Annotated in this window: 103 protein-coding genes, 2 tRNA genes, 1 other RNA gene and 1 other annotated feature (1 of these 107 cut by a window edge); of the genes, 98 read left to right on the top strand and 8 right to left on the bottom strand. The window is 46.1% G+C overall.

Annotated elements, in window-relative coordinates; translation table 11 throughout:
• The 17 genes from yqfD to rnpB form a co-directional block, all read left to right on the top strand.
• Window positions 1-497 carry the final stretch of a sporulation protein YqfD gene (gene yqfD / locus BS614_RS24755; RefSeq protein ID WP_074095882.1) on the top strand. It extends 697 nt beyond the left edge of the window, so only the last 497 of its 1,194 coding nucleotides appear in the window; its start codon lies beyond the left edge, outside the window; the stop codon is at window positions 495-497.
• A gap of 6 nt (window positions 498-503) precedes the next feature.
• Window positions 504-1,475, top strand: a complete 972-nt coding sequence (locus BS614_RS24750) for a PhoH family protein (RefSeq protein ID WP_017687243.1) — start codon at window positions 504-506, stop codon at window positions 1,473-1,475.
• 16 nt (window positions 1,476-1,491) lie between these two features.
• A complete protein-coding gene (locus tag BS614_RS24745) occupies window positions 1,492-3,741 on the top strand; it encodes an HD family phosphohydrolase (protein ID WP_074095881.1) in 2,250 nt (749 codons plus the stop codon).
• A gap of 113 nt (window positions 3,742-3,854) precedes the next feature.
• Window positions 3,855-4,352, top strand: coding sequence for an rRNA maturation RNase YbeY (gene ybeY / locus BS614_RS24740; protein ID WP_074095880.1), 498 nt, complete (start codon window positions 3,855-3,857; stop codon window positions 4,350-4,352).
• Window positions 4,352-4,723 carry a diacylglycerol kinase family protein gene (locus BS614_RS24735; RefSeq protein WP_074095879.1) on the top strand — a complete coding sequence of 124 codons (372 nt, stop codon included), beginning with the start codon at window positions 4,352-4,354 and terminating at the stop codon, window positions 4,721-4,723. The genes ybeY and BS614_RS24735 overlap by 1 nt, the downstream gene beginning before the upstream one ends.
• Before the next feature lie 258 nt (window positions 4,724-4,981).
• Entirely contained in the window at window positions 4,982-5,395 is a 414-nt protein-coding gene (locus BS614_RS24730) for a cytidine deaminase (RefSeq protein WP_074095878.1), read from the top strand.
• 39 nt (window positions 5,396-5,434) lie between these two features.
• Window positions 5,435-6,334, top strand: a complete 900-nt coding sequence (gene era / locus BS614_RS24725; protein ID WP_017687248.1) for a GTPase Era — start codon at window positions 5,435-5,437, stop codon at window positions 6,332-6,334.
• 104 nt (window positions 6,335-6,438) lie between these two features.
• Window positions 6,439-6,579 (top strand): YqzL family protein, encoded by a 141-nt coding sequence (locus tag BS614_RS24720; protein ID WP_074095877.1) that lies wholly within the window; start codon window positions 6,439-6,441, stop codon window positions 6,577-6,579.
• A gap of 33 nt (window positions 6,580-6,612) precedes the next feature.
• Window positions 6,613-7,365 (top strand): DNA repair protein RecO, encoded by a 753-nt coding sequence (gene recO, locus BS614_RS24715; protein ID WP_047843778.1) that lies wholly within the window; start codon window positions 6,613-6,615, stop codon window positions 7,363-7,365.
• 410 nt (window positions 7,366-7,775) lie between these two features.
• Window positions 7,776-8,663 (top strand): glycine--tRNA ligase subunit alpha, encoded by an 888-nt coding sequence (gene glyQ, locus BS614_RS24710; RefSeq protein WP_074095876.1) that lies wholly within the window; start codon window positions 7,776-7,778, stop codon window positions 8,661-8,663.
• On the top strand, window positions 8,656-10,731 hold the full coding sequence (gene glyS / locus BS614_RS24705; RefSeq protein ID WP_074095875.1) for a glycine--tRNA ligase subunit beta: 2,076 nt from the start codon (window positions 8,656-8,658) through the stop codon (window positions 10,729-10,731). The genes glyQ and glyS overlap by 8 nt, the downstream gene beginning before the upstream one ends.
• A gap of 229 nt (window positions 10,732-10,960) precedes the next feature.
• Window positions 10,961-11,428: a YaiI/YqxD family protein gene (locus tag BS614_RS24700; RefSeq protein WP_425320262.1), complete on the top strand. Its 468-nt coding sequence runs from the start codon at window positions 10,961-10,963 to the stop codon at window positions 11,426-11,428.
• A 47-nt stretch (window positions 11,429-11,475) separates the two neighbouring features.
• Window positions 11,476-13,296 carry a DNA primase gene (gene dnaG, locus BS614_RS24695; protein WP_036615029.1) on the top strand — a complete coding sequence of 607 codons (1,821 nt, stop codon included), beginning with the start codon at window positions 11,476-11,478 and terminating at the stop codon, window positions 13,294-13,296.
• A gap of 43 nt (window positions 13,297-13,339) precedes the next feature.
• Window positions 13,340-14,479 carry an RNA polymerase sigma factor RpoD gene (rpoD, locus tag BS614_RS24690; protein ID WP_017687256.1) on the top strand — a complete coding sequence of 380 codons (1,140 nt, stop codon included), beginning with the start codon at window positions 13,340-13,342 and terminating at the stop codon, window positions 14,477-14,479.
• Between the two features lie 184 nt (window positions 14,480-14,663).
• A complete protein-coding gene (locus BS614_RS24685; RefSeq protein WP_074095873.1) occupies window positions 14,664-15,422 on the top strand; it encodes a tRNA (adenine(22)-N(1))-methyltransferase in 759 nt (252 codons plus the stop codon).
• The gene (locus BS614_RS24680; RefSeq protein ID WP_074095872.1) at window positions 15,398-16,513 is read left to right on the top strand and encodes a Nif3-like dinuclear metal center hexameric protein; all 1,116 of its coding nucleotides are present in this window, start codon (window positions 15,398-15,400) and stop codon (window positions 16,511-16,513) included. The genes BS614_RS24685 and BS614_RS24680 overlap by 25 nt, the downstream gene beginning before the upstream one ends.
• 82 nt (window positions 16,514-16,595) lie before the next feature.
• Window positions 16,596-17,005, top strand: an RNA gene (rnpB, locus tag BS614_RS24675) — RNase P RNA component class A.
• 257 nt (window positions 17,006-17,262) lie between these two features.
• On the opposite strand, the gene BS614_RS24670 is transcribed toward rnpB, so the two are convergent.
• Window positions 17,263-18,492 (bottom strand): aminotransferase-like domain-containing protein, encoded by a 1,230-nt coding sequence (locus BS614_RS24670; RefSeq protein ID WP_036615022.1) that lies wholly within the window; start codon window positions 18,490-18,492, stop codon window positions 17,263-17,265.
• A gap of 107 nt (window positions 18,493-18,599) precedes the next feature.
• Between BS614_RS24670 and pdxR the strand changes: the two genes are divergently transcribed.
• Window positions 18,600-20,120, top strand: a complete 1,521-nt coding sequence (gene pdxR, locus BS614_RS24665) for a MocR-like pyridoxine biosynthesis transcription factor PdxR (RefSeq protein WP_074095871.1) — start codon at window positions 18,600-18,602, stop codon at window positions 20,118-20,120.
• Between the two features lie 86 nt (window positions 20,121-20,206).
• The gene (locus tag BS614_RS24660) at window positions 20,207-20,464 is read left to right on the top strand and encodes a hypothetical protein (RefSeq protein WP_036615016.1); all 258 of its coding nucleotides are present in this window, start codon (window positions 20,207-20,209) and stop codon (window positions 20,462-20,464) included.
• 101 nt (window positions 20,465-20,565) lie between these two features.
• Here the strand turns inward: BS614_RS24660 and BS614_RS24655 are convergent, their stop codons facing one another.
• Window positions 20,566-22,440 (bottom strand): S8 family peptidase, encoded by a 1,875-nt coding sequence (locus BS614_RS24655; RefSeq protein ID WP_074095870.1) that lies wholly within the window; start codon window positions 22,438-22,440, stop codon window positions 20,566-20,568.
• A 283-nt stretch (window positions 22,441-22,723) separates the two neighbouring features.
• Here BS614_RS24655 and BS614_RS24650 point away from each other — a divergent pair, with 283 nt between their 5' ends.
• The 6 genes from BS614_RS24650 to thiI all read left to right on the top strand — a co-directional run bounded on the left by BS614_RS24650 (window position 22,724) and on the right by thiI (window position 27,575).
• Complete coding sequence (locus tag BS614_RS24650) at window positions 22,724-23,230, top strand: YpuI family protein (RefSeq protein WP_017687263.1); 507 nt, start codon at window positions 22,724-22,726, stop codon at window positions 23,228-23,230.
• Window positions 23,231-23,395: 165 nt separating this feature from the next.
• On the top strand, window positions 23,396-23,614 hold the full coding sequence (locus tag BS614_RS24645; RefSeq protein ID WP_074095869.1) for a DUF1540 domain-containing protein: 219 nt from the start codon (window positions 23,396-23,398) through the stop codon (window positions 23,612-23,614).
• A 35-nt stretch (window positions 23,615-23,649) separates the two neighbouring features.
• Window positions 23,650-24,063, top strand: a complete 414-nt coding sequence (locus BS614_RS24640; protein ID WP_036615008.1) for a hypothetical protein — start codon at window positions 23,650-23,652, stop codon at window positions 24,061-24,063.
• Window positions 24,064-24,253: 190 nt separating this feature from the next.
• Window positions 24,254-25,006 (top strand): lytic transglycosylase domain-containing protein, encoded by a 753-nt coding sequence (locus tag BS614_RS24635; protein WP_074095868.1) that lies wholly within the window; start codon window positions 24,254-24,256, stop codon window positions 25,004-25,006.
• Between the two features lie 173 nt (window positions 25,007-25,179).
• The gene (locus BS614_RS24630; RefSeq protein WP_074095867.1) at window positions 25,180-26,328 is read left to right on the top strand and encodes a cysteine desulfurase family protein; all 1,149 of its coding nucleotides are present in this window, start codon (window positions 25,180-25,182) and stop codon (window positions 26,326-26,328) included.
• A 5-nt stretch (window positions 26,329-26,333) separates the two neighbouring features.
• Window positions 26,334-27,575, top strand: coding sequence for a tRNA uracil 4-sulfurtransferase ThiI (gene thiI, locus BS614_RS24625; RefSeq protein WP_074096978.1), 1,242 nt, complete (start codon window positions 26,334-26,336; stop codon window positions 27,573-27,575).
• A 121-nt stretch (window positions 27,576-27,696) separates the two neighbouring features.
• Here thiI and BS614_RS24620 read toward each other — a convergent pair whose 3' ends face one another.
• Window positions 27,697-28,407: a TerC family protein gene (locus BS614_RS24620; protein ID WP_047843768.1), complete on the bottom strand. Its 711-nt coding sequence runs from the start codon at window positions 28,405-28,407 to the stop codon at window positions 27,697-27,699.
• An 87-nt stretch (window positions 28,408-28,494) separates the two neighbouring features.
• Here BS614_RS24620 and BS614_RS24615 point away from each other — a divergent pair, with 87 nt between their 5' ends.
• The 7 genes from BS614_RS24615 (at window position 28,495) to BS614_RS24585 (ending at window position 34,673) form a co-directional block, all read left to right on the top strand.
• Window positions 28,495-29,151, top strand: a complete 657-nt coding sequence (locus BS614_RS24615; RefSeq protein ID WP_074095866.1) for a TerC family protein — start codon at window positions 28,495-28,497, stop codon at window positions 29,149-29,151.
• Window positions 29,152-29,272: 121 nt separating this feature from the next.
• Window positions 29,273-29,614: a hypothetical protein gene (locus BS614_RS24610; RefSeq protein ID WP_017687271.1), complete on the top strand. Its 342-nt coding sequence runs from the start codon at window positions 29,273-29,275 to the stop codon at window positions 29,612-29,614.
• A 243-nt stretch (window positions 29,615-29,857) separates the two neighbouring features.
• Complete coding sequence (locus BS614_RS24605; protein WP_100527044.1) at window positions 29,858-30,352, top strand: hypothetical protein; 495 nt, start codon at window positions 29,858-29,860, stop codon at window positions 30,350-30,352.
• Window positions 30,353-30,529: 177 nt separating this feature from the next.
• The gene (gene typA, locus BS614_RS24600) at window positions 30,530-32,374 is read left to right on the top strand and encodes a translational GTPase TypA (protein WP_036674819.1); all 1,845 of its coding nucleotides are present in this window, start codon (window positions 30,530-30,532) and stop codon (window positions 32,372-32,374) included.
• A 298-nt stretch (window positions 32,375-32,672) separates the two neighbouring features.
• Complete coding sequence (locus BS614_RS24595; RefSeq protein WP_036614990.1) at window positions 32,673-32,969, top strand: YlaH-like family protein; 297 nt, start codon at window positions 32,673-32,675, stop codon at window positions 32,967-32,969.
• Between the two features lie 91 nt (window positions 32,970-33,060).
• Window positions 33,061-34,122: an LCP family protein gene (locus BS614_RS24590; RefSeq protein ID WP_074095864.1), complete on the top strand. Its 1,062-nt coding sequence runs from the start codon at window positions 33,061-33,063 to the stop codon at window positions 34,120-34,122.
• 98 nt (window positions 34,123-34,220) lie between these two features.
• Complete coding sequence (locus BS614_RS24585; protein WP_074095863.1) at window positions 34,221-34,673, top strand: pyridoxamine 5'-phosphate oxidase family protein; 453 nt, start codon at window positions 34,221-34,223, stop codon at window positions 34,671-34,673.
• A gap of 7 nt (window positions 34,674-34,680) precedes the next feature.
• Here BS614_RS24585 and BS614_RS24580 read toward each other — a convergent pair whose 3' ends face one another.
• Window positions 34,681-35,376, bottom strand: a complete 696-nt coding sequence (locus BS614_RS24580) for a YhcN/YlaJ family sporulation lipoprotein (RefSeq protein ID WP_074095862.1) — start codon at window positions 35,374-35,376, stop codon at window positions 34,681-34,683.
• 152 nt (window positions 35,377-35,528) lie between these two features.
• On the opposite strand from BS614_RS24580, the gene BS614_RS24575 reads away from it, so the two are divergent.
• Both BS614_RS24575 and BS614_RS24570 read left to right on the top strand, forming a co-directional pair.
• On the top strand, window positions 35,529-36,863 hold the full coding sequence (locus BS614_RS24575; RefSeq protein ID WP_074095861.1) for a PhoH family protein: 1,335 nt from the start codon (window positions 35,529-35,531) through the stop codon (window positions 36,861-36,863).
• A 221-nt stretch (window positions 36,864-37,084) separates the two neighbouring features.
• Entirely contained in the window at window positions 37,085-38,356 is a 1,272-nt protein-coding gene (locus BS614_RS24570; protein ID WP_074095860.1) for an ABC transporter substrate-binding protein, read from the top strand.
• A 23-nt stretch (window positions 38,357-38,379) separates the two neighbouring features.
• On the opposite strand, the gene BS614_RS24565 is transcribed toward BS614_RS24570, so the two are convergent.
• Entirely contained in the window at window positions 38,380-39,459 is a 1,080-nt protein-coding gene (locus tag BS614_RS24565) for a coiled-coil domain-containing protein (RefSeq protein ID WP_074095859.1), read from the bottom strand.
• Window positions 39,460-39,643: 184 nt separating this feature from the next.
• Window positions 39,644-39,880 carry a DUF2626 domain-containing protein gene (locus tag BS614_RS24560; RefSeq protein ID WP_017687281.1) on the bottom strand — a complete coding sequence of 79 codons (237 nt, stop codon included), beginning with the start codon at window positions 39,878-39,880 and terminating at the stop codon, window positions 39,644-39,646.
• Between the two features lie 314 nt (window positions 39,881-40,194).
• Between BS614_RS24560 and BS614_RS24555 the strand changes: the two genes are divergently transcribed.
• From BS614_RS24555 to BS614_RS24370, 37 genes are all read left to right on the top strand, one after another.
• The gene (locus tag BS614_RS24555) at window positions 40,195-40,845 is read left to right on the top strand and encodes an RsfA family transcriptional regulator (RefSeq protein WP_036674824.1); all 651 of its coding nucleotides are present in this window, start codon (window positions 40,195-40,197) and stop codon (window positions 40,843-40,845) included.
• 150 nt (window positions 40,846-40,995) lie between these two features.
• Window positions 40,996-41,955 carry a ketopantoate reductase family protein gene (locus BS614_RS24550; protein WP_074095858.1) on the top strand — a complete coding sequence of 320 codons (960 nt, stop codon included), beginning with the start codon at window positions 40,996-40,998 and terminating at the stop codon, window positions 41,953-41,955.
• Window positions 41,955-42,329 (top strand): DUF3397 domain-containing protein, encoded by a 375-nt coding sequence (locus tag BS614_RS24545; protein ID WP_036614898.1) that lies wholly within the window; start codon window positions 41,955-41,957, stop codon window positions 42,327-42,329. The genes BS614_RS24550 and BS614_RS24545 overlap by 1 nt, the downstream gene beginning before the upstream one ends.
• A gap of 153 nt (window positions 42,330-42,482) precedes the next feature.
• Complete coding sequence (locus BS614_RS24540; protein ID WP_074095857.1) at window positions 42,483-44,180, top strand: peptide ABC transporter substrate-binding protein; 1,698 nt, start codon at window positions 42,483-42,485, stop codon at window positions 44,178-44,180.
• A 223-nt stretch (window positions 44,181-44,403) separates the two neighbouring features.
• On the top strand, window positions 44,404-45,303 hold the full coding sequence (locus tag BS614_RS24535) for an ABC transporter permease (RefSeq protein WP_425320285.1): 900 nt from the start codon (window positions 44,404-44,406) through the stop codon (window positions 45,301-45,303).
• Between the two features lie 47 nt (window positions 45,304-45,350).
• Window positions 45,351-46,232: an ABC transporter permease gene (locus tag BS614_RS24530; RefSeq protein WP_370511422.1), complete on the top strand. Its 882-nt coding sequence runs from the start codon at window positions 45,351-45,353 to the stop codon at window positions 46,230-46,232.
• Window positions 46,233-46,249: 17 nt separating this feature from the next.
• Window positions 46,250-48,019, top strand: a complete 1,770-nt coding sequence (locus BS614_RS24525; protein ID WP_036614890.1) for an ABC transporter ATP-binding protein — start codon at window positions 46,250-46,252, stop codon at window positions 48,017-48,019.
• Window positions 48,020-48,177: 158 nt separating this feature from the next.
• Window positions 48,178-49,809, top strand: coding sequence for a bacillithiol biosynthesis cysteine-adding enzyme BshC (gene bshC / locus BS614_RS24520; RefSeq protein ID WP_074095855.1), 1,632 nt, complete (start codon window positions 48,178-48,180; stop codon window positions 49,807-49,809).
• 44 nt (window positions 49,810-49,853) lie between these two features.
• Entirely contained in the window at window positions 49,854-51,119 is a 1,266-nt protein-coding gene (locus BS614_RS24515; protein ID WP_047843755.1) for an adenosylhomocysteinase, read from the top strand.
• A 273-nt stretch (window positions 51,120-51,392) separates the two neighbouring features.
• Window positions 51,393-51,830, top strand: a complete 438-nt coding sequence (gene mraZ / locus BS614_RS24510; protein WP_017687291.1) for a division/cell wall cluster transcriptional repressor MraZ — start codon at window positions 51,393-51,395, stop codon at window positions 51,828-51,830.
• 18 nt (window positions 51,831-51,848) lie between these two features.
• A complete protein-coding gene (rsmH, locus tag BS614_RS24505) occupies window positions 51,849-52,799 on the top strand; it encodes a 16S rRNA (cytosine(1402)-N(4))-methyltransferase RsmH (RefSeq protein WP_036674830.1) in 951 nt (316 codons plus the stop codon).
• 27 nt (window positions 52,800-52,826) lie between these two features.
• Entirely contained in the window at window positions 52,827-53,255 is a 429-nt protein-coding gene (locus BS614_RS24500) for a hypothetical protein (protein WP_036674831.1), read from the top strand.
• Window positions 53,256-53,267: 12 nt separating this feature from the next.
• A complete protein-coding gene (locus BS614_RS24495) occupies window positions 53,268-55,610 on the top strand; it encodes a penicillin-binding transpeptidase domain-containing protein (RefSeq protein WP_074095854.1) in 2,343 nt (780 codons plus the stop codon).
• Window positions 55,611-55,704: 94 nt separating this feature from the next.
• Window positions 55,705-57,657, top strand: a complete 1,953-nt coding sequence (locus BS614_RS24490; protein ID WP_036614879.1) for a stage V sporulation protein D — start codon at window positions 55,705-55,707, stop codon at window positions 57,655-57,657.
• Window positions 57,658-57,797: 140 nt separating this feature from the next.
• Entirely contained in the window at window positions 57,798-59,285 is a 1,488-nt protein-coding gene (locus BS614_RS24485) for a UDP-N-acetylmuramoyl-L-alanyl-D-glutamate--2,6-diaminopimelate ligase (RefSeq protein ID WP_074095853.1), read from the top strand.
• Window positions 59,285-60,697 (top strand): UDP-N-acetylmuramoyl-tripeptide--D-alanyl-D-alanine ligase, encoded by a 1,413-nt coding sequence (locus BS614_RS24480; RefSeq protein WP_074096977.1) that lies wholly within the window; start codon window positions 59,285-59,287, stop codon window positions 60,695-60,697. The genes BS614_RS24485 and BS614_RS24480 overlap by 1 nt, the downstream gene beginning before the upstream one ends.
• Before the next feature lie 12 nt (window positions 60,698-60,709).
• Complete coding sequence (gene mraY / locus BS614_RS24475; RefSeq protein ID WP_047843751.1) at window positions 60,710-61,678, top strand: phospho-N-acetylmuramoyl-pentapeptide-transferase; 969 nt, start codon at window positions 60,710-60,712, stop codon at window positions 61,676-61,678.
• A gap of 3 nt (window positions 61,679-61,681) precedes the next feature.
• The gene (murD, locus tag BS614_RS24470) at window positions 61,682-63,103 is read left to right on the top strand and encodes a UDP-N-acetylmuramoyl-L-alanine--D-glutamate ligase (RefSeq protein WP_074095852.1); all 1,422 of its coding nucleotides are present in this window, start codon (window positions 61,682-61,684) and stop codon (window positions 63,101-63,103) included.
• A 48-nt stretch (window positions 63,104-63,151) separates the two neighbouring features.
• On the top strand, window positions 63,152-64,249 hold the full coding sequence (gene spoVE / locus BS614_RS24465) for a stage V sporulation protein E (RefSeq protein ID WP_074095851.1): 1,098 nt from the start codon (window positions 63,152-63,154) through the stop codon (window positions 64,247-64,249).
• A 7-nt stretch (window positions 64,250-64,256) separates the two neighbouring features.
• Window positions 64,257-65,366 carry an undecaprenyldiphospho-muramoylpentapeptide beta-N-acetylglucosaminyltransferase gene (gene murG / locus BS614_RS24460; protein WP_074095850.1) on the top strand — a complete coding sequence of 370 codons (1,110 nt, stop codon included), beginning with the start codon at window positions 64,257-64,259 and terminating at the stop codon, window positions 65,364-65,366.
• Between the two features lie 149 nt (window positions 65,367-65,515).
• Window positions 65,516-66,421: a UDP-N-acetylmuramate dehydrogenase gene (murB, locus tag BS614_RS24455; RefSeq protein ID WP_074095849.1), complete on the top strand. Its 906-nt coding sequence runs from the start codon at window positions 65,516-65,518 to the stop codon at window positions 66,419-66,421.
• 17 nt (window positions 66,422-66,438) lie between these two features.
• Window positions 66,439-67,722 carry a UDP-N-acetylglucosamine 1-carboxyvinyltransferase gene (gene murA, locus BS614_RS24450; RefSeq protein WP_036614867.1) on the top strand — a complete coding sequence of 428 codons (1,284 nt, stop codon included), beginning with the start codon at window positions 66,439-66,441 and terminating at the stop codon, window positions 67,720-67,722.
• A 58-nt stretch (window positions 67,723-67,780) separates the two neighbouring features.
• Window positions 67,781-68,548, top strand: a complete 768-nt coding sequence (locus BS614_RS24445; protein ID WP_017687304.1) for a cell division protein FtsQ/DivIB — start codon at window positions 67,781-67,783, stop codon at window positions 68,546-68,548.
• A 293-nt stretch (window positions 68,549-68,841) separates the two neighbouring features.
• A complete protein-coding gene (ftsA, locus tag BS614_RS24440; protein ID WP_074095848.1) occupies window positions 68,842-70,128 on the top strand; it encodes a cell division protein FtsA in 1,287 nt (428 codons plus the stop codon).
• Window positions 70,129-70,278: 150 nt separating this feature from the next.
• Window positions 70,279-71,394: a cell division protein FtsZ gene (ftsZ, locus tag BS614_RS24435; protein ID WP_017687306.1), complete on the top strand. Its 1,116-nt coding sequence runs from the start codon at window positions 70,279-70,281 to the stop codon at window positions 71,392-71,394.
• Between the two features lie 260 nt (window positions 71,395-71,654).
• A complete protein-coding gene (gene spoIIGA / locus BS614_RS24430; RefSeq protein ID WP_036614861.1) occupies window positions 71,655-72,635 on the top strand; it encodes a sigma-E processing peptidase SpoIIGA in 981 nt (326 codons plus the stop codon).
• 11 nt (window positions 72,636-72,646) lie between these two features.
• Window positions 72,647-73,369 (top strand): RNA polymerase sporulation sigma factor SigE, encoded by a 723-nt coding sequence (gene sigE, locus BS614_RS24425; RefSeq protein ID WP_017687308.1) that lies wholly within the window; start codon window positions 72,647-72,649, stop codon window positions 73,367-73,369.
• A gap of 111 nt (window positions 73,370-73,480) precedes the next feature.
• The gene (sigG, locus tag BS614_RS24420; RefSeq protein ID WP_017687309.1) at window positions 73,481-74,263 is read left to right on the top strand and encodes an RNA polymerase sporulation sigma factor SigG; all 783 of its coding nucleotides are present in this window, start codon (window positions 73,481-73,483) and stop codon (window positions 74,261-74,263) included.
• A 174-nt stretch (window positions 74,264-74,437) separates the two neighbouring features.
• On the top strand, window positions 74,438-74,830 hold the full coding sequence (locus BS614_RS24415) for a YlmC/YmxH family sporulation protein (RefSeq protein WP_017687310.1): 393 nt from the start codon (window positions 74,438-74,440) through the stop codon (window positions 74,828-74,830).
• 51 nt (window positions 74,831-74,881) lie between these two features.
• Complete coding sequence (gene pgeF, locus BS614_RS24410) at window positions 74,882-75,781, top strand: peptidoglycan editing factor PgeF (protein ID WP_074095847.1); 900 nt, start codon at window positions 74,882-74,884, stop codon at window positions 75,779-75,781.
• 6 nt (window positions 75,782-75,787) lie between these two features.
• Entirely contained in the window at window positions 75,788-76,489 is a 702-nt protein-coding gene (locus BS614_RS24405; protein WP_036614854.1) for a YggS family pyridoxal phosphate-dependent enzyme, read from the top strand.
• On the top strand, window positions 76,480-76,947 hold the full coding sequence (locus BS614_RS24400; RefSeq protein ID WP_036614853.1) for a cell division protein SepF: 468 nt from the start codon (window positions 76,480-76,482) through the stop codon (window positions 76,945-76,947). Before BS614_RS24405 ends, BS614_RS24400 begins: the two co-directional genes overlap by 10 nt.
• Window positions 76,948-77,005: 58 nt before the next feature.
• Window positions 77,006-77,224 (top strand): YggT family protein, encoded by a 219-nt coding sequence (locus BS614_RS24395; protein ID WP_047844437.1) that lies wholly within the window; start codon window positions 77,006-77,008, stop codon window positions 77,222-77,224.
• A 199-nt stretch (window positions 77,225-77,423) separates the two neighbouring features.
• Window positions 77,424-78,206: a YlmH family RNA-binding protein gene (locus BS614_RS24390; RefSeq protein ID WP_047843744.1), complete on the top strand. Its 783-nt coding sequence runs from the start codon at window positions 77,424-77,426 to the stop codon at window positions 78,204-78,206.
• A gap of 240 nt (window positions 78,207-78,446) precedes the next feature.
• The gene (locus BS614_RS24385; RefSeq protein ID WP_017687316.1) at window positions 78,447-78,956 is read left to right on the top strand and encodes a DivIVA domain-containing protein; all 510 of its coding nucleotides are present in this window, start codon (window positions 78,447-78,449) and stop codon (window positions 78,954-78,956) included.
• 57 nt (window positions 78,957-79,013) lie between these two features.
• Window positions 79,014-79,306 (top strand) — a binding site (T-box leader).
• Between the two features lie 339 nt (window positions 79,307-79,645).
• Entirely contained in the window at window positions 79,646-82,744 is a 3,099-nt protein-coding gene (gene ileS / locus BS614_RS24375; RefSeq protein ID WP_074095845.1) for an isoleucine--tRNA ligase, read from the top strand.
• A gap of 165 nt (window positions 82,745-82,909) precedes the next feature.
• A complete protein-coding gene (locus tag BS614_RS24370) occupies window positions 82,910-83,269 on the top strand; it encodes a DUF5665 domain-containing protein (protein WP_017687319.1) in 360 nt (119 codons plus the stop codon).
• A gap of 38 nt (window positions 83,270-83,307) precedes the next feature.
• On the opposite strand, the gene BS614_RS24365 is transcribed toward BS614_RS24370, so the two are convergent.
• Window positions 83,308-84,045 carry a TraR/DksA C4-type zinc finger protein gene (locus tag BS614_RS24365; protein ID WP_074095844.1) on the bottom strand — a complete coding sequence of 246 codons (738 nt, stop codon included), beginning with the start codon at window positions 84,043-84,045 and terminating at the stop codon, window positions 83,308-83,310.
• Between the two features lie 221 nt (window positions 84,046-84,266).
• On the opposite strand from BS614_RS24365, the gene lspA reads away from it, so the two are divergent.
• From lspA to BS614_RS24325, 8 genes are all read left to right on the top strand, one after another.
• Entirely contained in the window at window positions 84,267-84,761 is a 495-nt protein-coding gene (gene lspA / locus BS614_RS24360; protein WP_017687321.1) for a signal peptidase II, read from the top strand.
• Complete coding sequence (locus BS614_RS24355) at window positions 84,754-85,716, top strand: RluA family pseudouridine synthase (protein WP_425320261.1); 963 nt, start codon at window positions 84,754-84,756, stop codon at window positions 85,714-85,716. The genes lspA and BS614_RS24355 overlap by 8 nt, the downstream gene beginning before the upstream one ends.
• 110 nt (window positions 85,717-85,826) lie before the next feature.
• Window positions 85,827-87,080, top strand: a complete 1,254-nt coding sequence (locus BS614_RS24350) for an LL-diaminopimelate aminotransferase (RefSeq protein ID WP_074095842.1) — start codon at window positions 85,827-85,829, stop codon at window positions 87,078-87,080.
• A 203-nt stretch (window positions 87,081-87,283) separates the two neighbouring features.
• The gene (locus BS614_RS24345) at window positions 87,284-88,174 is read left to right on the top strand and encodes a decaprenyl-phosphate phosphoribosyltransferase (protein WP_074096975.1); all 891 of its coding nucleotides are present in this window, start codon (window positions 87,284-87,286) and stop codon (window positions 88,172-88,174) included.
• 18 nt (window positions 88,175-88,192) lie between these two features.
• Window positions 88,193-88,825, top strand: a complete 633-nt coding sequence (locus BS614_RS24340; RefSeq protein ID WP_036614827.1) for an HAD-IB family hydrolase — start codon at window positions 88,193-88,195, stop codon at window positions 88,823-88,825.
• Window positions 88,826-88,851: 26 nt separating this feature from the next.
• A complete protein-coding gene (locus BS614_RS24335; protein ID WP_197997836.1) occupies window positions 88,852-89,142 on the top strand; it encodes an EamA family transporter in 291 nt (96 codons plus the stop codon).
• Window positions 89,129-89,449, top strand: coding sequence for an EamA family transporter (locus BS614_RS24330; protein ID WP_336886750.1), 321 nt, complete (start codon window positions 89,129-89,131; stop codon window positions 89,447-89,449). The genes BS614_RS24335 and BS614_RS24330 overlap by 14 nt, the downstream gene beginning before the upstream one ends.
• A 59-nt stretch (window positions 89,450-89,508) precedes the next feature.
• The gene (locus BS614_RS24325) at window positions 89,509-90,813 is read left to right on the top strand and encodes a DUF6080 domain-containing protein (protein WP_074095841.1); all 1,305 of its coding nucleotides are present in this window, start codon (window positions 89,509-89,511) and stop codon (window positions 90,811-90,813) included.
• Between the two features lie 97 nt (window positions 90,814-90,910).
• Here BS614_RS24325 and BS614_RS24320 read toward each other — a convergent pair whose 3' ends face one another.
• Complete coding sequence (locus BS614_RS24320; RefSeq protein ID WP_074095840.1) at window positions 90,911-93,586, bottom strand: YhgE/Pip domain-containing protein; 2,676 nt, start codon at window positions 93,584-93,586, stop codon at window positions 90,911-90,913.
• Window positions 93,587-94,296: 710 nt separating this feature from the next.
• Between BS614_RS24320 and pyrR the strand changes: the two genes are divergently transcribed.
• The 19 genes from pyrR (at window position 94,297) to BS614_RS24230 (ending at window position 115,221) form a co-directional block, all read left to right on the top strand.
• Window positions 94,297-94,860 carry a bifunctional pyr operon transcriptional regulator/uracil phosphoribosyltransferase PyrR gene (gene pyrR, locus BS614_RS24315; RefSeq protein ID WP_017687330.1) on the top strand — a complete coding sequence of 188 codons (564 nt, stop codon included), beginning with the start codon at window positions 94,297-94,299 and terminating at the stop codon, window positions 94,858-94,860.
• Entirely contained in the window at window positions 94,860-95,771 is a 912-nt protein-coding gene (locus BS614_RS24310) for an aspartate carbamoyltransferase catalytic subunit (RefSeq protein ID WP_074095839.1), read from the top strand. The genes pyrR and BS614_RS24310 overlap by 1 nt, the downstream gene beginning before the upstream one ends.
• Window positions 95,772-95,897: 126 nt before the next feature.
• Window positions 95,898-97,202 (top strand): dihydroorotase, encoded by a 1,305-nt coding sequence (locus BS614_RS24305; RefSeq protein WP_074095838.1) that lies wholly within the window; start codon window positions 95,898-95,900, stop codon window positions 97,200-97,202.
• A 451-nt stretch (window positions 97,203-97,653) separates the two neighbouring features.
• Entirely contained in the window at window positions 97,654-98,796 is a 1,143-nt protein-coding gene (gene carA / locus BS614_RS24300) for a glutamine-hydrolyzing carbamoyl-phosphate synthase small subunit (protein ID WP_047843735.1), read from the top strand.
• A gap of 1 nt (window position 98,797) precedes the next feature.
• Window positions 98,798-102,016, top strand: a complete 3,219-nt coding sequence (gene carB / locus BS614_RS24295; RefSeq protein ID WP_047843734.1) for a carbamoyl-phosphate synthase large subunit — start codon at window positions 98,798-98,800, stop codon at window positions 102,014-102,016.
• A gap of 102 nt (window positions 102,017-102,118) precedes the next feature.
• Window positions 102,119-102,859, top strand: a complete 741-nt coding sequence (gene pyrF / locus BS614_RS24290) for an orotidine-5'-phosphate decarboxylase (protein ID WP_074095837.1) — start codon at window positions 102,119-102,121, stop codon at window positions 102,857-102,859.
• Window positions 102,856-103,497, top strand: coding sequence for an orotate phosphoribosyltransferase (gene pyrE, locus BS614_RS24285; protein ID WP_036614805.1), 642 nt, complete (start codon window positions 102,856-102,858; stop codon window positions 103,495-103,497). The genes pyrF and pyrE overlap by 4 nt, the downstream gene beginning before the upstream one ends.
• Window positions 103,498-103,769: 272 nt before the next feature.
• Window positions 103,770-104,717, top strand: a complete 948-nt coding sequence (locus BS614_RS24280) for an ABC transporter ATP-binding protein (RefSeq protein WP_074095836.1) — start codon at window positions 103,770-103,772, stop codon at window positions 104,715-104,717.
• The gene (locus BS614_RS24275; RefSeq protein WP_074095835.1) at window positions 104,680-105,789 is read left to right on the top strand and encodes an efflux RND transporter periplasmic adaptor subunit; all 1,110 of its coding nucleotides are present in this window, start codon (window positions 104,680-104,682) and stop codon (window positions 105,787-105,789) included. Before BS614_RS24280 ends, BS614_RS24275 begins: the two co-directional genes overlap by 38 nt.
• Window positions 105,789-108,710 carry an ABC transporter permease gene (locus BS614_RS24270; protein WP_074095834.1) on the top strand — a complete coding sequence of 974 codons (2,922 nt, stop codon included), beginning with the start codon at window positions 105,789-105,791 and terminating at the stop codon, window positions 108,708-108,710. Before BS614_RS24275 ends, BS614_RS24270 begins: the two co-directional genes overlap by 1 nt.
• Before the next feature lie 2 nt (window positions 108,711-108,712).
• Window positions 108,713-109,576 (top strand): ABC transporter ATP-binding protein, encoded by an 864-nt coding sequence (locus BS614_RS24265; protein ID WP_036614799.1) that lies wholly within the window; start codon window positions 108,713-108,715, stop codon window positions 109,574-109,576.
• Window positions 109,577-109,596: 20 nt separating this feature from the next.
• Window positions 109,597-111,048, top strand: coding sequence for an ABC transporter substrate-binding protein (locus BS614_RS24260; protein ID WP_074095833.1), 1,452 nt, complete (start codon window positions 109,597-109,599; stop codon window positions 111,046-111,048).
• Between the two features lie 107 nt (window positions 111,049-111,155).
• Complete coding sequence (locus BS614_RS31870; RefSeq protein WP_047843730.1) at window positions 111,156-111,347, top strand: hypothetical protein; 192 nt, start codon at window positions 111,156-111,158, stop codon at window positions 111,345-111,347.
• Window positions 111,348-111,418: 71 nt separating this feature from the next.
• Window positions 111,419-111,492: transfer RNA gene (locus tag BS614_RS24255), tRNA-Met, on the top strand.
• A gap of 56 nt (window positions 111,493-111,548) precedes the next feature.
• Window positions 111,549-111,622, top strand: a tRNA-Ile gene (locus tag BS614_RS24250).
• A gap of 181 nt (window positions 111,623-111,803) precedes the next feature.
• Window positions 111,804-112,226 carry a hypothetical protein gene (locus tag BS614_RS24245; protein ID WP_074095832.1) on the top strand — a complete coding sequence of 141 codons (423 nt, stop codon included), beginning with the start codon at window positions 111,804-111,806 and terminating at the stop codon, window positions 112,224-112,226.
• 236 nt (window positions 112,227-112,462) lie between these two features.
• Window positions 112,463-114,013, top strand: coding sequence for a hypothetical protein (locus BS614_RS24240; RefSeq protein WP_074095831.1), 1,551 nt, complete (start codon window positions 112,463-112,465; stop codon window positions 114,011-114,013).
• 180 nt (window positions 114,014-114,193) lie between these two features.
• Window positions 114,194-115,009: an alpha/beta fold hydrolase gene (locus BS614_RS24235; RefSeq protein WP_074095830.1), complete on the top strand. Its 816-nt coding sequence runs from the start codon at window positions 114,194-114,196 to the stop codon at window positions 115,007-115,009.
• 41 nt (window positions 115,010-115,050) lie between these two features.
• Window positions 115,051-115,221 (top strand): hypothetical protein, encoded by a 171-nt coding sequence (locus BS614_RS24230; RefSeq protein ID WP_167544416.1) that lies wholly within the window; start codon window positions 115,051-115,053, stop codon window positions 115,219-115,221.
• Window positions 115,222-115,343 lie beyond the last annotated feature (122 nt).

The following is a 115,343-nucleotide window of genomic DNA, read 5'->3' as shown; positions in this document are numbered from 1 at the left end:
AGGAGAACACCAAAACAATCGTTGCCAAAGGCGAAGTTCGTGGTCTGGTATGGCGTGAGTATCAGGTAGAGGTTCCGCTAGTGCAAAAACATAATACAATGACAGGTGAGAGCAAAGAACGTTTTTACATGGTACTGGGGAATTGGGCGATCCAACTGAGGGGGTACGGAAGTACACCATTCACTTCATTTGATACCGAGAGTAATCATAAACCATTAACGTGGCGATCCTTTACACTTCCTATGGGTTGGCTGACAGAGAAAGATCTGGAGACCCGAGAGCATGAGCAACAACAGACGATAGAATGGGCCAGAACAAAAGGATTGGAAGGAGCAAGGAACGATATTATCGCCAAAAACGGCAAAGGAACAAAAATTATAAGTGAAAAAATTTTGCATGAGAAGAAAGAGAATGGTAAAGTTTATATGAAAGTCTTATTTGAAGTAGAAGAAAGCATTGCGGAAGAACTTCCGCTAGTCCATAGTCAAGGAGAATGAGGATATTTGTCAGAGCAAACACGCAGCATACAAATCTCCCTCCAGAGTGCGGGAGAGGGCCAATCTCTTTTTGGCCCCCAAGATACTTTTCTTAAACTGATTGAATCCGAGATTCCCGCCCAGATTGCATCCCGTGAAGCGGAGATTGTGATATTTGGCAACGCACAGCAGGTGGAATCGCTTGAACAATTATTTGATGTGTTACTGCAATTGATACGTAATGGATATGTGTTAACCGAGAGAGATGTGAAGTATGCGATTGAACTTGCCAAGGATATGCGGGCAGACCAGCTATTGGATCTGTTCAAGGGCGAGATTACAACGACATACCGAGGTAAACCAATCCGTGTTAAAACCATTGGACAGAAGCACTATGTAACTACAATTAAAAAACGTGATATTGTATTTGGCATTGGTCCTGCCGGTACGGGTAAAACCTACCTTGCTGTTGTACTGGCTGTTGCCGCAATTAAAGAAGGCAGCGTCAAACGGATTGTACTCACACGGCCTGCTGTTGAAGCGGGAGAGAGTCTTGGATTTTTGCCAGGTGATCTTCAGGAGAAGGTAGACCCTTATCTGAGACCGCTGTACGATGCCCTATATGACGTTATGGGACAGGAACAGACCGCTAAGGCATTGGAGCGAGGGTTAATCGAAATCGCGCCACTCGCCTACATGCGGGGGCGTACGCTGGATGACTCCTTCATCATTCTGGATGAAGCACAGAACACAACGCCGGAACAGATGAAGATGTTTCTAACCCGTCTTGGTTTTGGCTCCAAAATGGTCATCACCGGAGACGTGACACAGATTGATTTACCGCGTGGTAAGAAATCCGGGCTTGTGGAAGCGAATACGATCTTGAATGAAGTTAACGAGATTGGATTTGTCTATTTTGCCGAGCAAGATGTTGTACGGCATTCCCTTGTCCAGAAAATTATCGTGGCTTACAACCACGCCGCAGAAAATCAAGCATAGAAAGGGATTGTCTAAAGTGACCTCGAAGGAACCGTCAAAAGGCAAATCTTTTCAGAATAAGGCTACAGGATGGAAGTATAGCGTGTGGGCACGCTATCTTCTGTTTTTGTTTCTGGTGATTCTTTTCTACGTCAGTCTGGCTTCCAAGCTGCTCCCTGAGCGGTATGATATTCAGGAAGGTACACGGAGTGAAGTGGATATTGCTGCGCCCATGCAGATTCCGAATAACAAGGCCACACTCAAAGCACAGGAAGAAGCTGCTGAACGGGTACAGCCGATATTTCAGATTGTCCAGTTGCGAAACGAAAATTTGATGACTACCCTGCTAGACCGTGTAGATCGATTAAATCAGGATGATCAGATTTCAAGTCAGGACAAGATTGATATTTATCGGGATGAAATTCCGCAGCGCCAGAAGGACTTTGTGACCAACTATATCAATAATAATCGGAAAGCCGGTACATACTCCGAGACTCTTTTGGAAGAGATCAGAAATGTGGTACAGGAGCAAAGCTACCGTATTCCCGAAGAAACTTACATCAAAATCTCACGTCTGACATCGGATGATATCCAGGAGATGAAACCGGTTGCGAGGGATATTGTTGCCCGGTTAATGACGGATCAGATCAGCGATGCAACCACTGCCCGCGCCAAAGTAGCTGAGATGGTGAGTGTCAGCTCTCTTGGTAAGCGAACGCAACGTGAGGTCGTGCAAGAGCTTGCTCGTCTCGTGGTGACCGCTAATCGTTTCTACGACGAAGAGGGAACCAAGGAAGCGAAAGTTCAGGCGCGTGAGAACACGCAAACTGTCTTTATCAAGCAAGGGGACACATTAGTTGCCAAGGGTGAGATGATCACCCCGGAGATGTATACTTTGCTGGATGAAAATGATTTGCTGAAAAATGAAGTGAACTACTGGCCGCAGCTTGGACTTCTTATGTTTTCCTGCCTGTTGTCAGCAGCAATTCTGATGTATATTCAGCAAGGCAGCGGAACACATTTCAAATATAATAATGCGCAGTTGTTGATGCTTGTTCTCATTTTTATTATTACGATTGTGGTTATGCATGTGACGGCGATTATCCAAACCAATGAGCGGTCTTATGTTGGCTTCCTTGCACCTGTTGCGGTAGGAGCGATGTTAATTGCGCTGTTGCTGGATACGTCGCTTGCCTTTGTATGTTCGATTTTGATCGGTATGTTGTCCAGCATTATTTTGAATACGCATCAGGGTCAACTTTTTGACTTCGAACTGGGTTTCTTCGCTGTATTGGTTTCATTTGTTGCGATCTTCGCAACTCATAAGGCTAGCCAGCGATCAACGATCCTGAAAGGGGCCATTATGGTCTGTCTGTTCGGGTCCATAGCCGTCTTCACCTTGGCTTTGATTGACTCGGGAGATTGGAACCGAACCACGACACTGTATGGCGTTGGGTTTGCATTTGCTGGTGGCGTGTTAACTGCCATACTGGTCATTGGGCTGATGCCATTTTTCGAAACATCATTTGGCATTTTATCAGCGCTCAAACTGGTAGAACTGTCTAATCCGAACCATCCGCTTCTACGCAAGTTGCTGACGGAGACACCGGGTACCTATCATCACAGCGTTATGGTAGGGAATCTGTCCGAAGCAGCAGCAGAAGCCATAGGAGCTAACGGATTGCTATGCCGAGTCGGTTCGTATTATCATGATATTGGCAAGACGAAGCGCCCCATCTATTTTATTGAAAATCAGAACAATATGGAGAATCCACATGATTCAATTGATCCGAAACTGAGCAAATCCATTATCGTTGCCCATGCGCGCGATGGGGTGGAAATGCAGAAGGATTATAAGCTGCCCAGACCTATTCGGGATATTGCGGAACAGCATCACGGCACGACATTTCTCCACTATTTCTATCACAAAGCACTGCGCCAGGCGGAAGAAGCAGGCGTTGAGCCTGATTTCACGGAAGAAGATTTCCGTTACCCTGGGCCGAAGGCTCAGTCCAAGGAATCGGCTATTGTTGGCATTGCCGATAGTGTAGAGGCTGCTGTGAGATCTTTGCGCAAACCGACAGTGGAGCAAGTGGAGTCCATGATTGAGAAGATTATAAAAGGACGATTGGACGATCATCAATTCAATGATTGTGACCTTACGATGCGTGAACTGGATATCGTCGCCAGAACATTGAAGGAAACGGTGATGGGTATCTTCCACTCCAGGATAGAATATCCGGAGGAGATTAAGAAACCAAAGCCAAGTTCACCCGAAGCGGGCTAATTTAATAATAGTTCGTGTTCAAAAAGGTTGGTTTTCAGTACCGAGAAGATGGGATGAAGTTAGAAAGTCTTTTTGAACAACCTCTAATATTAGTAGATAGGAGTTATGAAGGAATGAGTCTTAATCTGGCATGGAATAATGAACAACAGGATAAAGAAATTACAGACCCAATGATTGCAATGCTGGAACAGTTGCTTAATCTCGCGGGAGAAGCGGAAGGTGTTACAGACGGGGAAGTGGCGCTGACTTTTGTGAATGATGAGCAGATTCATGAGTTGAACCGTGATTATCGCGGCATTGATCGTCCTACGGATGTACTGTCTTTTGCGATGAACGAAACGGTGGATGAAGAGCTCGATATTATCTATGAGCTGGACGAAGATGAAGAAATGGAAGAAATGCCGGATGTTCTTGGAGACATCATCATTTCCGTACCACGGACCATCCTGCAAAGTGAAGAGTATGGACACTCATTTGAACGTGAACTTGGTTTTCTGTTTGTCCATGGTTTCTTGCACCTGCTCGGATACGACCATCAGGATGAAGCAAGTGAGGCTGAAATGATGGGCAAACAAGAAGCGGTATTGGCCCAGGCCGGGTTGACACGATAATGAAAAGACGCTCCTGGGGTCTGGTATTCCGCAATGCTGCGGAAGGAATCGCATATGGGTTGCGGACTCAGCGTAATGTGAGAGTTCACACGGGAGTGGCTATTTTGATGTGTTTAGCCGGCTTTTTTTTCAGAATCTCAAGAACGGATTGGATGTTTGTGCTGACCGCTGTCTTTTTGGTCCTGGTGACTGAATTGATGAACACGGCTGTAGAGGCAGCGGTTGACTTGGCACACCCCCATATCCATCCGCTGGCAAAAGCGGCAAAGGATACCGCGGCCGGGGCAGTTCTGCTGGCTGCGGTATTCGCCGTCATCATCGGTTGTATCGTTTTCATTAAGCCGGTGATGAGCTGGCTGGGTTTGTACTGATTTTGTTTTAACCTTGTTTTGATTTGATTTTAATACTACACACTAATATAAATTTACTTGATGCAAACACGATAACGGAGAGGTCAGAAAAAACCTGAAGAAACGGAGTGTGCGCCTTTATCCCCGGATTTTCACTTATTTAAAAGGGATTAAAAAAATCTGGGGATAACAGCGCTCGGAAGGTTGTTCTGACAGCGGAGTGTCCAGTGTAAATGCACTAGTTTGATTTTATATTGCACCCTAAGGGAGAGAATAATGATGGATAACAGTTTGTTAATGCAAGAAGCAATTAAGGCACGTACGAAGGCGTATACGCCTTACTCCCATTTTGGTGTAGGCGCGGCTTTGCTTGACAGTGAAGGTCATGTGCATCATGGTTGTAATATTGAGAATGCTGCGTATACACCAGGGAATTGTGCTGAGCGTACGGCGATGTTCAGTGCTATTGCAGGTGGGCAGAAGCCTCGCAGCTTCACAGCGATTGCCATTGTGGGCGACACGGATGGTCCGATTGCTCCATGTGGCGTATGTCGTCAGGTCATGTACGAACTGTGTGAACCCGATATGAAAGTCATCTTGGGGAACTTGAAAGGTGATCTGCAAGAGACCACCGTTGCTGAACTGTTACCTTGGGCTTTTGGGCCTTCTGATCTGAATTCCGCCAAAAAATAAACCAATACATTCCAGGCCTAGGCGCCTGAGGAGGAACATATGAAAAAACAAAAATTTAAATCCGGTTTTGTAGCCATTATCGGACGTCCTAACGTTGGTAAATCCACATTGATGAACCAAGTCATCGGACAGAAAATTGCAATTATGTCGGACAAGCCGCAAACAACCCGCAATAAAATTCACGGTGTATATACATCGGACAATCAACAGATCGTTTTTCTGGATACACCAGGGATTCATAAACGTCAGTCCAAATTAGGCGATTATATGAACCAGACCGCTTTGAACACACTGAGTGAAGTAGAAGCAGCCTTATTCTTGATTGATGCTTCCGAAGGTATGGGCGGTGGTGACCGCTATATTGCGGAACAGCTGAAAAATATCCGTACACCTGTCATTCTCGTCATGAACAAAATTGACAAAATTGAGCCGGAAGCGCTGTTACCACTTATTGAAGAGTATCGCAAATTACACGATTTCGCTGAAATTGTCCCTGTGTCTGCCAAGCATGGCAATAATGTTAGCACATTACTGGAACAGCTCGGCAAGTATTTGCCTGAAGGTCCACAGTACTATCCTGATGACCAGGTTACTGACCATCCAGAGCAGTTTGTATGTGCCGAGTTGATTCGTGAGAAAATTTTGCAAATGACTCGTGAAGAAGTGCCTCACTCCATTGCTGTAACGATCGAAGATATGAAAGTGCAAGATAACGGTGTCGTTTATATCTCAGCTGTCATTTTTGTGGAACGGGATTCGCAAAAAGGGATCATTATCGGGAAGCAGGGAGCCCTTCTGAAAGAAGTGGGTAAACGAGCTCGACACGACATTCAGAACTTGCTCGGCTCCAAAATTTTCATGGACCTGTGGGTTAAAGTGAAAAAAGACTGGAGAAATCAGGATAGAGTTCTGCGTGACCTTGGCTTTGGCCGCGACTGATCGTCGGAATTGTATCCAGTAATTGCAACACATAGTTTACCTTGCAAGACTCCATCCTATTTGGTAGATGCAGACGTCATTTCCGAAGAGAGGATGAAATTCCGATGCGAGATTTTTCGTGGAAGGTTTTTGCGATGACGGGGGATGTGGAGTCCTATTTGTTATATACCGAGGCGTGTAACTCGTTAGGACAGGAGTCGGATAATGCAAGGGAAGTGATTGAAGATGAAGAAGCCGAAGGATAACTGGCTGATTCGGGAATGGTTAGGTGACGAGGCATGCTATACAGGGTGGAAGGGATTGTCATCCGCAGCATGGACTACGGCGAAGGGAACAAAATCATTACGCTTTGCACCGAAAGCGGCGGGAAAGTAGGGGTACTCGTCCGCGGTGCCAAAAAGCCCAAGAGCCGACATGCTGCACTGGTGCAGCCGTTTACGTATGGTCAATATGTATATTTTCGCAATACAGGTCTAGGCACACTGAACGCTGGAGAAATTGTTGAATCCTATCATGAGTTGCGTGAAGATCTGGTCAAGGCCTCTTATGCCTCTTATGCGTGTGAACTATTGGATCGGGTGCTTCAGGATGAAGAGACAGGTACATTTTGGTTCAAACAGTTAAAGGCGTGTTTGCAGGCGTTGAAGGAAGAGAAAGATCCGGTTGTTATTACAAGTCTGTACGAAATGAAAATATTACAGGCATCCGGGTATGGTCCACAGTTCGATGAGTGCATCTCCTGCAATCAGGAGCGACCAGATGAGCAGTTGTTTATAAGTCCCAGACTTGGTGGCGTCTTGTGTCGAGCATGCAAACATTTTGATCCTCCAGCGATGTCAGTTAGTCCAAAGGCTCTGAAGTTGTTGCGTTTGTTCGCACAGTTGGATCTGCAGCGCTTGGGGAATATATCAGTGAGTGAGTCTACCCGTGATGAGATCAAAAAGTTGATGCGTGCTTTTATGGATCATCAGCTCGGTCTGAATCTTAAATCCCGTTCTTTCCTCGATCAGATGGAGAAGTACGGGATTTGAGGCGTTTTGGTGGAAGCGAAACTATATCTTGACTTCATACTAGATTTTATATATTATGAAATATAATTTCTCTTTATGAGACATGCATTGAACGAGAAAGTAAAAGACTGGATTTATTGCATTTATGGAGACAAGTCGTTGTATAACACTTGCGAATCATGAATGAGCGAGCCGGGGATGGTGGGAGCCTGGCTGAATCGGTTTTTGAAACGGCACTCGGGAGCATGAATGGACACGGAAAAGTGGGCTGGAACGAACAGGATCATCTTGTTTGATCTAAGCCAAGTAGGGTGGAACCGCGGGAATAGCTCTCGTCCCTACGTCTGTACAACAGGCGTAGGACGGGGGCTATTTATTGTTGTCTTCACCGTCCTAAGCTTGCTAACAAACCATTGAAAAGGAGCATGATTATGAATTTTCAGCAGATGATTCTAACGCTGCAACAATTCTGGGCCGAGCATAACTGTATTATTGTCCAGCCATACGATACGGAAAAAGGGGCAGGTACGATGAACCCGATGACCTTTTTACGCTCGCTTGGACCCGAACCTTGGAAAGTAGCCTATGTGGAGCCTTCCCGTCGTCCTTCGGACGGACGTTATGGCGAGAACCCTAACCGGCTGTACCAGCATCATCAGTTCCAGGTCATCATCAAGCCTTCACCGGACAATATTCAGGAAATTTACCTGGAAAGTTTGAAGCGTCTGGGCATTGATCCGCTCAAACATGATATTCGGTTTGTTGAAGATAACTGGGAGAACCCTTCCCTTGGTTGTGCAGGTCTTGGTTGGGAAGTATGGTTGGACGGAATGGAGATTACACAATTTACGTATTTCCAACAGGTTGGTGGGATCGAGACAAATCCGGTAGCTGTTGAAATTACGTATGGTATGGAGCGTTTGGCTTCTTACATTCAGGATAAAGAGAATGTGTTTGATCTGGAATGGGTGGAAGGTATCACTTATGGTGATGTATTCCGTCAGCCAGAATTCGAACACTCTAAATATACGTTTGAAGTATCTGATGTCAAAATGCTGTTTACACTCTTCAACATGCATGAAGAAGAAGCAAACAAGGCCATGGCGCAGCATCTGGTATTCCCGGCATATGACTATGTGCTGAAATGTTCCCACACGTTCAACCTGTTGGATGCACGTGGAGCCATCAGTGTAACGGAACGTACGGGCTACATCACACGTGTTCGTAATCTGGCTCGCCAAGTCGCTGCAACATATATGGAAGAGCGTGAGAAGCTAGGCTTCCCGCTGCTCAAGAAAGGGGGAGCCGAGCATGTCTAAGGATCTGTTGTTTGAAATCGGGCTGGAAGAAGTACCTGCACGCTTTATGCGCGCAGCAATCGCACAGCTGCAAGAGCGTGTCGTGAAATGGCTTGACGCATCCCGCATTGCTTATGGTGAAGTGAATGCATATGCTACACCGCGCCGTCTAACTGTTTTGATTCAGAATGTGGCTGAAAAGCAGGAAGATATCGAGGAAGAAGTGAAAGGTCCTTCACGCAAAATTGCCCTGGACGACAGTGGCAATTGGAGCAAGGCTGCACTCGGATTCGCCCGCAGTCAAGGTGTTGAACCGGACCAGTTCACGTTCAAGGAACTGAACGGTGTTGAATATATCTATGCAACAAAGAGCAGCAAAGGTGTGGAGACGGCTTCTGTAGTTGGCGAAGGATTACTTTCTGTATTACATGCCATGACGTTCCCAAAATTCATGCGTTGGGCTTCCTATGATTTCAAATTTGTACGTCCAATCCGCTGGATTGTGGCTATGCTCGGCAGTGAGGTTATCGATCTGGAAGTGACAGGTATTAAGTCGGGTAATGTAACTCGCGGACATCGTTTCCTCGGTAAGGAGGCTGTGATCTCCACTCCGTCTTCATACGTGGAAGTGTTGCGTTCTGAACATGTCATTGCTGATATCCAGGAACGTGAACAGATGATTGTATCCCAGATTCAGGCACTGGCTGCGGAGAAAAAATGGGATATCGCGATTAAGGAAGACTTGCTGGAGGAAGTTCTGTTCCTGGTGGAAACACCTACCGTATTGTTCGGGACATTTGACTCCTCATTCTTGAATATTCCACAAGAAGTATTGATTACTTCCATGCGTGAGCATCAGCGTTATTTCCCTGTACTGGACAATGAAGGACAATTGTTGCCATTCTTCGTGACGGTACGTAACGGTGGAAGTGATTCACTGGACGTTATTGCCAAAGGGAATGAAAAAGTTCTGCGTGCACGTCTGTCTGATGCCAAGTTCTTCTATGAGGAAGATCAGAAACTACAGATTAAGGATGCATTGTCGAAGCTGGAAAGTATCGTCTTCCAGGAAGAATTGGGAACGGTTGGAGATAAAGTGCGTCGTATTCGCAAGATTGCCGATGGACTTGCTGCCAAACTGCAAGTATCCGGTGATGTAGCTGAATCCGTTAGCCGCTCAGCAGATATCTGCAAATTCGATCTGGTGACACTGATGGTGGGAGAATTCCCGGAACTCCAAGGTGTGATGGGTGAGGATTACGCTCGTAAAGCTGGCGAAAAAGAAGAGGTGTCCAAAGCGGTATTTGAACACTATCAGCCACGTTTCGCTGGAGATCAATCCCCTGCTTCTCTTGTTGGTGCCATTGTGAGTGCTGCGGACAAAATGGATACAATCATGGGTTGTTTCTCCATCAACATTATTCCAACGGGTTCTCAGGATCCGTACGCGCTGCGCCGCCAGGCTGCAGGTATTGTACAGATTTTGCTGGATCACAAGCTTCCGCTGACATTGTCAGACGTGTTCGGAGTAGCACTTCAAGTGCATGCCCAGATGAACCTGTTGAAACGTGCAGATGAAGAGGTTCGTAAAGATCTGCAAGACTTTTTTGGTCTTCGTGTGAAAAAATTGTTGTCCGAAACAGTTCGCTACGACGTAGTGGATGCCGTAATTTCTTCCGGATTCGATGATATCAGCGCTGTGGTTCCAAAAGGTGAAGCGTTGATGGCGGCTGTTATGACAGGAGACGCATTCAAAACAACGGTTGAATCGTTCAACCGTGTGGGCAATCTGGCTGCCAAAGCATCCAATGCTTCCGTACATCCAGAACTGTTCACAGAAGATGGAGAACGTCAGCTCCATGAGGCATGGAGCAAAACGAATGCAGAATATCGTCAGGCGTTGACTCAGCATCATGCTGCTGAAGCACTGGCTATTGCATCTGCCTGGAAGGATGGTATTACCTCATTCTTCGATTCGGTCATGGTTATGGCCGAAGATGAAGCTGTTCGGGCGAACCGACTTGCCTTGCTCGCGGCTATTGATCGTGACTTGAAAGGATTTGCTGATTTTTCCAAGTTGGTTTGGTAATTGGGCGTATTTCATGAGTCCTTGTCCACAGACTTGGCGCAAAGCTAAAATTCAGTATTAAAGAAGGATATATGAGGGTATAAATATACGGAACGGGTTGTGAAATGTATTTTTGACAACCGCTCCGTATTTTAGCCTTTGATTTCCCTCGTTCCGGCAGAAGGATTTTGCCTGGCCGGGGTCGTATATAACAATATGCAGCTATTTTATGAAACCGGGTGGTCTGGGTTTGAGTGAGTTAAATATACGCCACATTGTTGTGGATGGTGATGCTTGCCCGGTTAAAGCCGAGATTGCGCAAACCGCTCGCCTTTTCAACATCCCTGTACTGTTAGTCTCTTCATTTGATCATCTGCTTCAAGGAGGAGAAGGGGTACGAACCGTGCAAGTGGATCGCAGTGATCAGAGCGCAGACCTGTATATTGCTAATCATATTAAGCCATATGATGTGGTTATCACTCAGGACTATGGACTTGCGGCACTTGCGCTTGGCAAACGTTGTTATGTTTTGTCCTTTCGTGGTCGTGAGTTCAACGATCGTGACATTGATTTCATGTTGGATTCTCGTCATACTGCGGCCAAAGCACGAAAAAGAGGCCATTACGGGAAAGGCCCAAAGCCTTTCACAGAGCAGGATCGAGAAATGTTTCAACATAAACTGACAAAACTTTTAAAAGATTTGCAGGAGAATGTGTAAGTTTATCGAATTATATTTACGTGTTGAAGAGATGAAGGTGGCCAGAGATGAGTACCGGACAAGGCGGTATACCCGAAAGTATTATTGAATCGGTGTTACAGCAGAATGATATTGTCGATACGGTGAGCCGATTTGTGCATCTGACCAAACAGGGGAAGTATATGAAAGGCCTCTGTCCTTTTCATTCCGAGAAGACGCCTTCGTTCACCGTTACACCTGAGAAACAAATTTTCTACTGCTACGGTTGCGGCACGGGTGGAAATGCCATCAAATTCAGGATGGAAATCGAAGGGTTATCCTTTCCCGAGGCTGTCAAAACGATGGCGGAAGAAAGTCACATCTCTATGGGGGACTGGCAAGGGCGTGAATCTGCTCATGTGAATCCGGAGACGGAACGTCTGTTGGAGGCTTATGAGCTTACCGCGAAGCTGTATCATTTTTTGTTGAAAAATACAGAGCACGGCAAGTCAGCCATGGAGTATTTACGCTCAAGAGGTTTTGGCGACAAGTTAATCGACCAGTTCCAGATTGGTTTTGCACCAAATCGTTGGGACACACTGGTACAATTTCTTGAGAAACGTAACTATCCGCTCGAAGAGATGGAAAAGGGTGGACTTCTGTCACCCCGAAATGAAGGTCAGGGATATGTGGATCGATTCCGAGACCGGATTATGTTCCCGATTAATGGCAGGAGCGGTAAGCCGATTGCATTTGCAGGACGCATATTGGGAGATGGGCAACCGAAGTATCTAAATTCACCGGAAACCCGGTTATTTAACAAAAGCCGTGTTCTCTATAATCTGCATCATGCCAAAAATGCAATTCGCAAACAAAGACAAGCCATTTTGTTCGAGGGATATGGTGATGTCATCTCCGCATGGGATCAGGATATCCAGAATGGTGTAGCGGCAATGGGCACTGCGTTAACCGAGAATCAGGCACTGATGCTTAAAGGGATGTGCGACGAAGTCATCATATGTTATGACGGCGACAGAGCAGGACAGGCTGCTGCACTCAAAAACTTCCCTATTCTTGAGGAAGCTGGATTGCAGGTCAAAGTGGCTCTCATTCCCGAGGGACTTGACCCGGATGATTTTATCCGGAAGCATGGTGGTGAACGGTTCCGAAACCAGATTGTGGACGGTGCCGTGACAACTACAAAATTTAAACTTATAAACTTAAAAAAAAGCCATATACTGCTAGAGGGTGGCGGACAAATCGCCTATTCGAAAGAAGCAGTAAAGTTGATTGCACCCTTACCTTCTCCAACAGAAAGGGAAGTGTATCTTCGTGAACTGGCTGCAGAAGTGGACGTATCCTTCGAAACATTGAAGCAGGAGTGTAATGAAGAACGGGAGGCGATGAAAAATAACCTCCAGTTTGGGGATAATAACCCGAAAAGGTGGAATAATGGTAGGCAACAAAATAGGCAGGTGCCTACACCCAATCTGTTGCCGGCTTACCACGCAGCTGAACGCAAACTGATCGCCTGGATGTTGCAGGATGATGAGGCTGCCCAGTACGTGAATGAGCATCTTGGTGAAGCTTTTAACTTGGATGATCATGCAGCTATTGCTGCTTATCTATATGCCTACTATGCGCAAGGCAAACCGTCGGATACAAGCCGTTTTATGTCTTCACTGCATGACGATCGCCTGGAAAAAACGGTCAGTTCAATCTCGATGATGGATGGTCCAGGTGAATGGAGTATTCAAATGCTCGATGATTGCATCAGGGAAGTGCTGAAGCATCCGCGTAAGAAAGAGTACGATTTGAAAAAAGAAGAAATGATTGCTGCAGAGCGGGCAGGTGATTCTGTACGCGCGGCACAGATTGCAATTGAAATGATTGCCCTAGAGAGACAGTGAACGTCTGATGATTAGATGTTTCTAGGGAGGAGGGAGTCGAATTATGGCGAATGATCAGCATACTGAACTAGAAACAGAATTGACACTGGATCAGGTTAAAGATCAATTGATTGAATCAGGTAAAAAAAGAGCTTCGCTGAATTACAAGGAAATTATAGAGAAACTCTCTCCTTTTGAGCAGGATGCAGAGCAAATGGATGAGTTCTATGAGCAACTGAGCGATCTGGGTATCGATGTAGTGAATGAAAACAATGAAGAGGTTACACTTCGTCCTAGTGAAGATTCCGAGAACAACACCAGAGAGGGAGAGGACGAATTCCACTTTGATGATGATCTGAGCTTGCCGCCAGGTATCAAAATCAATGACCCTGTCCGTATGTACCTCAAGGAAATTGGTCGTGTGCCACTGTTGTCCGCAGATGATGAAGTACAACTGGCTAAACGGATTGAGAACGGGGATGAAGAAGCCAAGCGTCGTCTGGCTGAAGCTAACTTACGGCTCGTTGTCAGTATCGCCAAGCGTTACGTTGGACGTGGAATGTTGTTCCTTGATTTGATTCAGGAAGGTAATATGGGTCTGATCAAAGCGGTTGAGAAGTTCGACCACAAAAAAGGATACAAGTTCAGTACGTATGCTACATGGTGGATCCGCCAAGCGATCACTCGTGCTATTGCTGACCAGGCGCGTACCATTCGTATCCCTGTGCACATGGTGGAGACGATTAATAAGCTGATCCGGGTATCCCGTCAGCTGTTGCAGGAACTTGGGCGTGAACCGACACCAGAAGAAATCGCTGCTGAGATGGATCTGAGTGTAGAGAAAGTTCGTGAAATTACGAAGATTGCACAGGAACCGGTTTCTCTGGAAACACCGATTGGTGAGGAAGATGATTCCCATCTGGGTGACTTCATTGAGGATCAGGAAGCACTTGCTCCGGCAGATGCTGCTGCGTATGAGTTGCTGAAAGAACAGCTCGAAGATGTATTGGATACATTGACTGAACGTGAAGAGAACGTGCTTCGTCTACGTTTTGGTCTGGACGATGGACGGACGAGAACGCTGGAGGAAGTCGGCAAGGTATTTGGTGTTACGCGTGAGCGTATTCGTCAGATCGAAGCCAAGGCTCTTCGTAAGTTGCGTCACCCGAGTCGTAGTAAACGACTCAAGGATTTCCTCGAATAATCGAACTATGGGAGACTTTCCGCAAGACGCTTTAGCGGCGGCGGGGTCTCCTTTATTTTTAATTTAAACGTCTTGATTTCTTGGTTTTGGAAATTCATCCTTGAAATGTTTTATTGGATTTTATTTTATCGCTTTTCCTTGTTCAATGCAAATCAATAAATTAAATGAATGGTGTAGGTGCTTCATGAAACTTTCGAATCGATTACAGCGAATACATGATCAAATTCCCGATGCCAGCCGCATGGCTGATATCGGTTCGGACCACGCGTTGCTGCCAGTAGCCGCAATCCGCAGTGGGAAAGCTGCAAGTGCAGTAGCCGGGGAAGTCAATCCTGGCCCTTATGATGCTGCATGCAAACAAGTCAGCGATGCTGGCTTGAAAGAAAAAATCACGGTGCGTCGTGGAGACGGTCTTGATGTGATCACTGCGGGTGAAGTGGATGTCATCACCATTGCAGGCATGGGTGGTGCCCTGATTGCCTCTATTTTGGACCGAGGTTTATCCAAACTGGCAGGAGTCCAGTTACTTATTTTGCAACCAAATGTGGGAGAGGATATCCTCAGACGCTGGTTACTGGAGCATCACTGGGTGGTTGTAGCAGAACAGTTGCTCGAAGAAGATGGCAAGATTTATGAGATTATAACGGCGATGCCACAATCTGTAAGCCCGATTGCTAATGTAGAGGTGTATCGTGCACGTCCGCTTCAAGGCGGGGCAGAATTAACGGAAGATTTGCTGCTACGGATGGGGCCTTATTTGGTTGATCGACCGACGGATGTATTTTTTGCCAAATGGGAAAGTGAGATCGTCAAACTGCAAGGGGTTGTTAACTCCATCTCCAAATCCGATCAGGATTCTTCCCGGGACAAGGCGGCTGAGGTAGAGCGTCTTATCGCAAACTTGAAGGAGGTTTTGGCATGTTTGCCAAAGGTCAAACTGTAATTCAACTGATGGAGCAACTCGCTCCCAAACATCTGGCTGTACCGGATGACCGAATTGGTCTCCAGCTCGGCAGTTTGCAAAAAGAAATCCGTCACGTGTTAGTAGCTTTAGATGTGACGGATGAAGTGGTGGACGAAGCGATTCGCATTGGAGCCAACCTGATTATCGCTCATCACGCCATCATTTTCCGTCCGGTTAAGTCACTGAGTACAGATACACCTATGGGTAAATTGTATGAAAAGCTGATTAAGCATGATATTGCTGTCTATATTAGTCATACAAACCTGGATGTGGCCGAGGGTGGTATGAATGACTGGATGGCCGAGGCACTTGGCATCGAGAGTAAAGAATCGCTGGAAGATGTACACACAGATCATCTGTACAAGCTGGCTGTGTTTGTGCCTCGTACCCATCATGAACAGGTTCTTCAGGCCATTCTGGAAGCCGGAGCGGGGAGTATCGGTCAATACAACAAGTGCAGCTTTAACACGGAAGGTACAGGAACGTTTGTACCTGGTGAAGGGACTCAACCGTTTATCGGTACCCAAGGGCAGATGGAACGTGTGGAAGAAATGCGGATTGAGACCATCGTACCCCAAAGTCTGAGAAGTAAGGTCGTTCAGGCGATGCTTAAGGCTCATCCGTATGAGGAAGTGGCCTATGACCTGTATGCAATGGATTTAAAGGGCCGTACGCTCGGTCTGGGACGCTTGGGACCCCTTAGGGAGCCTAAGACATTAGGTGAGCTAGTGGAGGTCGTGAAGACCCAATTCAATGTGCCTCATGTGCGGGTAGTAGGAGATCTGAACAAGCAGATCAAAAAAGCAGCGGTTCTTGGCGGCTCTGGCAGCCGTTACGCGCTCACTGCCCGCTTCAAAGGTGCGGATGTTATTGTGACTGGAGATATCGATTACCACACGGCTCATGATGCGTTAATGGCAGGTATGTGTATCATCGACCCGGGACATAATTCCGAGAAGATTATGAAACCAAAAACAGCGGATTGGCTTCGTTCCCGTTTGGAAGAAAAACGATATGATACGCAAGTTACAGCTTCAGAGGTAAATACGGAAGTATTCCAGTTTATCTAAAAAGATCGTTGATGTGCAGCTCCCAGTAATATTAAGCTTGTCTGGGAACCTAAATGCCTGTATACTATGTAATGTTGTTCGGAAAGCTTGACAGACAATCGCTGGTGGCCTTTGTTGCCACGAGAGGAAAGTCCGGGCTCCACAGGGCAGGATGCTGGATAACGTCCAGTCAGCGCGAGTTGAAGGATAGTGCCACAGAAATGGACCGCCGATGGCCGGATTTTCCGGCACAGGCAAGGATGGAACCGAGGTGTAAGAGACCCCGAGGAACGCTGGTGACTTCGTTCCTGGTAAACCCCATCTGGAGCAAGACCTAATGGGACACAGCCGCCTCTTCGGAGGAGGCAACCTTAGCCCGAGGTGTGTCTAGGTTGGTCGCTTGAGCTGTGCAGCAATGTATGGCCTAGATAGATGATTGTCGCTTCTGGTGGGAGGGTAGTTCCCGTATGAACCACGAAGAGCACAGAACCCGGCTTACGGTAAGCTTTCCTAACTGCAACAACAACACTATTGCAACACCATGTAGTCCACCTATCAGTCGAGGACAACTCGTATGAATCATCCGATGGCCTGACTGATCAGAAGGACCCATGAACATCTGAAAAAACATAACTCCTGTTGATAACAGGTTCTATAAAAATAAGGCGGCAGTTCCGAGGTTCTCGGGCCTGCCGCCTTATTTTTGTTTCTCATGTCAAGTTATTAACCTTCATACGCTAATGAAATAGTCAAACGTTTATGACAGTTCATTACAGTGTAACAACACTGTCGGATGTTAAGGAAGCATGCCAACGTTGGATGGCGCGATCCATTCTTTCCACGGCTTCCGGAAGGAGCTCAGGGTCCGTATGAGTAAAGTTGATCCGCATGCGGTTTAACTCTGGTGTACCTGCATAGAAGGAATCACCTGGCACAATGCACACTTTCTCCTGGATACCGTAAGTGAACAGATTGCTTGCAAGCATGCCTTCAGGCAATTGCAGCCACAAGAACATGCCACCTTGTGGTGAATTCCACGAGATGCCTTCCCAAGCTTTGGCTGCCATAAGAGTAGTCAGTGTTTTCATGCGTTGTTCGTAATCCTCTGAAATATGGCGGATATGCGCATCCAGATCGAAAGATTCAAGCAGTGCATGAAGCGCTCTTTGGTCAATGCTGCTGGAGTGCAAGTCGGCACCTTGTTTGGCTCGTGCTGCCATTTTGACAATATCGGGAGCAGCCAGTATCCAGCCCGTACGAAGGCCAGGCGCTACCGTTTTGGAGAATGTACTGGTGTAGATAACGTTGGAAGGGCCGTCATAGGATACTGCATCCAGTTCTGCGAGAGCAGGGACATCCAATTGCTCCGGATTAAACCGAATTTCACCATAGGGATCATCTTCCAGAATGAGTACACCATACTTGCGGCACAGATCCACAGCCTGCTGTCTTCTTTCTCGCGACCATACTTTTCCCGTAGGATTGGAGAACGTGGGATTAATATAGACAAGTTTTGGACGATGCAACTGGAGCTGTTCCTCCAGAGATTCAGGCAACATGCCGTGATCATCACAGGCTACGCCGTGAGATTCAGCCTGATAGGAATGAATGACTTGCAGAGCAGCGAGGTAGGTTGGTGATTCAACCAATACGCGGTCACCCGGGTCGAGAAGGATGCGGCAAACCAAGTCAATGGATTGCTGTGAACCTGTAGTGAGAAGCATGTGATCGGGTGAAGCGGGAATGCCCTTGGATTCAAGACGTTCGGCGATTTTGGCGCGAAGAGGACGGTAACCCTCAGTCTCCGCATATTGAAGAGCGGCTGCTCCGCTCATAAATACTTTTTCATATGCAACGCGGATGGCTTCCAGCGGGAATGAAGTCTGGGCTGGTAATCCACCGGCTAGTGAGATCATTCCAGGTGCCTGAGCGGCCTGGAGCATGTCGCGAACGACAGAGGACGGGGTGTTTTGTGCCATTTTGGACCAAGGGATACTCATGTTATTCTCATCTCCTGTTATTCACTGTTATACTGATATTATAAACTATAATAGACGGACTACACTATAACAGTAAAATGAAGATCATAACAGTTGGGGGAGCACATATGCATATTGAATTAAAGCGGGGAAGCAGTACCAAATTGTACGTGCAGATTGCGCTAACGATTGCCGATCGCATCAGATCAGGACTCATTGAACCCGGAACCAGACTTCCTTCTGTTCGTAAAATGACCGCGGATTTGGGTGTCAGCCTGGTCACTGTATCCAAAGCGTATGCTGAACTTGAAGCGATTCAATTGATCACCTGCTCCCAGGGGAAAGGTTGTTATGTGAGAGGTACATTGAACGTGGATCAGATGGAGGATGTGGACCGAACGCAGCGAAACAATGCCAACAGTGAATCCAGTACGTCATGGAATTGGCAGATGGCACTGGTGGATTATTTACCGCGAGCCCAGCTCTGGAGACATTTTGATACGTCACCTCAAGTGCGGTATGAACTTCATATGTCAGCGATTCAGCCTGAACTGTTGCCTACACGAGAGATTATCGACAGCGCCTACCGACTCTCCTCTGATCATACAGAGCGTATGGCAGCTTACGGATCTTTTCAGGGGGATCGGGAGCTTAGACAGATCTTGGCCGAACACTTTGCCGAGCGTGGACTACAGGCTGCACCTGAACGCATGTTAATTACAAGTGGTGCTCAGCAGGGGATCGATCTTGTGGCACGAACTTTTGTCGGACCTGGGAATGTTGTATACATGGAGGCACCAAGCTATACCGGAGCCATTGATGTATTTACGAGTAGAGGCGCGAAGATCATTACGGTCCCGATGGATGACGAAGGCATGCGTATTGATCTGTTGACCCGATTATGTGATACCTATCCGCCCAAGCTGATCTATACGATCCCGACCTATCACAATCCAACAGGTATCACGATGAGTGCAAGAAGACGAGCACAACTTCTTAATCTCGCGCAAAGTTACCACTGCCTCATTCTGGAGGACGATCCGTTTGCAGATCTTTATTTTCGGGACCCTCCCCCGGCTTCCATTAAATCGATGGATGGGACAGGTCATGTCGTATATATTAAAAGCTTCAGCAAGGTGTTGTCTCCCGGTTGCCGTATAGCCTGCGCCATCGCAGACGGAAGTGTATTGACCCGGCTTGTGGCCGCGAAATCTACGGCGGATCTGGGGAGTCCGCTGCTTACACAAAAGGCACTGCAATCTTTCATTCAGAATCAGTACGGTGCCTATGTATCCCTATTGAGGGATGAATTGTATTCTCGCTTGTGCGCAGCATCTGAAGTGCTGGAAGAGCATGCTACTATGGGCATGCAATGGCGCTTGCCAGAGGGAGGACTCAATCTGTGGCTCCAACTTCCGAGTAACTTGGATATGCGTGAGTTGCATCATCAGTCACTTGCTGCAGGGGTCTCTTTCCTCCCCGGTTCAGCCTGTTATGTAGGGGAGATGGATACACCAAGTCTGCGTATCTGCTTCACTGTAACAAACGTTGAGCTTTTGTGTGAGGGACTTCGTGTACTGTGCCAAGTCATTGACAGAGTAACACCTGGGCAGGGTGGGACAGTGGCGGACAGGCTACCGCTCATATAATTTTTCGGACTATGGACATACATCCAATCCACTTTCGATCTGTTGCAATAGGTTATAGTATCACCAGAAAGGGAGTTGGTTTTGAAATGAACCATTACTGTCCACCGCTTTGCCCGATTGTCTGTGACCCGATCCAGGTTGTTGAGGATTATTACATCCCACAAATCGTGCCTGTAATCCACCCGATTGAAGTGATCAAAAAACATCACTGTGTTCCGATTCATCACCACATGTATCCTGTTGTTGTCAAAGAAGAAGACCCTTGTTATGTATCCAGCCATAATCCGAAGAAAAAATCCGTGAAAAAATCAAGCAAAGCCCGCACAACTTCTCGCAAACGCTAATCGCAGCGGGTGCCCCGGGGAATTGGATATAAACCAAAAGAGCAGCGTACGCCCCGGGGCGCAGCTGCTTTTGTATTTTTTACAGATTATCCTCATTACGCTTACTGCGTATACTTTTTCATCGTATTATCCATTTGTTGTCTGACATGTTGCGGCCAGAACTGCAAAGGAGCGCTGTTGCCTGATGCGGCCTGCAGTGCCTTATAGACATCGATTTGCCCATAGCCGAAATACTTATCGTGACCCGGATCACCGAGGTCAATAACACTTTGGCGCATCAAATCCATCACTTCCGTGTTGGTCAAGTCCGGGTTCAACGAACGAATCAAACCTGCAAGTGCGGCTACATGAGGGCTGGCCATGGACGTTCCAGACAAGGCCGCATACTGATTGTTTGGATAGGTACTGGCGATACTGGACCCCGGAGCCATCACATCCACATAGTCCCCGTAGTTGGAATAGGAAGCTTTGCTCATATCCGGGTCCGTAGCAGATACGGCAAATACTTCCGGATAAGCAGCAGGGTATCCTGGACGCTCGGTATTATCGTTCCCCGTGGCTGCAATCAGGACGATATCCCGGTCAAAAGCGTATTTAATGGCATCATGAAGAAATTGCGCATCAGCATAATTGCCGAGACTCATGTTGATAACCTTGGCTCCATGATCGGCTGCCCAGATGATGCCTTCGGCAACGGCATACGTGGTACCAGAACCTGAGTTGTCGAGTACTTTAACCGGTAGTACCTTGTTATACCAACTCATGCCTGCCACGCCTTCATTATTGTTGACAATAGCTCCGATAATGCCTGCGACGTGTGTTCCATGTCCCACATCATCCATCGGTTGGCTTCCCGGCTCGACCACATTATAACCCTCAAGGAGCTTGCCCTTCAGGTCAGGATGATTCATATCAACCCCCGTGTCGACCACTGCTACGATGACATCTTTGTTTCCCTTGGTAATATTCCAACCTCTATTTGTCTCAATCGCAGGCAGGTTCCACTGATAATCGGAGAACAAAATGTCATTGGGTATCGTTACATCTGTTTGTTCAGTTACAGTATCATTGGTTAAATACATATAGTGGGGTTCCATATAAAGTGGATTCCATTTGCTTTCGAAATAACTATGCAATTGTTTGTAACTCATGTGTTCTGACCGAAAAACATACGTGTATCCCAGCTTGCGCGCAGATTGCGCTCTCAGATCGGATTTAATGATACGTATATCCCGTTCACCGGGATCTTGGCGAAAACGGATGACGATCTCATTTTCATAAAAATGACTGGCATTTGCATTATCATGTCCGGTCTTCACTGTAATTTCGTTAAGCGTATCCGGGTGAACAGACTCAATTTTGAATTTACCCTCACGCGGATAAGGGATCATGCGGAGATTTTTGCGCTGATGTTGTTCAACAGCATTTAATACGTTCTGACTGAACAAGGCAATTACAGCTCTTTTGCCATCTTTGGAGGGTTGCCCCATAACAAAGTATTTTTCTTTTCCCAAAGGAAAAGAAGAGGATTCAAAACTTTGACGTTTGTTTACCGCTTTTTTGGCAAGGTTGAGCGAATGTTGAAGCTTCTGTTGTTCCAACTTGCTTCCTTGTGTGGAGGCGTGATCAAAGGGCTTGTTAAAAGAGCCATTGGTATTCATGAGATGAATGGATCTGATATGTTCATGTGAACTTTGGAGATCATTCACATATCGGCTAACCTGCGCAGCATTCATTGTGGCGGTTTTCTTCAGCATGATACTGAGATGTTGCTTGGCATCCATACGGGTCAGAAGATCGGTTGCCTTGATATCCTGCACTTTCAGACGCTGCTTACTCGTGTGCTCTTCATGAGCAGAGTTGGACAGGGCACTTGGCTTAGGTTCGGGACGATTGGATGTTGGAAGCAAGAGCGTCAGGGCGAGTGCTCCTGCACCAGCTGCAAGGGCCCAGTTAATCCATTTCGGTCTGGACATGGTGGATGGAACCTCCTTCGTTCATTTTGGACAATCATTAACAGTGCTTCGTCGTTGTCACTGGTTATATCTATCGTTAGAAAAAGCGGATATTTTTATGCAGGCGGGTTCGAGTCTAACTGCGTATAATAGGCATGTTTAACGGCAGAAGCGGAAAGCATGATTAAGGGATACCGCTCGTCATCTTTTTATGGTAGGATTATAGCTGAGAATTCAAAGGTCAGGGGAAAACCACCGTTGGCCGACCTATATGTAAGGACTTATTTAAGGGGGAGCTACCTTTATGTCAGCAGCCAATGTACAGAAAACATGTGAGTCAACTAGGGAAAAGTTAAAACCGGCTATCGATCGGATTGAAAATTTTTTGAATGAGAATGCTTTGCCTGAACTGGATCAGAATCAGACGGAAGAATCAACAGCCTTCTACAAAGGATTTCTTTCAGATCTCCGTCATTTGCTCGTTTTTTCTGAAGTTTCTTACGAAAAACTTGGCGTTGTGCTGCGTCGTGCCAACTTTGATGTCGATTTTGCCGAAAAGGCTCTTTATAATACGTATCACCAATGCGTAAACAGCTTTTTCTATCCCAAAAATGAATGTTATTCCGAAGACGGAAGATACGCTTACACAGGACAAGATGCCATTCGTTTCCGTGACAAGCCAATCCGTGCAGTACGGGATGTCATTCTTGAGGTTTCCAAAACGTACGAAGAATTGCGCGATGATCTGGCATATTATGAAAGTGATTACCTGACTCAGCGCCGTATGCAAAATCAACGGAATCACGCCTAATTAACGTTTTAACCTGAATATGAAATTGGACGAAACCGCCCTTGTGGCGGTTTTTTTGTGTTTTTAGTGAGAATCAGACGAAGTGTGATCATGTCATCATCTGGCATTTTGACGGGGAATATCAGGTTTGTGGCGGGGAGACAATAGTAGTCGAGGTGATAAAAAATGAGCCAAGACAAACCAATTGTCAAATGCAGCGTCTCCAACTGCAACTTTTGGGGAGAGAACAACTTCTGCCACGCTGATGCCATCATGATTGACATCGACCAACATGCCACCCGTCGTCTGCATGAGGAATTTGCCGGTGAGACATTTGACTCCGATCACCATGATCATGCACGCACATCCTCTGCAACATGCTGTCACACGTTCAAACCCAAGTGAGCAGTCATCCCTATTCATAACGGAGGTGCTTCCCAATGAAAAATGACGATAATAAGTTTAATTTTCAGGATCGCCCTAAAATCAATGTTGACGGTGAAAAACAGCGTATGCGCGTCGATTATCCCAGAAAAGCACATCGGGAAGAATACGGGGCAGAGGTCGCTCCTCCGACTGTCGTAAGAACTGGAGGTACCGAACGGGCAGAGCCTGTACCTGAGAAGCATGAGGCAGACCGGGTCATGGAATCAACAGGCAAGGTTGCGGGTTATATGGGACTTGCCTTTGGGATCGCGTCTTTGTTCATGTGGTCAATCGTACTTGGACCGGCCGCAGCCGTACTGGGTTACTATGCATATGTGAATGGTCGTAAGACAGCGGGAGCCTGGTCCATTGGACTGGGTGTTGTAGCTACGCTAAGTTATTTTTTCATGATTCCATTCGCTCGTTAACGTGTAAAATGATTCATTCAAAAGCCTTCTGTTCTCACCCAAATGCGGTGAATTGCAGAAGGTTTTTTTCGTATATGCGCAGGTTATGTGGAGAGATTCATATATTTTTTTGAAAACAATGGAACCTTGCTGTAAAACGATGTAGAATAAGGTCATAATACGCTTAATTATACGGGAGTGGGTATAACTCATGCAGATTGATCCAAGCGGATCGCGACAGTTGTTGGAACTGCAATTGTCCAATGTGAATAACCAAACCAGTGGATCACAATCGGATGCTGGTTCAACAGTGGATTTCGCCAATGTGATGGACGGGCTGTTAGGTACGGGTGCCAATACGACGAGCAATACAGATTCCACCGCGACGGTCTCCAAAAGATCCAGTGATGGTCTGTTGTGGCTGCAACTCGGAAGCACGTACAATCCGGATATAAATACGGCAAGATCATCCTCTGTCTCCAATAACATCGTTGAGTCTTTATTATCTTCATCCAATACAGGAATCGTGGATTCAGGTGCATCTGTACCTACGGATTATGAATCTTTGATTGCCGAGGCAAGTGCGAAGTACGGTGTTCCTGAATCATTGATCAAGGCGGTCATTGACACAGAGTCCAATTTTAACCCAAATGTCGTGTCCTCTGCCGGTGCCAAAGGGCTCATGCAATTAATGGATGGCACGGCTGCAGGGCTGGGTGTGAGTAATTCATTTGATCCTGCCCAGAACATTGATGCGGGTACGAAGTATCTTTCCCTTCAGCTCCAGCGTTTCGGTGGAGAAGTGAAGATGGCACTTGCTGCGTATAATGCAGGACCGGGCCGTGTTTCACGTCTGGGCGTGTCGAGTGATAGCGAACTGATGAGTGTACTTAACCGTCTGCCTTCAGAAACACAGAATTATATCTCCAAGGTGGAGAAGGCACAGTCGAAATATGTGATCTAAAACTCACAGATAGACATTTGTGAAAACACATGATAGGCAGGATGAGATCAAATGTGGGAGCAGTAGCGCTTGAAACGCCTGTTCCCGGTTGGTCTTTTTGTGTTGTAGGGGTATCGTGTTACAATGCTCACTGTAGGTTCAAGAACGAAGAGATAAGGGAGGTCTAACCTCATTTGAAATATTTTGATTATGCTGCAACCACACCTCCCCATCCTGATGTGATTCGTACGATGGCCGAAATTATGGAGACACAATTTGGTAATCCGTCCTCCATCCATGGGTATGGAGAGCGTGCCGATCAGTTGCTGCGTCGTGCTCGATCCGGATGTGCTACGGCAATCGGCGTTAAGCCTGAAGAGATTGTATTTACTTCCGGTGCCACCGAGAGTAATAATCTTGCGATAAAAGGTGCGGCATTACGTTATCAGTCACGAGGCAGACACATCATCACAACAGCTACCGAGCATGCCTCGGTGTACGAAAGTTTTATGCAATTGCAGCAGTGGGGATGGGAAGTGACATTAGTTCCCGTGAATTCCGATGGAGAGGTCAACGATCAGCAGGTTGTAGACGCGATCAGGCCAGACACGGTGCTTGTAAGTCTGATGCATGTAAACAATGAAACAGGAGCCATCCATCCGATTGCAGAGATTGGCAAACAGCTCAAAAAGAAAGCACCACGCGTGCTTTTCCATGTAGATGGTGTTCAGGGTTTTGGAAAAATGGAGGCGAGGCCTGCCGCTTGGGGTGCAGATCTGTACAGTCTGTCTGCTCACAAGATTCGTGGACCGAAGGGAGCAGGTCTCCTGTATGTGCGAAGTGGAGTGGAGCTTACGCCACTATTGTCAGGAGGATCACAGGAGCAAGGCCTAAGAGCAGGCACAGAAAACGTGGCCTTGCTGGTAGGCATGGCAAAGGCCATGCGAATGGCAGCAGAGGATCAGGTTGATTTTGCCCGGCGTACAACGGTGCTCCGTGATCGATTGATGGAAACGATACGTGCCATTCCTGAATTTGAATTGAACAGTCGCACAGAGGGTGCACCTCATATTGTACACTTCTCCTATCCCGGGATGAAGGCAGAAGTGGCGCTGCACACCTTGGAGCAACTTGGCGTAACCATATCGACCCAATCTGCCTGTTCTTCGCGTTCGGCTGAACCGAGCCGTGCTCTACTTGCGATGGGCAGAGATGCAGCTTGTGCTGGTGGCGGATTGCGTATTAGTCTTGGAGATGAACATACAGAAGAAGATGTAGCCTTGCTTGAACAGGCTTTACATCAGATGGTGGCGCAGTTGCGGCCCCTCGAAAGGCGGATGTAATGGATATGAAATATGATATGCTGCTTCTCCGTTTCGGAGAGTTTATGTTAAAAGGGAAAAATCGTGCCCGATTTGAGAAAACGATCATTACACAGGTTAAAGCTTTGCTTAAACCTTACCCAGGAGCGAGCCTTCGCAAAGAATATGGCCGTGTCTATGTGGATCTTGGCGGTGAATCACATACTGAACTGATTAAGGTGCTGAAGCGGGTATTCGGTGTGATGTCGATTAGTCCGGTTAAAGTTACTCCATCCGAGCTTGATGAGATTGTGAAAACAGCAGTCGCGTTTATGGACGAAAGGGAAGACGAATTCAAGGAAGGCACCACATTTAAGGTAAATGTAAGGCGGGTATGGAAAGAGTTCCCGAACTCTTCCCATGAAATGAACCATTTGGTCGGTTCCCCGATCCTTCGAAAATTCCAGCAATTGAGTGTTGATGTTCGTGAGCCTGATATTGAGCTGCGAGTGGAAATTCGGGATCAGGGCACCTATATTTTCAACGAAACTATTCCGGCAGTAGGCGGATTTCCGCTGGGCACGAATGGAAAAGCGATGGTACTGCTATCAGGTGGAATAGACAGCCCGGTTGCAGCCTGGTCTTCCATGCGCCGTGGACTTGAAGTGGAATGTGTACATTTTTATAGTTACCCGTTCACAAGCCAGCGTGCCAAAGAGAAAGTCATCGATTTGGCGCGTGCCCTTGCTGATCATGCAGGAACAATCAAGCTACATTTGGTTCCATTTACAGAGATCCAAACGGCATTTACCCAGCTGGGTCAGGACAATCTGATTATTACGCTGATGAGACGTTCAATGCTGCGAATTGCATCCAAACTTGCCGAGCGTGAGCGGGCACTAGCACTGATCACCGGGGATAGCCTGGGTCAAGTAGCGAGTCAGACTCTTCCGAGTATGAATGTCATTGGTCGTGCGACGGACCTGCCGCTTCTGCGGCCACTGGTTATGATGGACAAACAGGAGATCATTACCCTGTCCAAACAGATCGGAACGTATGACATTTCTATTTTGCCATATGAGGATTGCTGTACTCTCTTTGTGCCAAAGTCACCTTCAACCAATCCAAATCTTCGAATTGTGGATAAAATAGAATCAACAATGAGCCATCTGTCAGAATGGGTGGATCAGGCGGTGGAACAAACTGAAACGATCACACTGCATGCCGGTGAAACTTCTGTGGTAACGAATCAGACAGAAGACAATGGCATGAAGGATGACTGGTTCTAAACTCAATAAAAATTAGCATGGCTGACATAATAAGGGCTATGTTAACTGCAAAAAAGGACTGTTCGATGAAATATCGTTCAGTCCTTTGCTGTATTCAGATGAAATTGTTAGTTTAATTAGCCTACGAATAAGATCGCTGCTGTTCCCCACCAGATCCCTTGTGGCTGGAACTGCTGGAGCGTTTGCGATAACCTGCAAAGACTACACCTGCAATAACCACAACGATAAAGAGAATGCGCAATGCCGGATGTTCCGTAAAGTAAGGCAAGAGTCGCTGTTCCTCAGTGATCATATTGGAAGCCGTATACCCCAGAACAATGGCTCCGACATAGATAATCCAAGGAAAGTGATTAATTAGCTTGATAAACAGGGTACTGCCCCAGACGATAATAGGTACACTAATCAGGAGTCCAAGGATTACAAGCACGAGATGCTGCTGCGCTGCTCCAGCAACTGCAATCACGTTATCTAATCCCATGGCTGCATCCGCGATCACGATGGTACGAATAGCAGTCCACAAGGAAGTTCCCGCCTGGACATCATTGTGTTCATCTCCCTGATCCGCCAATAATTTATAGGCAATCCAGATCAGAAGTATGCCTCCCACAAGCAAGAGCCACGGAACTTTAAGCAACCATAAAACAACAACTGTTGCTAAAATTCGAATCAAAAGTGCGCCGCCAGTTCCATATAGAATCGCCTTTTTCTGCACGGAAGGGTGCAAGTTTCGAGCTGCGAGACCAATGACGATGGCATTATCCCCAGCCAGAATTAGATCAATAAAGACAACGTTCAGCAAAGCCAGCCAGAATGTGGGACTAAATAGCTCCATGATATATGTCACTCCTTATATACGGTTCAATCATTAAGAATAGCATGGACAACTCCGACATACAAGTTAATGTGGGGGGATGAGGACATGGATACACTATGGCTGTTAACTGAAATTTTAATGATCAATCTGGTATTAAGTGGAGATAATGCGGTTGTTATTGCGCTTGCCAGCAAGGATCTGCCACCAATACAACGCAAAAAAGCGGTATGGTGGGGAGCTTTTGGCGCGGTGCTGCTGCGTTGTGTGTTAACCTTTGTAGCGGTATTATTGCTGGGAATTCCCTTTATCCAAGCGGCAGGTGGGCTGTTGCTACTCTGGATTGCAGTAAAGCTGCTGCTTCAAAATGAGGATGAAGTACATATTCGAGAAGCTTCTACGACCTGGAAAGCCATTCAAACCATTCTGATTGCCGATTTTGTAATGAGTTTGGATAATGTTTTGGCCATAGCGGCTTTGGCAGATGGAGATTTGGCTCTGATCGTCATTGGTATTGCAATCAGTATCCCCATCGTCGTATGGGGGAGCGGCTTAATTGTTGGTTTGTTGAAGCGATTTCCGATTCTTGTATTCGTCGGATCAGGCATCCTGGCCTTCACAGCAGGTGAGATGGTGATGAAAGACCCCAAGTTAGGAGAATGGCTGGGAGGTATGGCATCAGAGGTGCATATGTTATTACCGATTTTTATGTCTTGTTTTGTTGTTATGTTGGGATTTTTTGAGAAATTTGTGAGGATAAAATGAAGTGTTGATTTAGTTGGTTATAAATCGTTTAAAATACTTTTTTGTGAAAAAATATAGAATAATATACATTTTTGTGGTATTATCTGGATGTGATTAAATTATAATTTGGAAGGTGAGATCAATGAAAAAAATATCAATTATCCTGTCTGCTTCTATTTTATCACTCTCTATGGTGACACCTGCATTAGCATCCAATGCTTCTACACTTAATGTAATTCAGGCGTCTCAAAGTGTATCATCAATTAAGGATCCAATAACTATTCAAAATCATTCTAAAAACGTTAAAATTGTGAAATATTATCCAACATCTGAATATGTTGAATCCATGATTCCATTATCAATAAGTTACAGTGCAGAGGTTCAAGATGGATATTATGGAATTCTTAAATTGTCATCAAGCCCCAAGATTGTAGGAAGTAACTGGACGGTAGTATATTCCGGAACTGTTCAGGAGCTAGATTGATCATCACCTATATTTACAAGGTAGTTCGTTAATAGTAAAATGAAATTAGAATCTCATCTTATTAAGATGGGGTTCTAATTTTTTATTAAGAAAAATAGAGTTATCATTCTTAACATATTTAAATCAAAATGCAGTTTTTGGTGAAAATGGATAAACTAGACGCAGGTCAATGAAAGTGTCATCATGAAACGCTAGTTGATTAAAATTTACATCATACATAGCCAGCCATGGTATAAGAGGTGATTGAGGATGAGAAATGAAAAAGCGATTGGACTATTTATTGTAGCTGCGGGAATTATTATTCTGCTTGGCAAGTTTGGCGTGTTTGGATTTATTGGTCGTAATTTCTGGCCTTTGCTGATCCTGCTGCCAGGCATCGCCCTTCATGCGTTATATTATGCGCGTATTTCACCATCGTGGTCACTCGTTCCTGCCGGCATACTAACGGTGTATGGTGTGTTATTCAGTATAACGAATACATGGGGCGCTGGACTTATGAGCAGGCTGTGGCCAGCATTCTTGCTAGGGATCGCCATAGGGTTACTCGAATATGGAATGGCTGAACGACGAAGACCGGAATATGTGTTACCTGTGGCTTTGATCCTTGGTGCGGTGTCGATCATATTATTCGGATTTACCTTGCTGCAAACGGGAATAATCTATGTACTTGCTGTCCTTTTGATCTTGGGCGGAGTCTGGTTATTACTTGGACGAGGACGTCAAGGGAGAGGCTGGTAACATTCCCAGTGGTCTTTTCGTGCGAAATATCTTGATTTTTACCTATAATAAACTATAATATAAGGGATATAGACATGCGTCGGGATATCACCGACGCTTATTTTGTGAGTAACCTGCGAAATTGCGGGAAGTTTAAGTAGATATGATTTGAAATTGGAAAGGATATGGATACAAAACATGCATTCAAGAGAACACATTCGCAATATTGCGATTATTGCCCACGTCGACCACGGAAAAACAACACTCGTTGACAAGTTGCTCCAGCAATCCGGTACTTACCGAGATCACGAAACGGTACAGGAGCGCGTAATGGACTCCAACGATTTGGAGCGTGAACGCGGTATTACGATTTTGGCCAAAAACACGGCTATAACTTATAAAGATTACCTGATTAATATTGTGGATACACCAGGACACGCCGACTTCGGTGGTGAAGTTGAACGTATCATGAAAATGGTTGACGGTGTATTGCTCGTTGTTGATGCTTATGAAGGCTGTATGCCACAAACGAAGTTTGTACTTCGTAAAGCACTTGAGCATAACCTGACACCAATCGTTGTTGTAAACAAAATTGACCGTCCAGCGGCTCGTCCGACTGAGGTTATTGATGAAGTATTGGACCTGTTCATTGAACTGGGTGCCAACGATCAACAACTCGAATTCCCTGTTGTATATGCTTCCGCATTGAACGGAACATCCAGCATGGATAATGATCCTGCCAAACAAGATGACAACATGATGGCGATCTACAATACCATCGTTAGTCATATCCCACATCCTACCGAAAATGTTGAAGAACCGCTTCAATTCCTCGTTACTTTGATGGACTACAATGAATACCTTGGCCGTATTGCCATTGGTCGTGTTAACCGCGGTGTGATCCGTCAAGGACAATCGGTAACGGTTATTATGCGTGATGGTAAGAGCAAAACTGCACGTATCGAGAAACTGTTCGGTTTCCAGGGTCTCAAACGTATTGAGACGGAAGAAGCAGGAGCAGGCGACATCGTTGCCATTGCAGGGATCAAGGACATCAACATTGGTGAAACCATTGCCGACCCTAACAACCCGGAAGCTTTGCCAGTTTTGAAAATTGATGAGCCAACACTGCAAATGACGTTCCTCGTGAACAACAGTCCATTCGCAGGTCGTGAAGGTAAATGGGTAACTTCCCGTAAACTTCGTGAGCGTTTGTTCAAAGAGTTGGAAACAGACGTTTCCCTTCGTGTTGACGAAACGGATAGCCCGGATGCATTTATCGTTTCCGGACGTGGTGAGCTTCACTTGGGTATCCTGATTGAAAACATGCGTCGTGAAGGATATGAGCTTCAAGTATCCAAACCAGAAGTTATCGTAAGAGAAGTTGACGGTAAGAAAATGGAACCTGTTGAGCGCTTGTTGATTGATATCCCTGAAGAGAGCATGGGTTCCGTAATGGAGAGCCTGGGCGCACGTAAAGCAGAGATGGTTAACATGGTTAACACAGGTAGTGGTCAAGTTCGTCTGGAGTTCCTGATTCCAGCACGCGGTTTGATCGGATATAGCACAAACTTCCTGACATTGACTCGTGGTTACGGTGTAATGAACCATGCATTTGACAGCTACGCTCCAGTAGTATCCGGTCAAGTGGGTGGACGTCACCAAGGCGTGTTGATCTCAACTGAAACGGGTACATCCACGTTCTATGGCATGATGGGCGTTGAAGATCGCGGTACGCTCTTCTTGGAGCCGGGTACTGAAATCTACGAAGGTATGATTGTTGGTGAACATACACGTGACAATGATATCGTTGTTAACATCTGCAAAGAAAAACAACTGACTAACGTTCGTTCTTCCGGTAAAGATGATACGGTTAAAATTAAAACTCCGATTATCTTCTCATTGGAACAGGCGCTTGAATATCTGAATGAAGATGAATATTGTGAGATTACACCAAAATCTATTCGTCTTCGTAAAAAGATCCTGAACAAATCCGAGCGTGAGCGTGCAGAAAAACAACGCAAAATGGCTTCTAAAGCCTAATAACAACAAAATAAGCTATATAAGTTAGCATTTGATGGAATACAGAAGTCAACGATGTTATGCACAGTGGAAGTAGTGAAGGGATCGGAATCGATTCTGTAGAAGCGAAGCGTTCGCCTTTATCCCCGGATTTTACCATTGAAAAATGGATCAAAAAAATCTGGGGATAACAGCGATCAAAAGAACGATCCGATACCGGAACGGTCACTTCCGATGTGTGTTTTACTCAGAGTTATCGAAAGGGTTTCACAATAGTTAACTTATACTCTAGCATGAACACGAAAGGAGCTGGCTGTGCATGCAAGCATGGTTCGCATCACACCCGATCGTAGCCTACATCGTCATCTTTGTATTGATTACTTACGTATATAACAAGGTGTTTCGGGTACGTCAGAAATTGCCACTTGGTAAGGAAATCGTTCTCTATATTTTGATGGCGATGGGCACATTCATGCTTCTTATTTTTCAAATCGACAAGCTTCCCATCATTCAATGTTTGCTGGTGGCAGTTGGTTTGATGTTATTAGTGAGAGTGCGTTATTTTATTGAAGGTCGTCAAAAGAAAAAAGCGGAAGCTGCCGCTCGAAACTCATAAATCCTGTCTTGGTACAGACCATCCGTTTTCCTTAGGGAAAGCGGTTGTCTTTTATTTAGACAAAAACAGATGTGATAAAGGTGTTGAAGATATGAACTCAAATTCGAACGGACTGCCTCCACGGAGACAGGCACCAACGCAATCCGGTGCTTCTGGATCGAAGAATGGCAAGGGCAAGCAGCCTAAGAAGAAAAAGAGAATGAATGCTTTTGGCAGAATCCTTTTAAGTCTATTGGTTATTGCCATTGTGGTAGGCGGTGGATATGCGTACTGGGTATACAATCAAGTCGTGGATACAGGCATCGATAAACCGGTACCTCCCGGGATGTCAGCCACAACCAAACCGATCACGATGCTGTTATTAGGCACAGATAACCGTCCTGAAACTGGCACATATCTCTCGGATGTTGTTATGGTGGCTTCGTTGAATCCGAAGACCAAGACGGCAACCATTGTATCTTTGCCTCGAGACACGCGTATTCAATTGGATGGGTACAAATCCAACAAGCTGAATTCCTATTATCCAAGATTCAAAGCACAGGAAAAAACCACTGGCAAAAATGCAGAGGATCAGATGAAAGAAATGATGGGCAAGTATTTGGATGTAGATATTAATTATACAACCGTCCTGAATTTCCAGGCATTCCGTGATGCTGTCAATGCCGTGGGTGGCGTGGATGTGACTGTGGATAAAAATATGTGTTATAGAGATACAGCCGATGGTACAGATATCAATCTGGTCGCAGGCGCACAACATCTCGATGGTAAAGCAGCACTAGATTTTGTTCGTTACCGCAAATCCAATTGTAATCCAAAGACTGATGAATCCAACGACTTTGATCGTAATAAACGTCAAAACCAAGTGCTGAACTCCATGCTGGATCAGATGAAATCTCTTGGGGGCATTACAAAGATCAGCAAAGTGATTGGTGCAGTTGACAAGAATATGACGACAGATGTGGAATCGGAACAAATGAAAAACTTTATCTCGACGTATTGGAACATTTCCACTTCGGATGTGCATTATACTCCGGTTACCGGAGAGTGGAGAAGTCCATATGTGTATATTAATGAGACGGAACTCGCCAATGCCAAGCAGGCATTACAAGATACACTTTCAGGTAAAGTAACGGCTTCACCTTCAGGTGAATAACCATCATTCTTTTGGGATTGGAAGCACGTTAATCGGTATGCTATAATAACATAAACCAAGTACAAGAATTGCATAAAGAAGGTTAGGGGGCTGGTTGAATGTCCGAAGCCGTCACACAATTAACTGAATCTCTTTTACAGCAATTCAAGAATGAGACCTTTGTGCTTCTGAGCACAGTGGATGTAGAATCCGGAGGTCCGACTTCAACAGCCATCTCCTGGATTTATGCGGAGAATGCTTCTACTTTTCGTGTAGCGATCGATCATCGTTCACGTTTAGTGAATAACATGATTACTAATCAGCTCATTACGGTAACTGTCTTTGGAGAAGAGACGGTGTACGCAGTGAACGGACGTGCTGCGGTACGACAAGATCCGCTGCTGGACGTTCCATTTAATATGTGCTGTTTCGACATTACAATTGAAGCGGTGAGGAATGCTCTGTTTTACGGCGCTCAATTGTCCTCTGTGCCTCAATATGTCAAAATATATGATCAGCGTGCTGCTGAGAAATTAGATGAGCAGGTTTTTGCTGCCATGAAAAAAGCCTAGTGAGAGATCACTGGGCTTTTTGTTGTCTTTTGTCCGATGAATGCAGCTGCTGCATTTGTTGTTTTTGATTCATGTGTTCATCCGGATTTTGACGGACTTTGACGTCTTTCGGGAGTTGAGGGATAATTCGTCCCACCATGTCAGCGAGTTCTGAAGCAAAACCCGAAATTGGGTGCCCTTGACGAATATGTTCACCAATCTCTTTAATTCGTTCAGTGACATCTGCATCAGCAGTAACGATGGAATCTATACCTTCGGGGTCTTTGCGAAGTGCTTCGGCAACAGCGTACTTAATGGTACCCACCCGAGCACGTTCCAGTTCACCATCAACATCGATGCCAACTACAGCTGTATTACCGAGTATGACGCAGTTCGCATCTTCAACACCTTCTACTTGTTTGGCAAGGGCTTTAAGGTGATTGATTCGTTTTTCATTTGGCATCCGGCCACTCTTTGCATCATCTGCAGTATTGGTATCATGGACTTCACCTGTATTCTCATTGAGACGGTCCAAACGTGAAGGATTCATCCGATCTTCCTGTGCATTGAGCATGTGAGATCCTTTCCCTTGATCTTGCTGAGTTGTTACATTTCCTCCGTAACCTTTCGCATGTGTACCTTGATTCGGCGAAGCGCTGCGTGTGGAACTGTTGCAACCTGTAAGTATAAAGATCAGAAGCAGCGTGTAAACCCATATTTTCATAAATGTTCATCCTTTCTTGGAGTTTTTCAGAATGGTTGACAATTATTTTGCCCTAGTCGAATACATTTATGTATGGGATCATGATTGTCCATGCCGCTGCTGAAAGATCACACTATTCATGCCTTTAACGACGCCGCTTTGGAGGGGATTGAATGAAAAAGATTTTTGTATTGGATACCAACGTGCTTCTGCATGACCCCAATGCCATATTTGCCTTTGAGGAACATGAGGTAATCATTCCCGCGGTTGTACTGGAGGAGATCGACTCCAAAAAAAGAAATGCCGATGAAATTGGGCGTAATGCCCGTAATGTATCCAGACTGTTAGATGGATTACGAGAGCTGGGTCACTTGCACAGTGGGGTACCTTTGGCTAATGGAGGTAACCTGAAAGTAGAGCTGAATCATCGGAGTTTCGTGAAAGTTCAGGAAATGTTTGGTGAAGTGTCCAACGATAATCGCATTTTGGCTGTCGCACTGAATTATCAGATTGAGGAGAATGAAAAGGAAGTAGTTGAACGTCAGGTCGTGCTTGTCAGTAAAGATGTACTTGTGCGTATCAAAGCGGATGTACTTGGTCTGTTCACGCAGGATTACTTATCAGATCGGACGGCAGGACTCAGTGAGTTATATCCAGGTTATACGGCCCTAAAAGTTCATCCGTCAGTGATTGATGAGTTTTACACATATCGTTTTTTACCAATCAAACCATTGCAGTTGTCTTATTCGTTGTATCCGAATGAATTTGTCATTCTCAAGGATGAGATGGGAACCAATAAATCGGCTTTGCTTAAAGTGAACACAGAGGGAACAAAGCTGGAGCCGCTTTTCCTCAGTAATGATAATGTCTGGGGTATTAGTGCACGTAACGCACAACAACGCATGGCACTGGAACTGCTTTTAAATGATGACATCCCGCTTGTTACTATCACCGGTAAAGCCGGAACAGGAAAAACCTTGCTGGCACTTGCAGCAGGTCTGCTTAAGGTAGAGGATGATCATAAATACAAAAAACTGTTGATTGCTCGTCCTGTCGTTCCGATGGGGAAAGATATCGGTTATTTGCCTGGTGAGAAGGAAGAAAAACTTCGTCCATGGATGCAACCGATATATGATAATCTGGAGTTTTTGTTTGACACCAAAAAAGCCGGAGATATCGATAAAATCCTGATGGGGCTTGGCAGTATTCAGGTGGAGGCCTTAACGTATATTCGTGGAAGATCAATACCTGGACAGTTTATCATTATTGATGAAGCCCAGAATCTGTCGCGCCACGAAGTGAAGACCATTGTATCAAGGGTCGGTGAAGGCAGTAAGATTATTTTGATGGGAGACCCCGAACAGATAGACCATCCGTATCTTGATTCTGCCAGTAATGGTCTGATGTATATCGTGGAACGGTTCAAACAAGAGGGAATCAGCGGACACATCATGCTCGAAAAAGGAGAACGGTCCAAACTGGCACAACTTGCAGCTGATTTATTGTAAAATTCAGGGGATTTATTTCCCGGAAAATGTTGTTATTGAAGCCGGCTCCTGGAGCCGGTTTTTTGCTGAAAAAATAAGTAAGCGTTATTACACAGAACTCGATATGCTCGTATTATGCAAAAATCCGAAAAAGTGTTTTTCGGCAGGGTAGGACAAGAGTACTACTTATTTGTTACAATAATTGCTGCAGGAAAAAACTAGGTGAACAGGGAGGGAAGTTAATGAAGCGTAGACATCAGGTTGTTTTATTCGCGGTATTGCTGCTTTCGTTAACGATCTTGTCACCGAGTTTTGACTTTAGAGGTTCGCAGCTCAATCAGGAACGGGATCAGGAGAAGGATGCTTTTCCTGGGTCTTCGTCCCGTAATGAAGATGCTCAAGCTCCGCTGGAGATTGTAGTGGCCATGTCGGATGAAGAGTTCCAAGCCTTTCAAAAAATAGCTAAAGAAGTTGCTGCTTCCCAGCTGGTAGAGATTAATCTTCGGAATGAGAAGCCGGATACATATAAGCATGTTTTGGATCTTGAATTTTCACTAGGAGAGAACGGTGATGTTGTTCTGCTTGATAGTGAGGAAGTGCAATACTATGCCCAAAAAGGGTACCTGTATCCGTTAAACGGAACCACATTATCGAAGTCGCTAGGAGATACGGTAGTTGGGTTACGGGGAATGACAGAGTGGAATGGTTATCAGTGGGGAATGCCTTTTGATTTTGATCCGTACATTCTGGCTACACAATCTTCATTTCTGAAGAGAGCTGGTCTGGAGTCATTACCTCGCAATAAAGATCAGTGGGTCAAACTTACTCAACAAGCCATTGCGGAAGGCACCCCTTTAATTACAATGAACATCAATGATATGTACGGGACAAATGCGTGGCTGAATCATTTGGAACCGAAAATGGCACCAGACCAAGTTAAACGAACACAAATAGATTCGCAAACGGGGAATCTTCAGCAGGGGATTCAGTTGATGAATCAGATTCAGCCCCTTATTAAGCTGGAGTCTACCAATTCAGAGTTCTCTCCAACTGCTGACCAGAACGGCACACCAATGGTTGTATCATTGTTATCTCAATTATTGAATGCGGATCAAGCGAGTGCAGTTGATAAAGATTCTTTGGAGCGGACTTCTTTCGAAACCTTGGAAACCGTAAACTCCAGAAGCCTTGTTATTACTGCGGGTTCGGTTGAGGCTGAGGAGGCCAGTAGATGGATTGAAGGAATGACGTCCGCTACGACACAGCTGAAATGGTACCAACAGGTTAACCGGTTGCCCGCAAAGCAACAGGAGCTGGATTTGGAGTCTGAGAAACTCGTTGGACGTTATGACATGACAAAGGGACAATCCTGGTTCCCGACCACCCAAGATGTCCCTGCTGCCACGACCGAAAGTCATGCTCTAATAACTCGTTTTCATAAAAAAGTACAACAATTCTTAAAGGGTGAAATTACAGCGAATCAATACGTAGACAGTATTAAAACGACGAATTAACTTTAAGTTCGTGTTCAACCTCTTTAAAAGGATATAGCTAGTTTTACTTCCAGTATGCCTTCACTTGTCGAAACATCGGTTGCTTTCACAAACGAGAGGATTTTCTGTGGATAGAACCCAAGGTCAAATTCTCTTTCCAGCATTCGGCGAGTGGTGTCTGGTAATTCAAGCTGGTTGAATACAAGTTTGTCCACATGAAAACGAATGGAGTTTTGGGGTTCATTTTCTACCGTATAATGTCCTTCTATGCTTAATTGCAACTGATCCCGCTGACCGGAAGCTATAATCTTATCCTGATTAAACTGAAAGGCAAAGTCTTCAAAGATTGAATTTTGGGAACGAAGAAATGCATTAAGCTCATCCTGCCTAATTCGAATCGTATACGTTGTTCCAGTCGTGGATATACCTCCGTTTTGTTTTTGGATAAAATCAGGCAGGTTCTGCATGGCAGATGCCAATGCTTTGAAATATCGTTTCACCTCATAGATGCCGATGTTCTCCCAATAAAGGGTTAATTCATCCATCAGTTTCTGAATCGCTGCCACATCTCCGCTGGTGGCTATTTGGGCATCCACTTCTTTTTGCAAGGCGACTACACGTTCCCGCTGGTTTTGAAGATTAGTCTTCATTTCGGTTAATTCTGTTGTAGTCTGACGAATCTGAGTGGAAGTCTGTTGCAGATTGCGATAACGGTCCTGATACTTGTCCAGCACAGCCTGATCCCGTCCGATAATAATCTGGTAATAATCATACAGTACAAACAGGTCTTTGAATGACCTGGCTCCCAGGACCGTCATGAGGAGGCTGTCGCGTTCTCCTGTGTAGTAGGACCTCACTACAGCTCCGGCCCGATCTTGCTGAATATGTATCTGCTCTTCCTGTTCCTGCAGCTGGACGGATAATGTCTCGTGTTGTTGACCCAGCTGCTTCTGCCTTTCGGTGATGCGTTCGATTTCATGATCGATTTCAACGATGGATAGACTTTTTTGTAATATCTCACGTGTATCCTCAGGTGAAGACTCTCCATAGGCATAGGCTAAAGGTAGCTGGAGGAATAAAATGATGCATAATATAAAGGCGGAAATGCCGTGTTGACGTTTCACCGATCCATTCTCCTTTCCACTTCTTAAATGACAATCGTACAGGCTTGTTGTCTTCCAGACAATATATGAAACAAATACGTGAAATATCCTTAGTGGTTACATAACACCATGAACATTCATTTAATCTGAACACAACAAAAAAGCAACCCGACAGATATCGGATCACTTTGATGCTGCAGGTGGATTAGAGCGGCAAACCCATTTCGAATACGGTCCAGTAGCTGAACCCCGTGAATGTTACGATCATATAACCCCAGAAGAGCAATATGTACGTTCGCTCGGTAAATTTCAAGTATCCCAAAATGACAAAAAACGCAGTCTGCAGGAAAAAAAGCAAAGCCATTTCGACCAGATCTCCCGCAAAAGCCATCAGGCCAATTGCAAGCGTGAAGAACCCGAGTACCCGAAACATGCGTGCCACGGTAAATCCTCCTCTCCTAAGTACGTTCATAGATTGTCTACACAACATTATACCGGGAAAGGAAAAACGTGTAAACAAATTTGGATATGAAAGCGAATTCTTTTTTTGCTCAAAGTAAGTATGGAGGGATATGTTTTACGTATGTCACGTATGAGCAAGCCTGAATGTGGAAATACATTTTAGTATGAAATCAATTCTATGAACTCTATGAGAGGCATAAGAATGAATGAAGCAGCTTTTATACCTAATTCACATACCGGGCTTCCGGTAATGCGGACGGTTATTTTAGGATGTTGTTAGGAGGGTATTATAGCATGACTGCAGTGAGACAGGATGCTTGGAGTACAGAGGACGATTTGATATTGGCTGAGGTTACTTTGCGTCATATTCGGGAAGGCAGTACACAATTGGCCGCTTTTGAAGAGGTGGGCGAAAAAATAGGCAGAACATCTGCTGCATGCGGTTTTCGCTGGAACAGTTGTGTACGTAAAAAGTATGATTCTGCCATCAGTAACGCCAAGGCACAACGACAAAAACGAAGTTATCTCAGAAAGCAACCAGCTATGCTCGGACCGCAGGTTGCAGCACTGTCTACACTGGACACTGAAGAACATCTGTACAAATCAGATGGGATCTCAGACGATTCATTATCGATGGATGCAGTAATCCGCTTCCTGCGACAATGGAAGGGAACGGTGCAGGAGAGTAGTCGTCAACTCAAGATGCTGGAGAAGGAGCTGCGGGAGAAAGAAGATGAATTGCTTGAACTACGTCTTGAGAATGACCGTCTCTCCAAGGAAGTGAATGAAGTACAGACGGATTACCGTGTGGTGAATGACGACTACAAAGCTTTGATTCAGATTATGGATCGGGCTCGCAGACTCGCATTTTTGTCCGAAGAAGAAGAGGAACTTAAGACACGTTTCAAGATGGATGCCAACGGGAATCTGGAACGAATTGAATAACAAATTCAGACGTTTGATTTGTGAAAGTCAGGTATGAACCCGCCACACCTCCGTTACACAACGGCAGGTATGACGGGTTTTTAGTTTGGTGTTTTTGTTCTATTATAGATAATAGAAGAGAAACTACTGAAGCGGAGAGGAGTGCATCATATGATCTTTGACATCGTAGGAGCGGGGGCACTTGGTCTTTTGTATGGCGGGAAACTGCTGGCGTCAGGTAACCAGGTCAGATTTTGGACCAGAACAACAGCTCAGGCAGACCTCCTCAGCCATAATGGAGTAACCATTGTGGAACAAGACGAGGAGATACATATTCTACCGGATCAAATACAGGCGAAACCAATAAGTAAGCTGACTGACACATGGAAGAACACACCAGGAGAATGGTTACTGCTCATGGTTAAGCAGACAAGCATTGATGATTTCATTGATGAGATTAGTCCATTACAAGATCATGTGCTGAATGTCGCTTGTTTTCAGAATGGGATGGGCCATCTTACAAAACTTCAAGCAGCTTTGCCAAAGTCGCTTCTGTGTAGTGCGGTTACAACAGAAGGTGCGAAGCGAACACAAAGTCAGGTGACTCGTGCAGGTACAGGTGAAACTAGGCTGGGGAGGTACAACATACATATAGGAGCTTCTACCTCTATAGAGGAGAAGAGAACATTTACTCTGTCGGGATCGTTGCAGCAGGCAGGATTTGACTGTACAGTGTCGAATGAAATCGATAAGCTGATATACAGGAAACTATTGATTAATTCAGTCATTAACCCGCTCACGGCACTATGGCGAATCCCTAATGGAGAATTGATCGTCAAGGAAGAACGAAAGAGGCTAATGCGCCAGTTATATGATGAAGTATTGTTAATCTACTCTGCAAGTGGAATATGTTTGGATCAGGATATGTGGGATCAACTGATATCGGTCTGTCGTTCTACTGCCACGAATACTTCCTCCATGCTTGCAGATGTTCTCGCTGGACGTGGTACAGAAGTGAGGTCAATTAACGGTCATATTGTAAAGATGGCACAGAAGTTGGACCTTTTTGCACCTACACATGAAATACTGCTTCATCTGATTGAAGGAATGCAACCGGAAGGAGTGAATTAATGGGACTTTTTATTGTGTTGAGCATATTGCCCTTTTTTCCGTTCTTTCTTGTCTATTGGGGCATGTACGTATGGAAAAAAGACAAACGTAAAGCATTGCGAATGGCAATGGATGTAACCACTTTTTTTCTTGTATTTTCAGTTTCAGCGTTATTCAACTTAACATTTGATTCGAATTTTGGTTTTTATCTGACATTAATACTCATACTAGTAGCACTTGGATTCATCGGGGGTGCGCAAAATCGACTAAAAGGGAAGGTCGATAGGGGTAGAATGTTCCGGGCCGTATGGCGCATGTCTTTCGTCATCATGAGTTTCGGGTATGTTTTGTTTACTTTATTTGGATTATTTAGATACTTCATGCAACAGATGTGAGGTTACATAACGCAAAAGAGGCGAAAAATGTGTCGATTTTGTCGAAAACTGAAAAAAACATTACTTTCTGAAAAAGTAATGTAGATTTTTTTGACCGGTGGTTGTATAATCTATAAACATATAAACCATATCAATTTAGGGGGAACGTGTTAGATGAAAAGGAAAAGTCTATTAGTCCTTTTGACGCTGATTTTGGCGTTCGGTACCGTACTTGCAGCGTGCGGATCGAAAAACGAAGGCACAGGTAACACCGATACTGGTTCTGCAAACGAAGGAAATGGTCTTGCTAAAGATCAAATTCTGAAAATCAACCTGTCAGCTGAGCCTCCTACGTTTGACCCGGCTCAAGCAAAAGACAGCCAAACTAACACAGTTCTGAAATTCTTGTATGAAGGTCTTGTACGCATCGATGCTGATGGTAAAGAAGCTCCAGGTGTTGCTAAAGACTGGACTATCTCCGAAGATGGGTTGAAATATGTTTTCAACCTGAACCCGGAAGCAAAATGGAGCAACGGTGATGCACTTACTGCCGAAGACTTTGTACGTTCATGGGAACGTGCTTTGAAACCGGAAACAGCTTCTCCATATGCTTACCAATTGTACTACATCAAAGGTGCAGAAGGCTTTAATATGAGCCAAGACAAAGACTTCAAAGGTACTAAAATCACAGATTTCTCACAAGTAGGCGTTAAAGCTACTGATGAGCACACGCTTGAAGTAACGTTGGAAAACCCAACACCTTACTTCTTGGGTCTAACAGCATTCTACACGTACTACCCAGTACATGCATCTGCTGATACAAATGACAAGTTCTTCACAGACTACAAAAACATGATCGTTAACGGACCATTTGTAATGGATCAATACGCTAAAGGTCAAAAAATTGTTGTGAAGAAAAACGAAGGCTATCATGCAGCTGCTGACATCAAATTAGCTGAAATTAATATGTCTCTGACAAATAGCAGTGCTTCCGAACTACAAGCTTACAAATCAGGACAATTGGACTACACTGGTGCACCTAACGGTGAAATTCCATCCGACCAAATTCCTTCTGTAAAAGCGGAATTGCCGGACGAGTTCAAAGCTACTGGTATTGCAAGTACGTACTACTACCAGTTCAACGTAAACGAAGCACCATTTAATAATGCTAAAATCCGTAAAGCATTTGCAATGTCCATTAACCGTCAGCTGATTGTTGACAAAGTAACACAAGGTGGACAAATTCCAGCATTCGGCTTTGTACCTCCAGGTATCCGTGGTGAAAACGGTGAATTCCGTGATGAGCACAAAGACGATTACTTCACTGAAAATGTGGACGAAGCTAAAGCATTGCTTGCTGAAGGTATGAAGGAAGAAGGCTACACAACATTGCCAGCAGTGACTTTGATCTACAACACAAGTGACGGTCACGCGAAAATCGCTTTGGCGGTTGCTGACATGTGGAAACAAAATCTCGGTGTTGATGTGAAAACAGAAAACCAAGAGTGGAAAGTCTTCCTAGATAACCGTCAAAAACAAAACTTCCAAGTTGCTCGTGCGGGCTGGTCTGCTGATTACAACGATCCGTTCAACTTCTTGGAAATGTGGAAAACTGGAAATACAAACAATGACTCCAAGTTTAGCAACGCACAGTATGATAAAGACCTCGAAGATACTGTAAAAACAACTGATGTTGCTGCACGTATGAGTGCTTTTGCTGACGCAGAGAAAGTTCTGATTCAAGATGAAATGGGCGTTATGCCAATCTATTATTACACTAACGTATCTTTGACTAAGCCTTACCTGAAAGGTGTACAACTTGATTTCAGTGGAGCTATTGACTACACTCGTGCATATCTGGAAGAGAAATAAGTTGTTCTGAAGTCTAATATGATTACTTCGGGATATATATGTGGAATTCCATATATATCCCGATTTTTTTGTATGTGCACCGATTTTCCTTATAATTCTTGAAATTTCCGATAAATGGATTGGACTTTATTTCTGTCTAATTCTACAATCGATTTGTATACAAAATATTGTTTGTGGAGGTGTGCAAGGGTTGGTTAAGTACGTATTGAAAAAACTACTATTTATGCTGCTATCTCTTTTCATACTCGCATCAGCTACCTTTTTCCTGATGAAGGCCATTCCGGGTGATCCTTTTACATCCGAAAAAAGAGTATCACCTGAAATTCGGGCCCTTCTTGAGGTGAAATATGGTCTGGACAAGCCGATGTATGAACAATACCTGAAGTATATGGGTGGTATTTTAAAGGGAGACTTCGGGGTTTCAATGAACTACCTTAATCAAAGCGTGTCTGACATGATTGTCCAGACTTTCACCGCTTCGCTGAAGCTTGGAATCTTTGCGATCATTATCTCCATTATTGTTGGTGTGTTGCTGGGTCTTCTGGCAGCGGTTTACCATCGCAAATTGCTTGATGATGTCACGATGGTCTTTGCCGTTATAGGTATAGCTGTTCCGAGCTTCTTGCTTGCTTCACTATTGCAGTATCTCTTTGCTACTAAATTAGGCTGGTTTAACGTAATGGGCTTTGATGGTCCATTGGATTATGTTCTTCCGGTTGCAGCGTTATCTGCATCACCAATTGCCTTTATCGCTCGTTTGACGCGTTCAAGCATGCTTGAAGTATTACATGCAGATTATATCAAAACAGCTAAAGCAAAGGGTTTGAAATGGCCTGCTATTATGTTTAAACACGTTGTAAGAAACGGTATTTTACCAGTAGTAACTTATGTTGGTCCAATGACAGCGAATATCATCACAGGTTCCGTTGTAATTGAACAGATCTTTAACATCGGGGGAATTGGTAAAGTATTCGTAGAGAGTATCACAAACCGTGATTACACTATGATCATGGGGATCACGATTTTCTATGGTATCCTCCTGATGTTGGCTCGTTTCTTTACGGATATCGCTTACGTGCTGATTGATCCTAGAATTAAGCTGGAAAGCCGGAAGGGGGCATAACGTTGTCTGGCACGAATAATAAAAAGAATGAAACGGCGAACACGAACCTGACTAGTCAGGCAGCGGTTAAACCGCAAGAAAGTGTATCCCTTTTTAAAGATGCCATGTACAGACTTGCAACCAATAAGGCTGCAATGATCAGTCTGAGTGTGTTGGTTCTTGTCGTGATTTTCTCTTTGATTGGTCCAACTTCTTTGTTTACAAGTTATAATTATTATTCCAATGATTTGTTGAATGCCAATGCAGCACCGAGTGCGGAGCACTGGTTCGGTACGGACGAGCTTGGTCGCGACGTGTGGGTAAGAACTTGGGTAGGAGCGCGTGTATCCCTTACTGTAGGTTTGGCCGCAGCCTTGATTGACCTTGTTATCGGGGTTATTTATGGAGCGATCATGGGTTTCTACGGTGGACGTGTAGATGGAATTATGAACAAGTTTTCCGAAATCCTCTACTCCTTGCCGTACATGCTTGTTGTAATTTTGTTGCTGGTTGTACTGGAACCAAGTCTGACAACGATTATCATTGCCCTCACCATCACAGGCTGGATCAGCATGTCATGGATTGTGCGTGGTGAAATTATGCAACTCAAAAACAGAGACTTTATTCTTGCTGCAAGGTCCATGGGAGCAAGCACAGGGCGTCAATTGTTCCGTCATTTGTTGCCCAATGCAATAGGACCGATTCTTGTAACATTGACGTTGTCCATTCCAAATGCAATCTTTGCTGAAGCGTTCCTGAGCTTCCTTGGATTGGGTGTATCAGCACCAAGATCTTCACTTGGTTCTATGATCAATGATGCACTTACAGGCTGGACGCTATTCCCGTGGCGGATGTGGTTCCCAGCAGGTCTGATGGTTCTTACAATGCTTGCATTTAACTTGCTCGGAGACGGTCTGCGTGACGCACTCGATCCGAAATTACGTAAATAGAAACAGGAGGTGGGATTATGGAGCCGATTTTAACTGTCAAAGACCTGAGTGTGTCGTTCTCAACACGTTCTGGTGAATTTGATGCCGTTAAACATGTGAGTTTTGAACTTGGCAAAGGAGAGACGCTGGGGATCGTAGGTGAATCGGGTAGTGGTAAGAGTGTTACTGCCCAAACCATCATGAAATTGATTCCCTCCCCGCCTTCGAAGGTCAAAAGCGGAGAAATTACTTTTCACGGGCAAGACCTGCTGAACAAGACAGACAAACAAATGGAAGCGATTCGTGGTAAAGATATCGGTATGATCTTCCAAGATCCAATGACTTCATTGAATCCTACTATTAAAATTGGTAAACAAATTACTGAAGTATTGCGCAAGCATCAGAACATGTCCAAACAAGCGGCGAATAAAGCGGCTTTGGAGATGCTGGAACTTGTAGGTATTAAAAATGCGGCTATTCGCATGAATCATTATCCTCACCAATTCTCTGGTGGTATGCGTCAGCGTGCCATGATTGCGATCGCGCTTGCATGTCGTCCATCCCTTCTGATTGCGGATGAGCCGACAACTGCACTTGACGTCACAATTCAGGCTCAAATTCTGGATGTCATGAAAGACATGCAGCAAAAGCTGGGAACATCGATCATGCTGATTACGCATGACCTTGGTGTCGTAGCGGGTATGTGTGACCGTGTTGTTGTTATGAAGGAAGGCGAAGTTGTTGAAACAGGAACAACTGCTGAAATCTTTAGTAACCCTCAACATCCATACACCATTAAATTGCTGAATGCTTTGCCTCGTCTGGACGAGCCCAAAAAGGAAAAACCAGCTCCGGCTGGTATTATCAAAGGCAGCAATAAGCCTCTGGTACAAGTGAAAAACTTGAAACAGTACTTTAATTTGGGTAAAGGTAACATTCTCAAAGCGGTCAATGACGTAAGCTTTGATATCTTTGAAGGTGAAACACTTGGCGTTGTAGGCGAGTCTGGCTGTGGTAAATCCACAACAGGTCGTACCATTCTGCGTCTTTATGAGCCAACTGGCGGAAATGTTAACTTCAACGGAACGGATATCTACAAGTTGTCCCCGCGTAAAATGAAAGAAATGCGTAAAGATATGCAGATGATTTTCCAAGATCCATATGCATCTCTTAACCCGCGTTTCAATGTTATGGATATTATCGGGGAGTCACTCGATATTCATGGTCTGGCTTCCAGCTCTAAAGAGCGCAAGAGACGAGTGGAGGAACTGCTTGATCTGGTAGGTTTGAATCCAAGTCATGCACTTCGTTATCCACATGAATTCTCCGGTGGTCAAAGACAACGGATCGGGATTGCGCGTGCGCTTGCTGTAGACCCTAAATTCATCATCTGTGATGAGCCATTGTCTGCACTGGATGTATCCATTCAGGCGCAGGTCGTTAAATTGCTTGAAGAACTTCAGCAACGTCTCGGCTTGACATACCTGTTTATTGCGCATGACTTGTCAATGGTTAAACATATCAGTGACCGTGTAGCTGTAATGTACATGGGTAAAGTGGTTGAGCTCGCAGAAAGTGAAGAACTATATGCGAACCCTGTCCACCCTTACACCAAAACATTGCTTTCCGCGATCCCTGTACCTGATCCGGAAGTGGAAGCGAACAAACGTCGCATCTTGCTGCCAGAAGAGCATATGAGCCCGATTCAGAATGGATCTGGCGGACCTGCAAATGATCCGTACAACCTGGAAAATTCTCAATTGATTGAGGTTTCCAAAGGTCACTGGGTTGCAGAACCTTACGTATAATAGGAATATTAAAGCGATATGCTATTATTGATGTATTAAATGCCGCCGACTCGTTCGGCGGTTTTTTTTCGTATTTTAATCACTTTCTTTTGACGAAGCGGCCTTGAATTCGGTACAATCAAGAAAGGCTCTTTGAAGCAGAATAGGAGGCAGACCTCATGAACGGTATTACCGAGGCACTCCGCAGCGGATCAAGACTTGCAGAAGATTATATCTGTTCAAGAGATGCTGCGCGTGGCCTTTACGAGTATGACATTCGCTGGGAATCAGGACTTCAGGCGCGTGCCGAGTGGCTGGACCAATCGGAAAACACACGTATTGATCGTCGTGATCTGGCAGAGTATTTACGTATATATAATAAGCGGGTGAACGACCATGGAGAGGTTCATGCGTCCATCACACGCCTTGCAGAACAAGATGCACTAGTGGTTACAGGAGGACAGCAGAGCGGTCTGCTCACCGGACCACTGTTCGTCATATACAAAGCCGCCAGCGTAGTGGCAGCTGCGCGTGAAGCGGAAGAAAGACTTCAACGCCCGGTAGTCCCAGTATTTTGGATTGCCGGTGAAGACCATGACTGGGATGAGGTTAACCACACATATCTACCTGATCATCAGGGAGACATGAAGAAGGTTAAGTTACAAGGACGATTCGCAGGAAGGGATTCTGTGAGTAATGTTCATGTGGATTCGCAGCAGTGGGTGAATGTACTCGAACAGGTGGAACATCTTTTACCTGATACGATACATAAACCAGGACTGATGAAATGCATCACAGAGATCCATCAATCCAGTTCAAATCTGAGTGATGCATTTGCCCGCATGATATCTGTCTTGTTTGCCAGTAGTGGACTTGTTCTAATGGATGCATCGGATCCAGATTTACGCAGGTTGGAACAGCCCGTGTTTGAGCGGTTGATACGAAAAAATGAAGTGCTGCGCAGCGCATACACACAAGGTGCTTCGCTGGTACAACAAGCTGGTTATGCTATGCCTGCCGAAGTAGCAGAGGATGGAGCCAATCTGTTCTACATTCATGAAGGTACGCGTCTACTCTTGTTGTTGAAGGACGGTTTATATAGTGATCGCAAAGGTCTGGTTTCTTTCACAGAGGAACGTTTGCTTCAGGAACTGGGAGAACATCCGGAGCGCTTCAGTAACAACGTATTGACACGACCATTAATGCAAGATTCCGTGTTGCCTGTAGCCGCTGTTATTTTGGGGCAAGGTGAAATTGCATATTGGGGTTTGACTCGGGAAGCATTCCGTCAGTTCGGCCTGCAAATGCCCATTTTGTTGCCGCGGTTGTCTTTCACCATTATGGAAGATATTCATCACAAACATATGAAACAATATGGACTTTCTTTTCAGGATGTTCAATATCATATGGAAAAAAAGAAGGAGCAGTGGCTCGCACAGCAGGAGACGTTCCAGGTAGATGAACAGTTTGACAAGGTTCAGGAAGCGTTTCTTGATCTGTATGGACCGTTGCTAGATGAGATTGCGGAGATTCATCCTGGGCTGGAACGAATTGGTGACACCAATTTGAGTAAAATCAACGAGCAAATGCAGTATCTGAAACAGCAGACTCACAAAGCTATTGAAGATAAACATAATGTGAGTCTAAGGCACTGGAACGGCATTCAGAACTCCTTATTCCCAACGGGCAAACCACAGGAACGAGTACATAATGCACTCTTTTACCTGAATCGTTATGGCACCGGGTGGATCGATGAACTGATTAAGGCCTCAAGCGAATTCCTTGGAGAGCATAAGGTTATTGCACTATAGAGCCCTTTATAATAGAAGAAACACCAAAACGAGGAGGATATGATATGACTACACCTGCATTGCAAAACAGTATTGTTAAAGATATGGGACTCGCTTCAGAGGGTCACCTGAAAATTGATTGGGTAGAAGCGCATATGCCGGTACTAAACCGCATTCGTCGCCAGTTCGAACAGGATCTGCCCTTCAAAGGTTTAAAGGTTGCCATTTGTCTTCATCTGGAAGCGAAAACAGCTTACTTGGCAAAAGTGATCCAAGCGGGTGGTGCAGAAGTAACAATTACGCATAGCAATCCATTGTCTACACAAGATGATGTTTGCGCAGCATTGGTGGAAGACGGCGTTACGGTGTATGCGAAGTACAATCCGGAGCCTGCGGAATTCAAATCACTGCAACTGCGTGCGCTTGAGGTGAAGCCTGATCTCATTATTGATGATGGTGGAGACTTTGCAACCATTATTGCATCCGAGCGCCCTGACCTCGCAGCAACAATTCGCGGAGGAGCAGAAGAAACGACAACGGGTATTATCCGTTTGAAAGCATTGGCGAAAGAAGGCCAATTGAAGTTTCCGATGGTTGCGGTTAATGACGCATACTGCAAGTATCTGTTTGACAATCGCTACGGTACTGGACAATCTGCATTCGACGGGATTATTCGTACAACTAACTTGGTTATCGCTGGTAAAAACGTAGTGGTAGCAGGTTATGGCTGGTGTGGTAAAGGTGTAGCGATGCGCGCCAAAGGTCTTGGTGCGAATGTGATCGTAACCGAGATCGATCCAATCAAAGCGGTAGAAGCACACATGGACGGGTTCCGGGTCATGACGATGGTGGAAGCCGCCAAATTGGGCGATTTCTTTATCGCAGTTACAGGCAATAAGGATGTTATCACAGGTGAGCATTACGATGTGATGAAGGACGGAGCGATCCTGAGTAATGCGGGACACTTTGATGTTGAAGTGAATAAACCTGAACTGGCTAAACGTTCGGAATCGATTCGCACAGTTCGTCGCAACATTGAGGAATATCGTTTCAAAGACGGTCGTAAAATGTACCTTCTTGCAGAAGGTCGTCTTGTAAACCTGGGTGCAGCAGATGGTCATCCTGCCGAAATCATGGATACGACGTTTGCTCTGCAGGCGCTTGGTCTGCGTTATGTAAGTGAGAATTATGAAAACCTGGGTAAAAACGTTGTTAATGTACCTTATGATATCGACCAACAGGTTGCTAGCTATAAACTTGAAAGCCTGAATATTGGCATCGACTCCTTGTCAGCTGAGCAAGAGAAATACCTGGACAGCTGGAAATTTTAAGCACTATCCAATAATTACAAGCTGATGAAATGATTCAATAGGTATAGAATGGTTTATTGATGATATGGCTCATGTGCGGGTAGACATACGATTGCCCGTTTAAGGGAAGCGTCTTTGATCCTGAGTGACAGGATCAAGGACGTTTTTTTATGCTGAAAAATTAAAAAATCAAGTCATGCAAGAAGGGTTTTGATTTTTTTGTGCGAATCTATTATGCTTAGGTGGTGGAAAGTGGGGCAAAGTGGGAGAAACGGGTGAGGAGTGAGTGGGCCAATGTTTATGGGGGAGTTCCAACATAGCATTGATGATAAGGGCCGGGTTATCATTCCGGCTAAATTCCGCGAATCTCTGGGACCGTCTTTCGTTGTCACACGGGGTTTGGACCAGTGTCTTTTCGTGTACCCCATGGAGGAGTGGGGGGTCATGGAACAGAAGCTCAAAGCACTGCCATTGATGAAATCTGATGCACGTGCGTTTACCCGGTTTTTTTTCTCGGGTGCAACCGAATGTGAACTGGACAAACAGGGCAGGGTAAATCTGCCGGGCAATTTAAGAGAGTATGCCAAGCTGGACAAGGATTGTGTTGTTCTTGGCGTGTCGAACCGGGTGGAGATTTGGAGCAAAGGCATATGGGAGAGTTATTTCAATCAATCCGAAGAAGCATTCAACGACATTGCCGAAAAGCTGGTCGATTTTAATTTTGATTTATAAAGTCAGGAGGGGTGCAGGTTGTTTCACCACATAACCGTACTCAAAGAAGAGGCAACAGAGGGATTAAACATCAAGCAGGACGGTATATACGTGGACTGCACTTTAGGCGGTGGCGGACATAGCTCCGTGATTGCTTCCAAGCTCGGTCCAGGGGGACGTCTGATCGCACTTGATCAGGATGATTGGGCTTTGGATAATGCTCGCGAGAAGCTCGCAGCTTATGGAGAACGTGTAACATTGGTGAAAACCAATTTTCGGGATCTGGAACAGGTACTCAAGGATCTGGATGTGCCAATGAAGGATGGTGTACCACAGGTCGACGGTATTTTGTACGACTTGGGTGTGTCATCTCCGCAATTTGATGAAGGAGAACGTGGATTCAGTTACAATCATGACGCTCCGCTCGATATGCGAATGGACCAGGATGCAATGCTGACGGCCAAAGAGATTGTGAATGAGTGGCCAGAAGAAGAGATTGCTCGAATTTTGTATCGCTATGGTGAAGAGAAGTTTTCGAGAAGAATTGCCCGTGTTATCGTCGGAAAACGAGCGCAGTCTACCATTGAGACGACAGGTGAACTCGTGGAACTGATCAAGGAAGGCATCCCGGCGGCAGCTCGACGTACTGGTGGACATCCTGCCAAACGCAGCTTCCAGGCATTACGCATTGCCGTCAACGATGAGTTGGGTGCCTTTGAAGAAGGCTTGCATCAGGCTGTTCGTTGTCTGGCACCAGGAGGACGTGTATCTGTTATTACCTTCCACTCCCTTGAGGATCGGATATGTAAACAGATTTTCAGCAGTTATCTGGAAAAATGTACATGTCCACCCGATTTTCCGTTGTGTGTATGCGGCGGCAAGGGGACCCTGCGTTTAGTTAACAGAAAACCGTTGATTCCAACGGAAACGGAATTGACCGAAAATTCACGTGCTCGTTCAGCCAAGCTGCGCGTAGCCGAGAAATTGTAGATCAAGAGTGGAGGAGAGAATCGGAGTATGGCATATACACGTGGTAATCTCGCTGTAAAAGAAAAAGCGTCCCAGGAACGTGTGACCCAGCAACGATACAAAGAAACCACCAAAGTGGTGACCCGACGTACGGGTCTTCCGGCACGCGAGAAGATTTTGTATCTGATTACCCTGGTTGCAGTTATCCTTGTTGGAGGAGCCTTGATGTCTCGTTATGCTCATATCTATGATCTGAACAAGCAGGCGCAGTCCACTATTTCGGATATCAAGGGGTATGAAAAGACGATTGCAGACCTGCAGGTGGAAAAAGAAACATTGAACAACCAGGTCATCGAAAATGCAAAACAACTTGGTTACGTTGAAGCTTCCGGTAAAGATGTCATTTATGTACCTCGCTCAACAAGTACGAAATCAACTGGCACTGAATCGTCCTCAAATACAGCAAGCAGTAAGTAAAGAGGTGTTCCGATGATAAAAAGAATAAAGATGCGCACGTTGCTTATAGGGGGATGTATTACCCTCTTTTTTCTTGTACTCGTAACCCGAATCTTTTTCATTCAAGTTGTGAATGGCGGTGTATGGCAGGAACGGGCAGCCGGTTTGGTAGAGCGGGAACAGACGATTAAGGCTGCACGTGGAACGATTACGGATCGAAATGGTAATATTTTGGCTACCGATGCCCCTGCGTATACGGTTTCTGTTAATCCGTTATTAATTAATGAACTCGGAATTCAGGATGTTGTTACGGAGAAGCTCTCTGCCCTTCTAGGGAAAAATGAGAGTGAGATGCGTACTCTAGTCACAGCGAAGAATAAAGATGGTGATTTTTTTCAACAACGTGAAGTACGCAGTGAAGGATATAAGATAAGTCCAGAGCTTGCGGAAAAAGTCAACGAACTGCGTGAGGAATTACAAGAAGAGTACAAGGCTCGTAATGCAATTGTGATGGCACAGGAGTCGAAGCGTTTTTACCCTGAAGAAACACTTGCTTCTCACCTCTTGGGGTATATGAGCCGTGATGGGAAAGCTGTCAATGGACTTGAAGTCTCATATGATGAAGCACTGACAGGCACAGATGGATATCTGAATTATCAGAAGGATGCCAAAGGCATTAAACTTCCGGATTCACAGGATAACTATCTGCCACCTCAGAACGGTAAGAACCTTACGCTGACCATCGATGATACGATCCAGTTCTACATTGAGGATGCAATGAAAGAAGCGGTCGCCAAGTATAATCCACTGAGCATGACGGTCATTGCCGCGGACCCAAACACGATGGAGATTCTAGGGATGGCGAACTGGCCAACCTTTAACCCGAATACGTATGGGAGTACACCTGATCAAAAGAATTTTATCAACCATGCTACTCAATCCATCTATGAGCCAGGTAGTACATTCAAAATCGTTACACTGGCAGGGGCTGTTGAAGAAAAACTCTTTGATCCCAATGCAAGTTTTGAATCCAAACGCATGTATATCGGTGGTTTCCCGATTAGTGACAATGGTCATTCCTATGGTTGGATCTCGTATCTCGAAGGTGTCAAACGGTCAAGTAACATTGCTTTTGTTAACTTGGGTTACAACATGCTTGGCGGCGAACGTCTGCGTCATTACATAGACGAATTCGGCTTCGGCAAAAAGACGGGTATTGATCTGCCAAATGAGGCAGCGTCCCCGATCAAGCCACTGGTTTACAAATCCGAGATTGCTACTGCTGCCTACGGTCACGGTCTTGTACAGGTAACACCAATTCAACAGGTCGCAGCCATCTCTGCGATTGCCAACGGCGGCAAATTGCTGGAGCCACATCTGGTGAAGGAGATCAAGAACCCGAATGACGGGACCACGGAAGTGATCAAACCCAAAGTTGTTCGTCAGGTGATTTCCAAGGAATCTTCCAAACTGGTGAGTGGTTATCTGGAACAAGTGGTTGCAGACCAAACGATTGGTACCGGTCGTAACGCCTATATTGAAGGTTACCGTGTAGCTGGTAAAACAGGTACGGCAAGAAAGGTTGTTAACGGAGCATACAGCAAGTCAAAAGACGTTGTATCGTTTATTGGATTCGCGCCCGTGAATAATCCGAAGATTGCTATACTTGTTGTCATTGACCAACCGGATGGAACCAACATTGGGGGAGGAACCGCAGCTGCGCCGGTGTTCAAAAAGATTGTCAGCCAGACTCTTCAATACATGGGAATACCCAAAGATACAGCCAAAACTCCTGACAAAAAGTCAAAAGAAGTCTCTGTCGTGCAAGCCAAGGCGCCTGACTTGAGTGGCAAGACAGCCAAACAAGCCAGAAGCCAGCTTCTAAGCGCAGGTATTGCTTATGTGACTCTTGGTCAAGGTGATAATGTAATTCGGCAGTATCCGGTTGCTGGCGCCTCTATGAATCCAGGCCAACGAATCTATCTGCTAACGGAAGAAAGCAGCAAGATGAAGATTCCCGATCTAACAGGTGAATCTCTCCGTGATGCCCTAGAAGTACTTTCTCTCATGAAAGTGGGGGTTACGGTCAAGGGCGAGGGTTATGTCGTGAAGCAAACCGAGCAGGTCGCAGGTGAGCAGAGAACTGTACAGTTGAACTTGCAAACTGCCAAAGCTGCAGTGACAGGTATAGCCGATGAAGCGCCAATCTCTTCTGATCCGTCGTCAGAAGCTGAAGTGAAGGAACAAGAGGCTTCGGGCGGAGAAGGTAAAACCGACGGAACAGACGAAACAGATGAAACAGATAACAACAAGGCTCCTGCCAATGAATCCGAATCCTCTGACGATCCAGCCACAAACGGAGCTTCGCTTCCTTAGAGAGCTCTGACAGCTTGTTCTAACCCCCGGTTGTCCTGAATATTCATGAATGGAACGAATGTCATGATTTTGGGACGAGTGGGGGGATCTTTTCGTGAAGGGATCAAGCGTAAATCTGCGACGCAGGTTGCTATGGAGTTTAATGATTTTAGTTTTGTTATTTTCGGCCCTGATGATCAGGCTTGCTTATGTACAGCTCGGAGAAGGCCCTGAATTGTCAGCAAAAGCAGAAGAATCCTGGCGGCGTAATATTCCTTACTCAGCCAAGCGAGGGGAGATCCTGGATCGAAATGGAACCTCTCTGGCCTATAATGTGACAACACCAACCATTATGGCCATTCCGGCTCAGGTTAAAGAAGCTGAAACGACGGCTAAAGCGCTGGCCCCATTGCTTGGGATGACGGAAGAAAAAGTGCTCGCAACCATCAAGAAACGAGAACTCATTGTACGACTACAACCCGGCGGCCGCAAAATTACGATGGAGAAAGCTCAGCGCATCCGTGATTTGAAGCTTCCGGGTATCGTTGTTGCTGAAGACAATAAACGTTTTTATCCTTATGATGATTTGGCTGCCCATATTCTTGGTTTTACGGGCATTGATAATCAGGGCTTAACGGGTGTCGAGAAGAAATATGATGATAAGCTGAATGGTTTGAATGGCAGTGTGTCCTACTTGTCCGATGCGGCCGGAAGGCTAATGCCGGGCTCATCCGAGAAGTATGTGGAACCGAAGGACGGCCTTAACCTCAAGCTGACCATTGATAAATCCATTCAGTCCATCATGGAGAGAGAACTGGATCAGGCCATGGTGAAGTTCCAGGCGAACTCAGCATTGGCCATAGCGATGAATCCCAAAACGGGTGAAATCTTGGGGATGTCCAGCAGGCCGGGATACGAACCTGCCGATTATCAGCAATATCCAGCGGAGATATACAATCGCAATTTACCGATCTGGATGACCTACGAGCCGGGCTCCACATTTAAGATCATTACTTTGGCAGCAGCGCTTGAAGAGAAAAAGGTCAATCTGCAACAGGATCAATTTTTTGATCCCGGATATGTTGAGGTGGGTGGAGCCCGTCTGCGTTGCTGGAAAAAGGGTGGCCACGGAAGTCAGACCTTCTTACAAGTTGTGGAGAACTCATGTAACCCGGGCTTTGTGGCTTTGGGGCAGAGGCTGGGCAAAGAGTCGCTCTTCTCCTATATTAAAGACTTTGGTTTCGGTACCAAAACAGGGATCGACCTCAGTGGAGAAGCCAGTGGAATTCTGTTCAAACTGTCCAGAGTGGGACCTGTCGAGCTTGCAACGACGGCTTTTGGTCAAGGTGTATCGGTAACGCCCATTCAGCAAGTAGCTGCTGTGTCAGCGGCCATCAATGGGGGGAAACTTTACAAGCCTTATGTTACGAAGGCGTGGGTCCATCCGGTCACCGGAGAAGTCATGGAAGAAGCCAAACCGGAACTGGTTCGTCAGGTGATCTCGGAGAATACATCCAAACAAGTACGTGAAGCACTCGAAAGTGTTGTCGCAAAAGGTACCGGGCGTCCGGCATTCATTGATGGATACCGGGTCGGTGGCAAAACAGGTACAGCCCAGAAGGTTATCAACGGACGTTATTCCTCAACCGAGCATATCGTATCCTTTATCGGATTTGCACCGGCAGATGATCCGCAGATTGTGGTCTATACCGCAGTTGATAATCCCAAAGGAATTCAATTCGGAGGTGTGGTTGCCGCCCCGATTGTGCAGAACATCCTTGAAGATGCTTTGCATTATATGAATGTCCCTGTTCGGAAGGATCAGGTCGCCAAAGAATACAAGTATGGTGAAACCAAAATCGTGACAGTCCCAGACCTGACAGGAGCTACTGTCGAAGATCTGTACGAAGACCTGAATATGAATTTTATGCTGGCGAAGTCTGGGAGTGGTAAATACGTGATTAATCAGGCACCTAAGCCTGGGGCGAGGGTAGATCAGGGATCAACCATCCGCATTTATATGGGGAATGTACTGAACGATGCACATGATCACACAAAGGATGAATAACAGGACTTAGGGTTAGTTTGAGGCTTCTAGCGCAACAAAATTCATCCAAGTGCGTTTCATTATAGGGTTGTATTGACGATATTAATAAATACAGACATATGTTAAAACAGAAGTATAATTGGAAAAGTGAGGTTATTCATGTGCTTTTAAAACAATTTGCATCGATGCTGACCACCGCCCGCCTCGTGGGCGAATCAAATACAGAATGCCAAAACCTTCAGACAGATTCCCGGCAGGTAAAACCGGGTGATCTGTTTATCTGTCTTCCGGGACATACGGTAGATGGTCATGATTATGCAGAAAAAGCTGTAAATGCAGGTGCAGTTGCATTGGTGGTTGAACGGCAACTGGATCTGCCTGTACCACAATTGCTGGTGAAGGACAGCCGATTTGCGATGGCTGTTCTGGCAGATTTCTTTTTTGACTCGCCAAGCCAAAAAATGAATATGATTGGTGTAACGGGAACGAACGGAAAAACAACGACCACCTATTTGATTGAAAAAATCATGAGTGATTACGGACGCAAGACGGGATTGATCGGTACTATTCAAATGCGGTATGACGGTCGCACCTACCCGATGTCAGGAACAACACCAGAGGCGCTTGATCTGCAGCGTAGTCTACATGATATGGTTCAGAAGGGTACGGACTGCTGTGTTATGGAAGTTTCTTCTCACGCATTGGAACAAGGGCGAGTAAAGGGAACAAATTTCCGTACTGCGGTATTCACTAACCTGACGCAAGATCATCTGGACTACCACCATTCCATGGAGGAATATCGCGGGGCCAAAGGATTGTTTTTTGCACGTCTGGGTAACGGTTATACGGAAGATGTCTCACAGCGTAAATTCGCTGTCATCAATGCAGATGATCCGGCTGCGGCTTATTTCATCTCTGTGACTGCGGCTGAAGTGATTACATATGGCATGGGTGAAAAGGCGGATGTACGCGCATCCCAAATTTCAATCACGTCTCAGGGAACTTCTTTCCACGTGGATACATTTGCAGGCAGCGCAGATATTCGCTTGCGCATGGTAGGCAAATTCAATGTGTACAATGCAATGGCAGCCATCTCTGCAGCGCTGGTGGAAGGTATTCCGCTGGAAGAGATCAAGCGCAGTCTGGAGACGGTTCCGGGCGTGGATGGACGTGTTGAAGGAGTGGACGAAGGACAGCCATTTGCTGTTATTGTCGATTATGCCCATACACCGGATGGACTGGAGAATGTGTTGCGGACGGTGAAGGAATTTGCCGAAGGGCGTGTAATTTGCGTGTTTGGCTGTGGTGGTGACAGGGACCGTACCAAACGCCCTCTCATGGGGAAAATTGCTGCGAATTATAGTGATTTTGTACTGATTACTTCCGATAATCCACGGACAGAAGATCCGGATCTCATTCTCAAAGACATTGAACAGGGCCTGATTGAAGAATCCGTTCCTGCTGAACGTTATACGATGATTGTGGATCGACGCCAGGCGATTCATGAAGCTATTGAAATGGCAAGCCCAGCCGATGTAGTATTGATTGCGGGCAAGGGTCACGAGACCTATCAGATTATCGGCACAACCAAAACCGATTTTGATGACCGAATCATAGCCAAAGAAGCGATAAGGGGCAAATCCAATTGATAAAAAGAACATTGGCACAATTGGCCGAGATGTGTGGAGGAACATTAAGTGATGTTGCCACTCATGGCAATGTAATGGTCGAAGGGGTGTTTACCGATTCGCGTAAACCTCTGGAAGGCAGTTTGTTTATTCCGCTAGTGGGTGAAAGGTTTGACGGACACGAATTTGTGCAAGCCTGTTTAGAGAAGGGGGCTGCAGGCGCGATCTGGCAAAAGGATCATGGTATTCCGCCACAAGGAGCTGTCATTGTTGTTGACGACACACTTGTCGCGCTGCAAGCACTCGCATCTGCTTATCTAACGGAGAATAAAGCGGCTGTAGTCGGCATTACAGGCAGCAACGGCAAGACAACAACAAAGGACATCGTGGATGCCATTCTCTCGACGACGTTCAAAGTGCATAAGACGCAAGGCAACTTCAATAATCACATTGGTTTACCACTGACTGTACTAAGCATGGACCCGGATACCGAGATTATCATTTTGGAGATGGGTATGAGTGGTCGCGGGGAAATTAACGATTTGTCGGTTATTGCGCAGCCTGATGTAGCGGTCATTACCAATATTGGTGAATCACATCTGCTTCAGCTGGGGTCCAGACTGGAGATTGCCAGAGCCAAAGCCGAGATTGCCGCGGGATTGAAGCCTGGCGGATTACTGATCTACAACGGAGACGAGCCTTTAATTGCACAAGTCCTTGAAGAGCCCGCAACGAAACAACCCGAGGGATTGCAGCGGTATACATTTGGTCTGCAAACCGATAATGATGACTATCCTACCGGACTTATGAATGCGCAGAACGGCGTAGTTTTCACCACCAAACAGTCTGGAGAACATGCATTTACGCTACCTCTGCTAGGAACGCATAATGTCGTTAACTGTCTGGCTGCTTTGGCAGTAGCCCGTCATTTCAAAGTGACGACGGAGCAGATTGCCGCGGGATTGTCTCGCTTGAAACTGACAGGCATGCGTATTGAGGTTACGCAAGGCGTTAGTGGTCTAACCCTGCTGAATGATGCATACAATGCAAGTCCAACCTCCATGAAGGCCGCAATCGATGTACTAGAAGGTCTGAAAGGATACCGCATGAAAGTGGCTGTGCTTGGTGATATGCTTGAACTCGGTCCCCAAGAGCAGGATCTGCATTACGGAATCGGAGAGTATATCACATCGGCCAAAATGGACATGGTGCTGGTATATGGTCCGCTATCAGCCAAGATTGCTGAAGGAGCAAGCAAGCATATGCCGGCAGAGACTGTGCATGCTTTTATAGATAAAGAAGAAATGACCCGTTATTTACTGGAGAAACTACATCCCAGAGACGTTGTCTTGTTCAAAGCTTCAAGAGGCATGAAGCTGGAGGACGTGGTCGAAGCACTACAAATAGCACCATTACAGAATCGAGTAGACTAGAGGGGTGAACCCATGGATTTTCAGGTATTACTGTTAACAATCGGCGTTTCATTTATTTTGGCGGTGATTGCCGCACCGCTCCTGATTCCGCTGTTACGCCGGATGAAATTCGGACAGCAAGTTAGGGAAGATGGGCCTCAGAGCCATTTGAAAAAAAGCGGAACACCTACAATGGGTGGAGTCGTCATTTTAGTTGCGTTCACATTGGCCTTTTTGAAATTTTCGGCAGTCAAGAATACAGACTTTTATGTCTTGCTTGTGGCTACGCTGGGATTCGGGCTGATTGGCTTCCTGGATGATTACATCAAAATTGTGTTCAAACGTTCGCTGGGACTGACGGCCAGACAAAAAATGCTGGGCCAATTGTTCTTCAGTGCAGTGATGTGTTTCTTGCTGATCCAGAATGGACACAGCACAGCCATCTCTATTCCGGGAACGTCATTCTCGTTTGACTGGACCGGATGGTTCTATTATCCGTTTGTCGTATTCATGATGCTTGCCATTACCAATGCGGTTAACTTTACCGACGGTCTGGATGGTTTGCTGTCAGGGGTAAGTGCGATTGCCTTTGGCGCGTTTGCCATTGTGGCGATGCAAGCCACGTCGATGCCGGCAGCAGTGTGTGCAGCAGCGATGATCGGAGCCGTACTCGGTTTTCTGGTATACAATGCACATCCGGCCAAAGTATTTATGGGAGACACCGGTTCTCTGGGGATTGGCGGTGCGATTGGTGCGGTAGCCATTGTAACCAAAACAGAGCTTCTATTTGTCATCATTGGCGGTATTTTTGTTATCGAGATCCTGTCTGTCATCATTCAAGTGGTATCTTTCAAGACTCGTGGCAAGCGTGTATTCAAAATGAGCCCCATTCACCATCACTTTGAATTAAGTGGTTGGTCAGAATGGCGGGTTGTTATTACCTTTTGGGCGGTAGGCGCAATTTTGGCCGCTCTTGGACTTTATCTCAACAAGGGGTTGTAGATCATGAACCATCCTGAATCATATCGCGGACAACAAGTCGTCGTGCTAGGATTGGCCAAAAGCGGCGTACAGGTCGCCAAAGTGCTGGATCGCGTCGGAGCGAAGGTTACAGTAAATGATAAAAAAGAGAGAGATCAATGTCCCGAAGCTTCCGAATTGGAGGCTTTGGGAATTTCTGTTGTATGCGGAGGGCATCCGGATGATCTGATTCACAGTGGTGTGAAGCTGGTTGTCAAAAACCCGGGTATCCCATACCATGCAGCTCCTGTGCAGCAAGCATTGGCATTGGGCATTGAAGTGGTGACCGAAGTAGAGGTTGCTTATCATCTATGTGCTGCACCCATGATTGGGATTACGGGTTCGAACGGCAAAACAACAACAACCACTTGGGTGGGGGAAATGTTGGAACATGCCGGCCTCAACCCGATCGTTGCCGGTAATATCGGAACACCTCTCTGTGAAGCGGCAGAGCAAGCTTCTCCAGATAACTGGATGGTTGTTGAACTTAGCAGTTTCCAGCTCAAAGGAACGGTTGATTTCCGTCCCCGGATTGCCAGCTTGCTTAACGTTGCAGAGACGCATCTGGACTATCATGGGGATCTGGATGATTATGTGGCTTCCAAAGCGAAACTGTTCGCGAATCAGCAGCCTGACGACGTGGCCATTCTGAATTGGGATGATGCGGTATGTCGTGGTCTAGTTCCTTACATCAAAGGCAGATTGCTTCCCTTCTCAATGATTGAGAAGTTGGATGTAGGTGTGTATGCAGATCCTCCTTATGTGGATGGAGAAGAGGATGATGTGAAGCGTCAGATTATCTACGCGGATGAAAAGGGAAATCACCACACCATTATTGACATCGAGAACATTGGCATCGCTGGACGATTCAATGTGGAAAATGCAATGGCCGCTGTGGCCATTGCCGTAGCGGCAGGAGCTGATCCAGCAGTGCTGGCTGCTCCGCTTGCAGATTTCAAGGCGGTTGAACACCGACTTGAATATGTTCTAGAGCATAATGGCTCTGCGTACTACAACAACTCCAAAGCGACCAATTCAAAGGCTACGGTCATGGCCCTGAATTCGTTCAAGGAACCGGTCGTATTGATTGCAGGAGGGCTGGATCGTGGATCAGACATGATGGAGTTGTTGCCCTTGTTCCAGGAACGGGTAAAAGCTGTCGTTGCAATTGGTGAGACACGGACAAAAATTGCCAAGGTCGCGGAACTTGCCGGATTAAAGCAAATTAAGGTCGTCGATAATGAGGAGGACGCTGCCCGGACGTTAACCGTTGCTGTGCAGGAAGCATCGAAGCTTGCCAGTGCCGGTGATGTCGTTTTGTTATCCCCGGCATGTGCAAGTTGGGACATGTTCGCTTCCTATGAAGAGCGGGGACGCATTTTTAAAGAGGCGGCGCATAACTTGTAAGTAGGGGGGTGGAAAAGCCCCTACTTCCATGCAAGGGGTGGCCTCCTGATGAAACAGACGCGACCGGCACCAGATATTTGGTTGCTGATTTGTATTTTGGCATTGCTTGCCATCGGCATTATTATGGTATATAGTGCGGGCTCGGTGCTTGCCTTTCATGACTATGGCGATTCATTTTATTTTGTAAAAAGACAGGCCCTGTTTGCGGTGCTTGGGCTTGTGGCCATGTTCGTAACTGCTAATGTAGACTACCGGGTGTGGAGGAAATATGCCAAGCCTATATTGATTGCCTGTTTTATTATGCTCATTGCGGTGCTCATTCCTGGAATTGGTGTGGTTCGCGGTGGTGCACGAAGTTGGCTGGGCATTGGTTCGTTCGGTATTCAGCCCTCAGAATTCATGAAGCTGGGCATGATTCTGTTTCTCGCTCATTGGCTGAGCAAGGAACCGGGTAAAATCAAAACCTTCACATCGGGGCTTCTGCCACCGCTGGGATTGATCGGGTTGGCTTTTGGGATTATTATGCTGCAACCTGATTTGGGGACTGGCACCGTGATGATGGGCGCATCGATGCTTATTATTTTCACAGCCGGAGCACGAATGAAACATCTGAGCCTGCTTGCTCTTGGTGGCGTAGCGGGGTTTGCAGCTTTGATTGCAGCAGCACCCTATCGGCTGCAGCGTATCACAGCGTTTTTGGACCCGTGGTCCGATCCGCTGGGTGCCGGATATCAGATCATTCAATCCTTATACGCAATTGGTCCTGGTGGACTGGCGGGATTGGGACTGGGTATGAGCCGGCAGAAGTACAGTTATGTACCTGAACCGCAAACGGACTTTATTTTTAGTATTTTGGCCGAAGAACTCGGCTTTATAGGTGGAATGATTGTATTATTGTTGTTTCTGGTGCTGGTGTGGAGAGGGATGCGTGTAGCCATGACCGTTCCGGATGCCTTCGGCAGTCTGCTTGGTGTTGGTATCGTAGGAATGGTCGCCGTACAAGTTATTATTAACATTGGTGTTGTCATTGGCATGATGCCTGTTACGGGCATTACATTGCCTCTGATCAGTTACGGCGGATCATCATTGACCCTCATGCTCACAGCACTGGGCATTTTAGTGAATTTATCCCGTTATGCGAGGTGACTATGCGATGCGAGTCGTTCTAAGCGGTGGCGGTACGGGTGGACATATCTATCCGGCCGTTGCCATAGCAAGACAATGCGAGGCGGAGAATCCGGACTCGACATTTCTATACATCGGAGGAACCAGAGGGCTGGAAAGCAAACTGGTTCCCCAAGAAAATATTCCTTTTAAATCCATTGATATTACGGGCTTTCGGCGGAAATTGTCCATCGACAACCTGAAAACGGTCATGCGTTTCATTCAAGGTGTACGCAAGTCCAAAAAAATGCTAAAGGAATTCAAACCGGATGTTGTGATTGGTACAGGTGGATATGTATGTGGACCTGTGGTATATGCAGCAACAAAACTGGGAATTCCGAGTATAATTCATGAACAGAACGCCATCCCTGGTCTGACGAACAAATTTTTGATGCGTTATGTGGACACGGTTGCCGTTAGCTTTGAAGGTTCTGAAAAATCGTTTTCCGGTGCAAAAAAGGTGATCTACACCGGTAATCCGCGAGCGACTACGGTAGCCCAGGCTAGCCGTGATCGTGGTTTTGCCACATTAGGTGTACCGATGAACAGCCGTGTTGTTCTTGTGGTTGGTGGCAGTCGCGGGGCAAAAGCAATCAATCAGGCCATGGTGGACATGGCTCCAATGCTGGAACAACTGGACGATGTACATGTCGTTTACGTGACAGGGGATACCTATTTTGATGAAACACGTGAAGCCATTCGCAGCTCATTGGGTACGATGCCAAACCACCTGCATGTCCTGCCTTACGTGCATAATATGCCTGAGGTGCTTGCCTGCACATCCTTGATTGTAAACCGCGCAGGTGCATCATTCCTTGCGGAGATTACATCACTGGGTATTCCTTCGATTCTGATTCCGTCACCTAACGTGACTAATAATCATCAGGAAGCTAATGCACGCACGCTTGAAGGTGGAGGCGCATCACTCACGATGCTGGAGAAGGATCTTACAGGCAAAGTCCTGTATGAAGCCATCGCCAAGATTATGAATGATGAATCTGGACGTAAACGAATGGCTGAAGCCTCCCGGAAACTGGGGAAACCCGATGCAGCTGAAGTGCTTGTTCATGAAATTCAGCGTCTTGCTGCACGCCGATAAAGTGTGTTTGTGGGCGATTGTCACACACAAGACGGGGCTGACATAAGATACCGTATAAATCGTGACCATCGTTCCATGGCGCCAGAACACGGTCTGTAACAACAGAACATACCGTGCTCATCGGTTTTGAAGCTAAGGAGGAAGCAAACATGCATCAGTGGATATCGTTACTATCCCAGAATAATGTTGGCAGAGTTCTTGAAAACGAATCGCTAGCCAAATACACCACATGGAAGATCGGCGGTCCTGCGGATGCACTGGTCATTCCCGAGAATAAAGAGCAGATGATGAATCTCTTTCAATTGCTTCACACGTATCAGATTCCGTGGATGCAACTTGGACGGGGCTCAAACATGCTGGTGTCAGACAAAGGAATACGTGGTGTTGTGGTGAAACCAGGCGAGGGCTTTGATTATGCCGAATTTCACGAAGGCGGTGTAACCGCCGGAGCGGCGCATTCTTTTGTTAAACTCAGTGTGGTTGCTGCCAAAAAGGAATGGACCGGTCTGGAATTCGGCAGCGGTATCCCCGGCACTGTCGGTGGAGCCGTATACATGAATGCAGGCGCGCATGGATCGGATGTGTCACGGATATTCAAATTCGCTGAGATTGTACTGGAGACAGGGGAATTGGTACGTTACAGCAAGGAGGACATGGATTTTGCCTACCGCCACTCTGTTCTGCATGATCGGAGAGGCATTGTGCTGGAAGCTGCATTTGAACTCCAGCATGGGGAGCGCAACGTCATTTCGGAAACGATGGCGGCTTACAAAGATCGCCGGCGCCGCACACAGCCACTGCAGATGGCATGTGCAGGTAGTGTATTCCGAAATCCACCGGGTGATCATGCAGCCCGCCTGATTGAAGCAGCAGGGCTGAAAGGAATGACCCAGGGAGGCGCACAGGTATCCACCATGCATGCCAATTTCATTGTTAATACAGGCCAAGCAACAGCAGAGGACGTTATCACCCTAATGCAGCAGATACAGAGCACTATATCATCTCAAAACGGTATTAACCTGGTACCGGAAGTCTTCGTAGTGGGTGAGCGGTAAACCCCGGAGGTGATACATTGGACAAATTGGTGATTGAAGGCGGGAAACCCCTCTCAGGATCCATACGCATCCATGGAGCAAAAAATGCCGCTTTACCGATTATGGCCGCAAGTTTGTTGGCAGATGGAGAAGTTACACTGCATAACGTTCCACACTTGCTGGACATTGAAGTGATGCTGTATATCCTGGAACGGCTTGGATGCACGTGTCGGCATGAACAGGGAACAGTGACGATTAATACCTCGTCTATCCGGTCATATGATGTGCCAGAAGATCTAATGAAGCAGATGCGCTCTTCCATTTTTTTGATGGGACCATTGCTGGCTAAGTTTGGGCAAGTGTCAGTGTATCAGCCAGGAGGCTGTGCCATTGGAGAACGCAAAATTGATCTTCACCTCCGGGGCCTGGAAGCGCTCGGAGCTTTGATTGAAGAGCAGGACCAACAGATTATCTGTCATGGGCACAATCTGGTGGGTACAGATATTCATTTGGACTTCCCAAGTGTGGGAGCGACCGAGAATATCATGATGGCAGCCGTTATGGCTAAAGGGACGACAACCATCTGCAACGCCGCAAGAGAACCTGAAATCCAGGACCTGCAACACTTTTTGAATGCTATGGGTGCAAGCATTATTGGTGCAGGAACGGATACAATCACGATCAATGGCGTTGAGAAACTGAAGCCTTGCTCCTATGAGATTATACCGGATCGAATCGTTGCCGGAACCGTGATGATTGCAGCAGCAGCAACACGAGGCAATGTTACGCTTACACACTGCAATCCTGCTCATCTTACTTCACTTATACATGTATTGAAGCGCACTGGTGTTCAAATCACAGTCTGCAATGATATAATGACGGTGAGCTGTATGAGCCGTCCCAAATCAGTAGACCGTATTGTGACTTCTCCGTATCCTTCGTTTCCGACAGATTTGCAATCTCAAATCATGGTGCTGCTCAGTCTGGCAGACGGATTCAGTGTGATGAAGGAAACGGTATTCGAGGGTCGGTTCAAACATGTGGATGAACTGAATGTGATGGGGGCTGATATTTCAGTCGATCTGAACGCAGCATTTATCCGTGGTGTTCCCCGTCTGTACGGGGCTACAGTAGAAGCAACCGATCTTCGTGCAGGTGCAGCTCTTGTAATTGCTGGTCTGGCTGCTCAAGGCAAAACGGTTGTGGAGCAAGTGCATCATATTGACCGGGGCTACGATCAGATCGAGAAGTTATTCCAAAGTCTTGGAGCATCGGTTGAGCGACAGTCGCCCGTTTCGAAACAGTTGGATTTTGCCAATTAACGTCCTTGGCGTCCCCTTCTTGAAGGGAGGGGACCTGAGGCTTTGTGGAGCGCTACTTATGCCTAAAAGTCAAATTCCGGTTCTGAAGAAGAATCGGCCAAAAGGAAACACAAGCCGCAAAATTGTAATTATTCTCTTATTATTATTTATTGTATTGCTGGCTGTATTATTCTTTCGTTCTTCCATGAGTCGGATTTCGGCAATTGAAATTACGGGTAATGTATATACAGCAACTTCAGAACTGCTGGAGAAAAGCGGACTGAAAGAAGGCGAACAATTTTTTGGGACAAGTACTGCCGAGGTTATTGAGCGTCTCAAGACCATCAAGGCGATTTCCACCGTTACCGTGGACAAGCAATTTCCGGGGATTATCCATATCAAGGTTCAGGAATATGCCACGGTTGCTTATGAGCTTGGTTCTGACGGTACGCTAAAAGCGATATTAGCCAGTGGGACAAGTTTGACGGTTCCGGCAACAATTGGTGTTGCTGTGGAGAAGCCTATATTGACCCAATGGAAGGCTGATGATCCACTCAAAGCCAAACTGAGCCAGACACTGGCTAAAATTCCGAATGAATTGACGACGGATATTTCGGAAATTATTCCGAATCCAACGCCTTCATTTCCGGATCAGATTCGGATGTATACCAAATCGCAGTTTGAAGTGATTACAACCGTCTCTCTTTTATCGGATAAAGTGGAGTATCTGAATCAGGTGATTGAGACCGAACGGCCTGGGAAAATCACCATGCTTGAGGCAGATACCTATGTCCCTTTCATCCCGGATGACCCGGAAGATGATGCTGAACCAGGAGCAAGCCCCTGATCTTTGCCATGATGAGGCTGGACTGAATATGAAAGCCTAGGCAGGTCGGGGTTTGACCCCGTCAGAGCAATGAAACTTGTTCTTTCTGAGATGAAGAAAAAATGATACACTTGAACTTATGGCACATGAGTTGCCTCCTTCTTTTTTCTTCAATGTTTTATGTCTGGCAACCAGATTTTGACACCCAAAAACATTGTAGAAAAAAGAGGGAAAGCCTGAAGTGTGTTGAATATGTTTTAAGAGTGTTTAAATTCGAACGTAATTTACTATTGGAGTCAGGAGGTGCCACAGACTTGAGCAACAATGACATCATTGTTAGTTTGGACATCGGTACATCCAAAATTCGCGCTATTATTGGGGAAATGAATAATGGAACCTTTAATATTATAGGAGTTGGATCTGCCGACTCGGAGGGAATTCGCAAAGGTGTAATCGTAGATATCGATCAGACGGTGCAGTCGATTCGCAACGCAGTGGATCATGCAGAACGTATGGTAGGTATTCAAATATCCGAAGTGTATGTTGGAATCTCGGGAAATCATATCGGACTGATGAGCAGTCACGGCGTCGTGGCTGTGTCTAACGAGGATCGTGAAATCGGAGAAGAAGACATGGAACGGGTGTTGAAAGCAGCCGAAGTCATTGCAGTTCCGCCGGAACGGGAAATTATTGATGTTGTCGCCAAGCAATATGTTGTAGATGGCTTGGAGGGCATACAGGACCCCCGTGGTATGATTGGTGTTCGTCTGGAAGTTGAAGCAACGATCATAACGGGTGCAAAAACCGCGATACATAATCTTTTGCGCTGCGTGGAAAAAGCGGGTCTGAAAGTAAGCGATCTGGTTCTCATGTCGCTTGGAGCGGGTCAACTGGCTTTGTCCAAAGATGAAAAAACGATGGGTTCAGTGCTTGTTGATATTGGAGCAGGTGCAACAACCATCGCCATTTTTGAAGAAGACAGTCTTGTTGCAACCTCAACGTTGCCTATAGGTGGGGAATTCGTAACAAATGATATCGCCTATGGCTTACGCACGTTAACGGATCAGGCAGAGAAGGTGAAACTGAAATATGGCTGCGCCTGGCTGGATGATGCTGCTGCGGATGTGATGTTCAAAGTCACCCGAATTGGCAGTAATGTAGACAAGGAGTTTTCACAGGAGGATCTGGCAGCAATTATTGAACCTAGGGTTCAGGAAATATTCCAGATGATATCCCAAGAAGTGAAGCGTCTTGGTTACAACGAGCTTCCTGGAGGTTATATACTTACGGGAGGTACGGTCTCTATGCCGGGGGTTCTGCAGGTCGCTCAGCATGAGCTTGCTGCTTCGGTACGAGTTGCAGTTCCGGATTATATTGGTGTGCGTGACCCCGGGTTTACAAGCGGAGTTGGCATATTGCACAGTGTAATTCGCAGTTTACGCATTCGTCCCTCGATCAATAACGGCGGTGGAAATAACAACAACAACAATAATAACAACAAGAAACCGACCAACCGTCCGAAGCCAAATACGGCACAGGAATCGGAGCAAAAACCCGGTCTGTTCGAGCGGCTGAAGAATATGTTCAGCGAATTTATATAACAGGTTGGATCCATTTCATACATTCTTGAAGCCGTCTGAATGCGCCGGTACTAAAATAAACGCTTTCGTTCGTCGATATATGAAATTGATTCGGTTCAAATCAAAAATTGGACGGGCCATCCATGCACATTGAGGGGGAGATGGAATAATATGTTGGAATTTGATTTCGAGATGGAGAGCTTGGCTCAAATTAAAGTCATCGGTGTAGGCGGCGGCGGAAGCAATGCAGTCAACCGTATGATTGAAAATGGTGTACAAGGTGTTGAATTTATTACGGTGAATACGGATGCTCAGGCGTTACACCTGGCGAAATCCGAGCATAAATTGCAAATCGGTGATAAATTGACTCGTGGTCTTGGTGCTGGCGCCAACCCGGATGTAGGTAAAAAAGCAGCGGAAGAGTCCCGCGATCTGATCATGAACACGTTGAAAGGTGCAGACATGGTATTTGTTACAGCCGGTATGGGCGGTGGTACAGGTACAGGTGCGGCTCCGGTTATTGCCGAAATCGCTAAAGAGTGTGGTGCACTTACAGTGGGTGTCGTAACTCGCCCATTTACATTTGAAGGACGCAAACGTTCCAGCCATGCAGAGCAAGGTATTGAGGCTCTCAAGGAAAAAGTCGACACATTGATCGTTATTCCTAATGATCGTTTGCTCGAAATCGTAGATAAAAAGACACCTATGCTTGAAGCGTTCCGTCAAGCGGATAACGTACTTCGTCAAGCGGTACAAGGTATCTCTGATTTGATCGCTGTGCCGGGTCTGATCAACCTTGACTTTGCTGACGTCAAAACGATTATGCACGAACGTGGTTCAGCCCTCATGGGGATTGGTGAATCGACTGGTGAGAATCGTGCCGCAGAAGCAGCACGGAAAGCCATTATGAGTCCTTTGCTTGAAACTTCTATTGAAGGTGCTCGCGGCGTAATCATGAACATTACGGGTGGCGTTAATCTGTCCCTGTATGAAGTGAACGAAGCGGCAGAGATCGTAACATCTGCTTCCGACCCGGAAGTGAATATGATCTTTGGTGCCATCATTGACGAAGACCTGAAAGAGGAGATTAAGGTTACAGTTATTGCAACTGGTTTTGAAGATAAACCTGCTCCACCACCACCAGGACGTAAGCCAGCTCCAGCAACAGCGGAGACAACAGATACGCGTTCGCCGAACCTGCGTCCTTTCGGAAATCAGCCGAGCAATGATCAGCTGGACATTCCGACATTTTTACGCAATCGTTCACGCAATAATAACAACGATTAATACGCAAATTAATTTATTGGAAACCCGGTACTCCTTATGGAGCGACCGGGTTTTTTTGTTTATTTAGATATCATAGCATACAGTAATGAACAAATTCTGAACAAAGGGCCTGAGCAATTCCGACAAAAAAAGTTGGAACCACACCCCCATGATTAGACAGACTTTGAACAGGGGGCTCCGTATACTTGTGAATATGCTCATGAATATCAGGATATCGGGTACCGGTATTTCGATATGTTGCGCGCAGGCAGGTGAAGACTTTGGTTGTTTATGTGGATCTGATTTTTTTGACAAACCTGTGTATTGACGGTGCACTCATCGGAATGACCGCCTGGATGCGCAAGACAAAGCTGGTTTGGTGGCGATGGTTGCTGTCAGCCATTGTGGGTGCATTATACGTGGTCATGATGTTTGTACCGGAGTTTGATTTTATGTTCACCTTTCTGATCAAGTTCGGGTTCTCGCTGGTCATGCTTACGATTGCTTTTGGTTTTAAAGGTCTGCAGGCTTTTGCGAGGACGCTCGGTACCTTCTATGTGATTAATTTTGTCGCTGCCGGAGGTATTCTGGGTGTGCATTACATGCTTCAGAGCTCCGGTGAGTTGTTTAACGGCATTTGGTTCACGGCTTCTGGCGGTATGTCATTTGATCTGAAAATTGCTTTCTGGTTCACGTTTATCGTATTTTTTTCTGTCCTGTTTTTATTCAAAGCTGTGCAGAGCTCAAAACGGAAAACGGATCGCATGACGACCTATTTGGGTAAAGTTGAGGTCTGCATCGATGAGGTAGTCATTTCTTGTACAGGCCTTCTGGATACGGGCAATCAACTTACAGATCCCTTATCGCGCATGCCGGTCATGGTGATGGAGGTTTCGTTATGGCAAGACATGTTACCCGCTTCATGGAAGGGTAGACTCAAGGACGAGGCGCCGGACAACCTTATTCTGGAGCTTGATCAGGAAAGTTTTCAGTGGCAGGATCGACTGCGGCTGGTGCCTTATCGGGGCATTAACAAAGGGACTGCGTTTATGCTGGCAATGAAGCCGGACCGGGTGAAGGTGACGATGGAGGAAACATGTTATGAGACGACAAGAGTACTCATTGGGCTGGATGGAGGTGTTTTGTCGTCGGATGGGAAATACCAGGCCGTGATTCATCCTGAACTTGTGCAAGACGCTGCTTCTGCGCAGTCTACGGCTCTCTCTGCGGGAGCAACAGAAAAGCCGCTGAATGTGGTATAGGAGGAACGTACATGCTTGTGAAATGGAAACTGGTGGCGCAGCTGCAATATTACCGTCTGTTATTTTTGTTGGGACTCAAAAGCGAAGAGATCTATTATATTGGGGGAAGTGAGGCACTTCCGCCGCCTTTGACAAGGGAAGAGGAAGAATTTTTGCTGCAAAAATTATCCTCGGGAGACTCGGCCATTCGCGCGATGCTCATTGAGCGCAACCTGCGTCTGGTGGTGTACATTGCACGAAAGTTTGAAAACACAGGAATCAATATTGAGGATTTGGTCTCCATTGGAGCGATCGGATTGATCAAGGCAGTTAATACATTTGACCCGGAAAAGAAAATCAAACTGGCAACCTATGCTTCACGTTGTATCGAAAATGAAATTTTGATGTACCTGAGACGTAATAGTAAGATCCGAACTGAAGTTTCTTTTGATGAACCGCTCAACATTGATTGGGATGGAAATGAACTATTATTATCCGATGTATTGGGTACAGAAAACGATACAATCTATCGGAATATTGAAGAGCAGGTAGACCGGAAACTTTTGCACAAGGCACTGGAAAAATTAACGGAGCGTGAGCGAATGATTATGGAGCTTCGTTTTGGCCTGACGGATGGGGAAGAAAAGACACAAAAAGATGTAGCGGATCTCCTAGGAATCTCCCAATCCTACATCTCTCGTCTCGAAAAAAGAATCATTAAAAGACTTCGCAAGGAGTTCAATAAAATGGTCTGAAATACATCATTGGTCAGAATGGGTATTACTGGCAAGGGTGCCAAGTACGAATAAAAAAGCCTGCCCCGGAGATAATGTACATTAATGTTTCTCCTTGGGAGGTAAATCACGATGACCCGAAACAAAGTCGAGATTTGTGGCGTGGACACCGCAAAATTGCCTGTCCTCACCAACACTGAAATGCGGGAATTGTTTCATTCCCTTCAGCAACACCATGATCGCTCAGCAAGAGAGAAATTAGTGAATGGCAACCTGCGTCTGGTACTCAGTGTCATTCAGCGTTTTAACAATCGGGGGGAGTTTGTCGATGATCTGTTCCAGGTTGGTTGCATCGGCCTGATGAAAGCCATTGATAATTTTGATTTATCCCAGAATGTCAAATTTTCAACCTACGCGGTGCCGATGATTATCGGTGAAATCCGTCGATACCTGCGTGATAATAACCCAATTCGGGTATCTCGCTCCTTGAGGGACATTGCTTACAAAGCACTTCAGGTCCGTGACAGCCTGACGAATAAAAATTCCCGGGAACCGACGATATTCGAAATTGCGGAAGTACTGAATGTGCCGAAGGAAGATGTTGTTTTTGCATTGGACGCCATTCAGGACCCGGTCTCGCTCTTCGAACCGATTTATCATGATGGTGGAGATCCGATCTATGTTATGGATCAGATCAGCGATGACAGAAACAAGGATGTGTCATGGATCGAGGAAATTGCACTTCGTGAAGCGATGCATCGTCTTGGTCAGCGGGAAAAAATGATTCTGTCGATGCGGTTTTTCGAAGGGAAAACCCAGATGGAAGTGGCTGATGAAATTGGCATTTCCCAGGCTCAGGTATCACGTCTGGAGAAATCAGCGATACAGCAGATGCAAAAACATGTAAAGTCATAACACGATGCAAAGGCAGAAGGACGATCAATCGGGGCAGTGTATACCGTTGGTCGTCTTTTTGTTTTGGACCGTTTCCACATTTGATGAAAAACAGGACATTTTTCGCCCCTGAAACATATATTGTATAGAAGCGTGAAGAACGGGAAGAAGAGGAATAACAGGGGGCGGGAATGAATGAAAGTAAATACGAGCGAAGTAGCGGCACGAGGCATGAAAATCTCGGACTTTCAGACAAAGGATGTCATTAACATTACGGATGGTAAACGCCTCGGTCAGATCAGTGATTTGGAGCTGGATCTGAAGCAGGGACGAATTGAAGCGATTGTTGTGCCAGGGTACAGCCGTTTTATGGGTCTTTTTGGCGGGGGAACGGATCTGGTGATTCCCTGGAGAAACATTGTGAAGATTGGTTCAGATGTGATACTGGTGAAGATGGATGAGGTGAAGGAAAATACGTATGACGAGCGTGATCGCGAAGCACGCCTGTATGATGAACAACAGCATAACCGCACAGAGCGAGTGGAACGCATTGAACGGTCGGAACGTAATCAGCGTCGAACGATATAAATGAGACAGAATGTGGCTCATTTGGTACACTGGAAGTGGTGAGGTGAGATAATGGAACCCTTTGTATTGGATAAAGAATTACTTGAACGGACCAAGAACCCAAATTCAGATTTCGGTCCTGATCCGTTATTATTATATGTTGAGCCTTGGACACAGCAATTTGAACAGCTGGCAGTCGGGTTTACGACGAGACATGGTGGAGTTGGAAAAGTTCCGTATGCCACGCTCAATTGTGCTTATCATGTGGGGGATGACCCTGAAGTTGTACTTAACAACCGCAGGCTAGTAACCGACAAGCTTGGCTTTGCAGCAGAAGCATGGACCTGTGGAGAGCAGGTGCATGGCAAACATGTAGCTGTAATTACCGCTGAAGATCGGAGCAGAGGATTACTTGATCGTCAATCTGCATTGCAGGATACGGATGGATTGGTCACGAATGTGCCTGGTGTGCTGTTGACTTCTTTCTACGCAGACTGTGTTCCGCTTTATTTCTATGACCCTGTGCAGCAGGCGATAGGTCTTGCTCATGCCGGCTGGAAAGGTACAGTCGCGGGTATCGCTGTATCCATGGTGGAGACGATGGAACGGGAGTATGGCAGCCGTAGGCAGGACATTCGAGCTGCAATCGGTCCGTCGATTGGGGATTGCTGTTATGAAGTGGATGAGGCGGTCATGCAGCATGTACGGGTTTGGTTTGATGATTCCCCGGTTAATGATAAATACAAGGATTCTGCTTCTAAACAAGCATATCGAGCCGTGAATAACGGTAAAACGATGTTAAACTTGAAAGAATGTAATCGACACATTATGATGAAAGCAGGAATAATGCCGGATCATATCGAATGTACAACATGGTGTACAAGTTGTCATCCCGAACTATTTTTCTCCTATCGGAAGGAAAATGGTGATACAGGACGGATGGCGAGCTGGATTGGGCTGGAAGAGAGGTGACCCTCTGTGTCATTGGAGGAGCGTATTCAACAGGTAAATCAGAAGATCGAGGACGCATGTCGGCGCAGTAACCGTCATCGTGATGATGTGAATGTGATTGCGGTCACGAAATATGTCTCACTTGAAACAACGGGATCGGTGCTGGATCATGGTCTTGAGCATATTGGAGAAAACCGGTGGCAGGATGCACAGGCCAAATGGGAAGCTTTTGGTCAGCAGGGTACCTGGCACTTTATCGGTCATTTGCAGACAAACAAGGTGAAAGACGTGATTGGCAAGTTTCGTTACATACATTCACTGGATCGTTTGTCATTGGCGAAGGAGTTGGATAAAAAAGCAGCTTCACTTGGCATCCAAGTGGAAACGTTTTTGCAGGTGAATATTTCGGGTGAAGAGAGCAAATATGGATTACAGCCTGAACAGGCAAGTTCTTTTTTGCGTGATATTCGTTCGTTCAACAATCTCAAGGTCGTTGGCCTAATGACTATGGCACCTCATGAGGAAGATCCGGAGCTGACGCGTCCCGTATTTCGTGGATTGCGTGAGCTGAGAGATCAATTGAATGGACAAGCCCTTACAGCAGAGCCATTGACTGAGCTGTCGATGGGAATGTCCAATGATTTTGAAGTGGCCATTGAAGAAGGGGCAACCTGGGTACGGCTAGGATCGATTCTCGTAGGAAAAGAGGAGGGTTCACGATGGGCGTAATGAATAAATTTATGAATTTCCTCGGACTTCAGGAAGAGGAAGAGATTGTGGAACGTGAACGAATGGCTGCGCAGGAGGAAAATGAGGCTGAACATCAGGAAGCTGAAACCTCCAGTCTCGATAAACGTAGAAACCAAAGGGGGAATAATGTGGTGAGCATTCATTCCCAGAAAAATGTTAAAGTTGTCCTGTATGAACCGCGTTCTTATGACGAGGCTCAGGAAATTGCCGACCATCTGCGTTCGCATCGTACCGTTGTGGTGAACTTGCAACGAATTCGCCAGGACCAAGCGCTGCGCGTTATTGATTTTTTGAGTGGCACGGTATATGCATTGGGTGGCGGTATTTCCAAAATCGGCGGAAACATTTTTCTCTGTACGCCAGATACGGTTGAAATTCAGGGATCAATTACGGAAATACTGGCTGACAGCGAGCAAGATTATAACAGAATGAGGTGAGCCACTTTTGTATCAGATTGAAAGCGTGTTGTACACGTTATACCAGATTTACTTTTACATGGTCATTGTCTACATATTGATGTCTTGGCTTCCCAATGCGCGGGAAAGCTTCATCGGTGAATGGCTGGGCAAATTAGTGGAACCATATCTAAGACCGTTTCGCCGATTTATACCGCCTTTGTTCGGTGTGCTGGATATTTCCCCGATTGTGGCGCTGATCGTTCTGCAACTTGCGCTTAATGGGCTGATCTCCATACTTCGGTATTTTGCATATTAGAGGTTGTTCAAAAAGTCCGCTTTTGATTACGAAGGATGCCTAGTGGCATCGTCAGCATCGAATATGGAATTCAGCCGAAATGTCCGTTGCTCACGTAGTTTTTTCTACGCTCCGCTACTCCATTTCTAGCTTTATCCCATCTTCTCGGTACTGAAAACCGGTCTTTTTGAACACGGACTATTAGGGTAGGGTGACATAGATGAGCGGTGAAATTTACGAACATTTTAGCCATGATGAGCGGGATTTTGTAGATAAGGCTTCGGATTGGGTTGAGCAGGCGGGTAAGTATCATGACATGAAGCTAACTGACTTTCTTGATCCAAGACAGGTTTTTATCTTACAGACTCTTGCCAATCGCCGTAACGACGTTCAGATTCGTCTGGATGGTGGTTACGAGGCTGCTGAACGCAAGCGTGCGCTGGTTGCACCTGATTATATGTATCTGGATGATGAGGATATGGGGATGCAGGTGCTCAGTATTACGTCTGATGATCAGAAAATCTCGGAGCTGGAGCATGGGGACTATATGGGTTCCCTGCTCGGGCTTGGGATGAAACGTGGAAAGATCGGGGATATCCAAGTGCTGGAGGACGGTTGCCATACAGTGGTGGCGGCGGAAACCGGCGCTTTTTTATCGCTTCAACTGAATCAGGTGCATCGGTTACATGTGTTCACAGAGTTACTTCCTTTGGATCAGATGCGATGGTCAGAGAGCAAACTGGAGACGATGGACATTACGGTCGCTTCTCTTCGTTTGGATGGAATCTGCGCAGATGTGTATCGGCTTAGTCGCAGTAAAGTGCTGGTGCCGATCAAAGCTGGTCGCTGCCGTGTGAACTGGAAGGTTGAGGAAGATCCCTCCAAATTGCTAAAAGCGGGTGATGTCGTATCCATTCAGGGATTTGGCCGTTTCAAGGTTATGGAACAGGATGGGATGACCAAAAAAGGGCGTTGCCGAGTGAAAATCGGCAAATTTGCCTGAGTCTGTTGCAGGAAAATCCCCTTTCTTGTCGAAATGTTTATCATAAAGGTGTAGAAAATACGCGGTGTATCCGATAAAGATTAAGTCAAAGCTTTACATGAACGTTGGAGGATGCAATTCTGATCCTGCATTCCGTATACGTTGCCAAGGTTAGGCATCAACGATACGGCCCCTTGGGTGGTACCCATATGCTGCAAACCTTCTCTTGACGGGAAGGAACTTTAACAGGAGGTGGACAGCATGCCATTAACGCCGCTGGACATACACAACAAGGAATTTTCCCGACGTTTGCGCGGGTATGACGAGGATGAAGTCAATGAATTCCTGGATCAAGTCATCAAAGATTACGAAGGCGTCATTCGCGAGAACAAAGAGCTGAGCAATCAGTTGCTGTCCGTTCAGGAGAAACTGGATCATTTTTCTACAATTGAAGAGACGCTTAGCAAAACGATCATCATTGCGCAGGAAGCTGCTGATGATGTGAAGGGTAATGCGAAGAAAGAAGCGCAGTTGATCGTGAAGGAAGCAGAGAAAAATGCAGACCGGATCGTGAACGAATCGTTGGGAAAATCGCGTAAAATTGCTTTGGAAGTGGAAGAACTGAAAAAGCAGGCCTCGATTTATCGTGCCCGTTTCCGCACGCTTGTTGAAGCGCAGCTTGAACTGTTGACTCAGGATGGTTGGGAAGTGCTGGAGAGCCGGGAGCAGGAAGTGCGTGACCGTGAGCGGGAGATGAAAGAAATTTATTAGTCTGTCGCCTGGTTGACTTTTGTCTGCAAAGAGGCTATAACTATATTCATAATGAATAGTGATTCCATGACGGGTTCAGTACGTTATGATCTCATCCCTCAGAGAGTTGGTGGTTGGTGCAAACCAATGGATGAGTTATAGCCGAATATCTCCCCGGAGAAGTGACGCTGAAGCGGTGATCTTGATTGCCGTGTGTAAGCCGAACCGTAAGCCGTACGTTATAACGGCACCCTGCGGTAGTATAGCGGGGCATAAGCGCTGTTGATGACAGAGCATACCCAGGCTTGCCTGGATGTGGTTTGTGATGAACAGAATTAGGGTGGTAACGCGAGTATAGCCTCGTCCCTTTCCAGGGACGGGGCTTTTTTGTGTCCAAAAAAGGCGAACGTTCATGAGGCCCGCAGGGACCTCAAGGAGAGAGCCACCCGCCGGGAAAGCGAAGCACCCGGCAACACCCACCTCGAGGTAAGGCCAGGCGGCGTTCACGCAGGGAACAGCCGCAAAATGGCCGCCACTACGCACATCCCCCCTCGCCCATAAGCGCCACCGATCCCCCACCGACAACCTATCCCGGGTGTCCAGAGGGCGGAGCGCCTATGGGGTCCCCCTTGGCAAGGGGGATTTAGGGGGATTGAAACGCTTTTTGTGGACGGTCCACAATCCAACCAAAGAAAGGGAAGATAATGATCATGCAACGAGTTGACGTCAAAGAGAAGGCACGTGCCAGAGAATTACGCGTGTTAGATAAATGGAAAACGGAGAATACATTCAAAAGATCCATCGAAAACCGGGAGGGCAAGCCAAACTTCGTATTTTATGAAGGGCCGCCTACAGCAAACGGTAAACCGCATATCGGTCACGTACTGGGACGGGTAATCAAGGATTTTGTTGGACGGTATAACACGATGAAGGGTTACCGTGTTGTTCGTAAAGCAGGTTGGGATACACATGGTCTGCCTGTAGAACTGGGTGTACAGAAGAAGCTTGGTATCTCCCACAAGTGGGAAATCGAAGATTACGGCGTGGAGAAATTCATTAACGAATGTAAAGCGAGCGTATTCGAGTATGAGCAACAATGGCGTGATCTGACAGAAGGTATCGGATATTGGACGGATATGAATAACCCGTATATCACCCTTGATAACAACTACATCGAGAGTGTATGGAACATCCTGGCGACAATCCATGAGAAAGGCCTGTTGTATCGTGGTCACCGTGTGAGCCCGTATTGTCCTTCTTGTCAGACAACACTGAGTTCCCATGAAGTTGCACAAGGGTACAAAGACGTCAAAGATCTGAGTGCTACAGCGAAATTCAAACTGAATGACAGCGGAGAATTTGTACTGGCTTGGACGACAACACCTTGGACACTGCCTTCACACGTTGCACTTGCCGTGAATCCCGATATGGACTACTCCCGTGTTCGTCAAGGTGATGAAGTGTACATCATGGCAACCAATCTGGTTGAAAAAGTGATGAAAGATACCAAAGGTGAGTATGAGATCATCGGTGCACTGAAAGGTGCCGACCTGGTTGGCAAAACGTATGATCCTCCGTTCAACTACGTACAGGCTGAGAAAGCCAACATCATCCTGGGTGCAAGCTTTGTAACGGATGCAAGTGGTACGGGTATCGTACACATGGCTCCTGCCCATGGTGAAGATGACTACCGTGTATGCCGTGAGAATGGGATCAGCTTTGTGAACATGGTGGACTTGGAAGGCAAATTTGTCGCTGAGGTTACTGACTTTGCGGGACGTTTCGTGAAGGATTGTGATATTGATATCGTAAGATATCTGTCTGAGCATGGACGGTTGTTCAGCAAAGAAAAATATGAGCACAGCTATCCATTCTGCTGGCGTTGTGATACACCGCTTCTGTACTATGCGATGGACAGCTGGTTTATCCAAACAACAGCCATCAAGGACCAATTGATTGCCAACAACAGTGAAGTGGATTGGTACCCAGGTCACGTTCGTGAAGGTCGCTTCGGGAAATTCCTTGAGGATCTGGTGGATTGGAACATCAGCCGTGATCGTTATTGGGGAACTCCGCTGAACATCTGGGTGTGCGAGGAGACTGGCGAACAATTTGCACCACACAGCATTGCAGAATTGCGTGCTCGTGCGGTAGGTGATGTGTCTGAGAATCTTGAATTGCATAAACCATATGTGGATGACGTTAAAGTCATGAGCTCTTGCGGCAAATATGAGATGAAACGTACACCGGAAGTGATCGATGTCTGGTTCGACAGCGGCTCCATGCCGTTTGCCCAGCAGCACTATCCATTTGAAAATAAAGAAGTATTCGAACAGCAGTATCCTGCAGATATGATCTGTGAAGGGATTGACCAGACACGTGGCTGGTTCTACAGCTTGCTGGCGGTTTCCACCCTTTTGACAGGCAAAGCGCCTTACAAAGCGGTTATGGCTACAGGACACGTTCTTGACGAGAACGGACAGAAGATGTCCAAATCCAAAGGTAACGTTATTGATCCTTGGGAAGTAATTGAAGAATACGGTACAGATGCATTCCGCTGGGCTTTGTTGTCTGACAGTGCACCGTGGAACAGCAAACGTTTCTCCAAAGGTATCGTAGGCGAAGCAAAATCCAAAATGGTGGATACGCTGGTCAACACCCATGCATTCCTGACGCTTTATGCTACCATTGATGGATTTGATCCACAGGAGCACCCGTTCCAACTGTCCGCACACAAGCTGGATCGCTGGATTCTGTCGAGACTTAACAGCCTGATCCTGGTTGTAGAAAAAGCGTTGCTGGTTAATGACTATCTGAACTCTTCCAAAGCGATTGAAGCATTTGTTGATGAACTGAGTAACTGGTATATCCGTCGTTCCCGTGACCGTTTCTGGGGAAGTGGCCTGACAGAGGATAAACTGGACGCATATCGCACATTAACTGAGGTTCTGGTGACTACTGCGAAGTTGGTTGCTCCGTTCACACCGATGCTGGCAGAAGACATCTATCTGAACCTTGCAACAGGTGAGAGTGTGCACATGGAAGACTATCCGGTAGCTAACGAAGCGCTAATTGATGCAGGACTGGAACAGGATATGGAGACGGCTCGCCGCGTGGTCGAACTTGCTCGTAACGTTCGTAACGAAACAGGCATCAAGACACGTCAGCCGCTGTCCGAATTGATCGTTTCTCTGGATAAAGGGTTTGACCTGGCAAGTTATGAAGAGATCATTAAAGAAGAGATTAATGTAAAAGGAATCCGTACGGAGCATAATGATGCGGAATTTGTTGACTTTACATTGAAGCTGAACCTGAAAGTTGCAGGTAAGAAATACGGTAAAAACGTAGGATTCTTGCAAAACTTCTTCAAGGGAATGTCGGCTGATGAGACGCGTAAAGTGGTTTCGGAGGGTGTGCTGAACATTGTTTCTCCGGAAGGCGAAGAGCTGCAAGTGACGAGCGAAGAATTATTGGTTGATAAACAGGCCAAATCAGGTTTTGCTTCAGCATCAGGTTACGGTCTGACGGTTGCGCTGAATACCGAAATCACGCCAGCCTTGGAACAGGAAGGTTGGGTCCGTGAAGTGGTTCGTGCTGTGCAGGATACCCGGAAACGTCTGGACCTGCCGATTGAGAAAAGAGTACGTTTGACACTGGATGTGGATGCATCCCTTCAGGAAGCTATTCAGGCGTTTGATGATGTGTTGCGTGAAAATGTTCTCGTAACCGAAGTGACATTTGGCACAAATGAGGCCATGGAACGTGTTGAAGCCGGAGGCAAATCGATCGGTATATACATCGAAGCATAATTTGGATTATGTAATATTCAACAAGGACAGAATATAGGATATAAATAAACGAGCCGCAGAGGCAGGGACATATTCCCTGTATCTGGGCTCGTTTGTTTTTTAGGCAATAAGGCAATGATTCTATAGTGCAGTCAATCTATATTGATCAAAGGAACTGACCAAAACATGAGCGAACATGACAAGCAAACCGCATCCACTTCACAACAATCAACGTCAGATAATCTGAATTCCCATGACAAAATTGAAGAGTTACATACCCTGACGAACCGTCTGGCGAATGAACTGGAACGTTCCCGAATAGCGCAATACACAGAATTGCTGAACAGACCATGGAAATTGATCGGGCTTAACCTGTTATCTGGAGCCGCAAGAGGTGTGGGGATTGCGATTGGGTTTACCTTTTTTGCAGCAACGATTATTTACGTTTTGCAGCTACTTGGGGCGCTCAATCTTCCCATTGTTGGAGATTACATCGCTGATATTGTGCGCATTGTCCAGCGTCAGCTTGATATGAACACATACTAAGCGATTAGCAATTAAAGGTGAAAGATATCAAAGTGCATTTAGTACATGTCATCCGTCTCCATATCCGGTTCTAACAGACCCTCGCCCTCACGGTTCTCCAGGTACTGGCGATATTGCCGATTGCGCACGATGGAGACGTCATGACCATAGATGTCCGTGGCAACAAAGCTTTCGTACGCTTCAACGCAGCCTTCCACTTCATCGGTGGCTTCAATCGCCATAACATCATAGCTGTCGATATCGCGTCCTTCAGCCATGGCTGGTGAGTTCGATGTGCCCCAGCTTTCAACAATCTGCCAGGTGTCTTCACCATCGAAGCCATTTTGATCATCACGCTCGTCCAGACTGGTTCGACCAAATGCCGGGGCGAGGAATTCTTCCTCTACAGGACGGTTCTCAGAGACAACGGTTTCCGGTTGATGTTTTTTGCAGTATTTGGTGTAGGGAACAGCTTCCATGCGTTCATAAGGGATGGGTTGCTGGCAGACCGCACATGTACCGTAATGTCCTTCTTCGATGGAGTGCAGTGCAGAATCGATTCGTTCCAATTGGAATTCATCATGTTCCAGCAGGGAAATATCTTTCTCGCGTTCATACACCTCCGTGGCTATGTCACCAGGATGGTTATCAATCGGTGATAATTCCCCTGTCTGTAGTTTAAGGGAGTCTCCAAGGCCATAATGCTCGTTTTCCGAAAGTCTATGTTCAATATCGCGCTTATCGGACATCAGTTGGGAACGTAAAAATTGTAGTTGTTCGTTAGTAAAATGTGACATGATTTTCCCCTTTCTGCGTTCATGCTGGAATCCGGATTTTGACTCTATTGTAGGATGTGCCATTGAGGGCAAGATTACAGAAGGGAAATGTTATCGTTTTTGCCATAAGCATTGTGATGTAGCGCGTCGTGGACGATTTCCAAACAGCTGTGCTACAATAAACAAGTCTGGCGTAAGCCTGGTATCGTTTGGAAAAGACAAGAACGGAGTGACAAACAAACGTGGTGTATTATATCCTCGCTTTTATCGTATTTTTATTGGATCAGGGAACCAAGTATCTGATTGCAACCCGGATGGAACTCAGAGAAGAAATTCCGGTCATCGGCAATTTCTTTGTCATCACATCACATCGTAATTCAGGTGCAGCTTTTGGCATTCTGCAAGACCAGCGTTGGTTCTTTATCGTGGTTACGTTGATTGTGGTCGTTGCCTTGATTTGGTATTTGCAAAAGGTAAAAGATACCCCCCACAAATTGCTGCCTGTGGCGCTTAGTTTGGTGCTTGGTGGAGCAATTGGCAACTTCCTTGATCGGGCATTGACCGGAGAAGTTGTAGATTTTGTACAACTTAATTTTGGAAGTTATACGTTTCCCATTTTTAACATCGCCGATTCGGCAATCTGCATCGGTGTAGGGTTGATCATAGTGGAGACATTGCTTGAAGGACGGCGCGAAAAAGCAGCCGCGAAGATTGAAGGGAATGAACATCATGAGTAATCCGAATAAGGAACAGAATAACGACGAAGAACTAATGAATGGCAATGAACGTATGGAATGGACCGTTGCCACTGAACATAAAAAAGAACGAATTGACAAATATATTACGGAAGCCGTGGATAACGTATCTCGCTCCCAAGTTCAATTGTGGATCGGAGACGGAATGGTTACGGTAAATGGTGCTGTAGTCAAAGCCAATGCCAAGTTATCCGAAGGAGATCTGGTTGAGCTACAGATTCCAGAACCAGCTGCTGTGGAGATCATTGCCGAAGATATTCCGCTGGAAGTGGTATATGAAGACAGCGACCTGATCGTGATTAACAAACAGCGTGGTCTTGTGGTGCATCCAGCACCAGGACATACGTCGGGTACGCTCGTTAATGCACTTATGCATCACTGCAAAGACCTCTCGGGTATCAATGGAGAGTTGCGCCCGGGTATTGTGCATCGTATCGATAAGGATACATCAGGCTTGATTATGGCTGCCAAGAACGATCGTGCCCATGCATCACTGGCTGCTCAGTTGAAAGACCATACGGTGAACAGACGGTATATTGCGCTTGTTCATGGTCATCTTAATCATGATCAAGGGACCATTGATGCACCGATTGGACGGGATACCAATGACCGCAAAATGTATACGGTCACAGAACGTAACAGTAAACATGCCGTTACGCATTTTACCGTGACAGAGCGGATTAATGATTACACCTTGCTGGAATTGAAACTGGAGACAGGACGTACTCACCAGATTCGGGTTCACATGAAATTTATCGGTCACCCGCTTGTAGGAGATCCAACTTATGGACGGAATAAAGGCATCAAAATGCAAGGACAGGCTCTTCATGCGGCTATTCTTGGATTTGTGCATCCAACAACGGGAGAATACCTTGAATTTTCAGCTCCGATTCCGCAAGATATGGAAGACGTGCTTGCCTCGCTACGCAGTCGTTAACAGTTCCATGAAAGTACAAATGTTCGGATACTTTGTCCATGGCTTTGATCACGCAAATGCTTCATATTAAAGTGTAGAAATTTGCGTCAAATGAGGAGATGAACAACGTTATGAGTATCGATAAATATCAAGAAACTTACATTCAGACTAATTTTGCCGACCGTATCGGTGGCTCCAACTATGGTAAAGACACGAACATTTATAAATTCGAGAAAATCAAACGTGCCAAAGCTTCGGCCAAAAAAGATTTTCCCGATGTGGAACTGATCGACCTTGGTGTAGGTGAACCGGACGAAATGGCGGATGCAGGCATTGTGGGTGCACTCGCAGAAGAAGCTTCCAGACCTGAGAACCGTGGTTATGCCGACAATGGTATTCCTGAATTCAAGGCTGCTGCTGCTTCTTACCTGAAAAACGTATTCAACGTAGAAGGTATTGATGCAGATACTGAAATCGTACACTCCATTGGTTCCAAACCGGCTTTGGCGATGATGCCTTCATGCTTCATCAATCCGGGTGATGTGACCATTATGACCGTTCCAGGTTATCCGGTTATGGGCACACATACGAAGTATCTGGGTGGAGAAGTGTATAACATTCAGTTGACGAAAGAGAACAACTTCTTGCCTGATCTGACGGCTATCCCGGAAGACATCGCAAAACGTGCGAAGTTGCTCTACCTGAACTATCCGAACAACCCAACAGGTGCAAGCGCGACGGTGGAGTTCTTCACTGAAGTTGTGGAATGGGCTAAGAAATACAATGTTGTGGTTGTACATGATGCTCCATATGCAGCATTGACGTATGATGGCAAAAAACCGTTCAGCTTCCTGTCGGTACCTGGTGCTAAGGATGTCGGCGTAGAGCTGCACTCTCTATCCAAGTCCTACAACATGACGGGTTGGAGAATCGGATTTGTAGCGGGTAACCCGCTTGTAGTCAAAGCATTCAGTGACGTGAAGGACAACAATGACTCCGGTCAGTTCATCGCGATTCAAAAGGCTGCTGCGTATGGATTGAATCACCCTGAAATTACGGAAAAAATTGCAGAGAAATATTCTCGCCGTCACGACATGCTCGTTGCCGCATTGAACGATCTGGGCTTCCAGGCTGAAAAACCTAAAGGTTCATTCTTCCTGTATGTAGAAGCACCAAAAGGTGTGGTTGGCGGACGTCGCTTCGAATCCGGCGAAGATTTCTCCCAATTCCTGATCCGTGAGAAACTGATCTCATCCGTACCATGGGATGATGCGGGTAACTTTGTTCGTTTCTCTGTAACCTTTGAAGCGAAGGGTGAAGAGGAAGAAAAACGTGTTATTGCTGAAATCAAACGTCGTCTGAGCGACGTACAATTTGAATTTTAATCGCATTACCCAATAGTTAAATCATGTACTAACGAAGAGACCGGAAACGGTCTCTTTTTTTATGCCCATATTAGAATTTTTTCATTTACTCCCTTTACAAAATTATACAAGCAACATATGATTAGATCTTTACGTTATTTGTTATATACAGAAGTTGTTGTTGAAGGGAGTTATTACAATTGTTATCATCACGAACAAGTACGGTGTCCTCACCGGCTACAGGAACAGGCAGTACAGTGTCAGGATTAATCAGATTGTTAAGACCCAAACAGTGGACTAAAAATCTGCTGTTATTTGCTGCGTTACTATTCTCTTTTGAGGAGATTCGGACTGAAACCATTCTTGCGACGTTGCTTGGTTTTATTCTATTTAGCCTTGTTGCAGGCTGTGTGTATATTTTAAATGACTTTGTAGACCGGGACAGGGATCGACAGCATCCGGTGAAAAAGTATCGTCCTATGGCTTCTGGGCAGGTGAATCCGAGTCATGCTTTGTTGTTTGGCATTATTCTATTAATCCTTTCCGTAGGAACGGCCTTCATGATGAACCCTCTATTCGGGGTGTTATGTATCGTCTATTTCCTGTTGAATGTATCGTATTCATTTGTGCTGAAACATCTCGTTATCCTGGATATGATGACCATTGCAGCCGGCTTTGTACTTCGTGCCATTGCAGGTGGTGTGCTGATCCATGTGCCATTCACGCCGTGGTTTTTGATCTGTACCATGCTGTTGTCGTTGTTTTTGGCCATTGGAAAACGCAGAAATGAACTCACGTTGCTTGAGGGAAATACGGGATCACATCGTAAGGTTTTGGATAACTACTCCATTACATTACTGGATCAATTCAATACAATTGTGACGACAGCTACGATTATCAGTTATTCCCTGTTCACATTCACTTCAGATCGAACCATTCATCTCATGTGGACGATTCCATTGGTCATTTACGGCATGTTCCGTTACCTGTATCTGATCCACATGAAGAACCAGGGAGGTTCGCCCGATCGTGTGCTGTTTGAGGACAAGCCCATATTAATTACGGTTATGTTGTATGTGATAAGTGTTGTTACAATCTTTGCAATCTTTGAATAAAGGCTGAGGGGGATCAGGGTGAAAAGCACGAAAGTCGCAATTTTTGATATTGATAAAACGATCATACGCAGTGATTCCATGTTTCAATTTGTGCATTACGGTGTTCGCCGTTACCCGTGGCAGGTATGGAGATTACCTGTCATTGCATTACATACCGTGTTATTCAAGGCAGGCTTCATGACGGTTGAACAAGTCAAACGATCCTACTTTCAAGAAATTGAGCGTATGTCTGAAAAAGATCTCGAACATTTCTTTGATACTCGCTTGCGTACGTCCATTTTTGCCGAGGCCAGTGTAGAGATGCAACATCGCAAAGAAGCAGGGTATCATGTCTTGCTGGTAACTGCATCTCCGCATGCCTATATGAAATACTTTAATAATTTTCCCTGGGTGGATCATGTAATTGGAACTGAACTTGTCCGTCATGAGAATGGTTACACATGCAGAGTTGATGGCAGCAATTGCAAAGGGGAAGAGAAGGTACGCCGAATTCAGGCTTATCTGAGTGAAAAGAATATGGTCATTGATTATGACCAGTCATGTTCCTACTCTGACTCCTTATCCGACCTTCCCGTCATGCAACTTGTGAGTCAACGATACTTTATTAACAAGCGTGTTCCGGACATGGAGGCATTAACGTGGGGGAAATAAAATCGCGTCATACTGGTAAATGGTTAATGCTCGTTTCCGCTTTTCTGACAGCAACGGGTCAATTGTTCTGGAAATGGGGACTAACCGAGTGGATTTACCTGGGTGTAGGTTTTCTGTGTTATGGACTTGGAGCGATTTTGATGATTAAAGCTTTTGCTCTGGAAAAACTCTCTGTTGCTTATCCTCTGATGTGTGCTAGTTACGTATTTGCCTTAATCTATGGATATTTTTTGCTTGGGGAAGAAATTACGGTGCAAAAGCTGGCAGCAGTTGTGTTGCTTGGAATCGGGGTGACATTAACCAGTGTTGATCGATAGCTGGATGGTTGCCGTATTAATTGTCATGACGTTGTGTGGTGCACTGGGCGGGGCCGGACTGAAAGCTTATGCTTCCAGTCGCAATCGTCTGCATGTACTCATGGGACTTGGATTCTACGGAACGGGCGCTTTGCTGAATATTGTATTGTTGAAGTTTCTTCCATTAACCGTAGTGTTGCCTGCGAACGCATTAACATATGTGTGGACTCTTATCATAGCTCGGCTGGTATTTAAAGAGACGGTGGGCCCTTTACGCTGGATAGGTGTGGCATGTATTATGGGTGGCTTACTGTTACTGGTGTTTTAATTTGAACTAAAGATTATTTACACAAGCACTATAAAATTTATTGGATGTGAAATGAAAGCATGAACTTTTTAGATTACTTATTTTATAATCGAAGAGCCAACTGGACAGCCTTTTACCTGTTTGCGGGATTTGCTCTGTTCTATGGTTTAATGAACGGCTCGTATGTTCTGTACATAGAAAATAATGCAGAACTGCTTGGGGCGTATAGCCCATTTAATACGACGCTGTTTCCAATCAACTTATTCAACTTTGATCCTTCAATGTATTATGGGGACAACAGTTCTTCCGTGATCCATCCGCTGATTTCCTTTCTCGCAGTCACCCTTGCGGCTGTAGCGAAACTTTTGGGAGGCAACTGGTTCTTTCTAATCCTGCAATCGCTGGTGAATGCGGGTTCGGTGGTGCTGGCGTATCTGTTCCTGAGTCAAAAAGAAGATAAACCGACCATCGTACCGCTACTGTTTGCCTTATTGTTTGGTTTCAGTTCCTACCTGATGTTTACCTCATTGATCCCGGATTCGTATCCTTATGTACAGTTCGTTATTCTGTTGTCGGTGGTTTACATGCAGTATACTCGTGAGCGTCAGGACGTACGTTATGTACCCAATGCATTGCTTGCATCGATTAACTTTGGACTAACCTCGACCAATATCGTACCATTTGCTGCTGCGACATTCTTCAATATGCATGCATGGCGCAATAAAGCTAGTTTAAAAAAGTACATTGGAATCATGGGACTGGCGGTTCTGATTATTGTTGTGTTTACTGGCATTCAGTATGTTGCCTTTGGAGGTCGCAGCTGGGTTAGTAACTGGCTGTTGGGCATTCAAAATGGTGGAACCAGCTATGCAACGCCATTCCAGTTCGCTGTTCACTGGAAAGCATTGAACATGCTAACGATTAATCCGATGCTGACACCGAAGATGCATTTACTGGACCCGGGCATGGCAGCCTTTGTTACGGATCTATCCCGTTCCAATCCACTCTATGTGCAGATGACAGGTATCTTTATTTTACTGTTGGCACTCATGGGCTTCATTAAGGGCATTCGTGAACGTGAAGTGTGGACCCTTGTGCCATATATTCTGTTTGCCTTTTTGCTTCATGTCGTAGTGGGCTTTGGTCTAGCTGTGTTTCAATACGATATGTACCTGTATGCGGGACATTATCTGTTTGCGTTCTTCCTGTTGGGTGGAGGTTTCGTCATCAGCCTTCCTCCGGGATTGGGAAAAAAAGTGGTTATAGGCTTGATCATGTTATGTGTTATCGTCACGGCAAGTAACAACATCTATCGCCATGTAGAAACATTAACAACAATCAAACAATCCTATAATCAGTTGGAACAGGAACGCTCAGTGAAATAGTCAAATAGTCAAATGTATCGATTCATATAATGAATAAGAAAAGGACATTGGATGGAAAGTCCAATGGCCTTTTCTTATTTAGTGCCCAGCAAATGAGTTAAGCAATAATTTTGGTTTTCTTGGCATTCTCGGCTGAACGTTTGGTGAGACTGCTGAGTGGACGTTTCAAAGCGAGAGCAACAATGAGACTCAGCGCGATGAACATACACAACCACAGAATATCCTTGATGGCAGTAGACCACAATATGCCGCCGACCGACTCACGCAGCAGACTGATCGCATACGTGAAGGGCATGAACGGATTCAATGCCTGGAAAAAGGGTGATGTCATGCTGATTGGGAACGTACCGCCGGAGCTGGAGAACTGGAACACCATGAAGATAATCGCGATCCCTTTTCCGATATTTCCAAATACGGACAGCAGGGTGTACGTTATGGTGACAAATACGGCACTCACCAGCATGGCAAACAGGACAAACCACAGTTTATCTGCGACATAGGTACCAAGGATTAAGATATCTCCCAGAGTGACACATATCGCCTGAAGTAACCCAATGGTCAGAAAAGTAGCGAGACGTCCAAGATATAACTCATATCCTCGGAACTTGCCCTCTGGATTCTCAGCTTCGGCACGAAGCAGAGAAATCAGCAGTGTTGAGCCAACCCACAAGGACAGCACGCCATAAAATGGTGACATGGCCGATCCATAATTCGGAATCGGGTAAAGCTGTTGTTCCTTGATTTGCACCGGACTTGCAAGGAAAGCACTTTCTTCTTCGATATCGCCGCGCAAAAGTTTGGCAAGTTCGGCAAACTGGTTATTACCTTCAACTTCCCTGAGCTTGTCTGCAGCCTTGCTGATGGCACTTTCCAATTCTGGCAGATCATCACGTACCAGCGTGGCAACACGAAGTACTCCTTTTTCGACCTCCGGAAGCTGGTTCTGAACAAAATCGGATGCCTTGCCTATCTGTTTCTCGGCATTAGGCAGATCATTACGTACAAAATTAGCTGCTTCGTTCAGTTTTTTTCCCAGCTTGGGCAGATCGTTTCGAATTAATGAAGACACGGTGTTCAAAGCTTGGATAAAACCTTCACTTTTGTTCGCGAGTGTCTCTGATATCTCATGGATCTTAGATTGTATTTGAGGCAGGTCGCTCTGGATTTTCGTCAACTCGGTCTGCCCAAACGTAATCCCTTCTTTGGCCGATGCAAGAATGTCCGCAATATCAGGAAATCGATCTTTTGCTCCTTGTAGAGTTTCTGCTGAAGTGGAGAGGATAGACCTGAGCTTATCCGCACCTGCTGCAAGTGAAGGCGATATTTCACTTTCATAGGTGTTTAAGATATTGCCAATCCCGCTGCTGATGTCCTTCGAGAGAGTATTTAACTGAGCGATGACGTCTGTTGGTGGAGTTGTATTACGACGCATGGCATCACTGATGATGCCAGCCAAGCGGATCTGCAACTGAAGTTTATCTGAAATGGAGTTCAGTTGTGTGATTTTATCGGCAAGTGGTTGGCTTGGAAGCAAGTTATTGATGTTGCCCAGTAGTTCTGCCATACTGTCCACGAGTTTTACCGCAACCCCTAAACGTGAAGCAATCCGGTCGAGATCTTCTACAGTAGGAAGGTTATTAAGATCCGAATTTTGCAATTGTGCAAATACGTCTCCTGCAGCGTTAGTAATCTGCTGCACCAGCAGCAGATTTTGGCGGATCGTCGGGCCAATGGTCTGAAACGCTTCTTCACTGGAATCCACGAACTGATTTAATCCCTCTGCAAGCTCAATCCCGTTGCCAGCGATTTGTGATACTTTGTCCAAATCTTGCTCTGCTGCCGTTACGATAGACAGAGCTTTGTTGGTTTTATCCAGCGCCGTTTGGATGACATCTGATACCTGGCCAAAGTTTTCATCCACTTCTCGAATGCGTTCTACCGCTTTTTGTATATCCGGTATCCGCCCTTGAATAGCCAGCACTTCGGAAGCCGCATCATTAATTTGTGGCCAATACTCCTGCACCTTGAGCACATACTGTGCTGCTTCATTGATTTCAGGCAGTTTTTTCTCGATTTCAACGATCTTTTGAGCATCTTTTACAATCTCGGGCATGGCTTTTTCTACTTCCAGAACCTTTTGACCTGCGGCTTGAATAGCCGGAAGATTTTTCTCCAGCGTAAAAATGCCATTCTCCATTTTGCGTAATGTTGGAAGCTGGGAATTAATCTCAACCCCGGCTTCATTCAACTTGGTTAGAACGGCCTCACTGACGGCTTCAGTGAAATTTTCATTGATTTGTGTTGTTATGGCAGATACACCAGAGCCTGTGATTTTAGGAGCAATGGCATTTACCTTTTCATTAACGGTATAGATTACCTCTGGACGTTCCAGCTTTCCATCAACGATGCCTGTAATTTTGGATGAAAAGTCCCCCGGAATGAGCAGGCTTGCATAATACTCTCCAGTTTGCACACCCCGATTAGCCTCAGCCTGGTCCACAAAAGTCCAGCCCAGCTTTTCGTTGTGTTTGAGGCTGGATACCAGTTCGTCTCCGATATTAACATGGGTTCCTTCAACAGTCGCACCCTTGTCCTCAGTTGTCACTGCAATTTTGATCCCCTGGGTATTACTGTATGGGTCCCAGACGGACTTCACGTTGACCCAGTCATACACCCCGGGCAGTAGAATAATAGCCACAATTAGAAATATACCTGTGGGAACCTTCAGAATATGCAACCAGTCTGTTTTGTAAACGTGCCAAATGTGACGCATGACTTCCTCCTAAATGTACATAAATGTAGGGCGTATCTTATTTCTATGTCGCATATTTGTGAATCTTATGTATATCGGCATTATTGCAGCATCTATGAATGGGTTCATGTTTATAAACTGTACCCATTTCACTTGGTACTAATTCAGAGCCTTCATATATTGCGTAAAATGAAACTTACCGTTTGTTCTAAAAAGAAGTGTTTTGTCTCTACTTAAGTATAGTCAGAGGTTTATTTTGGTTATATCAAATTTCTCATTTGCCTATGGATAAATATGCAGAAATGTTGTATAATTATGAATAACCAATGAGATGTATTGTGCATGGATGTTTTTCAGCCTAACTGCTGATTCTAAGAAGAACGTAGCAGAGGGTTTTCACCTGCGATGGTGAGGTGTTGACAGGGGGTTGTCTTTCTGTCATAATTCATGAAGACAAACGGACATATTGATTACAGAACCCTGTGAGGTCCTGCAATATGAACGACATGAATAGCACCTTTAAATCAGTCCCGTGAGACTGGCAAGGTAACGTGAACGATACATCGTTTTTTTGCTGCGGCAAATGAAGCGATGCATCCCCGAGAGTAAACTTTCTTCAGAGCGGTCTGAAGTTCGGAGACTCCTTGCCAATAAACACGGCAAGGAGTCTTTTTTTTTCTCCTCGTCACGGGGCCATGATGCTGAAGGGAAATCCTTAGGAGGCTGAACGCATGAGCACAGAGACACATGTCATTATGGATGAGACGGCGATCCGCCGCGCATTAACACGGATTGCCCATGAGATATTGGAGAAAAACAAAGGAATCGACGATTGTGTGTTGGTCGGTATCCGTACACGCGGGGTTTACCTCGCAGAACGGATTGCCGCGAAGATTGAAGAAATCGAAGGCGCCAAAGTCCCCTGGGGAGAACTGGATGTGACTCCTTACCGCGATGACCGCTTGGACGAAAATAAAGCGAATCGCAAGGAAATGTTGATTATGACACCTGAATCACTTTCGATCCATAACAAAAAAGTGATTTTGTTCGATGATGTGCTCTATACCGGACGGACGATTCGCGCAGCGATGGATGCCCTGATGGACTGTGGAAGACCGCAGAACATTCAGCTGGCTGTACTCGCAGACCGCGGACACCGGGAACTTCCAATTCGACCTGATTTTATCGGCAAGAATGTGCCGACTTCCAAATCAGAGGAGATTGAAGTTGCACTCATGGAAACGGACGGACAGGACGAAGTCAAAATCACTCAGAACCGGGGGGAGCAAGCATAATGATTACACAGACAGCATTGAGAGACCGAAGCTTGCTTGGACTGAAGGAACTTAGTCGAGGAGAAATCGAGTCCATTCTAAACAGAGCGGCTCACTGGGAAGCGCAGAAAGAGAAACTGGTTCCTATACTGGAATCACGCTTCGTTGCAAACCTGTTCTTCGAGAACAGCACACGTACCCGTTTCTCCTTCGAAATGGCAGAGAAACGCCTGGGCGCACAAGTGCTGAACTTTACGGCAGCTGCATCCAGTGTAGAAAAAGGAGAGTCCATTTACGATACGGTACGAACACTTGAGTCGATGGGCATTGATGCAGGGGTGATCCGGTTGAAACCGGCAGGCGTTCTGCAACAACTGGCTCAGAAAGTGAATGTACCACTTGTTAACGCCGGAGACGGCAACAATGAGCATCCCACACAGGCGTTGCTGGATCTCTACACGATGAGGAAAGCATTTGGCGAACTGAAAGGCTTGCGTGTTTCCATCATTGGTGACATTCTGCATAGCCGTGTAGCTCGTTCCAACCTGTGGGCACTGCAAAAGTTTGGTGCAGATGTACGCTTCTGTGCACCACAAACGATGCAGGCACCGGAACTCGCAGAGCATGCTCCTTATGTCGGTCTTGAAGAAGCGCTGGATGCAGATGTAGTCATGATGCTCCGTGTTCAACTGGAACGTCATCAACATGGCTTAATTACTTCAGCTGAGGATTATCGCGAACACTACGGATTGACGGAAGAACGGGCATCACGCCTAAAACCAAGCACCATTATCATGCACCCTGCTCCAGTGAATCGCAACGTCGAGGTAGATGACGCGGTTGTGGAAAGTGAAGCATCGCGGATCTTCCCGCAGATGGCAAACGGCGTTCCAATCCGCATGGCGGTTATGGAACGTGCGATGAAACTGTAACAGGGTCTGGCTGTGGGTCATAGGCTGACGGTACGGTAGTTCTTATAGAGCAATAAGAGAGTACACGATAAAGAAAATCATCCGGCTTGCCTGGTAAGCCGGACAGAACCGAAGCGGAGGGCAATTATGCTACAGATTATAAAAAACGCGAACGTCTTGAACCAAAAAGGGGAACTTGAACGGAAAACCATCATTATAGATGAAGGTAAAATTAAAAAGATCGCTGGTCTGGAAGACCAAGCCGTTCTGGACGCCGAAAAGTCAGCGCAAAGTGTGACAGACGCATCAGGCAAACTGGTCATTCCGGGATTGATCGATATGCACGTGCATCTGCGTGAACCTGGATTCGAACACAAAGAGACGATCGAGACAGGTGCCCGTTCAGCAGCACAAGGTGGTTTTACAACAATCGCTTGCATGCCGAACACGAGACCAGTTACAGATACAGCGGAAGTTGTGAAACTGGTATTGGATAAAGCCAAAGAAGCTGATCTGGTTAAAGTGTTGCCTTACGCAGCCATTACAAAAAATGAACTAGGTCGTGAACTTACCGATTTTGCCGCATTAAAAGAAGCAGGCGCTATTGGATTCACAGATGACGGTGTAGGCGTACAAAACGCTCAAATGATGAAAGATGCCATGAGCCTCGCAGCAAGCATGGATATGCCCGTGATCGCTCACTGTGAAGATGACTCACTGGTTGTAGGTGGATATGTGACGGAAGGCGAGTTTTCGAAACGTCACGGCATCAAAGGCATTCCTAATGAATCCGAGGCTATCCACGTAGGCCGTGATATTCTGCTCGCAGAAGCAACGGGAGTTCATTACCACGTCTGCCACGTAAGTACAGAGCAATCGGTTCGCCTGATTCGTCTGGCGAAGTCCATCGGTATTAAAGTAACTGCTGAGGTGTGTCCGCACCATCTGGTGTTGTCGGATGAAGATATCCCGGGCATGGACGCCAACTGGAAGATGAACCCGCCGCTACGCTCACCACGCGATGTGCAGGCTTGTATCGAAGGTTTGCTGGACGGCACGCTGGATATGATCGTAACTGATCACGCGCCACACAGTGAAGAAGAGAAAGCCAAAGGCATGGAGCTGGCACCTTTCGGAATCGTAGGATTCGAAACAGCCTTCCCGCTGCTGTACACCAAGTTTGTGGAAACAGGATTGTGGAGCTTGGACTTCCTGGTGAAACGCATGACAGCTGATCCTGCACGTGTATTCCGACTGGATACAGGCAAACTGGAAGAAGGAGCACCAGCCGATATCACGATGATTGACCTGAACGAGGAAAAAGCAGTTGATCCTGCAACGTTTGCAACCAAAGGAAGAAACACACCATTCACAGGTTGGAAGCTGAAAGGCTGGGCCGTACAAACATGGGTGGATGGAAAAAGCGTGTGGCATAACACGGTACAACAGTAAAACGGTAATTTAGTAAATTAATAAATTAGTAACGCTATATCTTTAACTCTTTAAATCAGCAACAGTAACTCTTAACTTTTTAAAAACAACAAATCTTTTTAAATCTAGTTCTAACTCTAACTCTAAAACTTAATCTACAACTTTTACACCAGTAACATCTTTTCAACTAACTCGAGGCAAATCATGCCGAGAGTCTAACATACGAAACAAGCAAAGTTGAATGTCATGATTTTGAACTTGGACACTAGCGTTACTGCGGAGCGGACAGAAAAGACCCGAAGAAGCAAAGCGTTCGCCTTTATCACCGGATTACATCATTTGAAAAATGATAAAAAGTAATCCGGGGATAACAGCGATCAAAGGGTTTTCTGTCAGCGGAGCCGCACGAAGTTTCCAGAAAGTTCAACCCAAATGCCATTCAACGTTGATAAACACAGAGGAGTGAAATGGGATGCAGGCACAGGCAAGATTATTGTTGGAAGACGGCACACTGTTCACCGGGAAAGCATTTGGTGCTGAAGGTGAAACTACAGGTGAGGTCGTTTTTAATACGGGAATTACAGGCTATCAAGAGGTGCTTTCGGATCCTTCCTATTGCGGTCAAATCGTAACCATGACGTATCCGCTGATCGGAAACTACGGCATTACGCGTGATGACTTTGAGTCGATTCGTCCATACGTACACGGTTTTGTTGTGCGTCGTCATGAGCCAACGCCGAGTAACTGGCGTGCGGAATACAGCGTAGACAATCTGCTCAAAGAATACGGCATCGTAGGAATCAGCGAAATTGATACACGCATGTTGACTCGCCGGATTCGTCACCACGGCACAATGAAGGGAATTCTCACAACAGGATCGAAGCCTGTGGAAGAACTGCTGGAGATGATGGGAGACACCACCATTGCAGAACTGCGTAACCAGGTGCCAATGACTTCTACAGAGCATGTCTACAACAGCCCGGGAACGGCTGAGCGTATTGTGCTCGTGGATTATGGTGCGAAAACAGGAATCTTGCGCGAACTCAGCAAACGTAACTGTGACGTTGTTGTTGTTCCACATGATGTAACAGCAGACGAGATTCGTCGCCTGAACCCGGACGGAATTCAACTGTCCAACGGCCCTGGGGACCCGAAAGACGTACCTCACGCGGTTAACATGATCAGTGAATTGCTTGGCGAATACCCGATCTTCGGTATCTGCCTGGGTCACCAGTTGTTCGCACTTGCAGCAGGAGCAGACACGGAAAAACTTAAGTTTGGACATCGCGGAGGAAACCACCCGGTGAAAGAACTGGAGAGCGGACGTTGCTTCATCACATCCCAGAACCATGGATTTACCGTAAACGAAGAGTCTGTGAAGAGTACAGACCTGGAAGTTACACATATCAACAATAACGATAAGACCATTGAAGGTCTGAAACATAAATCATTCCCGGCATTCTCGGTTCAATATCACCCTGAAGCAGCCCCGGGTCCTTACGACAACAGCTACCTGTTCGACCGCTTCATCGAGATGATTCGCGAGCACAAGATCACTAACCCGCAAAAGCCGCGTCAAGCCGTATTGGCAGCCGCAGTGAAAGGAGCACAATAACATGCCGATTAACAAAGATCTCAAAAAAATCCTGGTGATTGGTTCCGGTCCAATCGTCATCGGTCAAGCGGCCGAGTTCGATTATGCCGGTACACAAGCTTGCCAGGCTCTGAAAGAAGAAGGCGTGGAAGTTGTACTTATCAACAGCAACCCGGCGACCATTATGACGGATACAAACATGGCTGACAAAGTCTACATTGAGCCAATTACACTGGATTTTGTAACCCAAATCATTCGTCAAGAGCGTCCAGATGGCTTGTTGCCAACATTGGGTGGTCAAACAGGTCTGAACATGGCTGTAGAACTGGCTCGTGCAGGCGTGCTGGAACGTGAAAATGTGAAATTGCTCGGAACACAGTTAACATCCATCGAGAAAGCGGAAGATCGTGATCTGTTCCGTGACCTGATGCGTGAACTGGAACAACCTGTACCAGAAAGTGTCATCGTAACGACACTTGAAGAGTCACTTGAATTTGCAAATGAGATTGGTTATCCAATCATCGTACGTCCAGCCTATACACTGGGCGGAACAGGCGGCGGAATCTGTGCGAACGAAGAAGAGCTGCGCGAGACGGTGGCAGCGGGAATTCGTTACAGCCCGATTGGGCAATGTCTGGTCGAGAAGAGCATTGCAGGAATGAAAGAAGTCGAGTATGAGGTTATGCGAGACAAAAACGATAACTGTATCGTTGTCTGCAACATGGAAAACTTTGACCCGGTAGGTGTTCATACAGGCGACAGTATCGTCGTAGCACCAAGCCAAACCCTGTCGGACCGTGAATATCAAATGCTGCGTTCAGCTTCCCTGAAAATCATCCGTGCCCTGAACATCGAGGGTGGATGTAACGTACAGTTTGCATTGGACCCACACAGCTTCCAATACTATGTTATCGAAGTAAACCCACGGGTAAGCCGTTCATCAGCTCTGGCTTCCAAAGCAACGGGTTATCCGATTGCAAAAATGGCTGCCAAAATTGCCATGGGTTACACGTTGGATGAAATCGTGAACCCGGTAACAGGCCAAACGTATGCTTGCTTCGAGCCTACGCTGGATTATATCGTGAGCAAAATCCCACGCTGGCCGTTCGATAAGTTCATCTCGGCGAACCGTAAACTGGGAACTCAGATGAAAGCAACAGGCGAAGTAATGGCTATTGGCCGGACATTCGAAGAGTCGATTCACAAAGCAGTTCGTTCCCTGGAAATTGGCGTACATCGCCTCTACCTGAAGGATGCTGAAACGCTGGACGAAGCTACCCTGAACGAGCGTCTGATCAAAGCAGATGATGAGCGTATCTTCCTGATTGCGGAAGCATTCCGTAGAGGATATACATTGCAACAACTGCAGGACCTGACCAAGATCGACTGGTGGTTCCTGGACAAAATCGAAGGTCTGATCGCATTCGAAGATCGCATTCGCGAAGAATCCGAATTGTCTTCCGACATTCTGTATCAAGCGAAACGCCTTGGATTCACGGACCGCGCCATTGCTGAACTGCGTGCGCAAGGTCAACCAGGAGGCACATTAACAACTGAAGCGGAAGTTAGAACTCGTCGGGAGGCAGAGAACCTGCGCCCAGTGTACAAAATGGTAGATACATGTGCAGCTGAGTTCGAAGCAACAACGCCATATTACTACTCAACTTACGAGACAGAGAATGAAGTGATCCCTTCAGACAAGAAAAAAGTTGTGGTACTGGGTTCAGGACCAATCCGGATCGGTCAAGGGATCGAGTTCGACTACTCTACTGTACACGCAGTATGGGCATTGCAAAAAGCAGGATATGAAGCAGTCATTATCAACAATAACCCGGAGACGGTGTCTACGGACTTTAATACATCAGATCGCCTATACTTTGAACCGCTCTTCTTCGAAGATGTCATGAACGTGATTGAACAGGAGAAACCAGTAGGAGTTATCGTACAGTTCGGTGGTCAAACGGCCATCAACCTGGCAGCACCACTGCGTAATGCAGGTGTAACCATTCTCGGAACGGATCTGGAAAGCATCGATGAGGCGGAGGATCGCAAGAAGTTCGAACGTCTGCTCTCCCGTCTGGAGATTGCACAGCCAAAAGGTAAAACGGTCATTTCCGTTGATGATGCGGTAGAAACAGCTCAAAGTCTGGGCTACCCGGTACTGGTTCGTCCTTCCTATGTACTCGGCGGTCGTGCGATGGAGATTGTATACTCCGATGCTGAATTGCTGACATACATGGAACAGGCGGTTAAAATCAATCCGGAGCATCCGGTCCTGATCGACCGTTACATGATGGGTAAAGAAGTTGAGGTTGACGCCATCTGTGATGGTGAAACGGTATTGATTCCGGGAATCATGGAACATATCGAGCGTGCAGGGGTTCACTCTGGTGACTCCATCGCGGTATATCCTCCTCAACATCTGTCCCAGGATTTGAAAGAGAAAATTGTAGAGATTACAATTAAAATTGCGAAAGAACTGAAAACGGTAGGTTTGGTCAACATCCAGTTTGTTATCCATGATGGCCAAGTGTACATTATCGAGGTGAACCCGCGTTCATCCCGTACCGTACCATTCCTGAGCAAAGTAACCAACATTCCGATGGCGAACTTGGCAACACAAGCCATTCTGGGTGTGAAACTAAAAGATCTTGGTTATGTTGACGGGCTGTGGCCTGAATCGGATCATGTATCTGTTAAAGTTCCGGTCTTCTCCTTCGCGAAGCTGCGTCGTGTAGAACCAACCCTCGGACCTGAGATGAAGTCTACAGGTGAGGTTATGGGTCGTGACCCGAATTACGCTAAAGCATTGTTCAAAGGTCTTATCGGCGCAGGAATGAAAATTCCGGCAACCGGAGCAATTGTTGTGACTGTAGCAGACAAAGACAAAGACGAAGCGGTTCCTTTGCTCGAAGGTTTCTACAGACTGGGTTACAAAATCATGGCTACCGGCGGAACAGCAGCTGCGCTTGAAGCTGCGAACATTCCGGTAACGACTGTGAACAAATTAAGTGAAGGTTCGCCGAACATTCTGGATATGATCCGTAGCGGCGAAGCAAACTTTGTCTTCAATACACTCACCAAAGGCAAAACACCGCAGCGTGATGGATTCCGTATCCGTCGTGAAGCGGTAGAGAACGGCATTGTATGTATGACTTCATTGGATACGATTCGTGCGCTGCTGATCATGCTGCAAACGATCAACTTCTCTTCGGAAGCAATGCCTGTCTTTGTAAAATAATAACTCTCTGATGAAGGACATCAGTCAGCCTGCGGGCTGGCGGGATGTCCTTTATATCGGGCAAAAACAGAAAAAATGAGCAAGTGGAGGGGAGCGCTGGTGATGAATCAAGCGAGTTTCAATGAAATGGCTGGCCGTCTGATGGTGGCACTGGATTATCCTGGAGCAGAAGAAGCGAAAGCATTGGTACAAGCACTTGAAGGTATTCCCTGTTATCTGAAGGTGGGCATGCAGCTGTTCTACGCAGCAGGACCGGAGTTTATTCGGGAGCTGAAATCCAAAGGATACTCCGTTTTTCTGGATGTGAAAATGCATGACATTCCCAACACCGTTCGTGGCGGTGCTGAAAGTATCACACGTCTGGGTGTAGACATGTTCAATGTACATGCAGCAGGTGGAGCCCTCATGATGCGTGCTGCACGTGAAGGTGCTGAGGCAGCTATAGCTGCTGATCCTTCCCTTAGCAAGCCCGAGATCATTGCAGTCACCCAACTGACCAGTACAAGTCTGGAAACGATGAATAACGAGATTGGCATTCCGGGAAGTGTGGAAGCTGCTGTGGTCCGTTATGCAGGACTGGCCCAAGAGGCCGGACTGGATGGGGTTGTTGCTTCTCCACTGGAAGTGCCCGCAATTCGGGCAGCGTGTGGCAGTGCTTTTCACACCGTTACTCCAGGAATCCGTCCAGCGGGTAGTGGTCTGGGAGATCAGACACGCGTCTTGACGCCGGGTGAAGCCATTTCCAGAGGCAGTCATTACATTGTCGTAGGCAGACCCATTACAGGCGCTCCCAATCCGCGTGAAGCGGCAGAAACCATTTTGAAGGAGATGTTGAACGCATGATCGAACTGAATGAGATTCCGAATCATATTGCTTCCCAACTGTTGAAAATCAAAGCCGTGGCATTGCGTCCGCAGCAGCCATTTACATGGACATCCGGCATCAAATCACCAATATACTGCGATAACCGCTTAACGATGTCCTATCCGGAGATTCGCAACGATATCGCTGAGGCCTTTGCAACGATTATTCGTAACCAATACCCAGATGCAGAAGTCATTGCAGGTACGGCAACCGCAGGTATCCCGCATGCTGCCTGGGTGGCTCAGAAGCTGGATCTGCCGATGGCCTACATTCGTGATAAAGCGAAAGGACACGGCAAAGAGAACCTGATCGAAGGTCTGATTACCGAAGGACAGAAAGTGGTTGTCATCGAAGATCTGATCTCTACAGGTGGAAGCTCGATCAAAGCAGCCGAAGCCGTACGTGTAGCAGGCGCAACACCTCTCGCCGTGCTTGCGATTTTCAGCTATCAGCTGGATAAAGGTGTTAAAGCATTCGAAGATGCTGGAATTCCACTTCAGACGTTGTCTAATTACACGGCGCTGATGGATGTGGCTTTGGCTCAGGGAACGATTCAGGAGAGTGACTTTGAGTTGCTTAAATCCTGGCGTGAAGATCCTTCTTCATTTGGTAAATAATATCATTGATACCTCGAAAAAATGTTCAGGATTGAACGGTATCAAAATTGTAATGATTGCCGTCATAGCGGCAAAACCATCGAATATGCAAGAGGCATCCCGCACTTTGGGGTGCTTTTTTCGTTTGTTCATCAAAATATTAACTTTTTCCCTCTACCGTTGTAAAAAGCTTGTAACCTTTAGTTGGGATCGGTCGTTTATAATTCAGTGTAGGTTGGAACAGATTTCTAATTTTAGGTTTTTTGAAGAAATGATCGGGATATCAAGAAAGGATGAGCGTGATTGCTGGCATGAAGAATTTATTTCTCAGAAAAAGACCTGCCAAGAGCCAGTCAAGCGAGGAATATCAACAGGGGGAAGCGCAGCTGGAGGCATCGACGGTTTCGGGAGAAAATACATACAACAATGAACACGATCACCCGACGAGTGAACCTCCGTTACCTGAAAGTGAAATCGCTTCAGATGAAGTGGCTGCAGCTGCTGTCACCACCGTTGGTGAACCCCAGAAGAAGATCAAACCAAAGAAGGATATGCTGCCTCCATATGATGGACCTGTACTGGAGGTGCGTAACGTGCATCGCAGTTTCCAGACAGGCAGTCGCATTATCCATGTGCTCAAAGGCATTGATATGGAAGTGAATCCGCAACAACTGGTCATGCTGAAGGGGCGATCGGGCTCAGGCAAAACAACGTTACTGAATATGCTCGGTGGACTCGATCAGCCTTCAAGTGGAGATATTCTATTCTCCGGCCAGCCTCTTCAGGATTGGGGAGACCGACGACGGACCGCTTTGCGGCGCAAAGAGATCGGTTTTATTTTTCAGGCATATGCACTCATGCCCTTATTATCTGCTTGGGAAAATGTAGAACTGTCGCTGCGAATGGCGGACGTTCCGCGAGCGGAATGGAAGGACAGGGTTGGTCACTGTCTGGATCTGGTTGGACTATCCAAACGGGTGAAGCACCGACCTTTCGAGATGTCCGGGGGAGAGCAACAGCGGGTGGCTATAGCCAAGGCGATTGCCCATAGACCCAGATTGTTGCTTGCGGATGAACCTACAGCTGAACTGGATTCCAAGATGGGCGCTCAGGTCATGGCCGTATTCCGCAATATTATTGAAGTAGAACAAGTAACAATATGTATGACTACACACGATCCTACAATTTTGGAGGTTGCGGACCATGTTTATGAAATGGCGGACGGCAGATTTATCAAGTAAAGGGGCCGCTCCGAAGAGGGGGAAACGCGCAGCACTTATTGTACTTGGTGCAATAATGGTTGCAACGATGTCCGGTTGCTCATTGCTGCCGTCAGAAACAGAGGAAGAAGTGCTTCCGCCTATCACACCACCAACGATCTCCAAGAAACCGGAATATGAAGTCCGGACGGAAACGTTGGAGAAAAAAGTAAGTGGTAGTGGCAAGATGATGAGTCAGCGGGAAGAGAAGGTGTACTTCACGCTTGATGGCATGCATGTCAAAGAGTTAAATGTTAAACCAGGGGATAAAGTGAAAAAGGGCCAACTTCTCGCCGTGCTCGATGTGGAAAGTGTAGAGAAAGAGATCCGTGGCAAGAAACTGGCTATTCGCAAATCCGAAGTTCAAATGAAGGAAACACTCCGCAAGAAGGATGAGATGGACCCGGTGGAGTTCGAAGAAGCAACGATTGCGTTTGAAGAACTGCGCCAGGAACTCGCTGATCTGGAGGAACAACTGGGCAAAGCCACGTTGACAGCTCCGTTTGGCGGTACCGTTATTGCTGTGCAGGTAGAGAAGGGTACAGCTGTGAAAGCGTATGATCCGATTGCTACGATTGCGGATACATCGAATCTGGTTGTGGCAGCTACCTTTGCCAAGGAAGATCTGGAGAAGTTCTCGGCTGGTATGAAGGCAGAAGTAGATATTAATGGAGCCGGTAAAGTCGCTGGCAAAATTAAAGTTATGCCTATCGCGGAAGCATCGGGAAGCGGCAGTGGCGAAGGGACGGGTGAAGGCGTTACGCCTCCAACCAAGGAAACGCTGGATAAGTATGTTATCGTTACACTTGCAAAAATGCCAAAAGGCGTCGAACGTGGCACACCACTATCGGTCTCGATTGTAACGCAGCGTACCGAGAACGCGATTGTGATTCCTGTATCCGCTTTACGCTCCATCGGTTCAAGAACGTACGTACAAGTCGTGGAAACTGATGGAAGCAAGCGTGAAGTGGACGTTGAAGTTGGACAGCAGACATCGACAGATGTTGAGATTCTGAAAGGTCTGACCGTAGGTCAGAAAGTAGTGGGACGCTAATGGGGCTGCCATTGCTTCGGCTGCTGTTCCGCAAAATGTGGAACACGCGCTGGATGACCTTCAGCACACTGATCGGATTGATTGTGGCGGTAGCGTTCACCGTCAGTATTCCAATGTATGCCGATGGTGCGTTGAAACGGGTCGTCGCGCAAACGCTGCAGGATAACAGTGAAGGGTTGCCAGCCGGTTCGTTGCTTATGAGTTATCAGGCACCTGGTGGCGTGAAGACAGACACTCGGGGTCTGGACGAAGTAGATCGTTATATTCGTGAGGATGTTCCTCGCGACATCGGGTTTCCTTTTCATACGTATGTGAATTCGAGATCCATTCGCAGCACAGAGGTGAGCCCGGAAGATCCAACCAAAGTGGATGCCAGCAGGGCGCGCAGTATGAGTCTGGGTACGATGAGTGGGCTGGATGCACAGGTGAATTACTCTGCCGGGGTGAAACCTGGAAACCAGGTCAAAGATGACACGATCGAGGCAGTCATGTTGGAAGAGGGCATGTACCGTAACGACCTGCATATCGGTGACATTCTGGAATATCCGGTGTATAGCGGTCTTGATATCACGTTACGTGTGAAGATTACGGGGTCCTTCAAGGCAGATGATCCAAACAGCCCTTACTGGGTACAAGGATTTGACGGCATGATGAATGGACTATATGTGGATGAATCGGTTTTTAATGATGTTTTACTGAAGGAAAAAGGGATTCCACTTCAAAATTCACGTTGGTATTATGCCTTTGATCTGAAAGAAATTCAAACCAGCCAGTTATCAGGTCTGACTTCCATGCTGGAAAGGCTGGATATCGATCTGTACCAGAGGCTGAAAGATACAAAAGTGGACATCACCTTTGGTGATCTGCTCAAGCAGTTCCGCAGTCAGAGTCTGCAACTGCAGACCATGTTGTTTACCTTGGCAGCACCGATGATTGCGATGGTCTTTTATTTTATTGCAATGAACGCCAGACAGTCATTACAGAAGCAAGAGAGTGATATTGCGGTATTGCGAAGCCGTGGAGCTTCAGCTCGGCAGATCTTCTCTCTCTATCTGCTTGAAGGCATATTTCTGGGCGCTATTGCGCTGGTTATTGGGCCGTTGCTCGGTTGGTTTATGGCCAAGAGTATCGGTTCAGCAAGTGGATTTCTCTCGTTCGTAGATCGGAAGTCTATTCCGATCGGTGTATCAAAAGAAGCTATTCTCCTGGGCGTAGCAGCGGTCCTTGTTGCGATTATCGCATCACTTATCCCTGCGATAACCTATGCACGGGCAACCATTGTATCTGCCAAACGGCGGCAGGCACGGACAGACCGTGCTCCAGTATGGCAACGCTGGTTTCTGGATGTTGTGTTGCTGGGTCTGGCTGGATATGGATACTACATGTTCTATGAACGTCAGATGTTGACCTTCCAGACCGGAATGACAACGGATCAGTTGCAGGTACAGCCGTTTCTGTTTTTTGTACCCGCACTCGCGATCTTTGCGCTTGGACTATTCTTCCTGCGCTTGTTCCCGTGGATATTGAAGCTTATTCAGTTGATCGGTCGCAAATTTCTCCCGGTCCCGTTGTATCTGACATTAACACAGCTATCGCGTTCATCTTCTTCCTATTATCCGCTGATGATCCTCCTTGTACTGACACTGGGACTTGGGGTGTACAACTCGGCTGCGGCTCGGACGATTGATCTGAATTCCACTGAGCGTACCTTGTACCGTTATGGTTCTGATGTGATTATGCAGACTGTGTGGGAAGGGACACCTGAGGTTAAACCTGGTGGTTCCGGACAAAATGGCGGTACGGGTGGAGGTCAACAAGGTGGTGGCAATGGAGGAGGAGGTTCTGCTGGTGGTGGTTCCGGCGGAGGCAATGGCGGTGGAGGTGCTCCAGGTGGTGGCGGCGGTTCTTCGCAGCCATCCAAAGTCATCTACTCCGAACCTCCATTCGAAGTGTTCCGCAGATTAGACGGGGTTGAACATGCAGCACGCGTGCTGCAGACCAAAGGCAATATTATCGTCTCTGGTAAATCGGGTGGACAGGGAATGCTGGTCGGAATTGATAATGTGGACTTTGCTCAAGTGGCTTGGTTCCGCAACGATCTGTTCCCGGCACATCCTTACAAGTACCTTGACTTGCTTGGTAAATATGAAGGGGCTGTATTGATCTCCTCCAAATTTGCTGACAAATTCAAACTCAAAACTGGAGACCTCGTCTCCATGGGTGTACAGGGACAGGCGATTGAATTTGTAGTCTTCGGAATTATTCCTTACTGGCCAGCCCAGTATCCAGATCAGATGCCATTCTTCGTGGCGAATCTGGATTATATCTATGATCAGGTGCCTTTGATTCCTTATGAGGTGTGGCTGAAAATGGAACCGGATGCCAAAGTGGCTCCATTAATGGAGAAACTCGCAGCAGAAGGTATCGAGTTATCTTCTGTGCGTGACGTTCGCACAGAATTGGTATCTCAGGCTAAACATCCGTCAAGAGGTGGCGTATTCGGGATACTGAGCCTTGGATTCCTAGTATCGGTTATTATCTCGTTGATCGGATACGTGCTGTACTGGTTCTTCAATTTGTCCGGACGTGTTGTGCAGTTTGGTGTATTACGGGCCATGGGCTTATCCCGGGCACAACTGAGCGGTATGCTGCTGCTGGAGCAGGTGTTCACAGCGGGGCTGTCGATCCTGCTAGGTATTGGGATTGGTCAGGTATCCAGTCGTTTATTCCTGCCATTCCTGCAAACGACGGATAATGTATCTGCTCAGGTACCTCCGTTCCGGATTGTGTTTGAACAGCAAGATATGTTGCAACTGTATGGGGTCACCGTAGTGATGCTGGTCATTGGTGCAACGATGTTGCTCTGGCAGATTCGCAGATTGCGGGTTCACCAGGCAGTCAAAATGGGAGAGGAGAGGTAAACGTGATCCAGTGCGAAGGACTTGTCAAAATTTTTAAATCCAGCGATGTGGAAGTCGTTGCCCTTCAGGGTCTCAACCTGACTGTCAATCAAGGTGAAATGATGGCCATCATCGGTAACAGCGGTAGCGGTAAATCCACGCTGCTGAATATTCTGGGCGGCCTTGATCGTCCTACGGCTGGTACGGCTGTTGTGGGAGACTGGGATTTGCTCAAGATGACAGATGCCCAATTGGTCGAATACAAACGTCATACAGTAGGTTTTATCTGGCAAAATAACGGTCGTAACTTGCTGCCTTATCTCACTGCACTGGAAAATGTGGAGACTCCCATGATTCTGGGAGGCAAGCGTGATCGTGCTTACGCGAAACAGTTGCTCGAATGGGTAGGCCTTAAGGATCGGATGCATAACAAATTGCATCAATTGTCAGGAGGAGAGCAACAACGGGTAGCGATTGCGATCTCATTATCCAATCGTCCCAAAATTTTGCTTGCAGATGAACCTACAGGTTCGGTCGATTCCGAGACTTGTGATACAATCATGGGCATTTTCCGCAGAATGAACAAGGAACTTGGCGTTACGATTGTCATCGTTACCCATGACTTGACGCTTGCTGGCAAGGTGGACCGGATCGTTGCGATTCGGGACGGCTTGACCAGTACCGAGTTTGTGAAGCGCAACCCGAATCTGGATGATGAGCATAACTTGTCCGAGGCGGGTATGCCAGACATCCATGAAGCATTTGTCATTATAGACCGTGCAGGACGTCTTCAGGTGCCAAAAGAGTATCTGGAGGCCTTATCCATTGATAACCGGGCTACATTGGAATTTGACGGTGAACGTATTGTTATCACACCGCCAAGATAATTAAGAGGGGGAACTGGGAAATGAAGAATAGTATGTGGGGAAAACGTGTGCTGGCTGTCATCGCTACTGCGACGCTAGCACTGCCGCTGATTGCCGGCTGTACGGCAAGTGAGGCCAAGGATACCGAGCAGCGTGTATTACGCGTGGCTACGTTGTGGGGAGGACAGGATGACAGTTACTTCCGTCAGCAATTCACCGATGCTTTTGAACTGACACATCCCAATGTAACCATCGAGATTGTAGCTGCTGTTGATCAGAGCAGTATGTATGGGTATGGCAACACGGAAGAACAGCCGGAAGTCCCGGATACAATGGAAAGTCTGAAGAAGATTATGACTGGGGATAACCCGGTTGACGTTATCGTGGCCGATACCGCCACAGTGAAATCATTAATTCAGGAGAATCTGGTGAAACAGCTGGACCCACTGATGCAGGAAGATAAGTTTGATACCAGTGATATCGTGCCTAGTGTACTGGAGGGAATTAAGGACCTTGGGGATCAGAGCATTTATGCATTGACACCAACGTTCTCCTCATCGGCTTTGTTCTATAACAAAGGTATGTTTGAAAAAGCAGGCGTGGAACCGCCAACGGACAACATGACATGGGACGATATTTTCAATCTGGGTACCCGTCTAACGAAAGGTGAAGGTAAAGATCATGTATTTGGTTTCTCCTTCACGACATATCAGGGTGGTTCGCCGTACTACTCCATGCAGCAGTACTACAGCTCGTTGCAGCTGAAGACGTTTGATGACAAAGCAGAGAAGATGACAGTAGATTCTCCTCAATGGGAGAAAGTGTGGAGCACCATCAGCAAACTTGCGATTGACAAAGTTATTCCTAAAGGCGACGAACCACAGGATCAGAATCCGAGTGGGCGTTATGATCCGGTACAGGGTGACCTATTCCTGAGTGGCAAGTCAGCCATGGTTATTGGTGATTACAGCTATATTAATCAATTAATTGATGCCAATAAAAATGCGGATAAAATGAAAGACTTTACGAAAGTGGATTGGGATGTGGTAACACCTCCAGTTCACCCGGAAGCTCCTGAAATTGGAGGTAGCATCTACCTGAGCAACCTCATGGCGATTAATAGTGCGGCTCAGAACCCGGATGATGCGTGGGAACTGATCAAGTACATGAACAGTGAGGACTGGGCCAAGATCAAAGCACGTAGCAGCTATGAGATGGTATCACGGAAGAGCTTCATTAAACCCAAAGACGGCCTGGATTATAACATTCAAGCATTCTATGCGCTGAAGCCGATTCCGCCAACCAATACCAATCTGGATAAAATGTATCAAAAATCCCCAGGCTTATGGCAAGTCAATGAAAAAGGTATGGAATATTTCAACCAAGTACTAGAGAACAAAAAGACACCAAAAGAAGCGCTTGGTGAGTGGGCAGCTAAAGGAAACGAGATGCTGGAGAAATTGAAAAAGGATCCTAAAGCTACGTTTCAATGAGATTTGATGAAGTAGTCATATTTATAAGTTAAGGATAGCCGCTGAAGATTTTAATCTTTGGCGGCTATTTTTATGAAAATGGGGTATTCTACAAAAAGCAGGAATAAATGACGACTCCGGAAAGGACGAGCGGTATGCACTGGGTATATTTCAGCAAGTTGTATGCAACCAAATTTCAGGCAGGATGTCTGGCCAAACGTATGGAGCAGGATGGGTGGATTTACGGGCATAATGAACCAGCGGAAGTGGAAGTTTATCGATCACGTAAAGGACGTTATGGTGTACGGTTTATTCCCTGACATTACCCCTTGACTTATCGGGATAGAATGGTGTATATTAATTAAGTCGCTGTTTTAATATTTCTTACTGACGCGGGGTGGAGCAGCCCGGTAGCTCGTCGGGCTCATAACCCGAAGGCCGCAGGTTCAAATCCTGCCCCCGCAATTTAGTTTCACTTGGATGATTCACAGCCATCATCTGCACGTTATACATTATGTCTAGGGCCCTTAGCTCAGTTGGTTAGAGCGGTCGGCTCATAACCGATTGGTCACAGGTTCGAGTCCTGTAGGGCCCATACTCTTAAAACCCTTGCCTAGCAAGGGTTTTTTTCTGTCTGCATGTAAGCTCTGAAGTAAAAGGTATCTTGTAATGGTGTCTTTCTAGTATGCCCTTTTTTTCGAATCACGATGTATGTCCATGCCATATCTCAAATCTCGCATATACTACCTTATCCCAACCCATAGGAGGTAGATTTCATGAGTCAATTTCTTGATGCAAGAACATCTCAGAATGCGAGTTTGGCTAACTCTATTGCAATACCAATCCTGGTTATTAATACACCACAATTATTCGGCCAGATTGGTCTGCAAACAGCAGGAGCAGGGGCAAACCCACGGGTACAATTCAAAGGTACGGTGTCTGTGCAACTTCCTTTGGCACTCGTTGGTGTAACCATTACAATTGTTAGGGGGACTTTGTCAACGGACCCTGTGATTTATTCCGCAACGTCTACGTTCAGCTTGAGTGTCCTTGCACCTCAGATTATTACGTTCTCTGCGGATGACTTCAACCCGCCTATCACGCCTCAATTGACGTACACTGCATTTATCAGTTCCAACTTGCTCGGTACGATCCGTGTAGGCCCTGAGAACTTTGATGGAGCTGTGTATTCCGACTAATGTTGAGCGTCCTTGCCTAAGTAAACTAGATCAATAGTCTTCTTAATTGAAAGGCCTCAAGGACCTGCCCTCAAAAGCAGGTTTTTTTTCTGTTGAAGGGGAAAACTGAACTTCATCGAGTAGGTGGGGTTCTATGATATAATGCATTACAGAGATTGAATGGTATTGGAAATAAAATAATACGTGAACATCTGAGAAACGTATGAAATTAGTGATAGAAAGCAGGTTTCCGTTTAATGACGTCAAATGAAAGTCAACGTTTTCGTTACAGTGAAGCTCCAGTATGGGATTGGCAGAGAGCTTATTATGAACAGAAGGGGCTACAAGCTTGGACAGAGAACCAAGTCCCTCAATATATTACGAGTAATCCGATGATTGCCACGGCGTATGCAGAGATGATCTTTGGTTTTCTTCAGGACCTCTCGAACAAAGGAAAGATCAGCGAGACCATAACCATTCTTGAACTTGGAGCGGGTGTAGGGCGTTTGGCACATCAAGTTCTCCTGAAACTGATTGAGTTAAAAGAATTTGCTGGAATACAGTTACCGCCTTTCAGATATGTGATGACGGATCTGGTTGCAGAGAATGTGCTGGGATGGAAAGAGCATCCATCCATGCAATCCTTTATTGAACAAGGTATAGTGGATTTTGCACGTTTTGATGCTGTAACGGATACAGAATTGAATCTGGTCGTTGCAGGCACGGTTATTCGGCCCGGTGATCTGAAACAACCGTTGTTGTTGATTGCTAATTACTTTTTTGACAGCATTCCACAGGAATTAATCTACATTGGGGATGGCGAGATCTATGAGTGCGATCTGCTTGTTCAGTCTCCGGATCGGCGTCTTGATCTTGAGCCCGCTGAGATGTTGAAGAACATGACGCTGAGTTATGAGTATCGCCGAGCGCCCGAATACAGTGCGGATAACTATCCGTATCAGGAGCTTATCACATTGTACAAAGAGGAACTGGAGGATTCGCACATTCTGTTCCCTTCAATCGGGTTGTCCTGTCTCGAACGGTTGAACAAACTGTCACAGTCAGGTTATGTGTTGATTACCGCTGATAAAGGGGATCATCGCCTGGATAACTGGAAGTTCGCAGAGCCACCTGAATTTGTTCTTCACGGGAGTTTTTCTCTAACGGCTAACTACCATGCCATTCAATATGTCTTGGAACAACAGGGTGCCCATACACGATTCACAACACATCATTATAAAGATCTGAATGTTGGGTGCATGTTGATGGTTGAAGAACCCATTAGTTATGTGAACACACGTCTGGCTTACCATCGATTTGTTGAACGGTTTGGACCAGATGACTTTTTCAGCATGAAACAATGGGTAGACTCTCGAATAGAGAGTATGGAGTTAAAGCATATTTTGCCGTTTTGGCGTCTGGGTGGATATGATGCTGAGTTCTTGATTCACAGTGCTACCCACATTTCCAGTCTTCTTCCTGACGCAAGTGATGAGGAAATGCTCGATATTCAGTCTGGTATTCATACGATGTGGTCGTCCTACTATGTGATGGAGCAGCAAGGAGGTCTCGCATTTTTGGCAGGGCAGCTATTATATGAGATGTATATGTACGAGGATGCAAAACGGTTTCTGGAGATATCATTGGTTGCAGATCCGAGTAACCATAATCCAGCCGTCTTATACGATTTGGCTGTGTGCTGTTATGAACTTGAACTGGAAGAAGAAACCCTGTCATATACGCATAAAGTATTGGCTCTGGAACCTGATCATGAAGAGGCAGGGGATTTACTGAGAAGTTTCGAGTGATATTTTTATAGGCTAATAAACAGTACGGCTCCGTATGAATACGGGGGTGTGCTGTTTATTTGTATTGGACTGAAATGAGACCAGATACAAATTAAAGAATATAATTCTTTAATTTACATAATGACCCATTGTAGATATACTTTTCATATAATCTACTTCATATTTTAAGGAGGATATTTAATGAAGAGTAAATTAGTTTTAATTTTGACGTTTTGTCTCGTGTTTCTGATTCCTTCAGAATTAGTAGAAGGGAAATCAAGCCAGGTCGGTTCGAGTGGTTTGTATGAAGTTAGTAACGGAGTATCGTTATATGCCGAAATACAAGGAATAAAACATTCTTTTCCCACGGTAGTTTTTATTAGTGGATATGGAGATAGTTCAACGATCTGGTCAGAAGTTCAATCTGAGATAGCAAAGCATACTTTGACAGTATCTTATGATCGTGCTGGACTTGGATTTAGCGGAGATACAAATAAAGATAAAACGACGAAACAACAAGTGAAAGAATTGCATAAGTTGCTAAGAAAAGCTAATATACCTGGGCCATATTTACTGGTTGGACATAGTATTGGAGGTTTGAATGTCAGAGCATTTGCTGATCGTTATACTTCTGAAGTGGCTGGCGCAGTTCTGATAGACTCTTCTCATGAAAATCAGGAAGAGGCAATTTTGGCAACATTACCACCAGAGATTATAGATTTATACAAGTCGCAGTTTTCAGCAGAGGGCGACTATACGGAAGTGACAAAAAGCTTTTCATTTGTTGGTAAAATACGTAAAAATGATGCATTGCGCCATACTCCATTAACGGTGATTTCAGCGACGGAACACGGAATGGGTCCTGAGATGGAAGTGAAGTGGGCAGAATTGCAAGAAGACCTGGCTACTCTATCCGATAAAGCCAATCATATTACCGTCGAAGGTTCTGGCCATTACGTACATTTAGAGAATCCTGCACTTGTTGTAGATGAGATTATTTCGTTGCTTAAGGATTGAAGGTACATTAAATTATGTTAAACGAAAAAGGAGCTGATGTTATGAAAAAGATTCTGACCATAATGTTTTATCCATTTGTGGCGGTGCTGGGAGCGTTGGGTGCGAATCCAGCAGCGACTGCTGATTCGATACTATTGGCTAAGGATATCGCTACAGATCGAAGCTATGATGGGCAGGCTATATATAATAGTATTGAACGTAGAAATGCCTAACTACATATCATTCAACTGTAAAGGTAATTGTTTCACCGAGCAATAACATGAGAACCAATTACTCTTGAAGCGAAGTGCGTTGAGCAGGAATATTACCTGTCCGTACAACCTTTAAGCCGGTT

Origin of the sequence: Paenibacillus xylanexedens, from assembly GCF_001908275.1 — a bacterium.
Lineage (GTDB): Bacteria > Bacillota > Bacilli > Paenibacillales > Paenibacillaceae > Paenibacillus > Paenibacillus xylanexedens_A.
This window is presented reverse-complemented; position numbering and strand designations above follow the sequence as displayed.

Excerpts from the sequence above, each read along its gene's own strand:
- ybeY (WP_074095880.1), top strand. The coding sequence starts at position 3,855 with ATGAGTCTTAATCTGGCATGGAATAATGAACAACAGGATAAAGAAATT.
- BS614_RS24735 (WP_074095879.1), top strand. The coding sequence starts at position 4,352 with ATGAAAAGACGCTCCTGGGGTCTGGTATTCCGCAATGCTGCGGAAGGA.
- BS614_RS24730 (WP_074095878.1), top strand. The coding sequence starts at position 4,982 with ATGGATAACAGTTTGTTAATGCAAGAAGCAATTAAGGCACGTACGAAG.
- era (WP_017687248.1), top strand. The coding sequence starts at position 5,435 with ATGAAAAAACAAAAATTTAAATCCGGTTTTGTAGCCATTATCGGACGT.
- BS614_RS24720 (WP_074095877.1), top strand. The coding sequence starts at position 6,439 with ATGCGAGATTTTTCGTGGAAGGTTTTTGCGATGACGGGGGATGTGGAG.
- recO (WP_047843778.1), top strand. The coding sequence starts at position 6,613 with ATGCTATACAGGGTGGAAGGGATTGTCATCCGCAGCATGGACTACGGC.
- glyQ (WP_074095876.1), top strand. The coding sequence starts at position 7,776 with ATGAATTTTCAGCAGATGATTCTAACGCTGCAACAATTCTGGGCCGAG.
- glyS (WP_074095875.1), top strand. The coding sequence starts at position 8,656 with ATGTCTAAGGATCTGTTGTTTGAAATCGGGCTGGAAGAAGTACCTGCA.
- dnaG (WP_036615029.1), top strand. The coding sequence starts at position 11,476 with ATGAGTACCGGACAAGGCGGTATACCCGAAAGTATTATTGAATCGGTG.
- rpoD (WP_017687256.1), top strand. The coding sequence starts at position 13,340 with ATGGCGAATGATCAGCATACTGAACTAGAAACAGAATTGACACTGGAT.
- BS614_RS24685 (WP_074095873.1), top strand. The coding sequence starts at position 14,664 with ATGAAACTTTCGAATCGATTACAGCGAATACATGATCAAATTCCCGAT.
- BS614_RS24680 (WP_074095872.1), top strand. The coding sequence starts at position 15,398 with ATGTTTGCCAAAGGTCAAACTGTAATTCAACTGATGGAGCAACTCGCT.
- BS614_RS24670 (WP_036615022.1), bottom strand. The coding sequence starts at position 18,492 with ATGAGTATCCCTTGGTCCAAAATGGCACAAAACACCCCGTCCTCTGTC.
- pdxR (WP_074095871.1), top strand. The coding sequence starts at position 18,600 with ATGCATATTGAATTAAAGCGGGGAAGCAGTACCAAATTGTACGTGCAG.
- BS614_RS24660 (WP_036615016.1), top strand. The coding sequence starts at position 20,207 with ATGAACCATTACTGTCCACCGCTTTGCCCGATTGTCTGTGACCCGATC.
- BS614_RS24655 (WP_074095870.1), bottom strand. The coding sequence starts at position 22,440 with ATGTCCAGACCGAAATGGATTAACTGGGCCCTTGCAGCTGGTGCAGGA.
- BS614_RS24650 (WP_017687263.1), top strand. The coding sequence starts at position 22,724 with ATGTCAGCAGCCAATGTACAGAAAACATGTGAGTCAACTAGGGAAAAG.
- BS614_RS24645 (WP_074095869.1), top strand. The coding sequence starts at position 23,396 with ATGAGCCAAGACAAACCAATTGTCAAATGCAGCGTCTCCAACTGCAAC.
- BS614_RS24640 (WP_036615008.1), top strand. The coding sequence starts at position 23,650 with ATGAAAAATGACGATAATAAGTTTAATTTTCAGGATCGCCCTAAAATC.
- BS614_RS24635 (WP_074095868.1), top strand. The coding sequence starts at position 24,254 with ATGCAGATTGATCCAAGCGGATCGCGACAGTTGTTGGAACTGCAATTG.
- thiI (WP_074096978.1), top strand. The coding sequence starts at position 26,334 with ATGAAATATGATATGCTGCTTCTCCGTTTCGGAGAGTTTATGTTAAAA.
- BS614_RS24620 (WP_047843768.1), bottom strand. The coding sequence starts at position 28,407 with ATGGAGCTATTTAGTCCCACATTCTGGCTGGCTTTGCTGAACGTTGTC.
- BS614_RS24615 (WP_074095866.1), top strand. The coding sequence starts at position 28,495 with ATGGATACACTATGGCTGTTAACTGAAATTTTAATGATCAATCTGGTA.
- BS614_RS24610 (WP_017687271.1), top strand. The coding sequence starts at position 29,273 with ATGAAAAAAATATCAATTATCCTGTCTGCTTCTATTTTATCACTCTCT.
- typA (WP_036674819.1), top strand. The coding sequence starts at position 30,530 with ATGCATTCAAGAGAACACATTCGCAATATTGCGATTATTGCCCACGTC.
- BS614_RS24595 (WP_036614990.1), top strand. The coding sequence starts at position 32,673 with ATGCAAGCATGGTTCGCATCACACCCGATCGTAGCCTACATCGTCATC.
- BS614_RS24590 (WP_074095864.1), top strand. The coding sequence starts at position 33,061 with ATGAACTCAAATTCGAACGGACTGCCTCCACGGAGACAGGCACCAACG.
- BS614_RS24585 (WP_074095863.1), top strand. The coding sequence starts at position 34,221 with ATGTCCGAAGCCGTCACACAATTAACTGAATCTCTTTTACAGCAATTC.
- BS614_RS24580 (WP_074095862.1), bottom strand. The coding sequence starts at position 35,376 with ATGAAAATATGGGTTTACACGCTGCTTCTGATCTTTATACTTACAGGT.
- BS614_RS24575 (WP_074095861.1), top strand. The coding sequence starts at position 35,529 with ATGAAAAAGATTTTTGTATTGGATACCAACGTGCTTCTGCATGACCCC.
- BS614_RS24570 (WP_074095860.1), top strand. The coding sequence starts at position 37,085 with ATGAAGCGTAGACATCAGGTTGTTTTATTCGCGGTATTGCTGCTTTCG.
- BS614_RS24555 (WP_036674824.1), top strand. The coding sequence starts at position 40,195 with ATGACTGCAGTGAGACAGGATGCTTGGAGTACAGAGGACGATTTGATA.
- BS614_RS24550 (WP_074095858.1), top strand. The coding sequence starts at position 40,996 with ATGATCTTTGACATCGTAGGAGCGGGGGCACTTGGTCTTTTGTATGGC.
- BS614_RS24545 (WP_036614898.1), top strand. The coding sequence starts at position 41,955 with ATGGGACTTTTTATTGTGTTGAGCATATTGCCCTTTTTTCCGTTCTTT.
- BS614_RS24540 (WP_074095857.1), top strand. The coding sequence starts at position 42,483 with ATGAAAAGGAAAAGTCTATTAGTCCTTTTGACGCTGATTTTGGCGTTC.
- BS614_RS24535 (WP_425320285.1), top strand. The coding sequence starts at position 44,404 with ATGCTGCTATCTCTTTTCATACTCGCATCAGCTACCTTTTTCCTGATG.
- BS614_RS24525 (WP_036614890.1), top strand. The coding sequence starts at position 46,250 with ATGGAGCCGATTTTAACTGTCAAAGACCTGAGTGTGTCGTTCTCAACA.
- bshC (WP_074095855.1), top strand. The coding sequence starts at position 48,178 with ATGAACGGTATTACCGAGGCACTCCGCAGCGGATCAAGACTTGCAGAA.
- BS614_RS24515 (WP_047843755.1), top strand. The coding sequence starts at position 49,854 with ATGACTACACCTGCATTGCAAAACAGTATTGTTAAAGATATGGGACTC.
- mraZ (WP_017687291.1), top strand. The coding sequence starts at position 51,393 with ATGTTTATGGGGGAGTTCCAACATAGCATTGATGATAAGGGCCGGGTT.
- BS614_RS24500 (WP_036674831.1), top strand. The coding sequence starts at position 52,827 with ATGGCATATACACGTGGTAATCTCGCTGTAAAAGAAAAAGCGTCCCAG.
- BS614_RS24495 (WP_074095854.1), top strand. The coding sequence starts at position 53,268 with ATGATAAAAAGAATAAAGATGCGCACGTTGCTTATAGGGGGATGTATT.
- mraY (WP_047843751.1), top strand. The coding sequence starts at position 60,710 with ATGGATTTTCAGGTATTACTGTTAACAATCGGCGTTTCATTTATTTTG.
- murD (WP_074095852.1), top strand. The coding sequence starts at position 61,682 with ATGAACCATCCTGAATCATATCGCGGACAACAAGTCGTCGTGCTAGGA.
- spoVE (WP_074095851.1), top strand. The coding sequence starts at position 63,152 with ATGAAACAGACGCGACCGGCACCAGATATTTGGTTGCTGATTTGTATT.
- murG (WP_074095850.1), top strand. The coding sequence starts at position 64,257 with ATGCGAGTCGTTCTAAGCGGTGGCGGTACGGGTGGACATATCTATCCG.
- murB (WP_074095849.1), top strand. The coding sequence starts at position 65,516 with ATGCATCAGTGGATATCGTTACTATCCCAGAATAATGTTGGCAGAGTT.
- BS614_RS24445 (WP_017687304.1), top strand. The coding sequence starts at position 67,781 with ATGCCTAAAAGTCAAATTCCGGTTCTGAAGAAGAATCGGCCAAAAGGA.
- ftsZ (WP_017687306.1), top strand. The coding sequence starts at position 70,279 with ATGTTGGAATTTGATTTCGAGATGGAGAGCTTGGCTCAAATTAAAGTC.
- sigE (WP_017687308.1), top strand. The coding sequence starts at position 72,647 with ATGCTTGTGAAATGGAAACTGGTGGCGCAGCTGCAATATTACCGTCTG.
- sigG (WP_017687309.1), top strand. The coding sequence starts at position 73,481 with ATGACCCGAAACAAAGTCGAGATTTGTGGCGTGGACACCGCAAAATTG.
- BS614_RS24415 (WP_017687310.1), top strand. The coding sequence starts at position 74,438 with ATGAAAGTAAATACGAGCGAAGTAGCGGCACGAGGCATGAAAATCTCG.
- pgeF (WP_074095847.1), top strand. The coding sequence starts at position 74,882 with ATGGAACCCTTTGTATTGGATAAAGAATTACTTGAACGGACCAAGAAC.
- BS614_RS24400 (WP_036614853.1), top strand. The coding sequence starts at position 76,480 with ATGGGCGTAATGAATAAATTTATGAATTTCCTCGGACTTCAGGAAGAG.
- BS614_RS24395 (WP_047844437.1), top strand. The coding sequence starts at position 77,006 with ATGGTCATTGTCTACATATTGATGTCTTGGCTTCCCAATGCGCGGGAA.
- BS614_RS24390 (WP_047843744.1), top strand. The coding sequence starts at position 77,424 with ATGAGCGGTGAAATTTACGAACATTTTAGCCATGATGAGCGGGATTTT.
- BS614_RS24385 (WP_017687316.1), top strand. The coding sequence starts at position 78,447 with ATGCCATTAACGCCGCTGGACATACACAACAAGGAATTTTCCCGACGT.
- ileS (WP_074095845.1), top strand. The coding sequence starts at position 79,646 with ATGCAACGAGTTGACGTCAAAGAGAAGGCACGTGCCAGAGAATTACGC.
- BS614_RS24370 (WP_017687319.1), top strand. The coding sequence starts at position 82,910 with ATGAGCGAACATGACAAGCAAACCGCATCCACTTCACAACAATCAACG.
- BS614_RS24365 (WP_074095844.1), bottom strand. The coding sequence starts at position 84,045 with ATGTCACATTTTACTAACGAACAACTACAATTTTTACGTTCCCAACTG.
- BS614_RS24355 (WP_425320261.1), top strand. The coding sequence starts at position 84,754 with ATGAGTAATCCGAATAAGGAACAGAATAACGACGAAGAACTAATGAAT.
- BS614_RS24350 (WP_074095842.1), top strand. The coding sequence starts at position 85,827 with ATGAGTATCGATAAATATCAAGAAACTTACATTCAGACTAATTTTGCC.
- BS614_RS24335 (WP_197997836.1), top strand. The coding sequence starts at position 88,852 with ATGCTCGTTTCCGCTTTTCTGACAGCAACGGGTCAATTGTTCTGGAAA.
- BS614_RS24325 (WP_074095841.1), top strand. The coding sequence starts at position 89,509 with ATGAACTTTTTAGATTACTTATTTTATAATCGAAGAGCCAACTGGACA.
- BS614_RS24320 (WP_074095840.1), bottom strand. The coding sequence starts at position 93,586 with ATGCGTCACATTTGGCACGTTTACAAAACAGACTGGTTGCATATTCTG.
- pyrR (WP_017687330.1), top strand. The coding sequence starts at position 94,297 with ATGAGCACAGAGACACATGTCATTATGGATGAGACGGCGATCCGCCGC.
- BS614_RS24310 (WP_074095839.1), top strand. The coding sequence starts at position 94,860 with ATGATTACACAGACAGCATTGAGAGACCGAAGCTTGCTTGGACTGAAG.
- BS614_RS24305 (WP_074095838.1), top strand. The coding sequence starts at position 95,898 with ATGCTACAGATTATAAAAAACGCGAACGTCTTGAACCAAAAAGGGGAA.
- carA (WP_047843735.1), top strand. The coding sequence starts at position 97,654 with ATGCAGGCACAGGCAAGATTATTGTTGGAAGACGGCACACTGTTCACC.
- carB (WP_047843734.1), top strand. The coding sequence starts at position 98,798 with ATGCCGATTAACAAAGATCTCAAAAAAATCCTGGTGATTGGTTCCGGT.
- pyrF (WP_074095837.1), top strand. The coding sequence starts at position 102,119 with ATGAATCAAGCGAGTTTCAATGAAATGGCTGGCCGTCTGATGGTGGCA.
- pyrE (WP_036614805.1), top strand. The coding sequence starts at position 102,856 with ATGATCGAACTGAATGAGATTCCGAATCATATTGCTTCCCAACTGTTG.
- BS614_RS24280 (WP_074095836.1), top strand. The coding sequence starts at position 103,770 with ATGAGCGTGATTGCTGGCATGAAGAATTTATTTCTCAGAAAAAGACCT.
- BS614_RS24275 (WP_074095835.1), top strand. The coding sequence starts at position 104,680 with ATGTTTATGAAATGGCGGACGGCAGATTTATCAAGTAAAGGGGCCGCT.
- BS614_RS24270 (WP_074095834.1), top strand. The coding sequence starts at position 105,789 with ATGGGGCTGCCATTGCTTCGGCTGCTGTTCCGCAAAATGTGGAACACG.
- BS614_RS24260 (WP_074095833.1), top strand. The coding sequence starts at position 109,597 with ATGAAGAATAGTATGTGGGGAAAACGTGTGCTGGCTGTCATCGCTACT.
- BS614_RS31870 (WP_047843730.1), top strand. The coding sequence starts at position 111,156 with ATGACGACTCCGGAAAGGACGAGCGGTATGCACTGGGTATATTTCAGC.
- BS614_RS24245 (WP_074095832.1), top strand. The coding sequence starts at position 111,804 with ATGAGTCAATTTCTTGATGCAAGAACATCTCAGAATGCGAGTTTGGCT.
- BS614_RS24240 (WP_074095831.1), top strand. The coding sequence starts at position 112,463 with ATGACGTCAAATGAAAGTCAACGTTTTCGTTACAGTGAAGCTCCAGTA.
- BS614_RS24235 (WP_074095830.1), top strand. The coding sequence starts at position 114,194 with ATGAAGAGTAAATTAGTTTTAATTTTGACGTTTTGTCTCGTGTTTCTG.
- BS614_RS24230 (WP_167544416.1), top strand. The coding sequence starts at position 115,051 with ATGAAAAAGATTCTGACCATAATGTTTTATCCATTTGTGGCGGTGCTG.